The 92,351-nt window shown below is 56.0% G+C and carries 96 protein-coding genes and 1 tRNA gene; 48 read left to right on the top strand and 49 right to left on the bottom strand.

Annotated elements, in window-relative coordinates; translation table 11 throughout:
* A partial coding sequence (locus EI185_RS18255) for a hypothetical protein (protein ID WP_223247891.1) occupies positions 1-233 on the top strand: 233 nt, incomplete at its 5' end.
* Between the two features lie 15 nt (positions 234-248).
* Here the strand turns inward: EI185_RS18255 and EI185_RS15870 are convergent.
* The 9 genes from EI185_RS15870 to hemW form a co-directional block, all read right to left on the bottom strand.
* A complete protein-coding gene (locus tag EI185_RS15870) occupies positions 249-1,763 on the bottom strand; it encodes a SpoVR family protein (RefSeq protein ID WP_124706126.1) in 1,515 nt (504 codons plus the stop codon).
* 1 nt (position 1,764) lies between these two features.
* Positions 1,765-3,030, bottom strand: coding sequence for a YeaH/YhbH family protein (locus tag EI185_RS15865; RefSeq protein WP_124706125.1), 1,266 nt, complete (start codon positions 3,028-3,030; stop codon positions 1,765-1,767).
* A gap of 13 nt (positions 3,031-3,043) precedes the next feature.
* Positions 3,044-4,963, bottom strand: a complete 1,920-nt coding sequence (locus tag EI185_RS15860) for a PrkA family serine protein kinase (protein ID WP_124706124.1) — start codon at positions 4,961-4,963, stop codon at positions 3,044-3,046.
* Positions 4,964-5,451: 488 nt separating this feature from the next.
* Positions 5,452-6,078 carry a primase 1D-like protein gene (locus EI185_RS18490; protein WP_442267874.1) on the bottom strand — a complete coding sequence of 209 codons (627 nt, stop codon included), beginning with the start codon at positions 6,076-6,078 and terminating at the stop codon, positions 5,452-5,454.
* On the bottom strand, positions 6,062-7,384 hold the full coding sequence (gene dgt / locus EI185_RS15855; RefSeq protein ID WP_223247892.1) for a dGTP triphosphohydrolase: 1,323 nt from the start codon (positions 7,382-7,384) through the stop codon (positions 6,062-6,064). The genes EI185_RS18490 and dgt overlap by 17 nt, the downstream gene beginning before the upstream one ends.
* Before the next feature lie 424 nt (positions 7,385-7,808).
* On the bottom strand, positions 7,809-8,444 hold the full coding sequence (gene folE, locus EI185_RS15850) for a GTP cyclohydrolase I FolE (RefSeq protein ID WP_124706122.1): 636 nt from the start codon (positions 8,442-8,444) through the stop codon (positions 7,809-7,811).
* Between the two features lie 87 nt (positions 8,445-8,531).
* A complete protein-coding gene (locus EI185_RS15845) occupies positions 8,532-8,999 on the bottom strand; it encodes a methyltransferase family protein (protein WP_124706121.1) in 468 nt (155 codons plus the stop codon).
* 196 nt (positions 9,000-9,195) lie between these two features.
* A complete protein-coding gene (locus tag EI185_RS15840; protein WP_124706120.1) occupies positions 9,196-9,828 on the bottom strand; it encodes a DUF2238 domain-containing protein in 633 nt (210 codons plus the stop codon).
* Positions 9,825-10,991, bottom strand: coding sequence for a radical SAM family heme chaperone HemW (gene hemW / locus EI185_RS15835; protein WP_223247890.1), 1,167 nt, complete (start codon positions 10,989-10,991; stop codon positions 9,825-9,827). The genes EI185_RS15840 and hemW overlap by 4 nt, the downstream gene beginning before the upstream one ends.
* 138 nt (positions 10,992-11,129) lie before the next feature.
* On the opposite strand from hemW, the gene EI185_RS15830 reads away from it, so the two are divergent.
* Complete coding sequence (locus EI185_RS15830) at positions 11,130-12,353, top strand: cyclic di-GMP phosphodiesterase (protein ID WP_124706118.1); 1,224 nt, start codon at positions 11,130-11,132, stop codon at positions 12,351-12,353.
* 20 nt (positions 12,354-12,373) lie between these two features.
* Here the strand turns inward: EI185_RS15830 and rdgB are convergent, their stop codons facing one another.
* Positions 12,374-12,964, bottom strand: a complete 591-nt coding sequence (gene rdgB / locus EI185_RS15825; RefSeq protein ID WP_124706117.1) for an RdgB/HAM1 family non-canonical purine NTP pyrophosphatase — start codon at positions 12,962-12,964, stop codon at positions 12,374-12,376.
* 178 nt (positions 12,965-13,142) lie between these two features.
* Between rdgB and EI185_RS15820 the strand changes: the two genes are divergently transcribed.
* From EI185_RS15820 to EI185_RS15810, 3 genes are read left to right on the top strand one after another with little or no spacing between them, the layout of a single operon-like run.
* The gene (locus tag EI185_RS15820; protein ID WP_124706116.1) at positions 13,143-14,276 is read left to right on the top strand and encodes a cytochrome-c peroxidase; all 1,134 of its coding nucleotides are present in this window, start codon (positions 13,143-13,145) and stop codon (positions 14,274-14,276) included.
* Between the two features lie 10 nt (positions 14,277-14,286).
* Positions 14,287-15,363 carry a metallophosphoesterase gene (locus tag EI185_RS15815; RefSeq protein WP_124706115.1) on the top strand — a complete coding sequence of 359 codons (1,077 nt, stop codon included), beginning with the start codon at positions 14,287-14,289 and terminating at the stop codon, positions 15,361-15,363.
* Positions 15,364-15,382: 19 nt separating this feature from the next.
* Positions 15,383-15,802 (top strand): hypothetical protein, encoded by a 420-nt coding sequence (locus EI185_RS15810; RefSeq protein ID WP_223247889.1) that lies wholly within the window; start codon positions 15,383-15,385, stop codon positions 15,800-15,802.
* 6 nt (positions 15,803-15,808) lie between these two features.
* Here EI185_RS15810 and rph read toward each other — a convergent pair whose 3' ends face one another.
* The 3 genes from rph to EI185_RS15795 are packed head-to-tail and all read right to left on the bottom strand — an operon-like array spanning position 15,809 to position 18,411.
* Entirely contained in the window at positions 15,809-16,534 is a 726-nt protein-coding gene (rph, locus tag EI185_RS15805; protein WP_124706114.1) for a ribonuclease PH, read from the bottom strand.
* A gap of 4 nt (positions 16,535-16,538) precedes the next feature.
* On the bottom strand, positions 16,539-17,441 hold the full coding sequence (locus EI185_RS15800; protein ID WP_124706113.1) for a PP2C family protein-serine/threonine phosphatase: 903 nt from the start codon (positions 17,439-17,441) through the stop codon (positions 16,539-16,541).
* 28 nt (positions 17,442-17,469) lie between these two features.
* Positions 17,470-18,411, bottom strand: a complete 942-nt coding sequence (locus EI185_RS15795) for a serine/threonine protein kinase (protein WP_124706112.1) — start codon at positions 18,409-18,411, stop codon at positions 17,470-17,472.
* Between the two features lie 129 nt (positions 18,412-18,540).
* Between EI185_RS15795 and EI185_RS15790 the strand changes: the two genes are divergently transcribed.
* The 9 genes from EI185_RS15790 (at position 18,541) to ubiA (ending at position 27,302) form a co-directional block, all read left to right on the top strand.
* Entirely contained in the window at positions 18,541-19,392 is an 852-nt protein-coding gene (locus EI185_RS15790) for a YicC/YloC family endoribonuclease (protein WP_262982406.1), read from the top strand.
* Positions 19,393-19,401: 9 nt separating this feature from the next.
* The gene (gene gmk / locus EI185_RS15785) at positions 19,402-20,016 is read left to right on the top strand and encodes a guanylate kinase (RefSeq protein ID WP_189836434.1); all 615 of its coding nucleotides are present in this window, start codon (positions 19,402-19,404) and stop codon (positions 20,014-20,016) included.
* Between the two features lie 11 nt (positions 20,017-20,027).
* Positions 20,028-20,234: a DNA-directed RNA polymerase subunit omega gene (gene rpoZ / locus EI185_RS15780; protein ID WP_124706110.1), complete on the top strand. Its 207-nt coding sequence runs from the start codon at positions 20,028-20,030 to the stop codon at positions 20,232-20,234.
* Between the two features lie 12 nt (positions 20,235-20,246).
* A complete protein-coding gene (locus EI185_RS15775) occupies positions 20,247-22,379 on the top strand; it encodes a RelA/SpoT family protein (protein WP_124706109.1) in 2,133 nt (710 codons plus the stop codon).
* 47 nt (positions 22,380-22,426) lie between these two features.
* Positions 22,427-22,807 carry a deaminase RidA gene (ridA, locus tag EI185_RS15770; protein WP_124706108.1) on the top strand — a complete coding sequence of 127 codons (381 nt, stop codon included), beginning with the start codon at positions 22,427-22,429 and terminating at the stop codon, positions 22,805-22,807.
* 39 nt (positions 22,808-22,846) lie between these two features.
* Positions 22,847-24,865: an ATP-dependent DNA helicase RecG gene (recG, locus tag EI185_RS15765; protein ID WP_124706133.1), complete on the top strand. Its 2,019-nt coding sequence runs from the start codon at positions 22,847-22,849 to the stop codon at positions 24,863-24,865.
* Positions 24,866-24,961: 96 nt separating this feature from the next.
* Positions 24,962-25,777, top strand: a complete 816-nt coding sequence (locus tag EI185_RS15760; RefSeq protein WP_124706107.1) for a phosphate/phosphite/phosphonate ABC transporter substrate-binding protein — start codon at positions 24,962-24,964, stop codon at positions 25,775-25,777.
* A gap of 122 nt (positions 25,778-25,899) precedes the next feature.
* Entirely contained in the window at positions 25,900-26,442 is a 543-nt protein-coding gene (locus EI185_RS15755; RefSeq protein WP_124706106.1) for a chorismate--pyruvate lyase family protein, read from the top strand.
* Positions 26,439-27,302: a 4-hydroxybenzoate octaprenyltransferase gene (gene ubiA, locus EI185_RS15750; protein WP_124706105.1), complete on the top strand. Its 864-nt coding sequence runs from the start codon at positions 26,439-26,441 to the stop codon at positions 27,300-27,302. Before EI185_RS15755 ends, ubiA begins: the two co-directional genes overlap by 4 nt.
* Here the strand turns inward: ubiA and EI185_RS15745 are convergent, their stop codons facing one another.
* From EI185_RS15745 to EI185_RS15720, 6 genes are all read right to left on the bottom strand, one after another.
* Positions 27,303-28,007: an SPOR domain-containing protein gene (locus tag EI185_RS15745; protein ID WP_124706104.1), complete on the bottom strand. Its 705-nt coding sequence runs from the start codon at positions 28,005-28,007 to the stop codon at positions 27,303-27,305.
* Entirely contained in the window at positions 28,004-28,732 is a 729-nt protein-coding gene (locus EI185_RS15740; RefSeq protein WP_124706103.1) for a type III pantothenate kinase, read from the bottom strand. The genes EI185_RS15745 and EI185_RS15740 overlap by 4 nt, the downstream gene beginning before the upstream one ends.
* Positions 28,729-29,712, bottom strand: coding sequence for a biotin--[acetyl-CoA-carboxylase] ligase (locus tag EI185_RS15735; RefSeq protein WP_124706102.1), 984 nt, complete (start codon positions 29,710-29,712; stop codon positions 28,729-28,731). The genes EI185_RS15740 and EI185_RS15735 overlap by 4 nt, the downstream gene beginning before the upstream one ends.
* Before the next feature lie 43 nt (positions 29,713-29,755).
* Positions 29,756-30,301 (bottom strand): pyridoxamine 5'-phosphate oxidase family protein, encoded by a 546-nt coding sequence (locus EI185_RS15730; RefSeq protein ID WP_124706101.1) that lies wholly within the window; start codon positions 30,299-30,301, stop codon positions 29,756-29,758.
* 97 nt (positions 30,302-30,398) lie between these two features.
* Complete coding sequence (locus EI185_RS15725) at positions 30,399-31,190, bottom strand: anti-sigma factor family protein (protein ID WP_124706100.1); 792 nt, start codon at positions 31,188-31,190, stop codon at positions 30,399-30,401.
* Between the two features lie 11 nt (positions 31,191-31,201).
* Positions 31,202-31,732, bottom strand: a complete 531-nt coding sequence (locus EI185_RS15720; protein WP_124706099.1) for a sigma-70 family RNA polymerase sigma factor — start codon at positions 31,730-31,732, stop codon at positions 31,202-31,204.
* A gap of 200 nt (positions 31,733-31,932) precedes the next feature.
* Between EI185_RS15720 and EI185_RS15715 the strand changes: the two genes are divergently transcribed.
* Both EI185_RS15715 and EI185_RS15710 read left to right on the top strand, forming a co-directional pair.
* Positions 31,933-32,829 carry a metallophosphoesterase family protein gene (locus tag EI185_RS15715; protein WP_124706098.1) on the top strand — a complete coding sequence of 299 codons (897 nt, stop codon included), beginning with the start codon at positions 31,933-31,935 and terminating at the stop codon, positions 32,827-32,829.
* A gap of 4 nt (positions 32,830-32,833) precedes the next feature.
* Positions 32,834-33,208 (top strand): cupredoxin domain-containing protein, encoded by a 375-nt coding sequence (locus tag EI185_RS15710; protein ID WP_124706097.1) that lies wholly within the window; start codon positions 32,834-32,836, stop codon positions 33,206-33,208.
* Positions 33,209-33,289: 81 nt separating this feature from the next.
* Here EI185_RS15710 and EI185_RS15705 read toward each other — a convergent pair whose 3' ends face one another.
* A complete protein-coding gene (locus EI185_RS15705) occupies positions 33,290-33,787 on the bottom strand; it encodes a DsrE family protein (protein ID WP_124706096.1) in 498 nt (165 codons plus the stop codon).
* A 256-nt stretch (positions 33,788-34,043) separates the two neighbouring features.
* Between EI185_RS15705 and EI185_RS15700 the strand changes: the two genes are divergently transcribed.
* Both EI185_RS15700 and EI185_RS15695 read left to right on the top strand, forming a co-directional pair.
* Positions 34,044-34,439, top strand: a complete 396-nt coding sequence (locus EI185_RS15700) for a hypothetical protein (RefSeq protein ID WP_124706095.1) — start codon at positions 34,044-34,046, stop codon at positions 34,437-34,439.
* 38 nt (positions 34,440-34,477) lie between these two features.
* Positions 34,478-35,002: a Crp/Fnr family transcriptional regulator gene (locus EI185_RS15695; protein ID WP_124706094.1), complete on the top strand. Its 525-nt coding sequence runs from the start codon at positions 34,478-34,480 to the stop codon at positions 35,000-35,002.
* A 121-nt stretch (positions 35,003-35,123) separates the two neighbouring features.
* Here the strand turns inward: EI185_RS15695 and EI185_RS15690 are convergent, their stop codons facing one another.
* Positions 35,124-35,840 carry a hypothetical protein gene (locus tag EI185_RS15690; RefSeq protein WP_124706093.1) on the bottom strand — a complete coding sequence of 239 codons (717 nt, stop codon included), beginning with the start codon at positions 35,838-35,840 and terminating at the stop codon, positions 35,124-35,126.
* A gap of 206 nt (positions 35,841-36,046) precedes the next feature.
* Positions 36,047-36,511 carry a tRNA (cytidine(34)-2'-O)-methyltransferase gene (locus tag EI185_RS15685; RefSeq protein WP_124706092.1) on the bottom strand — a complete coding sequence of 155 codons (465 nt, stop codon included), beginning with the start codon at positions 36,509-36,511 and terminating at the stop codon, positions 36,047-36,049.
* Positions 36,512-36,573: 62 nt separating this feature from the next.
* On the opposite strand from EI185_RS15685, the gene gshA reads away from it, so the two are divergent.
* From gshA to EI185_RS15635, 10 genes are all read left to right on the top strand, one after another.
* On the top strand, positions 36,574-37,854 hold the full coding sequence (gene gshA, locus EI185_RS15680) for a glutamate--cysteine ligase (protein WP_124706091.1): 1,281 nt from the start codon (positions 36,574-36,576) through the stop codon (positions 37,852-37,854).
* Positions 37,851-38,792, top strand: a complete 942-nt coding sequence (gene gshB, locus EI185_RS15675; protein ID WP_124706090.1) for a glutathione synthase — start codon at positions 37,851-37,853, stop codon at positions 38,790-38,792. Before gshA ends, gshB begins: the two co-directional genes overlap by 4 nt.
* Before the next feature lie 8 nt (positions 38,793-38,800).
* Positions 38,801-39,796 carry an FAD:protein FMN transferase gene (locus EI185_RS15670; protein WP_223247888.1) on the top strand — a complete coding sequence of 332 codons (996 nt, stop codon included), beginning with the start codon at positions 38,801-38,803 and terminating at the stop codon, positions 39,794-39,796.
* Between the two features lie 159 nt (positions 39,797-39,955).
* Entirely contained in the window at positions 39,956-40,678 is a 723-nt protein-coding gene (locus tag EI185_RS15665; protein ID WP_124706088.1) for an RNA polymerase sigma factor, read from the top strand.
* Positions 40,679-40,692: 14 nt separating this feature from the next.
* Positions 40,693-41,265 (top strand): ferritin-like domain-containing protein, encoded by a 573-nt coding sequence (locus EI185_RS15660; RefSeq protein ID WP_124706087.1) that lies wholly within the window; start codon positions 40,693-40,695, stop codon positions 41,263-41,265.
* Complete coding sequence (locus EI185_RS15655; RefSeq protein ID WP_124706086.1) at positions 41,262-41,648, top strand: c-type cytochrome; 387 nt, start codon at positions 41,262-41,264, stop codon at positions 41,646-41,648. Before EI185_RS15660 ends, EI185_RS15655 begins: the two co-directional genes overlap by 4 nt.
* A gap of 170 nt (positions 41,649-41,818) precedes the next feature.
* On the top strand, positions 41,819-42,232 hold the full coding sequence (locus tag EI185_RS15650; protein WP_124706085.1) for a PTS sugar transporter subunit IIA: 414 nt from the start codon (positions 41,819-41,821) through the stop codon (positions 42,230-42,232).
* A complete protein-coding gene (locus EI185_RS15645) occupies positions 42,213-42,482 on the top strand; it encodes an HPr family phosphocarrier protein (RefSeq protein ID WP_124706084.1) in 270 nt (89 codons plus the stop codon). Before EI185_RS15650 ends, EI185_RS15645 begins: the two co-directional genes overlap by 20 nt.
* A complete protein-coding gene (gene ptsP, locus EI185_RS15640; protein ID WP_124706083.1) occupies positions 42,479-44,203 on the top strand; it encodes a phosphoenolpyruvate--protein phosphotransferase in 1,725 nt (574 codons plus the stop codon). Before EI185_RS15645 ends, ptsP begins: the two co-directional genes overlap by 4 nt.
* Entirely contained in the window at positions 44,203-44,817 is a 615-nt protein-coding gene (locus EI185_RS15635) for a DNA-3-methyladenine glycosylase family protein (RefSeq protein WP_189836433.1), read from the top strand. The genes ptsP and EI185_RS15635 overlap by 1 nt, the downstream gene beginning before the upstream one ends.
* A 281-nt stretch (positions 44,818-45,098) precedes the next feature.
* On the opposite strand, the gene trxC is transcribed toward EI185_RS15635, so the two are convergent.
* From trxC to EI185_RS15595, 8 genes are all read right to left on the bottom strand, one after another.
* Positions 45,099-45,521, bottom strand: a complete 423-nt coding sequence (trxC, locus tag EI185_RS15630; protein WP_124706081.1) for a thioredoxin TrxC — start codon at positions 45,519-45,521, stop codon at positions 45,099-45,101.
* Between the two features lie 66 nt (positions 45,522-45,587).
* The gene (gene grxC, locus EI185_RS15625) at positions 45,588-45,842 is read right to left on the bottom strand and encodes a glutaredoxin 3 (protein ID WP_124706080.1); all 255 of its coding nucleotides are present in this window, start codon (positions 45,840-45,842) and stop codon (positions 45,588-45,590) included.
* 1 nt (position 45,843) lies between these two features.
* Positions 45,844-46,254 carry a rhodanese-like domain-containing protein gene (locus EI185_RS15620; RefSeq protein WP_124706079.1) on the bottom strand — a complete coding sequence of 137 codons (411 nt, stop codon included), beginning with the start codon at positions 46,252-46,254 and terminating at the stop codon, positions 45,844-45,846.
* 15 nt (positions 46,255-46,269) lie between these two features.
* Positions 46,270-46,488: a YgaP family membrane protein gene (locus EI185_RS15615; RefSeq protein ID WP_124706078.1), complete on the bottom strand. Its 219-nt coding sequence runs from the start codon at positions 46,486-46,488 to the stop codon at positions 46,270-46,272.
* Positions 46,489-46,508: 20 nt separating this feature from the next.
* Positions 46,509-49,802, bottom strand: coding sequence for an efflux RND transporter permease subunit (locus tag EI185_RS15610; protein ID WP_124706077.1), 3,294 nt, complete (start codon positions 49,800-49,802; stop codon positions 46,509-46,511).
* Positions 49,795-50,895, bottom strand: a complete 1,101-nt coding sequence (locus EI185_RS15605) for an efflux RND transporter periplasmic adaptor subunit (RefSeq protein WP_124706076.1) — start codon at positions 50,893-50,895, stop codon at positions 49,795-49,797. Before EI185_RS15605 ends, EI185_RS15610 begins: the two co-directional genes overlap by 8 nt.
* 16 nt (positions 50,896-50,911) lie before the next feature.
* Positions 50,912-52,315, bottom strand: a complete 1,404-nt coding sequence (locus EI185_RS15600; protein WP_223247887.1) for a TolC family protein — start codon at positions 52,313-52,315, stop codon at positions 50,912-50,914.
* 263 nt (positions 52,316-52,578) lie between these two features.
* Positions 52,579-52,929, bottom strand: coding sequence for an ArsR/SmtB family transcription factor (locus tag EI185_RS15595; protein ID WP_124706075.1), 351 nt, complete (start codon positions 52,927-52,929; stop codon positions 52,579-52,581).
* A 147-nt stretch (positions 52,930-53,076) separates the two neighbouring features.
* On the opposite strand from EI185_RS15595, the gene gpmI reads away from it, so the two are divergent.
* The 5 genes from gpmI to EI185_RS15570 all read left to right on the top strand — a co-directional run bounded on the left by gpmI (position 53,077) and on the right by EI185_RS15570 (position 58,549).
* On the top strand, positions 53,077-54,618 hold the full coding sequence (gene gpmI / locus EI185_RS15590; RefSeq protein WP_124706074.1) for a 2,3-bisphosphoglycerate-independent phosphoglycerate mutase: 1,542 nt from the start codon (positions 53,077-53,079) through the stop codon (positions 54,616-54,618).
* Positions 54,619-54,641: 23 nt separating this feature from the next.
* Positions 54,642-55,862, top strand: coding sequence for a murein hydrolase activator EnvC family protein (locus tag EI185_RS15585; protein ID WP_124706073.1), 1,221 nt, complete (start codon positions 54,642-54,644; stop codon positions 55,860-55,862).
* Positions 55,863-55,873: 11 nt separating this feature from the next.
* On the top strand, positions 55,874-57,286 hold the full coding sequence (locus tag EI185_RS15580) for a S41 family peptidase (RefSeq protein ID WP_124706131.1): 1,413 nt from the start codon (positions 55,874-55,876) through the stop codon (positions 57,284-57,286).
* A gap of 91 nt (positions 57,287-57,377) precedes the next feature.
* Complete coding sequence (locus tag EI185_RS15575; RefSeq protein ID WP_124706130.1) at positions 57,378-57,773, top strand: hypothetical protein; 396 nt, start codon at positions 57,378-57,380, stop codon at positions 57,771-57,773.
* Positions 57,774-57,793: 20 nt separating this feature from the next.
* A complete protein-coding gene (locus tag EI185_RS15570; RefSeq protein WP_124706072.1) occupies positions 57,794-58,549 on the top strand; it encodes a HesA/MoeB/ThiF family protein in 756 nt (251 codons plus the stop codon).
* Between the two features lie 2 nt (positions 58,550-58,551).
* On the opposite strand, the gene slmA is transcribed toward EI185_RS15570, so the two are convergent.
* From slmA to rpsU, 6 genes are all read right to left on the bottom strand, one after another.
* Positions 58,552-59,133: a nucleoid occlusion factor SlmA gene (gene slmA, locus EI185_RS15565; RefSeq protein WP_124706071.1), complete on the bottom strand. Its 582-nt coding sequence runs from the start codon at positions 59,131-59,133 to the stop codon at positions 58,552-58,554.
* A gap of 186 nt (positions 59,134-59,319) precedes the next feature.
* A tRNA-Ile gene (locus tag EI185_RS15560) sits at positions 59,320-59,396 on the bottom strand.
* A gap of 80 nt (positions 59,397-59,476) precedes the next feature.
* Entirely contained in the window at positions 59,477-61,369 is a 1,893-nt protein-coding gene (gene rpoD / locus EI185_RS15555) for an RNA polymerase sigma factor RpoD (RefSeq protein WP_124706070.1), read from the bottom strand.
* 70 nt (positions 61,370-61,439) lie between these two features.
* Positions 61,440-63,173: a DNA primase gene (gene dnaG / locus EI185_RS15550; RefSeq protein WP_124706069.1), complete on the bottom strand. Its 1,734-nt coding sequence runs from the start codon at positions 63,171-63,173 to the stop codon at positions 61,440-61,442.
* Positions 63,174-63,223: 50 nt separating this feature from the next.
* Positions 63,224-63,670 (bottom strand): GatB/YqeY domain-containing protein, encoded by a 447-nt coding sequence (locus EI185_RS15545; protein WP_124706068.1) that lies wholly within the window; start codon positions 63,668-63,670, stop codon positions 63,224-63,226.
* A 34-nt stretch (positions 63,671-63,704) separates the two neighbouring features.
* Positions 63,705-63,917 carry a 30S ribosomal protein S21 gene (rpsU, locus tag EI185_RS15540; RefSeq protein WP_124706067.1) on the bottom strand — a complete coding sequence of 71 codons (213 nt, stop codon included), beginning with the start codon at positions 63,915-63,917 and terminating at the stop codon, positions 63,705-63,707.
* A gap of 105 nt (positions 63,918-64,022) precedes the next feature.
* On the opposite strand from rpsU, the gene tsaD reads away from it, so the two are divergent.
* Complete coding sequence (gene tsaD, locus EI185_RS15535; protein ID WP_124706066.1) at positions 64,023-65,036, top strand: tRNA (adenosine(37)-N6)-threonylcarbamoyltransferase complex transferase subunit TsaD; 1,014 nt, start codon at positions 64,023-64,025, stop codon at positions 65,034-65,036.
* A 14-nt stretch (positions 65,037-65,050) separates the two neighbouring features.
* Here tsaD and EI185_RS15530 read toward each other — a convergent pair whose 3' ends face one another.
* The 9 genes from EI185_RS15530 to ffh form a co-directional block, all read right to left on the bottom strand.
* Positions 65,051-65,851: a hypothetical protein gene (locus EI185_RS15530; protein WP_124706065.1), complete on the bottom strand. Its 801-nt coding sequence runs from the start codon at positions 65,849-65,851 to the stop codon at positions 65,051-65,053.
* A 12-nt stretch (positions 65,852-65,863) separates the two neighbouring features.
* On the bottom strand, positions 65,864-66,481 hold the full coding sequence (gene plsY / locus EI185_RS15525; RefSeq protein WP_124706064.1) for a glycerol-3-phosphate 1-O-acyltransferase PlsY: 618 nt from the start codon (positions 66,479-66,481) through the stop codon (positions 65,864-65,866).
* A gap of 148 nt (positions 66,482-66,629) precedes the next feature.
* Positions 66,630-67,529 carry a site-specific tyrosine recombinase XerD gene (xerD, locus tag EI185_RS15520; RefSeq protein ID WP_124706063.1) on the bottom strand — a complete coding sequence of 300 codons (900 nt, stop codon included), beginning with the start codon at positions 67,527-67,529 and terminating at the stop codon, positions 66,630-66,632.
* The gene (locus tag EI185_RS15515) at positions 67,501-67,998 is read right to left on the bottom strand and encodes a methylated-DNA--[protein]-cysteine S-methyltransferase (RefSeq protein WP_124706062.1); all 498 of its coding nucleotides are present in this window, start codon (positions 67,996-67,998) and stop codon (positions 67,501-67,503) included. Before EI185_RS15515 ends, xerD begins: the two co-directional genes overlap by 29 nt.
* An 88-nt stretch (positions 67,999-68,086) precedes the next feature.
* A complete protein-coding gene (gene rplS, locus EI185_RS15510; protein WP_124706061.1) occupies positions 68,087-68,470 on the bottom strand; it encodes a 50S ribosomal protein L19 in 384 nt (127 codons plus the stop codon).
* Between the two features lie 78 nt (positions 68,471-68,548).
* Positions 68,549-69,325 (bottom strand): tRNA (guanosine(37)-N1)-methyltransferase TrmD, encoded by a 777-nt coding sequence (trmD, locus tag EI185_RS15505; protein ID WP_223247886.1) that lies wholly within the window; start codon positions 69,323-69,325, stop codon positions 68,549-68,551.
* Positions 69,325-69,840 carry a ribosome maturation factor RimM gene (gene rimM, locus EI185_RS15500; protein WP_306308289.1) on the bottom strand — a complete coding sequence of 172 codons (516 nt, stop codon included), beginning with the start codon at positions 69,838-69,840 and terminating at the stop codon, positions 69,325-69,327. Before rimM ends, trmD begins: the two co-directional genes overlap by 1 nt.
* Positions 69,815-70,069 carry a 30S ribosomal protein S16 gene (gene rpsP / locus EI185_RS15495; protein WP_124706060.1) on the bottom strand — a complete coding sequence of 85 codons (255 nt, stop codon included), beginning with the start codon at positions 70,067-70,069 and terminating at the stop codon, positions 69,815-69,817. Before rpsP ends, rimM begins: the two co-directional genes overlap by 26 nt.
* An 83-nt stretch (positions 70,070-70,152) precedes the next feature.
* Positions 70,153-71,496: a signal recognition particle protein gene (gene ffh, locus EI185_RS15490; RefSeq protein ID WP_124706059.1), complete on the bottom strand. Its 1,344-nt coding sequence runs from the start codon at positions 71,494-71,496 to the stop codon at positions 70,153-70,155.
* A gap of 76 nt (positions 71,497-71,572) precedes the next feature.
* On the opposite strand from ffh, the gene EI185_RS15485 reads away from it, so the two are divergent.
* From EI185_RS15485 to yacG, 8 genes are all read left to right on the top strand, one after another.
* The gene (locus EI185_RS15485) at positions 71,573-72,379 is read left to right on the top strand and encodes a cytochrome C assembly family protein (RefSeq protein WP_124706058.1); all 807 of its coding nucleotides are present in this window, start codon (positions 71,573-71,575) and stop codon (positions 72,377-72,379) included.
* 72 nt (positions 72,380-72,451) lie between these two features.
* Positions 72,452-73,741, top strand: a complete 1,290-nt coding sequence (locus EI185_RS15480) for an HlyC/CorC family transporter (protein ID WP_124706057.1) — start codon at positions 72,452-72,454, stop codon at positions 73,739-73,741.
* A gap of 87 nt (positions 73,742-73,828) precedes the next feature.
* Positions 73,829-75,544: a type IV-A pilus assembly ATPase PilB gene (pilB, locus tag EI185_RS15475; protein WP_124706056.1), complete on the top strand. Its 1,716-nt coding sequence runs from the start codon at positions 73,829-73,831 to the stop codon at positions 75,542-75,544.
* Between the two features lie 225 nt (positions 75,545-75,769).
* Positions 75,770-76,999 carry a type II secretion system F family protein gene (locus EI185_RS15470; protein ID WP_124706055.1) on the top strand — a complete coding sequence of 410 codons (1,230 nt, stop codon included), beginning with the start codon at positions 75,770-75,772 and terminating at the stop codon, positions 76,997-76,999.
* Between the two features lie 33 nt (positions 77,000-77,032).
* Positions 77,033-77,899, top strand: coding sequence for a prepilin peptidase (locus EI185_RS15465; protein ID WP_124706054.1), 867 nt, complete (start codon positions 77,033-77,035; stop codon positions 77,897-77,899).
* A gap of 2 nt (positions 77,900-77,901) precedes the next feature.
* Positions 77,902-78,504, top strand: a complete 603-nt coding sequence (gene coaE / locus EI185_RS15460; protein WP_124706053.1) for a dephospho-CoA kinase — start codon at positions 77,902-77,904, stop codon at positions 78,502-78,504.
* A gap of 181 nt (positions 78,505-78,685) precedes the next feature.
* Positions 78,686-79,438 (top strand): cell division protein ZapD, encoded by a 753-nt coding sequence (zapD, locus tag EI185_RS15455; protein WP_124706052.1) that lies wholly within the window; start codon positions 78,686-78,688, stop codon positions 79,436-79,438.
* Positions 79,435-79,629 carry a DNA gyrase inhibitor YacG gene (yacG, locus tag EI185_RS15450; RefSeq protein WP_124706127.1) on the top strand — a complete coding sequence of 65 codons (195 nt, stop codon included), beginning with the start codon at positions 79,435-79,437 and terminating at the stop codon, positions 79,627-79,629. The genes zapD and yacG overlap by 4 nt, the downstream gene beginning before the upstream one ends.
* Here yacG and rpiA read toward each other — a convergent pair.
* Entirely contained in the window at positions 79,626-80,288 is a 663-nt protein-coding gene (gene rpiA, locus EI185_RS15445; protein WP_189836436.1) for a ribose-5-phosphate isomerase RpiA, read from the bottom strand. The two genes, yacG and rpiA, sit on opposite strands and share 4 nt — an antisense overlap.
* Positions 80,289-80,404: 116 nt before the next feature.
* On the opposite strand from rpiA, the gene ilvA reads away from it, so the two are divergent.
* The 4 genes from ilvA to EI185_RS15425 all read left to right on the top strand — a co-directional run bounded on the left by ilvA (position 80,405) and on the right by EI185_RS15425 (position 86,284).
* Positions 80,405-81,931 carry a threonine ammonia-lyase, biosynthetic gene (ilvA, locus tag EI185_RS15440; protein WP_124706050.1) on the top strand — a complete coding sequence of 509 codons (1,527 nt, stop codon included), beginning with the start codon at positions 80,405-80,407 and terminating at the stop codon, positions 81,929-81,931.
* A 4-nt stretch (positions 81,932-81,935) separates the two neighbouring features.
* Positions 81,936-83,930 (top strand): lytic transglycosylase domain-containing protein, encoded by a 1,995-nt coding sequence (locus EI185_RS15435; RefSeq protein ID WP_124706049.1) that lies wholly within the window; start codon positions 81,936-81,938, stop codon positions 83,928-83,930.
* Between the two features lie 69 nt (positions 83,931-83,999).
* Positions 84,000-85,037 (top strand): complex I NDUFA9 subunit family protein, encoded by a 1,038-nt coding sequence (locus EI185_RS15430; protein ID WP_124706048.1) that lies wholly within the window; start codon positions 84,000-84,002, stop codon positions 85,035-85,037.
* Between the two features lie 8 nt (positions 85,038-85,045).
* Complete coding sequence (locus tag EI185_RS15425) at positions 85,046-86,284, top strand: multifunctional CCA addition/repair protein (RefSeq protein ID WP_124706047.1); 1,239 nt, start codon at positions 85,046-85,048, stop codon at positions 86,282-86,284.
* A gap of 37 nt (positions 86,285-86,321) precedes the next feature.
* Here the strand turns inward: EI185_RS15425 and EI185_RS15420 are convergent, their stop codons facing one another.
* Together EI185_RS15420 and EI185_RS15415 are read right to left on the bottom strand one after the other, a co-directional pair.
* Positions 86,322-86,852: a glycine zipper 2TM domain-containing protein gene (locus EI185_RS15420; protein ID WP_124706046.1), complete on the bottom strand. Its 531-nt coding sequence runs from the start codon at positions 86,850-86,852 to the stop codon at positions 86,322-86,324.
* A gap of 43 nt (positions 86,853-86,895) precedes the next feature.
* Positions 86,896-87,219: a hypothetical protein gene (locus EI185_RS15415; protein ID WP_124706045.1), complete on the bottom strand. Its 324-nt coding sequence runs from the start codon at positions 87,217-87,219 to the stop codon at positions 86,896-86,898.
* Positions 87,220-87,366: 147 nt separating this feature from the next.
* Between EI185_RS15415 and EI185_RS15410 the strand changes: the two genes are divergently transcribed.
* Both EI185_RS15410 and EI185_RS15405 read left to right on the top strand, forming a co-directional pair.
* Positions 87,367-88,080, top strand: a complete 714-nt coding sequence (locus EI185_RS15410; RefSeq protein ID WP_124706044.1) for a response regulator — start codon at positions 87,367-87,369, stop codon at positions 88,078-88,080.
* Positions 88,077-89,399, top strand: coding sequence for an ATP-binding protein (locus tag EI185_RS15405; RefSeq protein ID WP_124706043.1), 1,323 nt, complete (start codon positions 88,077-88,079; stop codon positions 89,397-89,399). The genes EI185_RS15410 and EI185_RS15405 overlap by 4 nt, the downstream gene beginning before the upstream one ends.
* 68 nt (positions 89,400-89,467) lie before the next feature.
* On the opposite strand, the gene EI185_RS15400 is transcribed toward EI185_RS15405, so the two are convergent.
* Positions 89,468-92,209 carry a DUF1631 family protein gene (locus EI185_RS15400; RefSeq protein ID WP_124706042.1) on the bottom strand — a complete coding sequence of 914 codons (2,742 nt, stop codon included), beginning with the start codon at positions 92,207-92,209 and terminating at the stop codon, positions 89,468-89,470.
* Between the last annotated feature and the right edge of the window lie 142 nt (positions 92,210-92,351).

Here is a 92,351-nt window from a genome sequence, read left to right as displayed (position 1 = left end):
GGCTGTACTACTTTGCGTTTGGTCATGGTTTTCCTTTGGAGGTGGCAGTCTCCTGCCTAATGACCGTTTACACAAAATTATTTACACCCTCGCGGTTTCCACCTATTTTTCCGATTCACCTGATGGGTGAAGCCAATATTTACGGCAACCAATGGTTTTTGCGAGTTGGGCGACAAGCCACCCATCCCTGCGAACCCCGTTGCCTCTGTGAACTCTGTGTTCTCTGTGGCTAACTGATTTTTTCAGGTTCAAACTTCGCACAGTCCCACGGTGGTAGCTATTCCGTCCTGATCCACGCTTTCCATCCGCACGTTGTAGCCCCACAGGCGCGCTATGTGGCGCAGCATTTCCGGGGTGGTGTCGCCGAGCGGGCGGCGATCGTGCATGTAGTGGCGCAAGGTCAGGGCGCGGTCACCGTAGGCGTCGACGTTGTAGACCTGGATGTTGGGTTCACGGTTGCCGAGGTTGTATTGTTCGGCCAGGCGCTGGCGCACCGCGCGATAGCCGGCGTCGTCATGGATGGCGCTGATTTCGAGCTTGTCTTCGCTGTCGTCGTCGCACACGGCGAATAGTTTGAAGTCGCGGATGAGTTTGGGCGACAGGTACTGGGCGATGAAGCTTTCGTCCTTGAAGTTGCGCATGGCGAAATCAAGCGACTGCTTCCAGTCGCTACCGGCCAGTTCCGGGAACCAGTGGCGGTCTTCGTCGGTGGGGTGTTCGCATATGCGGCGAATGTCCTGAAACATCGAAAACCCCAGAGCGTAAGGGTTGATGCCACTGTAGGCGCGGCTGTGAAACGGCGGCTGGTAAACCACATTGGTGTGGCTTTGCAGGAATTCCATCATGAAGCCATCGGTGAGCTTTCCCGCGTCGTACAGGTGATTTAACAGGGTGTAGTGCCAGAACGTAGCCCAGCCTTCGTTCATCACCTGGGTCTGGCGTTGGGGGTAGAAATACTGGGCGATCTTCCTGACGATCCGGACGATTTCGCGCTGCCATGGTTCGAGACGCGGGGCGTTTTTTTCGATGAAGTACAGCAGATTTTCTTGCGGCTCGGCAGGAAAGCGGCTGGTCTTGCGCCGTTCACCTTCGGGCCTCCGGGTGGGCAGGGTGCGCCACAGGTCGTTGACCTGGGACTGCAGGTAGGTTTCGCGCTCGATCAGGCGCGCCTGTTCCTTGGCCATGGAGAGCCGGGTCGGGCGCTTGTAACGGTCTACACCATAGTTCATCAGGGCGTGGCACGAGTCGAGCATGTCTTCGACGGCTTCTTCGCCGTGGCGCTGCTCGCATTCGGCGATAAAATTGCGCGCGAATACCAGGTAGTCGAGGATGCCCTCGGCGTCGGTCCAGGTGCGGAACAGGTAATTGCCCTTGAAAAACGAATTGTGGCCATAGGCGGCATGCGCGATCACCAGCGCCTGCATGGTCATGGTGTTTTCTTCCATCAGGTAGGCGATGCACGGGCTGGAATTGATGACGATTTCGTAGGCCAGCCCCATCTGGCCGCGCTGGTAGCTTTTTTGCGTGGACAAAAAGCCTTTGCCGTAGGACCAGTGGTGATAGCCGACCGGCATGCCGACCGAGGCGTAGGCGTCGATCATCTGTTCGGAGGTGATGACCTCGATCTGGCGCGGGTAGGTGTCCAGTCCGTAGTGCGCGGCGGCCAGGCCGATCTCACGGTCGTAGGTGTCGAGCAGTTCGAAGGTCCATTCGGAACCTTCGGACAAAGGCCGGCGTTCGGCGACGGGCTTTGTATCGGTCATCTCAGGCCACCTTTTTCCTGAACAGTTCACGAAATACCGGGTAGATGTCTTCCAGTGTGAGGATACGCTGCATGGCAAAGCGGCGGCTGGCTGCACTGACCTGAGCGTATTCACGCCACAGGCTTTGCGGCTGTTCGGTTTCGATTTCGACGTAAGCGAAATACTGCGCCAGGGGCAGAATGTCCTGCACCAGCAGTTCCCGGCAGCGCGGCGAATCGTTTTCCCAGTTGTCGCCATCCGACGCCTGCGCGGCGTAGATGTTCCAGTTGGCTGTAGGATAACGCTCGCGGATGATGTCGCGCATCAGCACCAGCGCGCTCGATACCACTGTGCCGCCGGATTCCCGCGAAGAAAAGAAATCCTCCTCATCGACCTCTTTGGCCGTCGTGTGGTGGCGAATGAACACCAGATCGATGCGCTCGTAGCTTTTGGTAAGGAACAGGTAGAGCAGCATGAAAAAGCGCTTGGCGATATTTTTGCGGTTTTCGTCCATTGAGCCGGATACATCCATCAGGCAGAACATCGCGGCCTGACTGCTCGGCGTGGGTTTGTCTACCCGGTTGGCATAGCGCAAGTCCCAGGTATCGATGAAAGGCACGGCGGCAATGCGTGCCTTGAGACTGACTATTTCCTCACGCAGGGCGTCGGCTTCAGGGCTGGCGTCGCGGCCTTGATCCAGCAGTTGCTGCAACGCTTCTTCGGCTTCGCGCAGAGCTTCGCGCGGGCTGGATGACATCGCCATACGCCTGCCGATGGCCTGTTTCATGGAGCGCACCACGTGCAGACTGGACGGGTTGCCCTGACTGACGAAACCGGCGCGTGTGCGTTTCACCTCGGGCACGGCGGCGAGCTGTTTCTTTACCATGTCCGGCAGCGCCAGATCCTGGAAGAAATAGTCCATGAATTCTTCACGCGACAGTTCGAACACAAAATCGTCCATGCCTTCGGCGTCTTCCGAGGCGCTGCCGCCGCCCCCACCTCCGCCGCCGCTGGGGGGGCGATCTGCCTTGTCGCCGCGCACGAACTCACGGTTGCCGGGATGGACGATGTTGCGGCGGCCGCCCGGGCCGTGATGGAATGCCGGCTCGGACATGCCTTTGGCAGGTATGGAAATCTTCTCCCCGCGCGCCAGATCAGCCACCTTGCGGCTGGAAACCGCCTGCTTCACAGCTTCGCGTATCTGCACCTTGAAACGGCGCAGAAAGCGCTGGCGGTTGACGGCGCTGCGGTTTTTGCCGGACAGGCGGCGATCGACGAGCTGGCTCATGGCAACAATTCCATCATGAGGTTTTACGGGCGCGCAGATACCATTCGGCCAGCAAGCGCACCTGCTTGTCAGTGTAACCTTTGGTCACCATGCGCTGGACGAAGTCGTGATGCTTTTTCTGCTCTTCGCTGGACGCCTTGGCGTTGAAGGAAATCACCGGCAGCAGGTCTTCGGTGCTGGAGAACATGCGTTTCTCGATCACCACGCGCAGCTTTTCATAGCTGGTCCAGGCCGGGTTCTTGCCGTGATTCTGGGCGCGCGCACGCAGTACGAAGTTGACCACCTCATGGCGGAAGTCCTTCGGATTGGCGATGCTGGCAGCCTTCTCGATTTTTTCCAGCTCCGCGTTGAGCTGGCCGCGGTCAAGGCTTTCGCCGGTGTCCGGGTCGCGGTATTCCTGATCCTGGATCCACATGTCGGCGTAGGTCACGTAACGGTCGAAGATATTCTGACCATATTCCGAATAGGACTCGAGATAGGCCGTCTGCAATTCCTTCTCGATGTACTCGGCGTAATGCGGCGACAAAAATTCTTTCAGGTAGGCGACGTAACGTTGTTCCACTTCGGGTGCAAATTGCTCCTGCTCGATCTGCTGTTCCAGTATGTAGAGCAGATGTACCGGGTTGGCAGCGACCTCGGTGTGGTCGAAGTTGAACACGCGCGACAGAATCTTGAACGCGAAGCGCGTGGAAATTCCGGTCATGCCCTCGTCCACCCCGGCAAAATCGCGGTATTCCTGATAGCTCTTGGCCTTGGGGTCGGTGTCCTTGAGGTTGTCGCCATCATAGATGCGCATCTTGGAATAGATGCTGGAGTTTTCCGGCTCTTTCAGCCGCGTGAGCACCGAAAACCGCGCCAGCATTTCCAGCGTGCCGGGGGCGCACGGCGCTTCCGACAACGAGCTGTGCTGCATCAGCTTCTCGTAAATTTTTACCTCCTCGGACACGCGCAGGCAATACGGCACCTTAACGATATAGATACGGTCGAGAAACGCTTCGTTGTTCTTGTTGTTGCGGAACGTCGTCCACTCCGACTCGTTGCTGTGCGCCAGTATCACGCCGTCGAACGGGATCGCGCCGAAGCCCTCGGTGCCCTTGTAGTTGCCTTCCTGCGTGGCAGTCAGCAGCGGGTGCAGCACCTTGATCGGCGCCTTGAACATCTCGACGAATTCCATCAACCCCTGGTTGGACAGACATAGTCCACCGGAAAAGCTGTAGGCATCGACGTCATCCTGCGAATATTTTTCCAGCTTACGGATATCGACCTTACCCACCAGCGAGGAAATATCCTGATTATTTTCGTCGCCCGGTTCGGTCTTGGAAATCCCCATTTGCCCCAGTACCGAAGGCCAGCGCTTGACCACGCGGAATTTTGTGATGTCCCCGTTGTATTCGTGCAGGCGCTTGACCGCCCACGGCGACAGCACCTTGCCCAGATAGCGGCGTGCAATACCGTATTCCTGCTCCAGAATATCGCCATCCTCGTCCGCAGCAAACAGCGACAGCGGCGAATCGTTCACCGGCGAACCCTTGATGGCGTAGAACGGTGCTTTTTCCATCAGGTGTTTGAGTTTTTCCGCCAGTGACGATTTACCCCCGCCCACCGGCCCCAGCAGATACAGAATCTGCTTGCGTTCTTCCAGCCCCTGCGCGGCGTGGCGGAAATAGGACACGATCTGCTCTATCGTTTCCTCCATGCCATAGAAATCCTTGAATGCCGGATAGACCTTGATGACCTTGTTGGAAAAAATGCGCGACATGCGCGGGTTCTGGCGGGTATCGAGCAGTTCCGCCTCGCCGATGGCCGCCAGCATGCGTTCCGCAGCACTGGCGTAGGCGGACGGATCCTGTTTGCATATATCCAGGAATTCCTCCAGCGAGTATTCCTCTTCCTCGCGGCGGTAACGTTCGATGTACTGATTGAATAAACCCATAACGAACTCCTAATTGATGAACAATCGGGTACTGCACTGACTCGAGCAAGGCGCATGCCAAATCAATAACGTCAGATATTGGACTGGATTGAGGGCAATTGGTGCCATTGCATGACACTTGCATGAACCCAGTATAGACATTGCGCACTGATAAGGTGCGCGGCGTAAGGAAAGGGCAAAACTTGATTCAAGCGGGTGCATGCGTGGCGATCGTGCTGCAATCCAGTGCAGGCACTACTCGGCAAGCTCGCCAATTACGCTGATTTTTCGGCAGAAGGCTGACTGCTGTTGCGCGCGCAGCGCGTCAAAATATGCCTGAATTGGACTGGACAAAACACCACGCTGAGCGGGGCGTTTTGAGTATTCGGAATTTGTTATGGAACGTAGCCGGAAGGTCGGTCCGGTTTCGGCCAACACCAGTCGTTCGGTGGATACTGCGTCGGTTCCTGGCCATATCTGATGATTGATAGTGCTCTATCCCGTTCGAACTACGATCGACCCACATGAAGAAGCTTGGACTTCTCCGAGAATGGTAGATCCAACATCTTCAAATCAATTCGGGTCGGATAGTGAGAGTGCTGAGGGGTATTATTGCTCCAACGCAGAGCTGCGTACCCACCGATCAACCTATGTCCGACCCAACGTTGATCAATTACATCTGACGACGGTGTATTGCACAACAGCGCAGAGCCCATGAACTTCACCCACTGTCGCGAAGTGAGAAGGTGCGGGAAGTACGCGTGAAATGAGCGACCTGAGAAGTAAACCTGCATGCCTTCCGCATAGTAATCAGGAAAAACTTCCATAATGGCAAGCAGTTGTCCCTTTCTCATTCCGTGGAAATCTAACATTGGAATGTGCCTGCGAAGGCCGTTCACCTGAACTCGCGACTCAATCGCGAGTTCCTGATATGGCTGGAGACCCTTTAACTGACTAAGCAGCCATTTGGGGGTCACCTCGCAAATTGGCACCGCAAAAGACACTCTCTCGTCTCGCCGTTCTCTTCGGCGATAACTGTATTTACTAAAATTTAGAACAATGTTCTCTCCGGCTCGGGCTCGCAACTCTCCTAGGAACCCTAGTGGATGAAGGTTATGGTTAATGTCTGTGGCCATAAAGAACCTGTCCGCTCACTAGTCTATAAGTGTCTAATGCGTAGTGATCAGTCATCCCAGCTATCAAATCTAATATTAGATGTAAGCGGTGGAACATTTCTGGGAATTTGTTTTTATCGTCTTTCACAGTCTCGATGTAGACGCTTAGGTGTTTCCTCGAAAGAAGTGACAGCAGACCCAGTTCCTCCGTGTAATTGGCGGCTACTTTACTTACGTCTCCCACATAAAAGGATTCGCGTTTAACGTATGTCTCAGCAAGAATTCTGAAGTCCCTTTCTTTCATTTCGAAGAGACGAATAAAGTGATCTAGCAAACCGGGGATCACAGCAAATCCAGTCACTTCATTCGCCAAGACAAGGCGGGAAGAATAAACCCTTTCGCGTGAAACCTTTTTCTGTCTGTCCAGATCTGCATAGGCCTCAAGCAATGGAGGCGTGGCGCAATGTTTGCTATTTTGAAGACGATCAATAAAACTCTCAGCAGCTTTTTGAACAATGCGATTGGTAAAGTCAGTTCTAGCTCGGGTTATATCTCCATTATCCACCGAGAATTTGTTCTTGTTGAAAGCTTGACTTAGATCCATTTCAGTCAAAAGACCCTTCTCGGATGCGTCCTCTAAGTCGCTGACGCAGTAAGCCACATCATCCGCTGCTTCCATCAGTAGTGAGCAAGGGTGCCGCGACTCATCATCCAAGCCAAGCTTGGCCCAAATTTCTTTCTTTATTGCGGCCTCTGACTCAAAGAATCCGCACTTTTCGGGTTTCTTCGGGTTGAATTTTGGGTACTTGATTGCTGTAGCGAGTTGCGTGGCAGTCAGATTTAAACCATAAGGGTCGTTGAGGTTTCGTTGAAGGCGCGTGAGTATCCTAAAGCCCTGCATGTTTCCATCGAAGTGGAGAAAGTCCCTTTTGCTTCGCGGCACACTAGTCGCGGTTTTGAACCAAGTTTTTTCTTTGTTGCTGTTAAACCAACTTCGAATTGCTTTCTCTCCGAAATGCCCAAATGGAGGGTTCCCGAGATCATGGACGAGGCACGCTGTTTCAACAAACGTGCAAATTGCATTCCGATGCTCCTCGTCTAAGCTACGCCACTGCTTGACGTTAAGTTCTGTTAACGAGTTGTTCTTCAGGAGCTTGAAAACCATCTCTACGATGTAGATTCCAACGTGCGCGACTTCCAATGAGTGCGTCATCCTGTTTCTGACCTCGGCCGATTCAAGGGCGAATACTTGGGTCTTATGGGCAAGACGACGGAATGACGAAGAAAAGATCACGCGAGCTCGGTCGCTTTGGGCTTGGTCTAGGATGTTGCGCTCTTTTGCACCTGTGGCTTCACTATCACGTCTGCGCCATGAACTAATGTAGTTAGGGACTGATAGTGAAGGTTTACTTGATGCACTTCTTTTTTTTTGTCATGGCTATTATCCCCTTTTAATATACCGATATTCGATCGTGACGTTTGCTGGAATTTAACTAACCCGACCAGTAAGGCATAGATTACAAACTTCGAGGTCTTGATAAGGTGCATCTCACTCACATCTCTTCACCATTCTTCCCTATCGTGAAGCTTATCCCGAAGTGAACAGCATTGGCGACAGACCAAGGTTTCTAGCATTTTCTGAAGGTTTACAGGGTCGTTAGCAGCCCTAGCCCCTTCGTTTCAAAACTAAATTCTCATAACAATAGTTGCTGCCCAACCCCGAGCTTCCCACACTAAATTCCGAAAACATTTTACCCCCGCAACGCGCGTAAAAACTCGTTGCGCGTCTGGTGGCTGGTGTCAAAACAGCCGGTAAACGCCTGTGTCACCACGCGCTCGTCGCCGCGCCGGTCTTCGCCCAGCAACAGGCAAAGCTGTTCGGCTTCGATGATGCACGCTGCGCCCAGCGCTTTGCCGTGGGTCATCAGCGCCTCGGCGATGTCGCGCGTCATCCATTCCTGGTAGGTGAAGCGGTGGCCGATGGCATCGACCAGCCTTGCGATGCGGCCGAAGCCATGCAGGCGTCCGCCGGGGATATAGGCCACGTGCGCGACGCCGCGGAACGGCACGAGGTGGTGCGGGCAGACGCCGTGGATGGCGATGCCGCGCACCACTACCATGTCCTGGCGGCTGTCTTCGAAGCCTTCGCCCAGCGCTTCAGCGGGGTCAATCGCATAGCCGCCGAGCAGGCGTTTTTGCCATAGCTCGCGTACGCGTTGTGCGGTTTTTCCGGTGTGGGTGCTGTCCGGGTTGACCCCGCACGCGCGTAGCAAATCGGTGATGGCCTGCTCGAACGCAGCCGGGTTGAATTCGCCCTGACGCGGAATGCCGATGCTGCCTGGAATGGGGTGCCCGGCGGGATCGTGATCGCAACTGTGGTTGTCCATGTCTTTGTCCTTGTTAGCCACTTGAGAAGCAAAGTCTATGGCGGTGTCTCGCGGTTTGCTGTTTTACAGCGACGCATGGCGATGAGATTAAATCCAGCGCCGCACTCGGGCGCAGTAATCGTTATAGGATGCGCCGAATTTGGCGCGCAGGTGAACCTCTTCGTGGGCAATTACTCCGTAGCGCATGATGACCCATACCAGCGGCGCGAACACCAGCGGCCAAAAACTGCCGATGAGCAGCATCACGCCCAGGTAAATCACCACGTCGGCCAGATAAATCGGATTGCGCGAGAATGCGAAAGGGCCGCTGGTCACCAGCTCGGATGCGCCCTTGTAGGGGTTTACCGTGGTGTGATGGCGCCAGATGGTGAACGCTGCCCACAGCATCAGTGCGCCGCCCAGTCCTACACCGGCCCAGCCCAGTATATGCAACAGCGGGGTAACGCCAAAACCCAGCGGGAAGCGATGTTCCAGCCACCATGACGCGATCAGCCCCACTGCATAAACCAGCGGCGGAGGTGCCAGAGTGCGCGGACGCTGAATGGGATCGGTCATGGTGTCAGGCTTTCAGCATATTGATGTGGGAAATCAGCTGGCGCCACATTGACGCAGTGTGGCGGCAGACTTGATGGTTTTGGGCTACGTCCGTGCAGTCTTCATGCTCGCAATCATGAGCGGTGCGGCGGCATTACAGACCGTGTGGGCGCAGATTTCGCCGCTATTTTGCGCACGTTACTGCGCATTGGATGCATCATATCGACCGATATGTATCTGTCAAGGCGCGCAACTGGCGGTCATGCAGGCGCGCGAAACCCAGCTGTCCAAGGATGCTGCCCAGCAATGCGAAGGCCATATCCTTTTGCGTATCCCAAATATCGCCCTGGGTGGCGAGAAAAGCCACCGCATCGCTGCCGCTGGCTTCGGCCACGCCCCATTCGATCAGCTCATAGGTCGCGCTGATGGCGAGGCACACGCACACCACCAGAAAGAACAGCATCTTGCCGCGTTGCAAGGGCGTGCGCCGCAGCAGGATTTCCCGTGTCACCAGCGCCGGTACCAGGCCCTGCGCAAAATGTCCGACGCGGTCATAGTGATTGCGCGCGAGGTCAAAGGTGTCGCGCAGCCAGTTGAACAGCGGCACCTCAGCATAGGTGTAATGCCCGCCCACCATCAGAATCGCGCAGTGCAACGCAATCAGCACATAGACCAGAGGCGTGAGCGGAAAAGCCTTGCGCGTGGCTATCAGCAGCGGCAGTGCGATCAGCACCGGTATGACTTCCAGCAGCCAGGTGAAATAATCGTGCGGATGAATTCCCGACCATGCCAGTATGCCCAGCGTGGCGAACAGCAGTCCGGCCTGCAACGGTGTCACGGCGGTATTCATGGCAGGAACAAGCCCAGCAGGTCGTTGAGAAAACGCCGCCCGGTCTGGGTTGGCACGATGCGCACATGGTCGCGAACAATCAACCCGCGCCGCTCAGCCTCGTCCAGCGCGGTTTGCGCGGCGGTAATCGGCAGTCCGGTGCGCTCGGTGAACAGCGCCGTGTCAAAGCCATCGGTGAGGCGCAGCGCATTCATCATGAATTCAAACGGCAGATCGGCACGCGCGACCGCTTGTTCGCTCTGTATCGGATTGCCCGCCAGTGCGTGTTCCATATATTCGCGCGGATGTTTGTGGCGCATCTGGCGAACGATGCGGTCGTGGAACGACAGTTTGCCGTGCGCCCCGGCGCCGATGCCGAGATAGTCGCCAAACCGCCAGTAATTCAGGTTGTGGCGGCACTGGTGCTGCGGCCGGGCGAAGGCAGAGGTTTCGTAGTGCAGATAGCCGGCACTCGCCAGGGTGGTTTCCACCATCATCTGCATGTCGGCGGATAAATCATCGTCCGGCAACGGCGGCGGCGCGGCGTGAAACGGCGTGTTCGGCTCCAGCGTGAGGTGGTAGCACGACAGGTGCGGCGGTGCATAGCCCAGTGCCGTCTCCACATCGCGCTTGGCCTGTTGCAGGGTTTGCCCGGGCAGCGCATACATCAAGTCGAGGTTGAAATTCTCGAACGTGGAGGCGGCAATCTCCACCGCGCGATGCGCTTCCCGGTCGTCATGGATGCGTCCCAGCGCGCGCAAGTGGCCCGGGTCAAAACTCTGCACGCCGAGCGATAGCCGGTTCACCCCTGCTGCCTTGAAACCCGCGAATTTCTCCGCCTCCACCGTACCGGGGTTGGCTTCCAAAGTGATCTCGGCAAAGTGATCGAGCCGGGTCAGCGTGCGTACCATGCTGAGAATGGCGTCGATCGCCTCGGCTGAAAACAGGCTGGGCGTGCCGCCACCGAAAAAGATGGAATGGATACCGCGCCCCCAGATCAGCGGCAGTGCCGATTCCAGGTCGCGCGTGAGCGCTTCGATATAGCGCGCCTCCGGCAACGCATCGCGCAGCGTATGCGAATTGAAGTCGCAATACGGGCATTTTTTGATGCACCATGGAATGTGGATATACAGTGCCAGCGGCGGTAATGCAGTGAGGCGGAATTCTAACGGGAGGGCAGTCATGGGCGGGATTGTACCGCCGATGCGCAACGAGGCCATGAGTGTTAGGCGTAAACTTTGCGCATTAATCGTGGAATCAATGCGTTGCAGTATTTATTCCCGGTTTGTTAAAGTCAGTCAAAGTTTTGCCGATAACCGATTATGCTAAAAAAAATCAATATACGGGATGCGCGTCTGGGGATGTTCATTCACGAAATCTGCGGCAGCTGGATGGATCATCCGTTCTGGAAGAAATCATTCCCGCTTTCCGAAGATGCGGATTTCAATACGCTCAAGCAGTGTGGCGTCAAGGAAGTATGGATCGATATCAGCAAGGGACTGGATGTAGAAGCGATTGTCCCGACGGTTACCACCGAAACCGAAAAAGCGCGCGTCGATAATACATTCCAGCTGCTGGCCAAGAGTACAAAAGAAAAAGCACCGCTGAGAGCATCCTTGCAGGATGAACTGGTGCGCGCCAGGAAGGTGCACACCAAGGCGGCACAGGCCGTCACCTCCATGTTTGGCGAGGCGCGCATGGGAAATGCCATCAAGCTGGAAGAGGTGGGAGCGCTGGTGGAGGAAATCAACCAGTCGATTGCGCGTAACTCCGATGCATTGTTAAGCCTCGCACGCCTGAAAAATGCTGACAATTACACTTATTTGCACTCGGTTGCAGTATGCGCCCTGATGATTGCTCTGGGTCGCCAGATGGGTCTGGAAGACGCAGTTCTGAAAGAAGTGGGGATGGCGGGTTTGTTGCACGATGTGGGCAAGATGGCTATTCCTGGCGAGATATTGAACAAGCCCGGTCGTTTGACGGACGAAGAGTTTCTGATCGTCAAAGCGCACCCGAAACAGGGCTGGGAGATGCTCAAAAGTTGTCCTAATGTGAACGATATAGCACTGGACGTGTGTTTACATCATCACGAGACCGTGGTTGGAACAGGCTACCCAGATGGGCTTTCCGGTGAGGCATTGAGTCTGTATGCGCGTATGGGCGCAGTGTGCGATGTCTATGACGCGATTACGTCGGAGCGCTGTTACAAGGTGGGCTGGGCACCCGGGGAGGCGATCCGCAAAATGACCGAATGGAAAGATGGCCGTTTTGACGAGGCTGTTTTCCGCGCATTCGTCAAAACAGTGGGCATCTATCCGGCGGGTACTCTGGTCAAACTCAAGTCCGGGCGTCTGGGTGTGGTGTTGGAGCAGTCTGAAAAAAGCTTGCTTGCGCCGGTGATCAAGGTGTTCTTCTCAACCCGTTCGAATGCGCATATCAAACCGGAATTGATCGATTTGTCCAGATCGCCGGAGATTATCGCCAATCTGGAAGACTCGGGGAAATGGGGCTTTGATCTGGATGAACTGACCGGTTTAAAGGTGTGATGGTTGGCGGATTGCCCGCATCATTGACCGGAACGTAGTTTGTCCACCAGTTGCAGCAGCGCCTTCCCGCGGTGACTGATCGTGTTTTTTTCATCAGGTGCCAATTCGGCACCTGTCTTGCCTAATGCGGGCACCAAAAAGTAAGGGTCATAACCGAAGCCACCATCGCCGCGCGGCGTGTCGATGATTTCGCCGTGCCAGCTGCCTTCGGCTATGAGCGGTTGCGGATCATCCGCGTGACGCAGATAGACAATCACGCAGTAATAATGAGCCTGCCGGTTGCTTTGTCCAGCGAGCGCGGCAATCAGTTTTTCATTATTGCGCTGGTCGGATTTGGGTTCGCCGGCGTAGCGTGCAGAATACACGCCAGGTGCGCCCCCAAGGGCATCCACGCAGATGCCGGAATCGTCGGCCAGCGCCGGGAGACCGGTGAGATGCGCGGCATGGCGCGCCTTGGCGATGCAGTTTTCAACAAAGGTGACATAGGGTTCTTCCGCTTCAGGCACGTTGTAGGCGGATTGCGGCACGGCTTCAAACCCCAGCGGGGCGAGAATGCGGCTGATTTCGCGCAGCTTGCCGGGATTGTTGCTGGCGATGATGAGTTTTTGCATGCTAGAAAAAATCTCCAGTATTTGATTTATTTTTTTTATATCCTATATTGAGTCTAGCTGCTGTACTTGGTTCAGTTCTTTTCCCTCGTTTAACATCTTTGTCATATAAATTTTCCATCATGTTTTTTCGGAGCCTCATTTTACGTTTTGACCACGTCAGGTAAAGGAGTAGCTGGTTATGAGGATTATGAAAGGCTATTTGTTTGGTGTATGGACGCTCGCAGCAACATCGATTTCCCTGACAGCGATGGCTGCGCCGCTGGGCCTGCCACCTGTCCCCATTCCTGCGGACAATCCGCAGAGTCCGGAGAAAATCAAGCTGGGTGGTAAATTATTCCACGATAAGCGGTTCAGTTCTACCGGGCAGGTGAGTTGCGCCACCTGCCACGATGCCAAAAAAACTTTTACCGACAGTCCGCTGCGAGTTTCGCAGGGCATCAACAAGCTCAAGGGCACACGCAACGCCCCGACCGTGGTTAACGCAGCTTATTTTCATAAGCTGTTCTGGGATGGGCGAGAACCAAGCCTGGAAGAGCAATCCAAGGATCCCATGGTGAATCCGGTAGAAATGGGACTTCCTAACCACCAGCCAGTACTTAAGCTCATCCGAACCGATCCGGAATACGTGAAGGCGTTTAAAGCGGTATTCGACAAGAGCGGAGATCAGCTGACGATGGAGGAGGTGAAAAAAGCCATCGCCAGTTTCGAACGCACTATCGTTGCAGGGGATTCGCCCTTCGACCACTACTATTTCGGCGGCGACAAGAAAGCCATGACTCCTGCGCAGATCCGTGGCTTCCAGGTATTTATGGGCCAGGGTCGTTGCGTTTCCTGCCATACCGTGGAACAAGATCAGGCGCTGTTCACCGATAACCGTTTTCACAATATCGGCATAGGCATTAACCAGATGCAGAAAGATGTGGCGCGCCTGGCGGACACATTCCTGAAAGCCAAGACGCAAGGCGGAAACGTGGACAAAGCCGTGCTGAGCGACCCGAAAACTTCGAATCTGGGGCGTTTTGCGGTGACGGATGCATTGGACGACATGGGTTCGTTCAAAACTTCGACGTTGCGCAATATCGCCATGACCGCGCCGTATATGCATGACGGCAGCCTGAAGACCCTGAAGGAAGTGGTCGTCCACTACAACAACGGTGGGGTGACCAAGAAGGGCGATCGGGTCAATGATTTCCTGAGCGGAGGCATCCGGCCGTTGAATTTGAGCGAACGGCAGATATCGGATTTAGTCGCTTTTATGGGAGCGCTGACCAGTCCGGAATACGCAAAATCAGTCAAAACGGCTAAAAAATAGGGGGACAAGCATGAGCAAATCAATCAATCGTCGGGATTTTCTGAAAGGTGCCGGCGTACTGGCGGTGGCAGGCGCGCTACCTGTCAGCATGGTAGAACTGGCGTTTGCCGACAGCGCGCAAAACTTCAGCTTTGCGTATATTTCCGATGCGCATCTTCAGCAAATCAAGGGTGCGAAGTTCGTAAATAACTGGGATCGCGGCCTGATCCGCGCCGTGGCGGAAGCCAATCTGCTCACGCCCAAGCCGGATTTCATCGTATTTGGCGGGGATCTTGCCCAGCTAGGCAAAAAAGCGGAGCTCGACCATGGCGCGGAAATCCTCTCCGCGCTGCGCAGTAACAAGGTTTATCACGTGATGGGCGAGCACGATTATTACCTGGATCTCGGGCAATACTGGGAGAAATTGTTCGGGCCGCAGTTCTATAGCTTTGATCACAAAGGTGTGCATTTCGTGGTGCTGAACAGCATCCTTACTTATGACGACTGGACTTACAAGCGCTGGCCCACTGCCGAACAGCGCATGCTGGAAATGGCTGATCTGGACAACCCGAACGGATCGCCTTTCATGGTCGGCGACAAGCAGCGCGACTGGCTGAAGACAGATTTGGAGAAAATAAACAAAGCCACGCCCATCGTCGTGATTTCACACTCGCCGCTGCAAAAAATCTACAAGAACTGGAACTTCTGGACGGACGATGCCGAACAGGTACAGGCGCTGCTGCGGCCGTTCAACAAGGTGACCGTGCTGTATGGGCATGTGCATCAGATCCAGTACAACCAGATCGGCAACATCAGCTTCAACTCCGTCATGTCGACCGCCTGGCCCTGGCCTTACCCTTCCACTTATGCGCAAGCAGAACAATATCTACCCAAGCTCACGGTGCCGATGAACCGCGCCGATCCGTTCTTCGAGCGGGATGCAACGGGATGGCAATTCATTAACCTGTCGAACGGCAACGTGGATATGCATTATGACTTGTTCAGCAATACCAACCGTACCGTTGCCTTCAATACCAAAACCGGCGAACCGGAAGATACCGTATTCCAGTCGCCGGACAAGCATATTCCACCGCAAACTCAATATTAAGGCCGGAGGGAGTGAGATCATGCATTTCGAACAACTGAAATTTGCTGCCTTGTGGATTATGGCGACGAGCCTGGCAGGCGTATTGTCTGCGCCGGCGCAGGCGGATGAATTCACCCAGGCGGATTTAAATCGCTGGCAGGAACAATACGCGAAAGTGGTCAAGGATGGCCGTGAACTCTGGACCAGTTCCAAGCTGGGCAGCAACGGCGTGGCCTGCGTACAGTGCCATCCCAATGCCGCTGATACCCACCCGGAAACCTATCCGAAATTCCAGAAACAGCTCGGCAAGGTAGCGCCAATCTGGGAAATGATTAACTGGTGTATCCAGAATCCCCTGGAAGGCAAAGCGCTCGCTGCCGATGACTACAAAATGATCGCACTGCAGGCCTACATTACCGAGGAACGGCGAGGAGTGAAGCTGGCGCCGGGCAAGCATTAGCCCTGGTCAAATTCCCAGGGCGGTTTTTTGTGCAACGGTGAGTTGCTGAATGCCTTGACTGGCAAGGTCGAGCAGCGCGTCCATTTCGGTGCGGCTGAATGTTGCGCCTTCGGCAGTGCCTTGCACCTCGACGAAGCTGCCGCGCCCGGTCATCACCACGTTCATGTCGGTATCGCAGTCGGAATCTTCCAGGTAATCGAGATCAAGTACCGGGACACCCTGGTAAATGCCGACCGAAATGGCCGCAACAAAATCGCGGATCGGCGACTCGGTGAGCAGGCCGCGTTCCAGCAACGTGCCAATGGCATCGTGCACGGCAACGAAAGCGCCGGTGATGGAAGCGGTGCGCGTGCCGCCGTCGGCCTGGATAACATCGCAGTCTATGTGCAGGGTGCGTTCGCCCAGTTTATCCAGGTCCACCGCTGCGCGTAGCGAGCGTCCGATCAGGCGCTGGATTTCCTGGGTGCGCCCGGATTGTTTGCCGCGCGCAGCCTCGCGGTCCATGCGGCTACCGGTCGAACGCGGCAGCATGCCGTATTCGGCGGTCAGCCAGCCTTGATTCTTGCCCTTGAGAAAGGCCGGGACTTTTTCCACGATGCTGGCGGTGCAGATCACCATGGTATCGCCGCATTCGACCAGGACGGAGCCTTCTGCGTGCTTGGTGTAGTGGCGGGTAAATTGAATATTGCGTAATTGATCGGGGCGGCGCTGGCTCGGACGGCTGGAGTTCATGCGATTATTTTCCTGAGTATTTCTTGATGGCGTCCTGGATTTCGGCAATGGCGCGTTCCACCTCTTCTTCTGCCAGATCAGTAGGTATTGCGGGTAAATCGTCCATTTTAGTGGTGAAGGTATTGATGGGCATGGTCAAAGTGGACACCGACTGGCTGCCGGCTTCGCCCATCGTGCCCCAGGTCATGGCAACTGCCGACAGGTTGTCACCGGCATGGCCGGCGCGCAGTTCCGCATGATCCATCAAAAATTCGATCGCACGTGCGAGCGGGAAAGCGCGCAGCGTGGCGGCGATCTGCTCTTCGGTGAGCGCGCCCCACAGGCCATCGGTGCAGAGCAGAATCGTGTCGTGTTCGGACAGCGGTATCGGGCGCGAAACTTCCACCTCGGGCGACATGAGGCCACCCAGGCAGTTATAGATTTTGTTGCGGTCGGGGTGGTTTTTCATCTCTTCCTGAGTGATGAAGCCGTCATCGCATAATTGCTGCACGGTGGAGTGATCGCGAGTGCGCGTCACCAGGCCGTTGTCACCATAAAGATAGAGCCGCGAATCGCCTACATGCGCCCACCACGCGCTGTCATCCTGCAGCACACAAGCTACACAGGTGGTATGCGGTATTTCGTTTAGATTGTGGGTGCGCGCGTGGTCGTTGATGGCCAGGTGTGCGCGTTCCAGTGCGCCATGCAGGAAGGTGGCGGGGTCGCTGAGCTTGGGCCGTGCATGGCGCTGGAAAGTGGCGGCCAAGGTCTGAACCGTAATCTGGGCGGCCAGTTCGCCGTGCGAATGACCACCCATGCCATCGGCGACAACCATCAGCAGAGCGTCGCGGCTGTAAGAATAGGCAACTCTGTCCTGATTGTAGTCGCGGCCACCCTGGCGGCTCGCCTGATAGATGGAAAAACGCATATTGGAATGTTGTCCCTTATTACCTGGATCAAAAAATTTCGCGGTTAAGTGTCTTGCGCAGGCTGGCCATTATTTTGCGCTTTTTGCTGAGCGGCGGGGGCGTTTCCATCAGGGCTTTTTGCAACGCGAAAACGCTCTGCGGCCGCTCCATGTAGTTCAGATGCAAGCAACTATCTACAATTCCCAGCAGGCTTTCCGAGTATTCGCTTGACCAGGTCGAGCGTGCGGAGGCCAGTTTGTCACTGATCAGACGCGCATCGGCTGCCTGCGGGGCAAAGCCCGCCAGGCATGAATACAGACTGGCGCCCACGCTGTAAATGTCTGTCCATGGCCCCAGCATGGTCTGATCAGTGTACTGTTCCGGTGCGGCAAAGCCTGGTGTATACATTGGCGCAAGCAGGGGCTGATCGAGGGTCAGGGTCTGGCGCGCGGCACCGAAGTCAATCAGTACCGGCGATCCATCCATGCGGATATAAATGTTGGAGGGTTTGATGTCCAGATGCAGCAGTTTTTGCGTATGCACTTCGCGCAGGCCGTTGAGCAACTCGGCAAACACGCGCCGGATAAAGCCTTCGCGAACTTCTCCGCGATGCGCGCGGATGTGATCCTGCAGGGTTTTGCCGCGTTCGTAGCGCATCACCATGTATACGGTGTCATTGGCGCGGAAGAAATTTTCCACTCGCACCACGTTGGGATGCAGAATGCGTGCCAGTGAGCGGCCTTCCTCAAAAAAGCATTTCATGCCATAGCGGAAGGCGTTGGCATTTTCCTGGGTGAGGGGTTCAACCTGGTCATTTTCACCGCGTTTGACCAGACTGCCGGGCAGGTATTCCTTGATGGCTACGGGTTGGTCATTGCTGTCGTAGGCCAGGTAAACCAGACTGAAACCACCGCCGCCGATTTTGCGCACGATGCGGTAGTCCATCAGCAGATAGCCATTGGGCAAAGCGTAGTTGGGTTGAGCAGCCATGAATCAGCGATGTACCATGCGGGTTTGTTATGAAGTTGGCGCATCCCGCCGAAGTTTTGAACCGAATTGTGTCTGATTAACGGTAATAAAGTAAAGGAAGTTTAGTGGGTACTGCAAATGATATCTAGCATGACGGGTTACGCGGCAGCGTCGATGCACTATGCCGGGCTGCATATGAGCCTGGATCTGCGCTCGGTGAATTCACGCTATCTGGAAATTCATTTTCGCTGCGGCGATGAATTCCGGGCCATCGAACCGCAGCTGCGCGAACGTATCGCGCAGCACGTTCAGCGCGGCAAGCTGGAATGCCGTGTGCTGCTGGGCAGCTGTGCCGGCGCAGAGCGCGAGATACGGCTGAATCTGGCATTGCTGGAACGCCTGAACGCCTTGGGCGAGGTGGTGACCGGGTATATGCCGGACGCGCAGCAAATGAGCGTGGCTGAAGTGCTGCGCTGGCCAGGCATGCTGGATGACCCCGCCGCCAGTCAGGATCTGACGCAGCCCTGCCTGCAGCTGCTCGATACTGTGCTGGCGGAATTTGTTGCCAGCCGCCAGCGCGAAGGTGTCAAGCTGAGTGCCCACCTGCTGGAGCGTGCAACGCAGATGGAGGCGCATATCGGTCGAGTCGCCCCGCGCCTGCCGGAGCTGGTGCGGGCTTATCAGGATAAGCTGGTGCAGCGTTTTGCCGATGCGCTGGGCAGCGCCGACGATGAACGCATTCGTCAGGAAATCGCGTTGTTTGCGCAGAAAATAGACGTGGACGAAGAGCTGTCGCGCCTGGGTATGCACCTTCGCGAGATGCGGCGCATTCTCGACGCGGGCGGCGCGGCTGGCAAGCGCCTGGATTTCCTCATGCAGGAGCTGAACCGCGAGGCCAATACCCTGGGTTCCAAGTCAGTGAGTGTGGAAACCACCCAGGTGGCCATGGATCTCAAGGTGCTGATCGAGCAGATGCGCGAACAGGTACAAAATCTGGAATAAGGAGCCGTAATGATCCCGGGAAATCTGTTTATTGTCGCCGCCCCTTCCGGGGCAGGCAAAACCAGTCTGGTGCGCGAGTTGCTGGCGCGCGATGGGCGAGTGCGCCTGTCCATCTCGTATACCACGCGCGCTGCGCGTCCGGGCGAAGTCGATGGTCGCGACTATCATTTCGTCAGCAAGGAAGAGTTCCTCGCCATGCTCGAGGCGGGGGAGTTTCTGGAAAGCGCCGAGGTATACGGAAATCATTACGGCACTTCGCAAGGCTGGATACGTGAAGCGATCGCTGCGGGCGACGATATTCTGCTGGAGATAGACTGGCAGGGCGCAGCCCAGGTGCGGCGGCTATTCCCCGAGGCGATAGGCGTATTCATCGTGCCGCCGTCACTCGATGCGTTGCGGCATCGCCTGACCGGGCGCGGCCAGGACAGCGCAGAGGTAATCGAGCGCCGTATGGCAGCCGCGCGAGAGGATATCAGCCATGTCAGCGAGTTTGACTATGTTATTATCAATGATGATTTTGCCGAGGCGGTGGCGGATCTGTGTGCGATATTTCGCACCCGGCGTTTGCTGATTGCCCGGCAACTGGCGCGGCACGCGTCCCTGTTTCACCAATTCAACCCTTAGAGGATCACATCATGGCGCGTATTACCGTTGACGATTGCATCAACACCATCACCAACCGTTTTGAATTGACGCTGGTCGCCACCATACGTGCGCGTCAGTTAGCCAATGGCCATACGCCACTGGTTGAAGCCGGGCGCGACAAACCCAGCGTGGTGGCTTTGAAGGAAATCGCTGCTGGTAAAGTCGGCAGAGAAATCCTCAATCGCGGGCGCGCCTGATCACGTTAACCCATGCCAGAACTCGAGGAAATCGGCGCGGAACTGGCCTACCTCAAGCCTGAGGACATCCGCCAGGTCACTGCCGCATTCGAGTACAGCCGCGCCGCGCACAGCGGACAATTTCGCAAGAGCGGCGAGGCATATATCCATCACCCGGTCGCGGTAACCGGAATTCTGGCAAAGTGGCACCTCGACCCGCAGGCCCTGATGGCCGCGTTATTGCATGATGTCGTCGAGGATACGCCCACCACCAAGGACGAAATCGGCGAACGCTTCGGTAAATCCGTGGCGGAGCTGGTGGATGGTGTCTCCAAGCTGGATAAAATGGAGTTCCAGACCGAGGAGCACGCGCAAGCGGAAAACTTCCGCAAAATGCTGCTCGCCATGGCGCGCGACGTGCGCGTCATCCTCATCAAGCTGGCTGACCGCCTGCACAACATGCGCACGCTGGAGTCGATGGCGGTTGAAAAACGCCGCCGTATTGCCCAGGAAACGCTCGATATCTACGCTCCGATTGCCAATCGGCTCGGGCTCAACAGCATCTACCAGGAACTGGAAGACCTGTGCTTTCAAAACCTCCATCCTAACCGTTACCGTGTGCTGGACAAGGCGGTCAGGGCCGCGCGCGGTAATCGCAAGGAGGTGGTGGAGAAAGTGCGCGAAGCGATTCAGGGCAAGCTTGCTGGCGCCAATATCCATGCCCTGGTCAGCGGGCGCGAGAAACATCTGTATAGCATTTACAAGAAAATGCAGGAAAAATCCCTGGCGTTTTCCGAGGTGTTCGATATCTACGGTTTTCGGGTACTGGTGGATGACATTCCCTCCTGTTATTTAGCGTTGGGCTGCATGCACGGGTTATACAAACCCATTCCCGGAAAATTCAAGGATTACATCGCCATTCCCAAGGCCAATGGCTACCAGTCGCTGCATACCACGTTATTCGGTCCGTTCGGCACCCCCCTGGAAATCCAGATTCGCACCCATGAAATGCATAAGCTGGCCGAGGCGGGTGTGGCGTCGCACTGGCTGTACAAAAGCAATGACAGCAACGTCAATGATGTGCAGCAAAAAACCCATCAGTGGTTGCAATCGTTGCTGGAGATTCAGGAAGGCGGCGGCGATTCAGCCGAGTTCCTTGAGCACATCAAGGTGGACCTGTTTCCAGACGAAGTCTACGTATTCACGCCCAATGGCAAGATACTCTCGCTGCCGCGCGGCGCCACCGCAGTGGATTTTGCCTATGCGGTGCACACGGATGTCGGTAATCATTGTTCGGCAGTCAAGGTGAACGGCGAACTGATGCCGCTGCGTGTCCAATTGCGCAACGGCGACCAGGTGGAGATATTGACTTCACCCAATGCGTGGCCCAATCCTGCCTGGGTCAATTTTGTTGTTTCAGGCAAGGCGCGTGCACATATCCGCCATTACTTGCGCACCATGCACGCGGAAGAATCCGCCCAGCTGGGGGAGCGCCTGCTCGATCAGGCGCTGCGTGCGCTGGGTGCTGATCCGAGCAAAAACCAGGCAAGCAGATGGGAGCGTTTGCACAAGGAAACCGGCAAGGAACGCGTGGAAGTTCTCACCGACATTGGTCTGGGAAAACGGCTCAATGTGGTGGTGGCGCGCCAGCTGCTTGCACAGGAGATGGGCCAGCCATTGCAACGCCCGCATGGTGCCATCGCCATTCGCGGCTCCGAAGGGGTGGCGGTTCAGTTGGCCAAATGCTGTCACCCGATTCCGGGCGACCCGATCATCGGCTTCATCAAATCCGATCAGGGGCTGATCATCCATACTCACGATTGCCCCTCCATCAAACACTATCGAGACGATCCGGACAAATGGCTGGATGTGGAGTGGGAACCGGGGCTGACCAAGATGTTCGACGTGAACATCAAGCTTATCGTCCTCAATCAGCGTGGCGTGCTAGCCAAGCTGGCGGCGGTCATCGCGGATGAAGGCTCCAACATCGATAATGTGGCGATGGAAGAGGAAGACGGCAGCCAGTACACCACCATCTATTTCACTTTGCAGGTGGAACAGCGTATGCACCTGGCGCGTATCATGCGCAGTTTGCGGGTTCTGCCCGAAGTGGTGCGCATCATGAGAGTAAAAAACCGCAAGGACGGGCGCATGCAAACGCAGTAATTTGGCGCACGGCAAACCCATAACATTCAAACCCGACAGGAACGCACATGAGCAAACACATCATCCGTACCGACGCTGCACCGGCCGCGATTGGTACTTACTCGCAGGCGGTGAAAGTGGGCAATACCGTTTATCTGTCCGGCCAGATCGGGCTCGACCCGGCTACCATGCAGATGGCTGAAGGCACGGAGGCGCAGGTTCATCGTGTATTCCAGAATCTCAAGGCGGTGGCCGAAGCTGCAGGCGGCAGTCTGGCTGATGTGGTCAAGCTCAATGTGTTTCTGACCGATCTGAGCCACTTTGCCAAGGTCAACCAGATCATGGCGGAGTATTTCAGCGAGCCCTACCCGGCGCGTGCTGCAGTGGGCGTGGCAGCGCTGCCACGCGACGCCGATGTCGAGGCCGACGGGGTAATGGTGCTGGACTGATTGGCTGCATCCTCCAAACCGGCAGGTCGCGCCAAACCCATGGCGGCAGCCAGCGCGCTGCCCGCGTCGTTCGCCAAGCTGGGATTGCATGACCCGGCAGATTTGATCCTGCATCTGCCGTTGCGCTACGAAGATGAGACCAGGCTTACCACGATTGCCGAGGCATTGCCGGGTCGTGCTATCCAGGTGCAGGGCGTGGTGACCCATTGCGAGACCCAATACAAACCGCGTCGTGCGCTGATTGCGCGTATTCGCGACGACAGCGGCGCCGAACTTAACCTGCGCTTCATCAATTTTTACGGTAGCCAGGTGAAGCAGTTTTCAGAGGGTAATTTGATCCGCGCATTGGGGGAAGTACGCGGCGGTTTTTTTGGGCTGGAGATGGTGCATCCCCGTTACCGCGCAGTCAGTCCGGAAGTACCGTTGCCGAACAGTCTCACTCCGGTTTACCCGACGACTGCCGGGGTGGCGCAAACGCTGCTCCGCAAACATATCGGTGCAGCGCTGGCGCAGTCGGATTTGACTGACACGTTGCCGGATAGCCTGCGCAGTCGTTTTGATTTGCCGGATTTCGCCGGCAGTGTGCACACCCTGCATAATCCACCCCCCGATATCCCGTCTATTCAACTCGAATACCGAACCCATCCGGCGTGGCGGCGCATCAAGTTCGACGAACTGCTGGCGCAGCAATTGTCGCTGCGCCTGGCGCGCAATGCCCGGCGTGCGCAGAACGCGCCCAAATTGGCGGAAGCGGTGGCGCTGGTGGAACAGCTGCAGAATGCCTTGCCGTTTCGGCTTACCGCTGCCCAATTGCGCGTATGGACGGAAATTCGCACCGATCTGGCCGCCTGTCACCCGATGCAGCGCCTGCTGCAAGGCGATGTGGGCAGCGGCAAGACGGTGGTTGCAGCGCTTGCCGCTGCGCAAGCCATCGGACATGGGTATCAGGCTGTATTCATGGCGCCGACAGAAATTCTGGCCGAGCAGCATTATCACAAGCTCAGGCAGTGGTTTGCACCCCTTGGTATCGAGGTGGCGTGGCTGGCAGGCAGCTTGTCCAAAAAAGACAAGCAGGCCGCAGCGGCGCGGCTGGTATCGGGCGAGGCGCAACTTGCAGCGGGAACGCACGCGCTGTTTCAGGAGCAGGTGGAGTTTGCCAATCTCGGGCTCGCCATCATCGATGAGCAGCACCGTTTCGGCGTTGCCCAACGTCTGGCGTTGCGCCAGAAGGGGCGCCAGCCCCATCAACTGATGATGAGTGCCACGCCGATCCCGCGCACGTTGTCCATGAGTTATTACGCCGATCTCGACGTGTCGGTGATTGACGAGCTGCCGCCGGGACGCAGCCCGGTGGTAACCAAGCTGCTTGCCGAGAGTCGGCGCGAGCAAGTGATTGAGCTGGTGCGCGAACGCTGCGGTGCGGGCGAGCAAGTCTACTGGGTGTGCCCGTTGATCGAAGAATCCGAGAAGTTGCAGTTGCAGACCGCGCTGGATACGCACGCCGTGCTTGCGACTGCGCTACCCGAACTCAACATCGGCCTGGTGCACGGACGCATGAACGGGCGCGACAAGGCAAAGGTCATGGCCGATTTCAAATGCGGCGCTCTGCATTTGCTGGTCGCGACGACGGTAATCGAGGTCGGAGTGGACGTGCCGCGCGCGTCGCTGATGGTGATTGAGCACGCCGAACGCATGGGGCTGGCGCAACTGCACCAGCTACGCGGCCGGGTTGGACGCGGTAGCACGCAAAGCGCATGTATCCTGCTTTATCAGCAACCCTTGTCGGAAACTGCACGCGCACGACTCAAGGTCATTTTCGAAAATACAGATGGTTTTGTCATTGCGCGCGAAGACTTGCGCCTGCGCGGGCCGGGCGAATTTCTTGGCGCGCGTCAGTCAGGGGCACCGATGCTGCGCTTTGCCGATATCGAAGCGGATGCCGACATACTCGAACAAGCCCGCGTCGCCGCCGAATGGCTGCTGGTTCATGATAGGCAGGCGGCGCAGCATCATGTCTCGCGCTGGCTGGGCGGACGCCAGGATTATATTAAAACCTGACCTGGTATTAATATACCAGGGATATTTTTGGCTAAATGTCGTTAATCCTGCATACGGCGCAATCATAAGCTCCGCCAATAAAACAGGAGATTGCAGATGAATATGCGACTATGGCAGGGATTGATATTGCTGGGTATGCTGGTTGCGCAACCAGTCCGGGCGGTGGAAACGCTGTTTCTGGGGATACAGGACTACAATCGCAGCCCCATCATCGTGGCGGAAGAATTCCATGGGCTGACCAGCTACCTCTCCCGGGTACTGAAACGCCCGGTCAAAGTCGAGACGGTGCGCGATTCCGACAAATATCTGGCGGAAGCCAAGCAAAAAAAATTCGCCTTCATGTTCGCGCCGCCCTCGATGATCATGCAAGCCAACAAGCTCGCGGGTTATGAGCCGGTCGCCAAGATTCCGGGGCAGATCTCTGCCGGTTTCATGGCGCTGTCGTCCAGCGGCATTGCCTTTCCGGAAGACATGAAAGGCAAGCGTATCGGTTTTACCGACGAAGACTCCATGGTCACTCAGTTGGCCCTGGCGGATTTGCGCAGCAAACATATTGATCCGGCCAAATACTTCAAGAGCGTGGCTTATTACCATGACGTCGATGGTATTGCGACCGCCTTCAAGTACAAGCTGATCGACGTTGGCGTAGCCAATACCGGAGTGTTGACCTTGTGGAACAATAACGGCATGGATCTTAACCTGATCATGCAGAGCAAGGGCGTGCCGCATCTCACTTTCGCCGTGCGCGGAGACCTGCCTGACGAAATCAAACAGGCGGTTGCGCAGGCGCTGACAGGTGCTGACAAGGACAAGGAGGCACAAAGTTATTTCCGGAACACAGGGTTTTCCAGTTTTGAAATCGCCAGCCTGGCTGATTACAAGGACATGCTGAAGCTGTTGAACATCCGCTGAATTGCGCTGGAACGCGCCAGGCAATAGTGCAGCGTTGTTTACTCGTTGTTCACAGTTTCCAGGGTTCAATCGGGTGTATGCAGCGTGGCATAATGGCAGGGTTTGCTTAACTCCTGCCGATCATGTCCAACTTGTGCAATTCTTCTTCCTGGCGTGCCCGACTGATCGGTGTTCACGGCGCCGCGCGCGACTGGCTTACCGATCAGGGGTCGCTTACGCGACGCATCATCGGGCATTGCCCGCAGTTCAGTGTGCGTCATGTAAGTCAGCGATCCGGACGTGCGGCTCTGGATGAGGCTGTAATGACCGGTCTGCGTGAGAAACCCACCGCATTACTGCGCGAAGTCTTTCTGTATTGTCACGACACTCCGGTGGTATTCGCACATAGCGTATTGCCGCACAGCAGCCTGCGCGGTGCATGGACGAAACTCGGCAAACTGGGCAACCGGCCGCTGGGTGCAGCACTGTTCGCTAACCCCCGCGTGCGCCGAGTAGCGTTTGAATTCAAACGGCTTGACCCGCGACATCCATTGTATCGACGTGCCTGCGCACGGTTCGATAGGCGGCCGCCGTATCTATGGTCGCGGCGTTCATTGTTCAAGTTGCAGGGTCGACCCATCCTGGTCACCGAGGTTTTTTTACCCACGCTTCTGGAGCTGGCATGACACTCGCACAACGCTTGAGTCTGTATGAAAAATTGATGCGCCTGGATAAACCGATCGGCATTCTGCTGCTGTTGTGGCCGACCCTGTGGGGGCTGTGGTTTGTGTCTGCGGGGCATCCGCAATGGATGATAGTGTGGATTTTCGTGCTGGGTACGGTACTGATGCGCTCAGCGGGTTGCGTCATCAATGACTATGCCGACCGCGATTTCGACGCCCACGTGGCGCGCACCAGGGATCGCCCGCTGGCGGCTGGGAGAGTGAGCGGCAAGGAAGCCCTGCTGCTGGCTGCGGCCCTGTCCGCACTGGCTTTTCTGCTGATCCTGCCGCTCAACCGGCTGGTGATGATGTTATCCGTGCCGGCGCTGTTCCTGGCCGCCAGCTATCCCTACACCAAGCGTTTTCTTGCCATTCCGCAAGCCTATCTGGGTATTGCTTTCGGCTTTGGCATTCCCATGGCCTATGCAGCGCAGCTCGGCAGCGTGCCGATGGATGCCTGGCTGTTGCTGATAGCGAATATCTTCTGGGCGATTGCCTACGACACCGAGTACGCCATGGTGGATCGTGATGACGACATAAAAATCGGTATCAAGACTTCTGCGTTGACGTTTGGGCGTTTCGATGTGGCGGCGGTGATGCTGTGCTATGCCGCGACTTTGCTATTGCTAGCCTACGTGGGCTGGCGCCAGGGCAGGGGGCTCTGGTTCGATGCGGGTTTAGGTGTGGCGGCATCAATTGCCGTTTACCATTACACCCTGATCCGGGGCCGCGACCGCGCACGCTGCTTCAAGGCATTTTTGCACAACAACTGGCTGGGCGCGGCGGTGTTCGCCGGGCTGGTACTGGATTACTGGTTACGTTAATCAGTGAGAGCCGGGCGCGCAATCCACCCGCTTGAGTTGGGTGTCTGCATAAGACTGCTGGAGTTGTGTCATCTTTGCCTGTTCGGCAGCATCCAGATCACGCAAGGTAAACAGGCTGGGAGTTTTACCACGTGCCTCGATGCTCACCGTCTGTACGCCTTTCTTGTGCAGTTCGGCCACGCGCGCTTCGGCAATTGACTGCTTGGCATATAACCCGAGTGAAATTGCGTTTTGCCACGGACCGGCCGGACGCACCACGGCGATGTCACGCACGCCCAGATTTGTCAGCTCCGCGAGCTTGTTATCCGCCGCTGCCTTGGATGCCAGCGGCGGGTAATACACCCAGTAGGGACCGCCTGGCGTGCCCAGCGCCTGATGGCTGAGACGTTCGCCCAGCTTGAGCTGATCCAGTGCAGTGATGGCATTGTCATATTGCGCCGGGGCTACCGGTCCCCAGGTCATGCAGATTTTATCGTTGGCGGCGGGCTTGGCTGCAGAAGCCTGAGCGGGCTGAGGCGCAGGCACGGGTGCATTGGCGGGCGGAATTTTCGGGGATGGCGTGGCATGCGGCTCCCCAACCAGCGCGATACGCTCGGGGTGTAGTGAAGTATGCGCGCGATGCGTTGAGCTCATGTCACCACCCCATTGCAGCAGGGCGAATACGGCCAGATTGGCAAGCAACAATAATAAAAACAGCAGTCTCACAAACACTCCTCGTGCGCGATCGCGCGCAATCCTTCCAGTACCAGATTCTCCACTAACTGCAAGGGCCGCGGAAGATATGGGGCAATCCGCGCGCCATCCCCGCCGCTTACAATCAATTCCGGTAAATCACCGGTCAGGCGGGCCAGTTGCTCGCGCAACAACGCGACCGCTCCGCCAATCGCCAGGATGCGGCCGCTCTCCAGCGCATCCGCAGTGTTGTCCGGCCAGGCGCTGAATTGGCCCGGATCGTTAGCCAGCCCAGCGGTCCCTTGCTGCAGCATGCTGCCCATCATGCGGTAGCCGGGCAGAATGACACCGCCCAGGAAATCGCCCTGATGCAGCGCATCCACGGTGATCGCCGTGCCGCAATTGACCACCAGCGCGTTAGCGGCGCCGAGGTGGTGCGCACCGATCAGTGCAGCCCAGCGGTCTGCGCCCAGTTGCCCGGGCGTGGTGTAAACGTTGCGTACCCCGCACTGGCTGGCACGGGCAGTCACTTGTTGCACACTGACCGCGTAGCGCGCCAGACTATGTTCGAGCGCAGCTTGCAGTTGCGCGCCGCCTACATTGCTGAACACGATTTTCTGCGGGGTGGGGAGCTGGTCCAGCGCGCACTCGAATTCGTGTATTTCACGGTGCATGCATCGGCCGTGTGCCAGCCATGCCTGCCCGTCGTGCAATCCCCATTTAATGCGGGTGTTTCCCGCGTCGATCGCCAGAATCATGAGAGGCGGCGGGTCAGGTGAACTTCGCCGCCATTGAGCGCCAGCTGCTTTCCGTCTGCACTTTGCAACAGCAATGCCCCGTCAGCGGATACGCCGATCGCCATGCCCAGCTGGTCATTGCCATTGGCAAGCAGCACGCGTACCGGCTTGTCCTGATAAGCGTGTGCTGCAAGCCATTCTGCGCGTAATCGAGAGAGGCCGGACTGCTCAAAATCCTGCATGACATCATCCAGATGAATCAATAGCGCGGCCAATAACCGGTTGCGCTCGACGCGGATGCCGCATACTTCGTTCAGATCGGTCACTGACTGATCGATTTCGGCACGTACCGACACCGGCAACTGCAAATTAATGCCCATGCCGATCACGGCAAATGAGGGCCCCATCACATCGCCCTGCACCTCAATCAGAATCCCCCCCAGTTTGCGGTATTGCCAGAGCAGGTCGTTCGGCCATTTGAGCTGTACCTCATCTGCGCCGAATTGACGTAATGCCCGCAGCAGCGCCACGCCCACGGCGAGGCTCAAGCCGGAAAGCGCAGCGATGCCCGTATCAAAGCGCCACAGTACCGAGCAGGCAAGACTGCCACCCAGCACACTTTGCCAGACGCGCCCGCGCCGCCCGCGTCCGGCAAGTTGAATCTCCGTTGCCAGGCAACTCCGATGGGGTGCGCCGTCTACCGCAGCTCGCATCAGCTCGGTATTGGTCGAATCGAGGTGCTCGGTCACACGGACATGAAACTGGTCTGCACGGGTACCCAGCGCCTGCCCGACTGCGTCGGCGTCGAGCCAGTCGGGTGCTGCGGGGAGACGATAGCCGCGTCCGCGCACCTTGTTTAGCAGCATGCCCTGGTCCTGCGCAGCCTGGAGCGCATTCCAGATGCTGGCACGCGATACATTGAAACGCTGTGCGAGCACTTCTCCGGAGTGAAATTCACCGTCGGACAAGACGCGCAGCAGGGGAAATAATAATGGATTCAAGGCAGAAATCAGGTTTGAATTGCCACTATGTTAGCACGCCGGATCAGCCCTCCAGCAGCCCGCTGGGCAGTCCGTCTATGCTCATGCGGTTTTTTTCGCGCCAGTAGTCGAGGAGCCCGGCAGGCCCCTTTTTTTCCGCCCAGCGCGCCAGCGTGTCACGCTCGCCCGTGTAAACATATTGCGGTACCGCGTAGCCGCACGAAGTCTGTACCGAGTCGATATTCAGATCAATGATTTGACGTTCTCCCGGCAGTGCAGGGAAATGCCCCCGCAAGGCTGCCCAATCGGCATCGCGCGGCTTCACGGCGCGGCCTTGCCCATACAGCCGCAGGATCAACGGGTCGGCGTCGAAGCTGCAAAACATCAGTGTCATGCGCCCGTTTTCGAGCAGGTGCGCGGCGGTCTCATTACCGCTGCCGGTGAGATCAAGATAGGCCACCCGGTTTGGACCCAGTATGCGCAGGCTGTCCAGGCCTTTGGGTGAAAGGTTGATGCGCCCCTGCTGCGGTGCGCTGGCGGTAAAAAATATTTTTTGGCTGGCGATGAAATGCTCATGCTGCCCGGTCAGCGCGGGATAAAATCTTGCCATGTTTTTCTCCTGTTCTAGCCAGCGATGGCTCAAATTCGAAGTGCAAATTTTGGTTAACGGATTGGACTGAATACGCAGCAGGATCTACCGATGCAGCCTAACTTGGCGTGCGCTGAGCCTGAGCCTGGAGGATACGGGTGAGTGTCATCAGATCATGCGGATTCAGGTCGGAAATCATCCAGTAGACCATTCCCGCTTCGCTCCAGTGCAGCAGATGATAGCCCTGGATCGACAGGTTGTGGAGTGCGGTCTGCCGTTCGTTGGCGGCGGGCCAGATGTAAACATTGATCAGGTGCAGGCGATGGCGGTATACCAGCGCCGCCACCGAACGGTGATCAAGATAATCGAGCCTGCCGCCAACCAGCGGGAAGCCCTGCGCGGTCAAATCGGCAACAGGGGGGGAGAAATCCAGCTTGCCGTCGAACCACGGCTTGACCGTGTGCTGATCAGAGGAGGCGACATCGGCAAGATGGTTGACCATCAGCGAACGTACGTGGCTGGAAACCACCTCTTCGGCGAGGAGTTCATTGGGCGATGGCGTTGCGAGATAGAGGCCGGCGCTCCATACCAGCACGACCAGCGAAGCCAGCATGGTGCCTGCATTCAACCAGTTCCATGATCCCCACTGCCATGGCCGCCGCTTTGCCGTGGCGGCGGCAATTTCAGGTTCCAAAGGCAGCGCCGCCCTGATGCGGCTTTCCAGATCAATGGGTGCCTGAAAATAGGTAGCGCGTTGCTTGACTGCGTCACGCAGTGCCGACTGGCTAGCAAAGGCATTGTGGCAGGCAGCGCAGGTTTGCAGATGCTGATCCATTTCGCGGGATTCAGGCAAGCCCAGCTCCTGATCCAGATGGGCGGGGAGTAGCTCCAGAGTTCGTTTGCAATCCATCGCGTGACTCCTTAATTCATCCGCTCAAGGCAGGCTTGCAGCAGCCTGCGGCCGCGTGCCAGGCGGGACATCACCGTGCCGATGGGAATGCCGGCGATATGGGAAATTTCCTTGTAGGACAAGTCCTCCAGTTCTCTCAATACCAATACTTCGCGAAATTCAACCGGCAGTTGCTCCAGCGCCCGATCCAGCAGGCGTTTGTCGTCGTTGCGCGCCAGGATCGCCGCGGGATTGTTGTCCGGCTGATCGCATAACGTGGCGGAATCTGCTTCGTTGAGATCGTGGAAGTCCTCATCGAAAAATACGCTATGCACATGGTTGCGATTCTGCTGCAACCACGTGTAGGTGGTGTTTCTGACAATGGCGAGCAGCCATGCCCGTGCATCGTTGCCGTGAAAGCCATCGAAAAATTTGAAGGCACGCAGATAGGCCTCCTGCACAATGTCTTGCGCATCCTGATCGCTGTGGGTGAGCCAGCGCGCCAGGTTGTAAGCAGCGTTCAGATGCGGCAACGCCATCTCTCCGAACCGCTTGGCTTTCATCGCTTCAGTCACCGTCATCCCATCGTGTGGTTATACCGATCAGCGCGCCATTGTATTCCAGCACCCCTGTTAAATCCATTTGGGTGCCACGTATGTATAGCCGCGCACGAAGTATTTTTGTCGCGCGGGAATAAGTAATCGGAGTGAACGGTATTGCACGTTGCAGGCGTTCGATCTCGATAACAACATTGGAGGAAATAATGGAAAAGATACTGGATAGGCGCGAATTCTTGAAATTGAGCGGGCTGGCTGGCGTGGTATTCGTTTCCGGTCTGGCAGGTTGTTCCAGCATGGCAAAACGCAGTGATGCGAAGGAATTTTATTTCGTCCAGCTTTCGGACACGCATTGGGGTTTCAAGGGCCCGAAAGTCAACCCGGACGCAGAAGGTACCTTGAAGAAAGCTGTCGCCGCAGTCAATGGCCTGGCGCAGCAACCGGATTTCATCGTATTCACCGGCGACTTGACCCACACCACCGACGACCCGCAGGAGCGCAGAAAGCGGCTGGCAGAGTTTCGCGAAATAGTGAGCGAACTCAAGGTGAAAAAAGTGCACTTCATGCCGGGCGAACACGATGCCTCGCTGGATCATGGCGAGGCTTATCAGGAATTTTTCGGCAAGACCCATTACACCTTCGACCACAAGGGCGTGCATTTCATCGTGCTGGACAATGTTTCCGACCCCACTGCAAGTATCGGCGAGGCGCAGTTGCAGTGGCTCGCCACAGATTTGAATGCCCAGCCCAAAGACGCAAGGATCGTGGTCTTCACCCATCGCCCGCTGTTCGATCTATACCCGCAATGGGACTGGGCCACCCGTGATGGCGACAAGGCAATCGCGCTGCTGATGCCGCACCCGAACGTTACGGTTTTTTACGGGCACATCCACCAGGAAAACCATCACATGACCGGGCATATCGCGCACCATTCGGCAAAGTCGTTGATCTTTCCTCTGCCGGCACCCGGTTCGCAACCTAAACGCACACCGCTGCCGTGGGATGCGGCACAGCCATATAAAGGGCTGGGCTATCGCGATATCGAGGCGGATGTGCAGACAGCCCAATACCGTATTACAGAACTGCCTGTGGTGAAAGGATAAAACCATGAAACTCAAGTCACGTGGAATCAAGCTCATCGTTTTGGCCGCTGTTCTGGGGACGGGCCTGGTTAGCGCCGGCGATTATGCGAGCGTGCAAACGGAAGATCCGGTCATCAAAATCGTCGCAAAAAAATTTGATTACACGCCGAATGAAATCAAGCTGAAAAAAGGCGTGCCGGTGATACTTGAGTTCACTACGCTCGATGTGTTCATGGGCTTCAAGGTGCCTGATCTAGGCGTGCGGGCCGACATCATTCCGGGCAAGGTTTCGCGTTTGCGGCTGGTGTCGGACAAGGTCGGGACTTTCCCGTTTGTGTGCGATGTTTTTTGCGGCAGCGGGCACGAGAACATGACGGGAACCATCGTCGTGACCGAATAATCCACGACATAAAAAGAGGGGGTGTGCCGTTCGAATGCGGGAGGGCGATCTTCCCGCATTTCTTCTTTATCAGCGAAAATATCAGGGTTTGATGTAATCGAAGCCATGCTGTTGCAGCTGCATAATGCGGACAATCCCGCCCGGTACAATAGCCGATGCGTCGACCAGCTTGGGCCGATGTCCGAGTGTTTTCGTCATCCCTGTGATGGTCACATTGCAGGCATCGAATTCCGCACCTTGCGCATCCAGCGCCTTGATGCGCTCGGCTACCGGGCTGTCGGCGAACAACATTTTCAGCCCCGGGCCATAGGCTACCATCACGATCTGCACATTGTCCGGACCGAAATAGGCCATCAGATTCGTGATGTTATTGAGTGTAAGCCCCCACAGCTGCGGGTTGTCTTCACTTACCTGTAGCACCACATGGGCCTTGGCAAAAGGATGGGGATGCAGGAATTCCGGTGTCTCGAACTTGTAGGACTGCAGCATCGAAGTTTCGGCCCAGGCCGGGCTGACGCCCCCTCCGAGGCAAACCATAAGCGCTGCGATCATTGATACGGTATGTGTTCTCTCCATCATGTTGCTCTCCTGATTGATATTAAGGTTGCGCGAAGCATGTATCGCGCCGGGAAAATTTGCCCTATGGTTGCCGGACTATCGCGCCGATTTGGTAGCCGCTTCCAGGCTTGTTCCGATCATGCGATCGGTAAATGCAATACCAGGCCAGCGCATTATTTATTCCCATTGCGCAGGCTGTGGCGTCATGCGCTGATGCGTTAAACTGGATAGCATGTATCAATGGATGGTCTGGCTGAACCTTTCAGCGTAATGAAACATGGCCTATAAACGTAAAGCCCGCATACTGTTTCTCGGTGGTCTGCACCCGGTTCCGCCCAACCTGGCCGCACACTATGCCAATCGTCTGGGAGCGGAGTGGATGGAAGCGCGCGCCGCCGTATTGCCTGGCGTGACGGGCGATGTGCCGGTTCTCGTAGAGGCTGCTGTGGAATGGGCGGACCTGCTGGTTACGCTGGATGCGGTAGCCAATGCAGCATGTCCGCCGTTGCGCCCCGGCCTTCAACATCGCCATTATCCGTTCGAGCCGCTCCCGGATGTGAGCGACAAGCCTGCCTGGACAACATTGGCAGGCCGTATTCGCGAACGCGTGGAAGGCATGATTGGCGGCATGCGATTGATGCAGCAGGCCGGTTTGGACGATGACGGTTTATAATCCAGCTAAATATTGAACAATAACCAACGGAGATATCCATGGCCGAAAACACCATTTCCAAGAATGATGCCGAACACGCCCAGCTGACTCACTTTCTGACCCAGCAATACTTGTGCGAATCACTTACCGTGGCCGAGGTGAATACCCTGCTCAATTACCTGACCGTGCTGCACTTCAGCACGGATGCGGTGATTTCGGATGTGGGCGACGTCGGCGACGAATTGTATTTTGTGGTCAAGGGTGAAGTTGCCCTGGTGATTCCTGATGGCAGCATCGAATATGAAGTGGTGCGCTCAGGTGCGGGTGAAATGCTCGGCATGATGTCGTTTTTCGACAAGCGCGCACGTTCGGTCAGACTGGTTGCCAAGGCCGCGGATACGCAGGTGCTGAAGTTGCCGCGCGCCATGTACAAACGCATGAAAGTCGAACATCCCTATATCGCGATCAATATCGTCGAGCAGGCGGTACTCAGCATGGACCACCTGTTCCGCGCCGTCAGCAGCGATCACGCACAGTTCTCGCATTACCTGTACGGCTCGGGTGTCAAAGCCTCGGCGGACTAAGTGGCGGCAGGGTTATCCCGATGAGGGTGTTTAGCTGAATAATGTGCCGGGCCTGATCATTGGGCGTCATGATGATGTTGTATACAAGATGTGCCTACTTGTTAATAGCAAAAGCTACCGATTAATCAGTTTCTTTGATTTGGGAGAGGTCCATAGAAAAGGGCTGGAGCGCACTTTTCAGTACCGAGTGAGCTTGTGCTTCAACATGCGCGACTTTCTTGGATATCACTCGCCGCCAATCGGGATGTACCAGGTTGGAGAGGCAGGGTGGGAGGCCAAGAAACTCCAAATACTTGCGGGTCTGGTGGGTCGTCGCATTACCTGCGTGAGCAACAAGATGTCGTAACAACTTGGCTTCCGTCCTTGGATGTAGAAAGGCGCCGTTGTATTTTGGATAGGCAGTCTTATCGCTAGTGTCGGTAGGATACGATAATTCGATGATCTGGAAGAAGAGAAGGATCCTGACATAAGGATCAGTCGAATCCACAGCCATCGCCCAAAGCCTGAGTTGGAGGGCGAGATGATCAGTCCATTGCTGTGGGCAGGTTCCGCGAGGAATGCCGCCGAGTACCCGAACCACAAGCTTTAGTTCAACGGTGCCTATGGTCGGACACGCCACTGCGCATAGTCGCACGTTGGTCAGAAAGAATATCCTGTCGAGCTCGCGATCAATCAGTTGCTGCGCATCGGAGTCATCTGGTCCTGTAGTTTCAACGGTTGCGTAGTAGCCATCTGGCTGCAATTTTAGGTCAATGGTTGACGGCAGCGCTGCCCTGAATTGATCGTATTCGAGATCAATCCCCTGATCTTCCAAGGCTAGATGGTAAACAGTAAGCATGCTGTGCGTTTTAACTTAAAGTCGATGTCTCAAGGACAGAAAATAATATGTCAATACTCACATGAAACGTGGGCTAATTTAAATTAGCCTATCCGGACAGATAGGGGATTTCGTAAGAACAATCCGGCGTCGCCAAAACAAACTCAAATGTATTTATTTGAAATTTTGACAAGCATTGACGAGGTGAAGACGACCCTTGTTTTTCATTAACTCCCCCCGCCAAATCCATTCTGCCGCCAAGCCTCAAACACCGTCACCGCGACTGAGTTCGACAAATTCAGGCTGCGGCTCCCTGCCACCATCGGCAGGCGGATGCGTTGCGCGCCAGGGAATTCATCCAGCACGTCTGCCGGCAACCCGCGTGTTTCCGGGCCGAATACAAACACGTCGCCCGGCGCGAACTGGCAGGTGCCGATACTGACCGACGCTTTGGTAGTGAGCGCAAACAGGCGTTGTCCAGTCAACCGGGCGCGGCACGCTGCCCAGTCTTCATGCACCACAATGCTGGCATACTCGTGGTAATCCAGCCCGGCGCGGCGCAATTGTTTGTCTTCCAGCGTAAAGCCGAGCGGTTTGACCAGATGCAGGGTGCAGCCGGTATTGGCGGCCAGGCGGATGACGTTGCCGGTATTGGGCGGGATTTCTGGCTGGTAGAGAACGATGTTGAACATGGGCAGGAAAGTCTGGGTCTACGGGATATAATCCACTCATAACGATTACACGAGGCTTGCGCATGGTACCGCATTTAACGACTGCCCTCACCGGGCCGCTGCTGGACATGGAGCGCCTGATTCTGGGCGCAACACCGCAGATTGAACGCTGGTTTCGCAACCAGTGGCAGGAACACGCCGCACCGTTTTACACCTCGGTGGATCTACGCAACAGCGGTTTCAAGCTGGCACCCGTAGATACCAACCTGTTCCCCGGCGGGTTTAATAATCTCAACCCCGATTTCATCCCGCTGGCAGTGCAGGCGGCAATGAGCGCGGTGGAAAAAATCTGTCCGGACGCGCAGCGCCTGCTGCTGATCCCGGAGAACCACACGCGCAATCTGTTCTATCTGCAAAACGTGGCGCAGCTGGCCAATATCCTGCAGCAAACCGGGCTGGAAGTGCGCCTGGGCAGCTTGATACCGGAGTTGACCGAACCGCTCAAGGTGGATCTGCCCGATGGCACCTCGCTGCTGCTCGAACCTGTCGTGCGTCACGGCAACCGCATCGGCGTGGCGGGTTTCGACCCGTGTGCGGTTCTGCTTAACAACGATCTGTCCGGCGGTATCCCGGCGCTGCTGAAAAATATCGAGCAATCGCTGCTGCCGCCGCTGCACGCCGGCTGGCATGTGCGCCGCAAGTCGCGCCATTTTGCCACCTACAATCAGGTGGCGACGGAGTTCGCCGCGCTGATCGGGCTCGATCCATGGTTCATCAATCCGTATTTTTCCACCTGCGGACGCGTCAATTTTCAGGAGCGTCAGGGCGAAGAATGTCTGGAGAAAAATGTCGCCATCGTGCTCGAACAAATCCGCAACAAATATGCCGAATACAAGATTGACGCCGAGCCTTTTGTGATTGCCAAGGCCGATGCGGGTACTTACGGCATGGGCATCATGACGGTGAAAGATCCGTCCGAAGTGCGCGAACTGAACCGCAAGCAGCGCAACAAGATGGCGGTGGGCAAGGAAGGCCAGCAAATCTCCGAAGTCATCATTCAGGAAGGCGTTCATACCTTCGAGAGCATCAATGACGCGGTAGCAGAGCCAGTGGTATATATGATCGACCATTTCGTCGTCGGCGGATTTTATCGCGTGCATACCGGACGCGGGCCGGATGAAAACCTCAATTCGCCGGGGATGCACTTCGTGCCGCTGGCATTTGCAACCCCGTGTTGCACACCGAACCGGTTGGCCAATCCCGATTCCACCCCAAACCGCTTCTATACTTACGGCGTGGTGGCGCGGCTGGCGATGCTGGCGGCTTCCATCGAGCTGGAACAGACCGATCCGAACAATCAATGAACTTTGTCTTTATCCTCGACCCGCTAGCCGCGCTCAAAGCCTACAAGGACAGTTCGGTCGCCATGCTGCGCGAAGCAGCGGCGCGCGGCCACGCGCTGTTTGCGCTGCGCCAGGCGGATATTATCCTGCGCGACAATCAGGTCATCGGCTACGCCAAGCCGTTGCGCGTTACCGCCGACAACGCCAACTGGTTTGAGTTGGGAGCCGCCGAGGCGACGCCATTGAGCAACTTCGATGCGGTGGTGATGCGCAAGGACCCGCCGTTCGATACTGAATACCTGTACACCACGCACCTGCTGGAGCTGGCGCAAAGCCACGGAGCGCGGGTATTCAACCGCCCCGATTCCCTGCGCGATTTCAATGAGAAGCTCGCCATTGCGCGCTTTCCGCAATTTACCGTACCCACGCTGGTAACGCGGCGTGCCGCTCATATCAAGGAATTCCTTACAGAGCATGGCGACGTGATTCTCAAGCCGCTGGATGGCATGGGCGGAGCAGGGATTTTCCGGGTGCGCGGCGGTGACGCGAATCTCAATGTCATCGTGGAAACACTGACCCAACTGGAAACCCGCACGGTGATGGCGCAACGCTATATCCCGGAAATTACCCAGGGCGACAAGCGCATCCTGCTGATCGACGGCGAGGTGGTGCCGTTCGCGCTGGCGCGGATTCCCGCCGAAGGAGAAACGCGCGGCAACCTGGCTGCGGGCGGGCGCGGTGTCGCTCAGCCCCTGTCCGAACGCGACCGCGAAATTGCGCAGACCATTGCGCCGGCGGTGCGCGATCTGGGCCTGTTCCTGGTCGGGCTGGACGTGATCGGCGACTATCTCACCGAAATCAACGTCACCAGCCCCACGGGGTTTCAGGAAATCACCCAGCAGACCGGTTTTAACGTGGCCGGGATGTTCATCGATGCGCTGGAGCGGCGATGCGCTTGATCGGGGTTATGGCGCTATTTCTGCTGGCTTTGGCAGGTTGTGCCAAACCGCCCCTTTACACCCAGGAAAGCTACGTATTCGGTACCCGCGTGGAGGTGAGCATTTACGGCGAACCGGAAGCCAAGGCGCGCCGTGTCACAGCGCAAGTATTGCGCGATTTCGACGAGATGCACCACAGCCTGCATGCCTGGGAGCCGGGCACGCTGGAGCGCATGAACGGCATCTTCGAGCTGAGTCCGAGCCAAGCCGCGATTGCTCCCGGCATGATCCCGATTATTCGCGATGCCACGCGTTATTCGGAGCAATCGCAGGGCTTGTTCAACCCGGCCATCGGCAACCTGATCCGCTTGTGGGGGTTTCAGTCCGATACTTTCAAGGCGAAATTGCCTGATCCGGCAAAAATCGCCGAACTGGTGCGCGCCAATCCGCAAATGCGCGACATCGTTATCGACGGCATCCTATTCCACAGCACCAATCCTGCCGTGCGGCTGGATCTGGGCGGCTACGCCAAGGGCTATGCACTGGACGTGGCTGCCCGCTACCTGCGCAGCCAGGGGGTAAAAAACGCGCTGATCAATATTGGCGGCAATGTCATGGCGCTGGGGCAGCACGGCGATCGTTCGTGGCGCGTAGGCATCCAGAATCCGCGCGGTCCCGGTCCCATCGCCACGCTGGATTTGCGCGATGGTGAAGCCATCGGCACTTCGGGCGACTATCAGCGCTACTTCGAAGTGGGCGGCAAGCGCTATTGCCACATCATCGATCCGCGCACCGGCTGGCCCGCGCAAGGGGTACGCGCGGTCACCGTCCTGATTCCGCCGTCAGACCATGCCGGTACTCTGTCGGATGTCGCCAGCAAGCCCATTTTCATTTCGGGGAGCGCTGGCTGGCGTGCCGCAGCGCAACGCATGGGCGTGGCCGATGTGATGTTTATCGACGGGCAAGGGCATGTCGAACTCACCGACGGCATGAAACAACGTCTGCATTTCGAAACGGGATCTTAGCTCCGCAGATTCTGCACACCAGCTTTGCCGTTCAGGCAACCGTTTTCAATTCATTTTCGGATGGACGAATCCACCTCACCCACAGAATTCGATCCAGCGGGAACGGGATGCTATACGCCTGCATCTAATGGGCAATAGTGAATTTTTCCAGGGGGCACCATGAAAGCTTTGGACGCTGAGCTGAGCGGCTTTCCGGCTTTGCACGATTTGACTGACGTCGAGTTGGTGACGCGTGCGCTGCAGGGCGATCCGCACGCTTTCGAACGCATCATGCGACGTAATAACCGGCTGCTATTCCGCACCGCGCGCAGCATTTTGAAAAATGACGTTGAGACTGAAGATGCCCTGCAAACCGCCTATATGAGCGCCTGGCGTGCACTGGGTAGTTTTCATGCGGATGCAAAGCTGTCCACCTGGCTGGTACGTATTGTGGTGAACGAGAGTCTGGGACGGCTGCGCCGACACAGCGCACAGATTATCCCGCTCGATAGCGCGCTGGATGTGGATGCAGCGAATACGGAGGCGTCGATGGAACAGAACCCCGATGAGCAACCCGAGCGCATGGCCATGCGGGCACAAGTGCGGCAATTGATAGAAGCCGGGATCGACGGCCTGCCCGATGTGTTTCGCACTGTGTTCATGCTGCGTGCAGTGGAGGAGTTGAGCGTGGAAGAAGTCGCTGCCGCATTGGATATTCCCGAAGCTACGGTGCGGAGCCGGTTTTTTCGCGCGCGCGGTTTGCTGCGCGAGCGTTTGTCGCGCGACATCGATACGTCGATGGCTGACGCTTTTTCTTTTGCCGGGGCACGCTGCGACAGGATAGTCGCGCATGTGCTGGCAGATATTTCCGGGCAGGTACCACCCGCCCATAACAGTAACTGACTTTGGAGACCACCATGTCATTCTTTCTTATGCCTGCACCCGTCGCATCGCGCCGCCAATTTCTTGCCCATTCTGGCCTGGTACTTTCGGGGGCTGCCGTAGCCTTACTGGCGGGTAAAGATGCGCTTGCCGCCACGTCTGGGCACGCCCGCAGCGGCGATGTGGTAATTCTCAATACGGCGCTCAGCGCCGAACTGGAAGCCATTGCCGCGTATCAGCTGGGCGCCGAGAGCAATTTATTGCAAAAACCCGTGCTGGAACTGGCTTTGACATTTCAAGGGCACCACAAGCAGCACGCCGAGGTGCTCGCCAGCACGATTAAAAAGCTCGGCGGCAAACCGGCGTTGGCGAAAGAAAAATACAATTTCCCGGTGGCTCAGCTCAAGTCGCAAACCGATGTGCTCAAGTTTGCCGCCCAGCTCGAGCAAGGGGCTGTCAGCGCTTATCTCGGCGCGGTGCCGCTGTTTGGCAACCGCGAACTGGCCAAGGCCGCCGCCAGCATCCTGGGCGATGAGGCCATGCACTGGGCAGTGCTGCGTCAGGCGCTGGGCGAAAGCCCGGTCGTGCCGTCTGCCTTCATGTCATGAAGCTGCGGCAACGCGTATTGGCCGTTATGCTCGCCTTGGGGGCGGCCGCACCTGCCAGTGCAGCCGCTGATGCGCGCCGAGGCGAGCAGGTTTATAAGCGCTGCCTCGCCTGCCATGCACTGGCGTATGACCGTGTTGGACCCAGACACTGCGGGCTGTTTGGCCGTCGGGCGGCTAGTGTCTTTGGATTCGGTTATTCGGCGGCAATGCGGCACTCGAAGATTGTCTGGAATGCCCGCACGCTCGATCAGTTTTTGACCGATCCGAAAAAAATGGTGCCTGGCACGACGATGACCTACGACGGCGTGCGGGATCGGACAGAACGTGCTGACCTGATTGCCTATCTCAAACAGGCAGGCCAGTCTGCCGAGTGTCGGCGCTAGTCACACTCGTCGAGAGCACAGGACGTGGCAGCGATTCATTTGCTGCGCCAAAGCAGTGATGTTTCAGATCGCGCTGTGCATCATGCGGCGCAATCACGTCGATGCTAATCTCTCCGGCCATGCTTCCCTGCGGTAGAATACCCGCTTCGGTTTACTGAAGTGGATTCACCATGATTGGCATACTTATCGTCGCCCACGGCAGTCTGGGCGAAAGTCTGATTCAATGCGCCACACACGTTATGGGTGAGCGCCCGCCTTATCTTACGCCGTTGAACGTGATGGATTGCCCGGACATCATGGCGATGACGGCGAAAGCCCAGCAGATGATAGACGAGCTTGACCAGGGCGACGGCGTATTGATGCTATCGGATATTTACGGCGCCACGCCATGCAATACAGCCTGCCGCCTGCTTTATCCCGGACGGGTGGAAGGCATCGCCGGGGTCAACTTGCCCATGCTGATCCGCGCACTGACTTATCGCCATGAACCGCTCGACAAGCTGGTAATCAAGGCACTCTCCGGTGGCCACGAAGGCATCCTGCATATTTCACCGGAGTTGTGCGATGCTGCAACAGGACGTTGAAATCACCAACAAGCTCGGGCTGCATGCGCGTGCCTCAGCCAAACTCACGCAGACCGCCGGACAGTTCCAGAGCGCAATCTGGCTCACCCGCAATAACCGCCGGGTCAACGCCAAAAGCATCATGGGCGTCATGATGCTGGCGGCAGCCAAAGGCAGCACCATCAACCTGGAAACCGAAGGTGAAGATGAAGCTGCGGCCATGGACGCCCTGCTGGCATTGATCAACGACAAGTTCGGAGAAGGCGAGTGAGCGCCACGCTGCACGGCATCGGCGTGTCCAGCGGGATTGCCATTGGACCTGCCCGGCTGGCCTCGCATACCCGTATTGAAGTTGCGCATTATGTGCTGCAAAAGGCGCACATTGCGGAGGAGCTGGAGCGTTTCGACGAAGCCGTGCAGACGGTGCGTGCCGAGATGAGCGCATTGCATGACCAGATTCCCGCCAATGCCCCGGCCGAGTTGCCGGCATTCCTCGATATGCATTTGATGATTCTGAATGATTCGATGCTGTCGCAAGCACCGAAGCAGCTTATCGAAGCCCAGCAATGTAACGCGGAGTGGGCGCTCACCCAGCAGATGGAGCAGCTGGTGGCGCAGTTCGACGAAATTGACGACCTCTATCTGCGCGAGCGCAAGACCGACGTGGTGCAGGTGGTGGAACGCGTCATCAAGGTGCTGCTGGGGCATCCCGGACATTTGCCGCTGGCCGAAGATGAGCGTCATGACGGCATCCTGGTCGCACACGATCTGTCCCCAGCCGACATGATCGGTTTCAAACGCCAGCAGTTTGCGGCATTCATTACCGACGTGGGCGGCGCCACATCCCATACCGCCATTCTTGCGCGCAGCCTGAATATCCCTTCGGTGATGGCGCTGCACAATGCCCGCAGCCTGATCCGGGAAAATGAAATCATCATCGTGGATGGTGACAACGGCGTGGTGATTCTCGACCCGGATGAAACGGTGCTGGAAGAGTACCGGCTGCGCCAGAACGAATGGAAGATTGAACACCAGAAGCTCAAGCGCCTGAAAGGCAACCGCGCCGCCACACTGGATGGCGTGGTGGTGGAGCTGCACGGCAATATTGAACTGCCGCAAGATGTAGCGGCGGTGCAGGAATCCGGTGCGACGGGCATCGGTCTGTTCCGCAGCGAATTCCTGTTCATGAATCGCGCGGATCTGCCCAGCGAGGATGAGCAGTTCGAAGCTTATCGTGAAGTGGCGCAGGCGATGAACGGCATGCCAGTGACCATCCGCACCCTTGATCTGGGTGCTGACAAGCCGCTGGCCGGGCTCACTGCCCACAGCCTCAATCCAGCACTCGGGCTGCGCGCGATTCGCCTGTGTCTGGCTGAACCGAAATTGTTCCGCGCCCAGTTGCGCGCCATTCTGCGTGCTTCGCACTTTGGCCAGGTGCGTATTCTTATCCCCATGCTGTCCAGCCTGCCGGAACTGCGTCAGACCCAGTATGCAATCGAGGCGGCCAAGGCCAGCCTGGTTGTCGACGGCATCGCATTTGATCCGAACGTGAAGGTGGGGGGCATGATAGAAATCCCGGCTGCGGCTCTGGCATCCCAAAGTTTTGCCGAGCGCATGGATTTCCTGTCGATAGGCACGAACGACCTGATCCAGTACACACTGGCGATAGATCGTGCCGACGATAGCGTGGCGCACTTGTACGACCCATTGCATCCGGCGGTATTGCAGCTGATCGCGATGACCATCCGCGCTGGCGAAAAAGCCGGCAAGCCGGTATCGGTGTGCGGCGAAATGGCAGGCGACCCGTTGCTCACACGACTGTTATTGGGACTGGGGCTGCGTAGTTATTCCATGCACCCGGCCAGTCTGCTCTCGGTCAAACAGCGGGTGCTCAAAAGCAATAGCGTGGAGGCCGCCACGCAGGCAAACAAAATCATGCGCGGCCACGAGCCGGACAAGCTGCAAACGCTGCTCACCCGGTTGAACTCCTGATGCATCCCCAGTATTGGCAGCAGGCCACCCTGGAGCTGTCCGCAGCCGATGCCATATTGAAGTCGCTGATCGCGCGCTATCCGGAAATCAGCCTGCGCAGTCGGGGTGACGCGTTCTCTACGCTGGCGCGCTCCATTGCCGGGCAGCAGATTTCGGTGAAAGCCTCCGAGGCGGTGTGGCAGCGTTTGCTGGCTTGTGTTGAGGTCACGCCGGAAGCCATTGCCAATACTGCGCCTGAGGTTTTGCGCACCTGCGGGTTTTCACTGCGGAAAGTTGAATACCTGCGCGATCTCGCGGCCAAATTTGTCGACGGCTCACTGCATCCCGGCTTGTGGCAGGATATGGACGACGAGGCGGTGATTGTCGAATTGTGCCGGGTACGGGGGATAGGCCGCTGGACGGCGGAAATGTTCCTGATGTTCTATCTGTTACGTCCGGATGTACTGCCGCTCGATGACATCGGCCTGCAAAAAGCCATGGCCGCGCATTATCAGAATGGCGCACCGATCAGCAAAATCAAAATGCGCAGCCTGGCCGAAACCTGGCGACCGTGGCGTTCTGTGGCGACCTGGTATTTGTGGCGTAGCCTGGATCCGCAGGTCGTCGCTTACTAGTGTACTGTTTCACACTAAACGGCTCTTACAGAGCCACCCAAAAACGCCCTGACAAGGCGCGGCGCGCAGGCAATGGCCATTCCCTTGTCAAGCGCCGCAACGCGGGCAGGGCGTTTTTTGGTGGCTCCCTGCGGGCGCGCCCCTGATGGGTCATCTGCGGCGTTGCGTTTACTTGCCATAGAACAGCTATGGCTGCGCAAACGCGTCTTGCAGCTGACCCATCAGGGGAACGCTGTAAGTGCCGTTTAGTGTGAAACAGTACACTAGCCACGCTCCGATACTTACACCTGTTGTGCCAGCCAGCGCTTGAGTCCGTTGGCATCCAGAGCACCCGACATGCGCGCCGCCTCGGTGCCGTTTTTGAACAAAATCAGGGTGGGGATGCTGCGGATATTGTAGCGTGCAGCCAGCGCCTGTTCAGCTTCCGTCTCGACCTTGGCAAAGCGCACCTGACTGGCCAGTTCGGTAGCGGTTTGTTTGAACACCGGCGCCATCATTTTGCAGGGACCGCACCAGCTTGCCCAGAAATCCACCAGCACTGGCAAATCGTTGCGGGTGATGAAGCGGTCGAAGTTGCTGGTTGTCAGATCGAGCGGCAACCCGGAGTGCAGCGGTGCGCCGCACTTGCCGCATTTGGGTGCCTGATTGACGCGTTCGGCGGGGATACGGTTAACCGCCTGACAGGACGGGCAGACCAGATTCATATTAAGCACCTCGGGTAAAATATATCCGGTAGGTGCGGCATTTCAGGCGTTTTTCAAGCCGGGCGTTCAGCTTTTCAGCAGAAGGTCCAGTTTGCCGGCACGGTCCAATGCGGAGAGGTCGTCGAAACCGCCAACGTGCGTATCGCCCACATAAATTTGCGGTACGGTACGACGGCCGGTGCGCGTCATCATTTCCGCGCGGCGGTTAGGGTCGAGGTCGACGCGGATTTTTTCCACGCTGACCCCCTTGCCCTGTAACAGGCGTTCGGCCATGACGCAGTAGGGACATACCGCGGTGCAATACATGGTGACTGTGGACATGCTATTTCACCGTCGGCAAACCGGCTTGTTCCCAAGCCATGATGCCGCCTTTAAGGTTATAGACTTGGGTAAAACCATTTTTGCGCAGGACGCCGCAGGCCATGGCAGAACGCGAGCCGCTTCGGCAGTTCACCACGATGGTCTTGTCTTTGTGTTTTTCCAGAGGTTTGAGACCGGCAGCCAGTTGACCAAGCGGGATATGGCGCGCATTCGCAATGTGCCCGGCGGCGAACTCGTTGGCTTCGCGCACGTCCAGAATCATTGCATCCTGATGATTGATGAGCTGCACTGCCTGGGTGGTATCGGCGCTGAGTGCGCCACTCAGTTTGCCGCGTATGATGGGCAGAATCAGCATGATGCCGGAAAACGCAGCCAGCAGAACCAGCCAGATGTTTTGTTGAAGAAATTCCAAAATAGGCTCCCGGGATTAAAGACCGCAACCTGTTTTGACGCCGGCTTTTTTGAGCATGATGTCCATCGGGCAAAACCGTGTTATGCCGCTCTGGAACAGGTTGAAGCCTACAAAGGCGGTCAGCCACAGCCAGCTGATATGGCTCATGTCGACGGTGCCGGCCAGATGTGCCAGCAACAGGGAGATCATGATGAACAGGCCGGCGATAATACGTACAGTGCGTTCTACAGTCATGCTATTTTCCTTCGGTTGGGTTAAATGGTTCTGTTTTGGCGCGCCAGCAGACGGCGCTCCCATAAATAATACATTAGCGGAATCACGATCAGCGTCAGTACTGTAGAAGCAAAGGTACCGAAAATCAATGACACCGCCAAGCCCCCGAATACCGGATCGGTGACCATGATGGCCGAACCCAGGATGATGGCGAGTGCGGTCAGCATGATAGGGCGGAAGCGTACCGCGCCAGCTTCGATCACTGCCTCTTCGAGGCCATAGCCGCGTGCCCGGTAATCGATGATGAAGTCGATCAGCAGCAGCGAGTTACGCACCACCACGCCGGCCAGCGCGATCACGCCGATCATCGAGGTGGCGGTGAAGGCCTGCTGGGTGATCCAGTGGCCGGGGAATACGCCCACCAAGGTAAGCGGAATCGCACCCATCACGATCAGCGGCATCATGAACGACTTGTAGTAGCCCACCAGCATCAGATAGATGAATACCAGCGCCACGATGAAGGCGGAACCGAGGTCGCGGAACACGTCGAGGGTGAGGCGCATCTCGCCGCCCCATAGCAGGTGATAGCTCATCACGTCATTGGGCTGAGCTTCGACGAAGCCGAGGTTGCCGGTCTTGAATGTCACCCCTGACGGCAGGAGTTTGCCGTCGATCATCTTGTCCAGCGCCAATACGGCATATACCGGACTGGATTTCAGCAATTCGCCGCCAACCATGACCACGGGATGCTGATCGCGGTCATAGATCGGCTTGTCCTGGGTGGCGCGCTCCACGGTGGCGATGGCAGACAGCGGTATTTGCTGGCCGGACATGCTGGTGATGCGGATGGACAGTATCTGCTCCGGCGTCTGGCGTTCGCTGCGCGGCAGGCGCACGGTAATGTCCACCGGTTCGCGCGCATCATCCACGTGCACGGTGCCGATGGAAAACCCCGATACATAGTCATGCAGCAGCTTGCCCACCTGTCCTACGGCCACACCCGAGAGCGCGGCTTTTTCGCGGTCCACTTTCACATGGAATGCATCCACGGTGGTGGTCACCGAATCATCCACGTTGACGATGCCGTAGATCTTGCTGAAATCCTTATCCACGTCTGCCGCCGCGGCGCGCAGCTTGTTGTAGTCCGGGCCATACAGTTCTGCCAGGATCTGCGACTGCACCGGCGGTCCGGGCGGGGTCTCGTAGAGTTTCAGCTTGGCCTGCGGGAAAGCCTTGCGTACTGGCGCCAGTGCCACATTGAAATTATTGACGATTTCGTGTGACGACACGGAGCGCTCATGTTTGCTGGTGAGGTTGACGCGCAACTGGGCGATGTTGTCGCCGCGTTTCAGCATATCGCCGCGCACCAGGGCGGCGAAATCCACCGGGGCGGTCATGCCGAGGAAAGTCTGGTAGTCGGTCACGTATTTTGTTTTGGCCAGAACGTCGCCTACCGCACGTGCTACCCGGTCGGTTTCGGCCAGCGTGGTGCCAGCCGGTGTATCTACCTGTACCAGGAAGGTATTGGTGTTGTCGTTGGGCAGCATTTTCAGCTCCACGCCCAATGCAGACAACGGACCGTTCAGACCGGAGGGGCGGATGAATTGCCAGGCGGGCTGGAGCATCGCTGCCAGCAGCAGGCCCAGCACCACCAGGAACAGCAGGTTGCGGCGGCCGGCATGTTTGATAAACGGTGTAAGCACCGCCACGTAGGCGCGGTGCAGACGGTCTTGGGGTTCGGCGGCCATGTCCTCCAGTGCGGGCCGCTCAGCGAGTGACTTGGCGGCCTTGCCGGCGAGCCAGCGGTTGGCAGCCCAGGGCACCACCATGTAGGCGATCACCAGCGAGGCAATCATTGCGATCGGCACGTTGAACGGGATGGGGCGCATGAACGGCCCCATCATGCCGGTGACGAAAGCCATCGGGATAAACGCCAGGATGACCGCGATGGTGGCGATATTGGTGGGGTTGCCGATCTCGTTGGTGGCGGTGACCAGCGCTTCCTTGAAGTTCTTGCCGCCGCCGTGGTGCATGTGCCGGTGGATGTTTTCCACTACCACAATGGCCGCATCCACCAGCAGACCCAGGGACAGTATCAGTGCGAACAGGGTGATGCGGTTGATGGTCTGGCCGGCGATGAGGCCGACGGTCAGCACCACAAACAGGATCAGCGGTACGGTGAGGGTCACGATGGCGGCTTCTCGCCAGCCCAGGAACAGCACCAGAATCACCACCACCGAGCCGATGGCAATGCCCAGATGTTCCATCAGGGTATTCACCGCGTCGTTGGCCTTGGCGCCGTCGTCGCGGGTGACGGCGACTTGAATGCCCTGGGGGATGGCCTGGCGTTTCAGGTTATCCAGCTTCTTGAGAACCGCGTCGGCGACGACGACTGCATTGGTGCCGGCCTTCTTGGCGATGGCGATGGTGACCGCCGGTGCTTCGCCGCGATAGGCCGGGTCATGAGCGGCGGGGCCGTAGGCAAAACGGGTCTGTTCATCGGTTTCCGCCGCACCGTCCTGGATGGTGGCAACATCCTTCAGAAATACCGGTTTGCCGTTGGGCGCACCGACGATGATCTCACCCACTTCGCGCGCGTTGCCGATAAAGCCGGACAGGCGCAACGGCTGGTTGCGGTTGGCGTCCACCAGGGTGCCGATCGGCACGGAGACATTGGCGCCCTGCAGCATTTTGTCGACCTGGTCGAGGCTCAGGCCGGCCGCCGCCAGTTTGGCCGGGGAGATCCATACGTTGATTGCCCGGTGCGCGCCACCCACCAGCTGGGTGAAGGACACGCCCGGCACATTGCGCAGTTGTTCGAGTACGCGGGTGGACACCTGGCGCAACTGATAGTCGTCCATCTGGGTGGAGCTCAGTGTCAGCGTCATGATCGGCACGTCATCGACATTGATGGGTTTGACGATCGGCTGCATGGCGCCCGGCGGGATGCTGTCGAGGTTCTGCATCAGCTGGTTGTAGAGCTTTACCAGGCTCTTTTCCTGGTCTTCGCCAACGTCGAACTGAACCGTGACGACGCCGAAGTCGGAGACGGCATAGCCGAAGGTATGTTTCACCCCGGACTGGGCGTTCATGATCGCTTCCAGCGGCTTCACCACCAGGTTCTGGATTTCTGTGGCCGATGCGCCCGGCTTGGCGACAATAATGTTGGCGGCCGGCACCACGATTTGCGGATTGTATTCGCGTGCGGTAATGAATAGCGCCATGACGCCAGCCAGCGTCACCGCCAGCATCAGCATGGCGGTAATTTTAGATTCCAGGAAAGTGCGGGCGATCTTCCCCGCGATGTTCAGGGGTGCCGGGTTCGGATCAGACATTGCCGCTCCCCGCGTTGACTATTTTGTCGCCGGATTGCAGCTGGGCAGTGGCTGAGGTCACGACGCGTTCGCCGGGGGTCAGGCCGGCCTGGATTTCCACCTGGCCATCGCTGGTATCGCCGACGCGCACCATACGGTAATGGGCGATGCCCTGAGCGTCCACCACGAACACGCCGGTGATGCCGGCACGGTCGAGCACAGCCGACCGCGGGACGCGCACGCCTTCGCGCTGGCCGGTGGGAAAGGCGACCAGTACATACATGCCGCTCTTGAGCTGGGTGCCCGGGGGCAAATCAATTTTGACCAGATAGGTGCGCGTGGCCGGGTCAGCGGCAGGCACCAGGCGCGCAATCTTGCCGGTGATCGCGGTACCGGTGTCATTTGCCTGCAGGCTGACGCTGTCTCCCAACTTCAAGTGGGCGAACACATCGGACGAGACGCTGGTCTGTACCTGCAACCTGGACTGGTTTTCCAGCATCAGTACCGGCTTGCCGGGGGTGGCAAGGTCGCCCACGTTGGCCAGCTTCTGCGTAATGATGCCGGCGAACGGCGCGGTCAACGTCGCGTAGCGCATTTGTGCAGCGGCAGTGCCGAGGCCGGCGCGGGCCGCCGCAGCCTGCTGCTGGGCCACCTGGTATTGCAGGCGTATTTTGTCCCACTGCTGTTTGGGAATGGCCTCCTCCTTGTATAAGGTGCCAAAACGCTGGTAATCGTTTTTGGCGTCGGCAAGCGCCGCTTCAGCTTGCGCCAGTCCGGCCCTGGCCTGGCTTACCTGACCTTGAATATCACTAGGATCGACCGTGAACAGACGCTGGCCTGCGACGACGCTTTGCCCTTCCTGCACGTTTATTTCCCGGATAAAGCCCATCAGGCGCGAAGCAATCTGGGCTTGTTGTTCGGCAATGACGCTGCCGGGAGCGGTGGAAATAACGGGCAATAGGGTTTTTTGCACGACGGCAATATGGGCTGTGACCGAAGCCGCCGGCGTTGCGGTTTGCTGTTGTTTGTCTTTTTCGCCGCATCCGCTCAGAGCAAGCGTTAGCGCGAGCGCAACAGTAGCGGGCTTAATGGCTTTCATGGCTCGATGATTCACGATCAACTCCCTGGTTTTATAACTGGTCTGGTTCGAGCTTGCCGATAGCCAGCTTGAGGCTGGCGCGCTGCACTGCGAGGTCATACTCGGCGGCCACCAAATCGGCGTGGGCTTTGTCCTGCTGGGTTTGGGCGCCGAGTAATTCGGTGATGGTGGCCACGCCGTTGTCATAGCGTTTATTGACCAGATTGGTTGCCGCATCGGCACTGGCTACAGCATGTTGCCGCGCAGTCAGGCGGAATTCAGCTTCTTCTGCCTTGCGGTATGCATCATCGACCTGCAAGGCTATTCCATTTTCCGCCTGCAACAGGCGCGCCTGCTGCTCGGCATGGCTGGCCGAGGCGCGATCGACTGCACCGCGTGTGACATTACCGTCGAACACGGTCCAGCTTAGCTGCCCACCGAGCGTATACGAGCTGGCGGAAAAGCCGACCTTGTTGTCATTCCAGTCCTGCCGCGCCATCAGGCCCACCTGTGGGTAAAGGCCTGCCTTGGCTATTTTGACCCCGGCTTGCGAGGCGCCCAGTTGGTTGCGCATGGCCTTCAGCTTCGGGTTGTCGGCCAGTGCCTGGGCACGTAAATCAGCAGTGCTCCCCGCTACGGCGCTCGGCATGACGGGTGCGCCGACATCGAGTGGTTCGGCTAAAGGTATGCCAAGCAGAATATGCAGCTGATCCAATGCTGCGGCCTCGGCGTTCCTGGCCTGCATCAATTGGATGCGCACGTCTTCGAGGTGTACCTGGGCTGACAATAGATCGCTTTTGACCACCACACCGCCTTTGACCAGGTTTTCAATGTTTTTGACCTGGGAGGCAGTCGCTGCCTCAGCCTGTTTTGCCACTTTAACAAAGGCGCGCGCAGAGTGAACACCCTGATAGGCTTGCAATACGTTGAAAATAACTTGCTGGCGTGCCGCCACGTCACCTTGCCGGGCGGCTTTGATATAGGCTTGAGCTTGCTCGATGTTGCCCTCGATCAACCCGCCCGTGTAGAGCGGCAACTGGACTTCCAGACGGGTATTGAAATTGTTGACGTTGCCGGGATGATTGAGGTTGTCAGGTGCAACGCCCAGCGAGTTCGGCCCGGTGAACTGGCTGGCGCCGAAATCATTGAAAGTGGCGTTGCGCTGCGATAGCTTGAGGCCGAATGCGTTGAGTGCGTCGTTGGTCCGGGTGGCGTTGATCGAAGCGGTGAGTTTGGGCAGTCGGCTCCCTTGCGCCTGACGCAGCCCGGCCAAGGCTTGATCGAGCTGGGCGCGGCTGACGGACAAATCCGGGTTCTGGCGTAGTGCGGTTGCTACGCATTGCTCAAAATCCAGTGTTTGGGCTGTCGCACCTGGAATGTACGCAAGCCAGAATGCCGCGGATAACAACACGGTGCATAGCCGTTTGACATTATTGTATGGTTGATACAAGTGCATTTTTAATCGCTCCCGGTTCGCAGCCTGCTTGCGTTGACGCAGGAATTGTATGCCTTACTACAGGCAGGTTGTAGTAAAGCATTACTCTGCAGGCTTCTATATTAGAAAATAATTATATTCTAATCGTTTATGCCAAGCAAATGACACGATGAATTATATGGGACAGCAGCTTAATTTGGCCGGTGTCGGCCTGGGTGAGCTTGATTGTGATCTCAACGCCACTTAAGTGGCGTTGTTATTATCATTATTCAGTAACGAGATGATTATTTTGTGAAACCGCAAAATACGTCGCGCATCATGCTGATCAGGCGCAATGTGCGCGTGTCACCGACACGGTAAAAAACGCGATTGGCATCTTTGCGGGTGCGCAGAACGCCTTTGTCGCGAAGAATGGCCAAGTGCTGGGAAATGTTACTCTGTGAGGTGCCGACACTGTCCACAATGTCCTGCACACTGACTTCACGATCACCAAGTACGCACAATATCTTTAAGCGTAACGGATGCGACATGGCCTTCATCGCACGAGAGGCTTGCTCAATGTGCTCGTCTTTGTCGATCAGATCTATATGTTCCAGATTCAAAATGGTTGCAGTGCCTGTATTGACAGTACTCATTGGTAAGTACCCTTTAAAAATCAATCGATTTAGAGAATATTATAATGCAATAAGTATTAAAATATACTAAAATTGGGCATTAAAAAAATAGTACAAATATATAGAAAAGGTTGCGATAGTGGTTGCGCACCGAAAGCAAATATAAACATGAAGGTAAAACCCGTTCTACTGATTATCCTGGACGGCTTTGGCTGCCGTCACTGCCGTACCGACAATGCCATCGCGCAGGCCAGCAAACCCAATTGGGACCAACTCTGGCAAACTTATCCCCATACTCTCATCCAGGCATCTGAATCTGCGGTTGGATTGCCTTCCGGGCAAATGGGCAACTCCGAGGTGGGTCACCTCAATATCGGAGCGGGACGAGTGGTGTATCAGGAATTCACGCGTATCGATCTGTCCATCAGCAGCGGCTCGTTTTATACCAACCCGGCCTTGCTGGCAGCAATAGCCACTGCCAAAAACAACGTTAAGGCCTTGCATATTCTGGGGTTGCTCTCCGACGGAGGGGTGCATAGCCATGAGTTGCATATCCACGCCATGCTGGAAATGGCCGCACGCGAAGGCCTGAAAAAAGTTTATTTGCATGTATTTCTGGATGGTCGCGACACGCCTCCAAAGAGCGCGGAAGTCAATCTGCAACGCTTGCAGGCCAAAATCGAGCAATTACAAGTTGGGCGCGTGGCCTCAATGATCGGGCGTTATTTTGCGATGGATCGTGACCGGCGCTGGCAACGCGTCAAGGCTGCCTATGACTTGATCACGCAGGGGCGTGCCGAATACACAGCCCCCGATGCCCTGTCAGGCTTGGCGCAAGCCTACGCACGAGGCGAGAGCGACGAATTCATCAAGGCTACGGCCATCGTGCCTCCGGGCGATCAGCCAGTGCGCATCGAAGATGGCGATGCCGTGGTGTTCATGAATTTCCGTTCGGATCGTGCCCGGCAGATTTCGCGCACTTTTATCGAACCTGATTTCAATGAATTTGAACGCGAGCACCAGCCCAGGCTCGGAGCATTTTGTACGTTGACCGGCTACAGTGACGAATTCAACGTATCGGTGGCATTTCCACCGGAGCGCATCCGCAATGGATTTGGCGAATACATTTCAAAAATCGGTTTGAAACAGCTGCGCATTGCCGAGACGGAAAAATATCCGCATGTGACGTTCTTTTTCAATGGTGGCGAAGAAACCGTCTACGAAGGCGAGGAGCGCATCCTGATTCCTTCGCCGGATGTTGCCACCTACGACATGAAGCCGGAAATGAGTGCCTACGAGCTCACCGATAAATTGGTGGATGCAATTGAAGCGCGCAAGTTCAACGCCATCATTTGCAATTATGCCAATGCAGATATGGTCGGCCATACGGGAAACCTGCTTGCAGCAGTGCGTGCGATTGAAGTGCTGGATGAATGCCTCGGACGCGTCATACCGGCAATGTTGCAAGCAGGCGGAGAGATCATTATTACTGCCGACCATGGTAATGCAGAGATGATGCTGGATGAACAAACCGCACAGGCGCACACTGCCCACACCACCAATTTGGTGCCGCTGCTTTATGTAGGCAAGCGTCGTGTTCATCTGGCGGAAAATGGTGCGCTGGAAGATGTGAGCCCTACGCTGCTTAAATTGATGGGCTTGCCCCAGCCATCCGAAATGTCCGGAAGATCGCTGATCGAGTTCGAGTGAAACAAGCCCCAAGACTGCTCCTGTTGCTGGTTTTGCTGTGCAGCTTAAGTAATGCTGTCGCAGCGTCCAGGGAAGAGCTGGACAATCTGCGCCAACATCTCGAAGCCTTGCGCCGCGACAACAAAAATGCGCAGGATAATCGTAGTCAGGCGGCTGATGCGTTGCGGCAATCGGAACGGGCCATTAGCGACACTAATCGAAAAGTCTATCAACTTGATCGGGAACAAGAGGGTGTGGCGCAGAGTCTGGCACAGCTTCGTGCGGAGAGCGATGCCACAAAACTGTCTGTTACCCATCAACAACAACAGTTGGCGCAGCTGCTCAATCAGCAGTATATGAATGGTCGGGACGATCCAGCCAAACTGCTGATGAACGGTCAGGATCCCAACCAGCTGACGCGTGACCTGCGCTACTACGCTTATCTTGCACAGGCGCGCTCAATCCTGATTGCGAACTTGCAGGCTGGACTGACGCGCCTCGATAATCTTGCCCAGGCACAGCAACAAAAACAGTCGCAAATAGACAATATTCGCCAGCAGCGGCTAGCTCAACGTCAGCAGCTTGAAACCCAGCGAGAGGAAAAGCGTCGGGTAATTGATAAACTGGGTGTGCAGATACAAAGCCAGCGCAAGGAAATCGCAACGCTGGAGCGAAATGAAAAGCATTTGACTCAAGTGATCGAGGCGCTCGCCAAAGCAGCCGCACAAAGAGCCGCAAGGAAAGCGGCACAGGAAAAAGCAGCGGCAGCACGCAAAAAGTATCATAAGCCGACGCGAAAAGGCGAGCCGGAGGCGCCTCGATCCAGGCCGGAAACCCCGTTGCCGGAAGCGGCGATAACTGGAACTCCTTTCGGCCGCCTGAAAGGGCGTCTCGAGTTACCGGTTCATGGGGAACTTGTTCACCGTTTTGGTACTCCACGTGAACGGGGCGGATCGTTGTGGAAAGGTTTGTTCTTCAAGGCCAACACCGGCCAACCTGTGCATGTGGTGGCTGCGGGCCGGGTGGTGTTTGCTGATTGGATGCGCGGATTTGGCAATCTGATCATCGTTGACCACGGCAGCGGTTATATGAGTCTGTACAGTAATAATGAAACATTGTATAAGCAGGTGGGCGACGCGGTGAGTGCAGGTGAAACCATTGCTGCCGTAGGCAATAGTGGAGGCGATCCCGATGCGGGGTTATATTTTGAATTACGCTATCAGAGCCGGGCATTTGACCCGATGAGCTGGATGGCGGGTAAATGAGGGAACTGGCAATGCGCAGCAAATTGCAAAAAATCGGTCTGGTCAGTGCGGGAGTCCTGCTGGGTGCGGCACTCACCCTCAATTATTCCGCCGTGGCGGATCGTGAAGCCACGCAAGCGTTGCCGCTGGATGAATTGCGTACCTTTGCCGAAGTATATGGCAAGATCAAAAGCGATTATGTCGAGCCGGTGGATGACAAAACCCTCATCAATTCCGCCATCAATGGCATGCTGTCCGGGCTGGACCCACACTCGGCGTATATGAATGCCGATGAATTCAAGGATTTGCAGGTTGGGACCCAGGGCGAATTCGGTGGTTTGGGCATAGAAGTCGGTATGGAAGACGGCTTTGTCAAAGTCGTTTCGCCGATCGATGATACCCCAGCCTTTAAGGCTGGCTTGAAACCGGGTGATCTGATCATCAAGTTGGACGATGTACCCGTGAAGGGCATGACCATCAATGATGCGGTCAAGCGCATGCGTGGCAAGCCTGGCACGCCGATTGTGCTGACCATACTGCGCAAAGGCGTGGCCAAGCCGTTTGCCGTCACCCTGATACGCGCCGTCATTAAAGTGAAAAGCGTAAAATACAAGCTGGCTGAGCCGGGCTACGGTTATATCCGCATTACCCAGTTCCAGGAGCGTACCGGAGAGGATTTGGCGCAGGCACTGGAAACCTTGCAAAAAGACAACAAGGGTGCGCCTTTGAAAGGTCTGGTACTGGATTTGCGTAATGACCCGGGTGGATTGCTAAATAGCGCCGTCGGTGTGGCAGCGGCTTTCGTCAAGCCGAATTCACTGGTGGTATATACCGATGGGCGTACGCCGGATTCCAAGATGAAACTCAATGCCAGCCCGGAATACTACTTGCGTGGTAATCAGGCCGACTACCTGAAGGGCTTGCCGGCCTGGACCAAAACCGTCCCTATGGTGGTGTTGGTCAATGGCGGTTCAGCCTCGGCCTCGGAGATTGTGTCGGGTGCTTTGCAGGATGACAAACGCGCCATCATCATGGGCACGCAGAGTTTCGGCAAGGGCTCGGTCCAGACGGTCCTGCCGTTGGGTAATGGTACGGGCATCAAACTTACTACTGCGCGTTACTTCACGCCTGCTGGCCGTTCTATCCAGAACAAAGGTATCACCCCGGATATCGTGGTGGAAGAAGGAAAAGTTACCGGTGCAGAGAGTGACCCGAATCTGAATATACGCGAGGTTGATCTGGACCGGCATCTGAATAACCCCCTGAGCACCACGAATAAGCCTGCGGCTCCGCCGGCAATCATCATTGCGCCGGAAAAACCCGCCAATCCAGTTAAACCGGAAAAACTGGAGCCCGGTGAAATTGTTTCCAAAAACGATTTCCAGTTTAATCAGGCTTTAAGCCTGTTAAAGGGCTTGAACATTATCCAGACGCGGGAAAAATAGTCAGCTGCTGAACGGTTGACTTGCTAGGGCTGCCCGGTTGCGCGTATTCTGATTACGCGTGCCGGGCAGTCGGCGTTTTCCAGTGCTTGAAATGAACCCCAGCGACCAGAATAAAACCCGCGAAGTCGTATTCAGCGCCATACCTCAGCACCAGGTCGAGGCTGCACTGGCTTTGCTGGATGGCATGCAGAGCCTGTCTGTTGAAGCGGGCCATCATCCTTGCAGTATCCTGGTGCATTACGATATATGCGACTACACCTTGGAAAAACTGGAGTCGGCGCTGCTAGAGCAAGGATTTCATCTCGATAATTCACTGCTGCAGAAACTGCGCCGTGCACTGATCTATTTTTGCGAACGCAACCAGCGCGACAATCTGAGCGTGCCGCCGCCACAACAAAAGTTCGCCAAGCCCTTCGTAGCGGCTTTTCAGCACCACCCTCACGGTGACCAGGATGACACTCCGGAAGAGTGGCGCAGTTACAAGTAACCTGACTCCCGGCACTACGCATGAATGATGACCAACTGCTGCGTTACAGCCGCCACATCCTGTTGCGCGAAATAGACGTTTCTGGCCAACAAAGCATCCTTAATGCACGTGTATTAGTCGTTGGCGCAGGCGGGCTGGGTTCGCCGGTATTGCTGTACCTGGCGGCAAGTGGAGTAGGGCATATCACCGTATGCGATGACGATAATGTCGACCTCAGCAATCTACAGCGCCAGATTGCCCATCATAGTGATGCAATCGGCCGTAACAAGGCCGAATCCGCTGCCTCTGCAATGCGCGCGATCAACCCCGACATAACCGTACAAGCGTTAACGCAGCGCCTGTCAGGCGTTGTATTGGCAGCCCAGGTCGCTGCAGCTGACGTGGTGATAGATGCCAGCGATAACTTTGCTACACGCCATGCCGTGAATCGCGCTTGCGTGGAATACCGAAAACCCTTGGTTTCTGGAGCCGCGATAGGATTCGATGGTCAGGTCACGGTATTTGATCTGCGCCACACGAATAGCCCTTGCTATCATTGTCTTTATCCGGATACCGGCAGTAGCGACGAAATGCGCTGCGCAGAAAATGGCGTATTTTCACCGTTGGTAGGAATAATTGGTACGGTTCAGGCTGCGGAGGCGCTCAAATTAATATGCAGTGCGGGTGAGTCGCTCAATGGCAGGCTGTTGCTGCTGGACGCCCTCAATATGCAGTGGCGTAGTATCCGATTGCAAAAAGATACCGGCTGCGTTGTATGCGGCGGGATCCGATGTTAGGTTTATTTCAGGCCGGCGCTTAATAATAGCCATTGCTGGGTAAAGGATTCTGACGGGAGACGCTTGAATCCGCTTTTTGCGAATTGGTGCCAGCGGCCAATGACATAACAAAGCAGTAAATTGCCCGCTGCCATCGTATCCAGATCAGTGCGGATCTCCCCATTCCCTACAGCGATACGCAGGCATTGACGCAGAGTGGCCTCAAGACGGTCATGCAATTGATTGATGCGCGCCTGCAATCGATCATTTTCGTTGATCAGCGCGTCGCCAATGAGTACACGCGTCATGCCAGGATTTTTTTGCGCGAACCCGAGTAGCAGGGAAACGATGGCCTCGGCCTGGCTGAGCCCGTTTTGCTGGCTGCTGGTGATTTTATTGATTAACCCAAACACCGACTGTTCGATGAATTCAATCAACCCTTCGAACATTTGTGCCTTGCTGGCAAAGTGTCGGTACAGTGCTGCCTCGGATACATCCAGCCGGGCAGCTAGTGCGGCGGTAGTGATTTTTTCACCACCGGGCGTCTCTAGCATGGCAGCCAAAGTTTGCAGAATCTGGAATTTTCGCTCTCCGGGTGCTGCCACGCCATCCCCCTTTTATAGTTAGCCGCTTTGCCCCGTAAGCTTCTCTGTAACTTGGTACTGCTTGGAAAATTTGCATGCTTTCTGGAGAAAAACAGACCGTAGGCACATAAATGTTATTCGCGTACTGTCGCTTTCATGAGTTTAAGTTTTGCGATGGGCATGTTTGATTGCTATTTATTGGAATAATGGTGGGTCTGCACGGACTTGAACCGTGGACCAAGGGATTATGAGTCCCCTGCTCTAACCAACTGAGCTACAGACCCGAAAACGAGGCGAACTATACCACTGCCAGCAGTGCTGCGCTACGCCACTCTGTGGCGTAGCGCCAAGGGCACTCGGAGAATCAAGAATTGCCGTTGCTGTCGATGAAGCTCTTAAGACGATCAGAGCGTGAAGGGTGACGCAATTTGCGTAACGCTTTAGCCTCGATCTGACGAATGCGCTCACGGGTCACGTCAAACTGTTTGCCGACTTCTTCCAAGGTGTGGTCGGTATTCATCTCGATACCGAAGCGCATCCGCAATACTTTTGCTTCGCGTTGCGTCAGGCCGTCAAGAATATCCTTGGTCACTTCCTGCAGGCTGTCGTAGACAGCGGCGTCTATGGGAGCCAGCGTGGCGGTGTCTTCGATGAAATCGCCCAGATGGGAATCCTCGTCGTCACCGATAGGGGTTTCCATGGAAATGGGCTCTTTGGAGATTTTGAGTATCTTGCGAATCTTTTCCTCGGTCATTTCCATTTTCTCGGCCAGCAATTCCGGGTCGGGTTCCTTGCCGGTCTCCTGAAGAATCTGACGCGAGATGCGATTCATCTTGTTGATGGTCTCGATCATGTGCACCGGAATACGAATGGTGCGCGCCTGATCCGCAATGGAGCGGGTGATAGCCTGACGGATCCACCAGGTGGCGTAGGTGGAGAATTTGTAGCCGCGCCGGTATTCGAATTTGTCCACGGCCTTCATCAGGCCGATGTTGCCTTCCTGAATCAGGTCGAGGAATTGCAGACCGCGATTGGTATATTTTTTGGCAATGGAAATTACCAGGCGCAGGTTGGCCTCGATCATTTCACGTTTGGCGCGGCGTGCACGTGCTTCGCCGGTGGACATCTGACGATTGATTTCCTTCAGGTCCTTGATCGGGATACCCACTTTTTCCTGCAACGCAATCAGGCGTTGCTGGCGTTCAACGATCGTATGTTGATGGCGCGTCAACTCTTCTGCGTAAGCTTTTTTCGAGTTAATTTCCTTGGTAACCCAGTCCAGATTGCTTTCATTGCCGGGAAATACCTTGATGAAGTGCGCGCGAGGCATCCCCGATTTGTTCACGGCAAATTCCATGATGTCGCGCTCGTGGCTGCGGACTTCTTCCACCAGTTGGCGCACGCCGTCGCATAAAGCCTCAACTTGCTTGGCAGAAAAGCGAATATTCATTAATTCTGCGGAGAGTTCTTCCTGCAGTTGCAGATACTGCGGGTTGCCAAAACCATTTTTCTTCAAAGAAGCCTGAATCCGCTTGAATACCTTGCGAATGACTTCAAAGTGCTCCATGGCGTCGATCTTGAGTTGGGCGAGATTGGCAGCGGCCAGTGCGCTACCATCGTCTTCCTCGGCATCTTCGTCGACTTCCTCTTCTTCATCGGTTTCGCTCTCGTCAGCCTCGGGCACGTTAGCGATCACTTCGAGTTCTTCTACGACAACGCCATCGACGAAATCGTCAATGCGAATTTCCTCACGCTCCACCTTGTCCACCAGCGCCATGATTGCCTGTATGGTGGTAGGGCAGGCGGAGATGGCCTGAATCATGTGTTTCAAGCCGTCTTCGATGCGTTTGGCAATTTCGATTTCGCCTTCGCGCGTGAGCAGTTCCACCGAGCCCATTTCGCGCATATACATGCGCACCGGGTCTGTGGTGCGGCCGAATTCCGAATCCACGGTAGAAAGGGCAGCCTCAGCCTCAGCCACGACGTCTTCATCGGTGACTGCCGGTGTGGCATCAGACATCAGCAGGGTTTCGGCATCAGGTGCTTCATCATAGACCTGGATGCCCATGTCATTGATCATGCTGATGACGCCTTCGATCTGTTCGGCATCCAGCATGTCATCAGGCAAATGGTCGTTGATCTCGGCGTAGGTCAGGTAGCCACGCTCTTTGCCGAGCACAATCAGATTCTTCAGGCGTGTGCGCCGGTCATCGACATCTACCGTTTTCACCTCACCTTTTTCGTGATCGTTTGCCATATGTCTTGGTCCAGTAAAATTTGGTGCTTCAGAAAAACTGATAATTATACATTTGTTCGAGCCCGGTCGCTCATTTTTTCACCGGTTGCGTGCCAATAACCAGTTGTCTCAACGCTGCTTTTTCGGTTTCGGTCAGCGCGTTAATCGGTTTGTCAGTTACACGCGCACCATGCTGCTTGTCGATTTGCATACGCGCCTGATTACAGGCACCCACAAAATCGGCGCTGACGTCCAGATCATCCGTCCAACTCAGTATTTCTGAACTGGCGTGTTGCATGATAGGCGCCAAAGCGTGATCTCGAAAATGGTCTACCACGCTTGCAGTACCTAAATTGGGATGGTTACGCAGCAATTCAACTACGGCACGTAGCGCTTCGGCATCCGGGTCTGTTGGGGCAATCAAACTCACGTCAAGTTCCCGTGCCAGGCTAGGCATAAACAGAATCGCGCATAGCAATTTGTGCCAAATTGAGGCAGGTGCTTGGCGTGGCGCGTAAGCGGATGCTCGCGCCGGGTTGGAGCGTTTTGATTTGATTTCCCACAAATTGTCGAGTTCGAACAATTGCAAACTTGCCAATTCGGCACACCGTTTGCGCAACATGAGTGCAAGTGCGGGTGCACGTACCTGACTTAACAGGGGGCGTGCGGCCTGCAAAAAGGCACTCCGTCCTTCACTGTTACCCAAATCATGATGTGTTGCCAGTTCCTTGAACAGGTAGACGGAGAGAGGCACGACCTCGCCGGTCAGTAGCGTTTCAAAGGCATCTTTACCAAATGCTCGAATATAGCTGTCCGGATCATGTTCTGGTGCGAGGAACAAAAATCCGATATGGCTGCCATCGTTCAGTATGGCCAGACTGTTTTCCATTGCGCGCCAGGCGGCACGCCGCCCGGCGGCGTCACCATCAAAACAGAATACAATTTCATCCGTATGGCGCAGCAGTTTTTGCACCTGCGTCGCGGTGGTGGCGGTTCCCAGCGTCGCGACAGCGTACTCAACCCCATGCTGCGCCAGTGCCACCACATCCATATAGCCTTCCACCACAATTACGCGCCCCGCATCCCGGATTGCGCGGCGCGCCTGAAACAGGCCATATAGCTCGTTCCCTTTCTGGAATAGTGGGGTTTCCGGTGAATTCAGGTACTTGGGTTCACCCGCGTCGAGCACGCGGCCGCCAAAGCCGATGACATCCCCGCGTTGTCCGACAATCGGGAACATGATGCGGTCGCGAAACCGGTCATAGCGCTGACCTGCGTCATTAATAATGACCAGCCCGGCTTCCACCAGGGCGGGATCGGCATAATGGTCGAACATTACTTCGAGATTTTGCCAGCCAGTGGGGGCGTAACCCAGACCGAAACGCGCGGCGATTTCGCCTGTCAGGCCACGTTTCTTGAGGTAATCAATTGCGAGCGGTGTTTGTTTGAGTTGCTGGCGATAAAACTGTGCGGCGCGCTGCATGATTTCGACCAGGCTGGCAGCTTGTTTGGCGCGTTCCGGATTGGCGGCAGGACCCTCGGGTACGTTTAAGCCCAACTGACCAGCCAGTTCCTTGATCGCCTCCACATAACCCAGCCCGGCGTATTCCATCAAAAAGCCAATGGCAGTGCCGTGTGCCCCACACCCAAAGCAATGGTAAAACTGTTTAGTGGGTGAGACGGTAAACGAAGGGGATTTTTCGTTATGAAACGGACAGCACGCCTGATAATTCGCACCGGCTTTTTTCAGCGGTACACGGCGATCGATCACCTCCACGATATCCACGCGGCTCAATAGCGTCTGGATAAAATCCTGCGGGATCATTCTGTTCTCACGAGGGTAGTGACGTTATAACGCCGCTACGCAGCGGGCAATCAGCCTGCCAGTTTGGCTTTGATGTGGGTAGAAACTTGCGCCATGTCGGCGCGCCCGGCGAGCTGTGTTTTTAGAATTGCCATCACTTTGCCCATGTCCTTGATGCCGGCAGCGCCGGTGCTTGTAATGGCCTGGATGATCAGGCTATCAATTTCTCCCGCGGAGGCAGCTTGAGGCATGTAGGCTTGCAATACGCCCATCTCGAATTTTTCAATGTCGGCCAGTTCTTGGCGACCGGCAGCTTCAAATTGGGTAATTGAATCCCGACGCTGTTTGAGCATCTTGTCGATCACGGCAATGATTTGCGTATCATCCAGTTCGATACGCTCATCCACCTCGCGTTGTTTGATCGCGGCGAGCAGTAACCGAACCGCCCCCAGACGTGCCGCATCCTTGGCGCGCATGGCGGTTTTCATGTCTTCGGTGATTCTTGCTTTGAGACTCATAACCATAACGGGCTGGAACGCCCGGCTGTAATGATTAATACATCTTGGGTGGCAGGGTTTGGCTACGGATGCGTTTGAAGTGACGTTTGACCGCGGCGGCCAGCTTGCGCTTGCGCTCGGCAGTGGGCTTTTCGTAGAACTCGCGTGCGCGCAGTTCGGTCAACAGACCGGTTTTTTCAACGGTGCGCTTGAAACGGCGCATGGCAACTTCAAAAGGCTCGTTTTCTTTGACGCGAATGTTCGGCATGAAATCTTGTCTCCAGGGGCGGAAAAAACCTCAATTATAACTGAAAAAGCGTTTTTTTCAAGGTATGCATTGTCCTGCCCGTATCGGGCGGCTAAACTGTTGCCCATGCTTATTCTCGGAATCGAATCTTCTTGCGACGAAACCGGTATCGCCCTCTACGATACCGAACGAGGCTTGCTTGCTCACGCATTACATTCCCAGATTGCCATGCACGCCGAATACGGCGGTGTGGTGCCCGAACTCGCCTCGCGCGATCATATCCGGCGTGCGCTACCGCTGATCCGACAGGTTCTGGCACAGGCAGGGTGTGAATTGGCCAATATTGACGCGATTGCTTATACCGAAGGGCCCGGTCTGGCTGGTGCACTGCTGGTGGGTGCCGGCATCGCCAATGCGTTGGGCGTGGCACTGGGGGTTCCGGTGCTGGGTGTGCATCATCTCGAGGGACATTTGCTCTCCGCACTGATTGCCGACACGCCGCCGCAATTTCCGTTTGTGGCACTCCTGGTATCGGGCGGTCATACACAATTGATGCAAGTCGACAGCGTGGGGCGTTACACCACGCTGGGCGATACTCTGGATGACGCCGCGGGCGAGGCATTCGACAAAACCGCACAACTGCTCGGTTTGGGCTATCCGGGCGGAGCGGCGCTATCGGCGCTGGCGCAGACGGGCGACCCGCAGCGTTTCAAGCTGCCGCGACCGATGCTGCATTCGGGTGACCTCAATTTCAGTTTCAGCGGCCTGAAAACTGCTGTGCTCACACTCACACAAAAACATCCCGATCCCGCTGACCGTGCCGACATTGCTGCTGCGTTTCAACTTGCCATGGCTGATGTGCTGACGGCCAAATCGCTGGCAGCGCTCAAACAAACCCGATCCAGGCGGCTGGTGGTAGCTGGTGGCGTGGGTGCAAACCGGCAGTTGCGCGAAGCATTGAACGCAGGTGCCAGCAAATTGGGTGGTACGGTGTTTTTCCCGCGCCTGGAGTTTTGTACCGATAATGGCGCGATGATTGCCTTTGCCGGCGCGATGCGTCTGGTACATGGCGGACGTGCTGCAGGAGCGTTTACGGTGCGGCCACGCTGGGACTTGCAGGAAATCCCGGCACTTACATAATCATCCGGGCAGTGTCATAGCTTGAGGTGCGGTGCCATGCCGCGCACCCAGCCGAGCAACAGCTTGCCGCCCGGTAGTTGCGCCAGCACTTCAGGGAACAACACCAGGCCGAACAGCAGTGCCAGCACGCAGATCAATAAAAAAGTGGAGAACACGCTTTGCGGGCGTAACACGCCCCAATAACGCATGGCGAGGAACATCACATCCTTGCGGTGCTCCGACATGCGTCGCCAGCGCAATGTCAGTCGCACCACCAGATACACTGCATAGCCGCCGGTGAGCGAGGCAAACACAATGCGGAACACGCCAAACAAATCAATGCTGCCCGCCACAAAGTGCTGGTATAGCCACGACACAAAACCCACCAGGATGGACGCGCTGACCGCAATCAGCACATTAAAAAACAGTCGGCGCCGCTCGCGTGACAAATCCTGCTGGCGCTGGATGAAAAAGCTGTCCACTTCCAGCTTGAAATATTCCACTTTGTCTTGCACCAGCATAGAAATTTCGCGTTTGGCTACAGCCATGCGTTCATCCAGCACGGTACCCAGGCGGTCAGCAGCATAATCCACCAGCTCGCGCACATCGTCCTTGGTGAACTGGCGCTGGTTGTGCAATTCGGCGGAAATCTTGTCGAGCTTGGCGTCGATTTCCTGGCTGGCGCCCACGACCACGTCGCGTAATTCCGCACCGACGCTGGCGGCGCCTTCCTTGACCACGCTGCCCAGTTTGTCGCCCGCCAACTCGATACTCTCTTTCGAGACTTGGGTGAGGCTCTCGCGCGCGTAGTTGATTTCTTTTTCAAACCAGGCCATGGCTGTCTCGATTTATTCGGAAGAGGTGTCTACAGGTTTGACGACGCGTCCTTCCTCGCCTGCCAGCAGGCGGTGGATATTGGTGCGGTGGCGCCAAAAAATCAGCGCACTGATGATGCACAACGCGGCCACAGGCAGGGTACCACCGATTAGGTACGACACGAGTATGGGTGCCAGCGTGGCCGCAGTGAGTGCGGCGAGTGACGAGATGCGGGTGAGGGCAAACACGATAAGCCAACTCGCCAGCGCCGCCAAACCCAGCCAAGGCGAAATCGCGAACAGGATACCCAGCGCAGTAGCCACGCCCTTGCCACCCTTGAAACCAAAAAATATCGGATATAAGTGTCCGAGAAATACGGCTACCGCAGCGCCGTAGGTTGCAGTAATTTCCACGCCGTGTTGGGCGCCAAAATAACGCGCGAGATACACTGCCAGCCAGCCTTTGGACATGTCTCCGATGAGGGTTAATGCCGCTGCTGATTTGCGTCCGGTGCGCAGCATGTTGGTTGCGCCTGGATTGCCGGAGCCGTGTTTGCGCGGATCAGGCAGGCCGAATAAGCGGCTGACGATTACCGCGAAGGATAGCGAGCCGATCAGGTAGGCCAGTACGATGAGAAATGAAATGAACATCAGGGATTCCGCTTAAATATGCAATTTTCGCGCTTTGACATCTACGCAAGGACATTCTGTTCTCGGAGTTTACAGAGTGGAAGTCATTATCGGTATTTACGAGCATGAACGCAAAGTGCCCTGCAGGTATTGTTCAAGGCCACTAAATTTAACCGCGTGGATGATGTTTGGCATGCAACTGTTTCAGGCGCTCGCGTGCGACGTGGGTATAAATTTGTGTGGTCGAAATATCCGCATGACCGAGCAGCATTTGTACCACGCGCAAGTCCGCACCATGGTTAAGCAGATGAGTGGCGAAGGCGTGACGCAAAACGTGGGGCGAGGGCAGGCGCGCCAGCCCGGCCTGTAGCGCGCGGCGCTTGATCAGATACCAGAACGCCTGGCGCGTCATGGCAGCACCGCGCTGGGTGACAAACAGCGCATCGCTGATCGTCGTTCCCAATATCAACTGGCGTGCGTCCGACAGATAACGTGAAAGCCAGAGCAGCGCTTCTTCACCCAGCGGTACCATGCGCTCCTTGCCTCCTTTGCCCATGACACTTAGCACACCCATGTCCAGGCTCACATTGACTACTTTCAGCGTCACCAGTTCGGAGACGCGCAGGCCGCTGGCGTAAAGGGTTTCCAGCATGGCCTTGTCGCGCAGCCCAAGCGGATCTGTGGTATCGGGTGTGTTTAAAAGCCTGTCCACATCGGTTTCCGACAAGCTCTTGGGCAGCGAACGCGGCAGCTTGGGAGTGTCAATCTTCAGCGTCGGGTCCAGCGCGATGCGACCATCACGGAGTGCCAGCCGATAAAAACGTTTTAGCGCGGAGAGCAGGCGTGCCGTACTGCGCGGGCTGGTTTTACGCGAAAAACGGTATTGCAGATAGGCTTCGATATCCGCCTGGTTTACGTCCAGCAACAATGTGCTGCGTATTGTTTCCAGCCAGGCCGAGAACTGGGTCAGGTCGCGCCGATAGCTTTGCAAAGTGTTGGCAGAAAGCCCATCCTCCAGCCACAGCAAGTCGCAAAAACCATCAAGCGCCTGCTGTGATACGGGATTCATGATTGAGGAGCCAGTCCTTGTATGTGAGCGATGCGCCATTTGTGGCGTGCATGAAACCGCCGGGCCCGTTCGCCGCCACCACGCGGTGACAGGGGATAATAATGGGGAGCCGATTGGCACCGCAAGCTTGACCCACGGCGCGCGGACTTGAACCCAGCAAACGCGCGAGTTGCCCGTAAGTGGTGGTGTGACCAGGCGGTATTGTAGTCAATGCACGCCATACTTTGGTTTGATGTGCCGTGCCGAAGATTGCAAGCGGCAAGTCAAAGCTGCTTTCCGGGTCATCAAAATAACGATTCAAAGCTGCGGCGACACGATGTCCCAAGGGTGTAACAGGCGTTTGTACAGGGTAATTCGCGGGTAAAAAATCGATGCCGTGAAGTTCGTCATTGGTCAGCAGTAGACCGACACACCCGAAAGGGGTTGGCAGTACGGCCTGATAACTGGATTGGATTGTGTTGTCCTTCATGGCCGGATTTTAGCGCCAAATCGCTTACACAAACAAAAAATGGCAAGTCGTAATGACTTGCCATTTTTTTACAGCAACGCAACGCCAATTAAACTGTGGCTTGCGCCTTGCGCTTGCTGGTCGGCAGCTTTTCCTTGATACGCGCGGATTTTCCTGAGCGCTCACGCAGGTAGTAAAGCTTGGCGCGGCGTACATCGCCGCGGCGCTTGACTTCGATCGCGGCGACGAGTGGTGAGTAGGTCTGGAAAGTACGCTCAACACCTTCACCAGCGGAAATTTTGCGCACGATGAAAGAGGAGTTGAGGCCGCGATTGCGTTTGGCAATAACAATGCCCTCATAAGCCTGCAGACGCTCGCGCGTGCCTTCCTTCACTTTGACCTGCACTACGACGGTGTCGCCGGGTGCGAAATCAGGGATGGTTTTGCCCAGACGGGCGATTTCTTCTTGTTCCAGTTGCTGGATCAGGTTCATTGCGTTTCTCCTAGTCAAAAAAGTTTGAGCCTTGGGCTCATCCGGGTGGAGCAGGCCGCCGCCTGACACACGGGTTTCTTATTGCGTACTGTTGCCAGCCGCTTGCGCTTCCTGCTTGAATTCTTCAAGCAAGGAAATTTCGGTGGGGCTCATGCCCCGTTGTTCGAGCAAATCCGGGCGTAACCGCCACGTTGCGCCCAGTGCCTGTTTCAGGCGCCAGCGCGCGATATGAGCATGATTTCCGCCCATCAATACTGCCGGTACCGGCGTGCCCCGATATACTTCGGGGCGGGTATAGTGCGGGCAATCCAGCAGGCCGTTGACAAACGAATCCTGAACCGCAGATTCCGCATCTCCCAGCACGCCGGGAAGTTGCCGTACCACGCTATCGATCACTACCATTGCCGCCAGTTCACCGCCCGACAGCACATAATCGCCGATGGAAACCGATTCGTGCACCCGGCTATCCAGTAATCGCTGGTCTATGCCCTCATAACGTCCGGCCAGTAAAATCAGGCCGGGACGTGCTGCCAATTCCATTACCAATGCATGATTCAGCGTGCGTCCCTGCGGTGACAAATACATCACTTGGGGCGTTGTCACGCCGGCTTCACGCTGGCGCGCTTCGGCGGCATCGAGTGCCGCTTCAAGCGGTTCTGCCAGCATAACCATACCTGGGCCACCACCATAAGGGCGGTCATCCACAGTGCGGTAATTGTTTTCGGTGAAATCACGCGGATTCCACAGATGCAAACTGGCCTGACTGCGCGCAAAAGCACGGCTGCTGATGCCGTACTCGCTAAGCGCTGTAAACATCGGCGGGAATAGCGTCACCACGTCAATCTGCAGTGCCATCAGTAGTCGGCTTCCCAATCCACTTCCAGCGTCTCGGCTGCGAGGTCGACCTTTTTCACAATCTGGCCAACAAACGGTATCAATCGTTCGCGGTCACCGCTGACCACCAGCACGTCGTGCGCGCCAGACTCCAGCAATTCCTTGACCTTGCCGAACGCGACGCCCTTGGTGTTAATGACATCCAGGCCAATCAAATCCGACCAGTAGTATTCATTTTCCGGCGCGGGTGGCAGCGTTTCGCGGGGAACGGCGATTTCGCTGCCTTTTAGCGCCAATGCAGCATCGCGGTCAACAATGCCTTCCAGTTCGGCAACCAGCGTGTTGGTGTGCAGGCGCGCGTTTAAGATACGAACCGCGCGCCAGTTGCCGGCACGGCCAATCTGCCATTCGGGATAATCTGCGAGCGTGTCTACCGACTCGCTGAAGGTCTGGATCTTGACCCAGCCCTTGATGCCGTAGGGCGCAGCGATGCGCCCCATTACCACCAGATTATCCAGCGACTTTGGCGCTTTCACGTTTGACCAGCTTGGCAACGGCGTCGGACACTTGGGCGCCCAGAGATTGCCAGTGAGTCACGCGATCCAGGCTCAGGCGCAGTCCTTCTGTGCCTTCTTTGGCAACCGGATTGTAGAAACCGACGCGTTCGATAAACCGTCCATCGCGGCGATTGCGCGAATCGGCCACGACTACGTTATAAAAGGGGCGGTTTTTGGCGCCGCCGCGGGCAAGACGAATAATAACCATCGTGAGTGCCTAACCAATTGAAATTAAAAAGAGCGTGATTATACGAGGAAAATTGCCGCGCTGACAAGTTGTGTCTAATTGCATTACATTCCGGGCATCATGCCTTTCATACCGCGCATCATTTTTGCGAGGCCACCTTTGGACATCATTTTCATCATTTTCTGCGCCTGTTCGAACTGCTTGAGCAGGCGATTGATCTCCTGTACCTGCACCCCTGCACCGGCTGCGATGCGGCGTTTGCGCGAGGCTTTGAGCAATTCAGGCTTGCGGCGCTCGGTCGGGGTCATGGAATTGATGATGCCCTCGACGCGGTTCATGGCTTTTTCGTCGGCGCCAGCCGGAAGTGCCGCGGCTGCTGCGCCAGGGAGTTTGTCCATCATCGCCGAGAGGCCGCCCATTTTGCGCATCTGGGTGATTTGTGCCTTGAAGTCTTCGAGGTCGAAATTTTTTCCGGATTTGACTTTGTCGGCGAGTTTTTTAGCTTCGGCATGATCGACGCCACGCTGGGCTTCCTCGATTAGCGATAGCACGTCGCCCATGCCCAGCACGCGCGAAGCCATGCGCTCCGGGTGGAAGGCTTCCAGCCCGGTGAGCTTTTCGCCGACGCCTACAAATTTGATCGGCTTGCCGGTAATGTGGCGCACCGACAACGCTGCGCCGCCGCGTGAATCGCCGTCCAGCTTGGTAAGGATGATACCGGTGAGCGGCAAGGTGTCGTTGAAGGCGCGCGCGGTGTTGACGGCGTCCTGACCTTGCATGGCATCCACCACGAACAGGGTTTCGATGGGCTTCACGGCGTCATGCAGCGCGCGGATTTCGTCCATCATGGCCTGGTCGATGCCAAGTCGTCCGGCGGTGTCGACGATGAGCACATCATGAAAATGTTTTTTGGCGTAATCGTGCGCGGCTAAGGCAATGTCGACCGGTTTTTGTGTTTCGCTGGAAGGAAAGTAATCTACATCAAGCTGGCCGGCCAGGGTTTTAAGTTGTTCGATGGCGGCGGGGCGATAAACGTCGCAACTCACCAGCAGAACTTTCTTTTTCATCTGTTCTTTGAGCAGCTTGGCCAATTTACCGCTGCTGGTTGTTTTGCCTGAGCCTTGCAGTCCCGCCATCAGGATGACGGCTGGTGGTGTGGTGGCCAGGTTAAGTGCTGCATTATGTTCGCCCATGAGGCGGGTCAGCTCATCGTGCACCACACCAATCAGAGCCTGGCCGGGGGTCAGGCTTTGCAGTACTTCCACCCCCACAGCTTTTTCCCTGACTCGGGCGATAAAATCCTTGACTACCGGTAGCGCGACGTCGGCTTCCAGCAGAGCCATGCGCACTTCGCGCAGCGCATCCTGGATGTTGGTTTCGGTGAGTCGCGCCTGGCCACGCAGGTTTTTAATGACAGAAGATAGGCGGGAGGTCAGATTATCAAGCATGGGGTGTGTTCCGGTGGCGGTCAAAAAGCGGCGCTGTTAGTGTAGACTAATGCTGTTTTTTTCTATTCTAACCCAGATGAACCTTGACTTGTTCTATCCACTGGTCAGCTTGTTATACGCCCTGGTTGGTTGGCATTTTTGGCGTACCCGCTGGCACACCACACAGCCCGGTGCAGTATGGGAGAAAATGCTGCCCCTGCCCGCGCTGGCATTGCATTTTCTGCTGTTGATTGACACCGTGTCGAATCCGGCCGGGCTCAATCTGGGAGTGGGCAATGCACTGTCTGCCATTATCTGGCTGGCGGTACTGATTTATTGGTTGGGCAGTTTCCGTTACCGTCTTGAGGTTTTGTTGGCCCCATTGTCGGGGCTGGCGGCAGTTGCAGTCCTTACCCCGCTTGTATTACCCACTACACATGTATTGGGCAATACAGAATTGCTGGCATTTCGGGTACATCTGATCATTGCCTTGTTGGCATACAGTCTGTTCACTATTGCGGCGCTTCATGCCGCATTGATGGCCATGGTGGAAAAGCGTTTGCACAACGTCAACCAGCCGGGGGTGGTTGCCAATCTGCCGCCCTTGCTAACGCTGGAGAGTCTTCTGTTTCGCATTATCGGCGTGGGTTTTGTATTGCTGACCTTGACTTTGGCAAGCGGGATGCTGTTTTCTGAAGAGCTTTTTCATGAGCCGATGCAGTTCAACCACAAAACCATATTTGCCATCCTGTCATGGGTAGTATTTGCTGCGTTATTGAGTGGTCGCCGACTGTGGGGCTGGCGCGGGCGCATAGCCATCAGATGGACGCTGGCAGGGTTTGTGATGCTGGTGCTGGCTTATATTGGTAGCAAGTTTGTTCTGGAAATCCTCTTGCACCGTTGATTTGCCTTGACTTGACAGGCGCCGCCCAATCTCTAAACTTGATCTAATTCCTTATTCTGATTCATATCCCGCTTGAACGACATACCAATTAGTGCGCTCCTGGCAGCCCTGGTAGTCCTGCTACTTATCTCAGCATTTTTCTCATCTTCCGAAACCAGTATGATGGCGATCAATCGCTATCGGTTACGCCACTTGGCCAAACACGGACACCGTGGTGCGAAGCGTACAACCCGCTTGCTGGCCAATACCGACAAGCTGCTGGGTGTGATTTTACTCGGCAATAATTTGATCAATGCAGCCGCTGCGACGCTGGTTACGGTGATTACCATACGCGTATTTGGTCAGGGTGAACTGGCGCTGGGCATGGCCACACTGGCGGTGACCTTCGTCATCCTGGTATTCAGCGAAGTAACGCCCAAGGTGATCGGGGCGACCTATCCGGAAAAAATCGCCTTTGCCGCCAGTTTCGTGCTGACACCGCTGCTCAAGTTTGCCTATCCGGTGGTGTGGTTTATCAATCTGTTTGTACAGGGTTTGTTGCGTTTACTGAGATTGCGTCCGGTAGAGGAAAGCCAGAACAGCGTTCTGGGTATTGAAGAACTGCGAACTTTGGTGCTGGAATCTGGGAAGCTGTTACCTTCTGCCCATCGCGGCATATTGCTTAATCTGCTGGATCTGGAAGAAATCACCGTGGACGATGTGATGACCCCGCGCAGCCAGATGGAGGCGATCGATATGGAGGCCGACGCGGATACCCTATTACGCCAGCTGTCTACGAGCCATCATACCCGGTTGCCGTTGTATCACGGGCATTTGGACGATATTGCCGGTATGTTGCATGTACGCGATGCAGCGTATCACATGCGCAGTGGAGAACTCGACGCGGAGGCGTTGATGCAGAGCCGTCAAGAGGCATATTTCATTCCTTCCGGCACGCCTTTATTCACTCAGTTGCGGCATTTTCAGGAAAACCAGCGTCGTGTCGGGCTGGTGGTGGACGAATACGGTGAGTTGATGGGATTGGTTACATTGGAAGACATCCTCGAAGAGATTGTCGGCGAGTTCACTACACAGGCGCCTGAACAATTGTCCGGCTTTATCACTCAGCCGGACGGAAGTTGGTTGGTGGAAGGAGCCAGCCTGGTCCGCAGCATCAATCGCAAGCTGGGGCTGCACCTGCCATTGGAAGGACCGAAAACCCTGAACGGCTTGGTTCTGGAGCATCTGGAGGACATCCCCGAGCCGGGTACGACGTTGAAGATTGGCAGTTATGTTGTTGAAATTGTCCAAGTACAGGAACGTGCAGTCAAAGTGGCGCGCATTTTCCCGATTGCTGGCAACGTGGATACGGTAAATAGCTAGTCGATAATCTTTACAAATCAGGGTTGGCAGCGCACTATTTGGCAAACTGCATTAACTTATTTTGTCCTTTATCGAGATATTTAAAGTATGGCAGCTACCATAGCAAATTCCGGTTTGACTGGTTTGGCGCGTGCGCTAGTCCAAGAAAAATGGCTCTCTGAGTCTGAGGCAGAGGCATTGGCCAAGCAGGCGACGAGTTCGGGAGAAGGTTTCGTTTCCCAGGTAATTAGCGTCAAAAAAATCAAACCAGTGCAAATTGCAGAATTTGCGGCAGCACAATTCGGTTTCCCGTATTTTGATCTATTGGCGCTTGATCCTGAATTATTACCGAAAAGCTTGCTGGATCCCAAGCTGGCGCAAAAACGCAGGGTACTCGCTCTTTATCAACGAGGTAACCGTCTCTCGGTTGCGGTGTCCGATCCTACCAATCTCCAGGCTATAGATGAGGTCAAGTTCCAGACTAATCTCGGTGTAGATATTGTAGTGGTGGAGGATGACAAACTCGGCAAGCTTATCGAACAGCTCAGCGAGGGAAACGCCAGCGTACTGGATAATCTCGATAGCGAAGATATCGATCTGGAGTTTACCGACGATGAAGCGCTGGCCAAAGTGGATGATGCGGCCAGTATGGATATCGACGATGCGCCTATCGTCCGTTACCTGCAAAAAATCCTGCTGGATGCGATCAATACCGGTGTATCTGATATCCACTTTGAGCCGTTCGAGAAATTTTATCGTATCCGCTACCGCCTCGATGGACAGCTTTATGAAGTTGCCCAACCGCCAATTGCCATCAAGGAAAAAATCTCCTCGCGCATCAAGGTGATCTCCAAGCTGGATATTGCCGAAAAGCGCGTACCACAGGACGGGCGCATGAAGCTGGTGCTCTCCAAGAATCGCGCCATTGATTTTCGGGTGAGTTCCCTGCCCACGCTGTATGGCGAAAAAATCGTGATGCGTATTCTTGACCCGGCCAGTGCGCAGCTCGGTATTGATGCGCTGGGCTATGACCCGGATCAAAAAGAATTATTGCTTAACGCCGTACAGCGTCCCTATGGCATGGTGCTGGTCACCGGCCCCACTGGTAGCGGTAAAACCGTGTCGTTGTATACATGCCTGAATATACTCAACAAGCCTGGGGTTAATATCTCCACGGCTGAGGATCCGGCCGAAATAAATTTGCCTGGGATCAATCAGGTTAACGTCAACGACAAGGCAGGACTGACCTTTTCTGTGGCACTGCGTGCCTTCCTGCGCCAGGATCCGGACGTCATCATGGTGGGCGAGATTCGCGATCTGGAGACCGCGGATATTTCCATCAAGGCCGCGCAAACCGGGCATATGGTGTTGTCGACTTTGCATACCAATGATGCGCCCACCACGCTCACTCGACTGATGAACATGGGTGTGGCGCCGTTCAACATCGCTTCCAGTGTGATCCTGATTACCGCCCAGCGCCTGGCGCGGCGACTTTGCAGTTGCAAACAGCCAGCGACCATTCCCAAGGAAGCGTTGCTACGCGCCGGTTTCAAAGAGGAAGACCTGGACGGTAGCTGGCAGCCGTATCATGCGGTGGGTTGCGAGCTATGCAAAAATACCGGTTACAAAGGCCGGGTAGGTATCTATCAGGTCATGCCGATTACTGACGAGATGACCCGTATCATCATGAAAAACGGTAATGCTATCGATATCGCCGATCAGGCGCGGCGTGAGGGAGTCCGCGATTTGCGTCAGGCCGGGCTGCTCAAAGTCAAGGCCGGTATGACTTCACTGGAAGAAGTTGAAGCAGTCACCAATGAATAGATAAATAAAGTTAGTCTATAACCTGTCGTTAAAGACTAAACCCGGATATTCCATAATATTTGGCGCGTCTTCATTTGAAGCGAAACCTTATTCAGTAATGGTACATGAGTCTTTGATCCATTAATGAATGAATAAGGCTTCATGCTTTAAACTGTTCGCGTGCAATTTAATGACATATCCAGATATCAATCCGAATTCATCTCTAGCTGGTACGCGGAGTCCGATATGGCAGTAGCAAAAACAACAGTTACGCTCAAAAAAGAAGTTCCCTTCGTGTGGGAGGGCGTGGACAAAAAGGGCAAAAAGGTCAAGGGTGAAATGAATGCGGGCGGCGAGGCCGTAGTAAATGCAACCCTGCGTCGCCAAGGTATTTCCGTTACCAAGGTTAAAAAACGGAGCGGCTTCGGGCGGGGCAAAAAAATTACCGAAAAGGATGTGGCGCTGTTCACGCGGCAGCTTGCCACGATGATGAAATCGGGCGTGCCACTGCTGCAATCATTTGATATTGTGTCGCGCGGTCATGCCAATCCATCCGTACAAAAACTCCTGATCGACATTAAAAGCAACATTGAAACAGGCAGCAGCATGAGCCAGGCATTCGCCAAACACCCTTTGTATTTTGACCAGCTCTACATCAATCTGGTGAATGCGGGTGAACAGGCCGGTATTCTGGATAGTGTGCTGGACCGGTTGGCGACTTACAAAGAAAAAATCATAGCCATCAAGGGCAAGATCAAGTCGGCCCTGTTTTATCCATCGGCAGTGCTGGTTGTGGCGTTCATCATCACGGCCGTGATTATGCTCTTTGTGGTTCCTGCGTTTAAAGAGCTGTTCAGCAGTTTTGGCGCCGATCTGCCGGCCCCTACGCTGGTCTTGATGGGCATATCTGATTTTTTTGTGGCCTACTGGTGGTTGATATTCAGTGTGATAGGTGGCGGATTCTGGTTCTTCTTCTACACATGGAAACGTTCCCAAAAAATGCAGGCAGTAATGGATCGAACCATGCTCAAACTACCCATATTCGGTCCGTTGATTGAGAAAGCGGCCATTGCTCGCTGGACGCGCACCCTGTCCACCATGTTTGCGGCGGGTGTGCCGCTGGTGGATGCATTAACGTCAGTTGCAGGTGCGGCAGGCAATCATGTGTTTTATGAAGCGACGCAAAAAATCCGCGCCGAAGTAAGTACCGGTACCAGCCTGACCGTAGCCATGCAGAACAGCGGTATTTTTCCCAACATGGTGCAGCAGATGGTATCTATTGGTGAAGAATCAGGTGCGCTCGATTCAATGCTGAGCAAGGTGGCGGATTTCTTCGAGCGTGAAGTTGATGATGCGGTAGAGTCCCTCTCCAGCCTGATGGAACCGATCATCATGGTGGTGCTGGGTACGCTGATTGGCGGCATGGTGATCGCCATGTACTTGCCTATTTTCAAAATGGGCAGCGTGGTCGGCTAATCGCGGGCTTCACCACTTCCGGAGCCGTTGGCTATGCCCTTGTCCTTTTCTGTGTTGTTGAGCGCAGACCCGCAGCTGTTTGCCATCCTCTGTGGCGGTTTTGGTTTGTTGATCGGCAGCTTTCTGAATGTGGTCATCCATCGCTTGCCAAAAATCATGGAACGCGACTGGGGTGCCCAGTGCGCTGCGCTGAGGGGGGAAGACGCGCCGTCAGCGACTCCATATAATCTGATGGTGCCGCGCTCCGCCTGCACGAGTTGCGGCCACCTGATAGGGGCTATGGAAAACATTCCGGTGCTGAGCTATGCCTGGTTGCGCGGAAAGTGCGCTGGTTGTGGCGCGCATATCAGTCTGCGTTACCCGCTGGTGGAAGCGCTTACCGGCCTGCTTTCTGCATTTACAGCCTGGCATTTCGGTTTTGGTTGGGCAGCAGCAGGTGCTTTGCTTTTGGTATGGATGCTGATCGCGCTGACCTTTATTGACTTCGATACTCAACTTTTGCCGGATGACATGACGTTGCCTTTGTTGTGGCTGGGACTGCTGTTCAACCTCGGTGGCGTATTTGTGCCGCTGGATCAAGCGGTCGTCGGAGCCATCATGGGCTATATGGTGCTGTGGAGCATTTATTGGCTGTTCAAGCTGATCACCGGTAAAGAGGGTATGGGTTATGGCGATTTCAAATTGCTTGCCGCCATCGGTGCCTGGCTGGGTTGGAAGATGCTGCCTTTGGTTATCCTGCTGTCCTCCTTTATTGGCGCTCTGGTTGGCATTGTGCTGATTGTGCTGGCGCGACGCGGGCGTTCCGTGCCGATTCCGTTTGGGCCTTATCTGGCGGGCGGTGGACTGGTTGCTCTGTTTTGGGGCGCGCCCATCTTGCAGGCCTACCTGGCCGGGTTTTGAGCATGGCTTTGTGTGTGGGATTGACCGGGGGGATCGGGTCCGGCAAAACCAGCGTGAGTCGCATATTCGCTGAACTCGGCGCTGGTGTGGTGGATACCGATGAGATTTCACATACGTTGACTGGCCCTGCGGGCATGGCAATGGAAGCGATCAGACTCGCATTCGGCGATGAATTCATTGCGCCCGACGGCGCTCTCGATCGTGCCGCGATGCGCACACTGATTTTCACTGATAGTACGGCTAAAGCGCGTCTTGAAGCTATTCTTCATCCCATGATACGGTCACGTGCCTTGCTGGCCACGCTACAATCAGAGGCGCCGTATACAATGCTGGTGGCGCCATTGCTGCTGGAAACGGGTAGCTACGAGGAAGTAGTCAAGCGTGTGTTGGTGGTGGATTGCGAAGAGCGCATGCAAATCATGCGTACCATGCAGCGTGCATCACTGAGCGAGGAACAAGTGCGGGCTATCATGGCCAACCAGTTGCCACGCAAGGCGCGTCTGGCAAGGGCGGACGACATTATCGTCAATAATGGCAGCCTGGATGATTTGCGCGAGCAGGTGCAAACACTGCATCAGGCCTATTTGGCGCTTGCGAAAAGCTGAACGAAGGTTCTCATCCTTCGCTTGAATAATGTTTGCCAACGCAATCTTTATCAGTCAGAATCGGCCCAGTTAAATACTTCAATGACACGGGTTGGCGTGTACTGATCCCTCATTTCTAAATTAGAGGCGTGCAGGTCGTGAGTCTTTCCATCCTTTTTTTTGATTTCCTCCGGATGCAGCGGTGATTTGTTACGAATATCCCCTGAGCGAGCGTGTGCGTACCCTGCTGCGGCTGGAGGATATGTTCGACAAGGTGCGCTACTTTGCCATCCAGGAAGACGCTCGCCAACACCACGCGGCACTACTGGCATTATTTGAAATTCTCGAGGTCGCCAGTCGCGCCGACCTTAAATCCGACCTGCTCCAGGAACTCGAGCGTCAGCGTCATGGACTTGAACTGTTACGCAGCAATCCGGCAATTTCCGAGCAACGACTAAATCAGGTGCTGGACGAGATTGCCAGCTGTATTGCTGATATTCATGCAATTCCAGGCAAGTTGGGTCAGCATCTGCGCGATAACGAATGGTTGATGGCGATCAAGCAGCGCACCAATATCCCCGGAGGAGCCTGCGAGTTCGATTTGCCCGCGTATCATTACTGGCTGCATCTGCCTGTAATGCGACGACAGGAAGAAATCGGCGAATGGCTTACCCCGATGCTGCCAATCTATGACGGTTTGAGTGTTGTGCTCAAATTGTTACGCGAGAGCGGAAAACCCACACATCACATTGCCTTTGGAGGCGCTTTTCAGCAAATGCTGGCGGGTAAGAGCGCACAAATGTTGCGGATCAATCTGCGTCGCGAACTGCCTTGTGCTCCCGAAATCAGCGCCAATAAATATGCGCTCAATATTCGCTTCATGTCGCTGGGAAAAGGTCGCCCCCGTTTGTGCGAGAGCGATGTCGAGTTTGAGCTGACCTTTTGCAACCTGTGAAAAAACCAGTTACGGTAACCTGTCCGAGTTGCGGCGCCTTGGTGGAATGGACTGAGTCCAACAAATTTCGCCCCTTTTGCTCGAAGCGTTGTCGTCTGATCGATCTTGGGCAATGGGCTGCGGAAGGGTATCGCATTCCTGACGCGGGCAAGCCGGAGTCAGAAAATGCTGATCCCGAAAACAAAGATTAATCTGCCGCCCGAAGGATTTTCACGCCGCCGGTGGTGCCCAATAGCAGCACATCGGCAGGACGTTGGGAGAACAGGCCGTTGGTGACCACCCCCACGATCTGGTTGATTTGTGTTTCCAGCTCGACCGGATTCGCAATGACAAGGTTGTGAACATCCAGAATCACATTGCCGTTGTCGGTGGTGAAGCCAGCGCGTAGCCTGGGTTGACCACCCAGTTTGGCCAACTCGCGGGCCACATGGCTCTGCGCCATGGGAATCACTTCGACCGGCAAAGGAAACTTGCCCAGTACGTCTACTAATTTGGATTCGTCTGCCATGCAGATGAATTTCTTGCTGCACGCAGCAACGATTTTTTCGCGCGTGAGTGCTCCGCCGCCGCCCTTGATCATATGCATGTGACGGGTAATTTCATCTGCGCCATCCACATAAATTTCCAGTTCCCCCACGCTATTCAGATCCAGCACCTGAATGCCATGGCTTCTCAAGCGTTGGGCGGTGGCTTCGGAACTGGCTACAGCGGCTTCAAAACGGCCTTTAATGGTGGCCAGTTCATCAATAAAGAAATTGGCGGTGGAGCCCGTGCCCACGCCGATAATTCCTTGTGGAACATAATCAATTGCGGCACGTGCAACAGCCTGTTTCAGTTGTTCCTGCGTCATTGTCATTATGCAACCCTCATTTACAACAAAACTCGCAGGATAGCTATAATCCGCTTTTTTCACAAACACCCCAAAGCCTGCTAATCTTGGATGCTGTCCTTGTCCAAAGTCGCATCATGTCAACCGCACACGTTTTCAATGATTATCTGGTTCGCATTCTCACCTCCCGTGTCTACGATGTTGCCATTGAGTCCCCGCTTGAGCGCGCGCCTAATCTTTCGGCGCGCATGGGTAACCAGGTATGGTTGAAGCGCGAGGATTTGCAGTCTGTATTTTCGTTCAAGTTGCGCGGCGCTTATAACAAAATTTCCGGTTTATCCGAACAGGCACTGGCCGCTGGCGTGATCACGGCATCCGCGGGCAACCATGCACAAGGTGTCGCGCTGGCTGCACAGAAGCTGGGCTGCCACGCCACCATCGTCATGCCGCTACCCACTCCGCAAATCAAGGTAAATGCGGTCAAAGCGAGGGGAGCAGAGGTAGTCCTGTGTGGTGATTCTTATGATGAAGCTTATGCGCATGCGCAGGTGCTGGCCCAGGCGAGCGGCGCCACTTATGTGCATGCTTACGACGACCCGGATGTGATTGCGGGGCAGGGTACCGTTGCCATGGAAATATTGCGCCAGCACGGCGGCCACATCGATGCAGTGTTCGTGCCGGTAGGCGGTGGCGGGTTGATCGCCGGGATGGCCGTGTATATCAAGTCGCTCAAACCGGAAATAAAAGTTATCGGGGTGGAGCCGGAAGACGCTGATGCCATGGCACGCTCGCTGGAACAGCATGAGCGGGTACTGCTGAGTCAGGTGGGATTATTTGCTGATGGTGTGGCGGTGAAACAGGTGGGGGAAGAAACTTTTCGCCTGGCCAGCCAGTATGTGGATGAAATCATTCGTGTGGACAATGACGCCATCTGCGCAGCGATCAAGGATGTATTCGAGGATACTCGTTCAATTCTTGAGCCTTCGGGTGCATTGAGCATCGCCGGTGCTAAACAGTGGTGTGCGCGTGAAGCAGTCACCGGCAAAACCGTGGTGGCGGTTGCCAGCGGCGCCAACATGAATTTCGAGCGGCTACGGTATATTTCCGAACGTGCAGAACTGGGCGAACAGCGCGAAGCCGTGCTGGCGGTAACCATTCCTGAGACACCCGGCAGCTTCAAGGCATTCTGCACGCTGCTGGGTCCGCGCAATATTACCGAATTCAATTACCGTTACTCGGATCTGAGCGCTGCTCATGTATTTGCCGGTGTGCAGGTAACCAGCCGCGAAGAAGCTACGCAGCTGGTTGCCATGCTCAAGGAGAACGGCCTTACCGCCGTGGATCTGACGGATAACGAGATGGCCAAGCTGCATGTGCGTCATCTGGTTGGCGGTCACGCGCCGCAGGTTGAGCACGAACGGGTATATCGTTTCGAATTTCCGGAGCGTCCTGGCGCATTGATGCGTTTTCTCAATAGTATCGGCCAGCAGTGGAACATCAGCCTGTTCCATTACCGCAATCATGGGGCTGATTATGGTCGTGTGCTGGTGGGTATCCAAGTGCCGCCGGATGAGCAGGCGAGCTTCCGGGCATCGCTGGATCAGTTGGGTTATCGCTACTGGGACGAAAGCCAGAATCCGGCTTATACCTTGTTTCTGAGTTAAGGCTGTGCAGAATAACTTTCAGTCTCTGCTGCGCCTGAATGCAAATTTTCGCGCATTAATGGCCATTGCCGTGATTTGCCTGGGGTTGCTGCCGCTGCCTGGATATGCGAATGACGGAACGGATTTACTGGCTGCGCGCGAGGCCTTCCGTACCGGCAAAATTCAATTGCTGCCTGGGTACGCGGAGCGCCTCAAAGGCTCTATCCTGCTACCTTACGTTCAATACTGGGCATTATCGGCGCGCTTGAAAGACGCGAGCCCAGACGAAATACGCGATTTCATGGCGCGCAATACCGACAGCGTACTGTCTGACAAGCTGCGTGGCGATTGGCTTCGGCTGCTCGGGAAAAATCAGGACTGGGGCACTTTTCTGACGGAATACCCCCTGCTGGTCAAATCTGATCTCACTCTCCAATGCTATGCCATACGCGGCCGCATCGCGCAGGGAGAGACGCTGGCGCTGAAGGATGGCGTCGCGCTATGGTTCACTGGTAAAGACTTGCCTGAGGCATGCACGCCATTGTTCGAACAATTGATCGCTGACAATCTGATTAGCCATGAAGACATCTGGCAGCGCTTCCGCCTGGCGTTGGAATCAGCTAACCCGAGCGTGGCGAAGTCGATACTTGCCTATTTGCCCGGGCAGCAGCAATCGGACGCGCGTCTGGTGGATATGGTGACCACCGCGCCAGAACGGCTGCTGGGCAAGCCCAATCTGGACCTGGATAGCCGTGTCGAACGCGAACTGGCTATCTATGCGATCACGCGCCTGGCGCGAAGGGATGCGCGCAATGCAGCGCAACGCTGGGAAACACTCCGTGCTGAGTTTTCTGTGCCTGATCAACACTATGTCTGGGGACAATTGGGGCTGTACGGCGCTCGCCAGCATCTCCCGGAGGCGTTGGGCTGGTTTGACCGGGCAGGCGTTGACGGCATGAATGATGAACTGCTGGCCTGGAAAGTACGTGAGGCGCTACGTGTAGGCAACTGGGACGTGGTGCAAGCGACCATTCTGCAGATGAGCGATAGTGCGCGTGCCGAACCGGCATGGCGCTACTGGTTGGCGCGCGCCTATAAATTGCACAACAAGCTATATCAGGCCAATGCGTTACTGGCGCCGCTATCGCGTGAAAACAATTTCTATGGACTGCTGGCTGAGGAAGATCTGGGTGCCGCGCTGGGTGCGCAGACGGTTAATTTCAAAGTCGGCAGCGATGAAGTGGCGGCGATGGGGCGCGTACCGGATATTGCCCGGGCGCTTATCTTGTACAAGCTGGATTTGCGCACCGAAGCCAATAATGAATGGATTTGGGCGACACGCAACTTTGATGACCGGCGTTTGCTCGCTGCTGCCGAGTTGGCGCGGCAGAACGACTGGTATGACCGCGCCATTAATACCGCAGATCGCACCCAGCAACTGCACGACTTCGACCTGCGGTTTTTGGCGCCCTATCGCGACATTGCCCACAAATATGCCAAGGAATACGGGCTGGACGAAGCCTGGGTATACGGCCTGATGCGCCAGGAAAGCCGCTTTGTGTCGCGCGCCAAATCCGGAGTGGGGGCTGCTGGCCTGATGCAGGTGATGCCGGCGACGGCGCGCTGGATCGCCAACAAACTGGGTATCCGCCATTTTCAGGCGGACAGCATCCACGGGCTGGATACCAACATGCAGTTTGGCATGTATTACCTGAAGACCATACAGCAAAGCCTGGATGGCTCACTTGTGCTGGCGACAGCAGGCTACAATGCGGGACCGGGCAGAGCGCGACGCTGGCGCGGCGAGCAGGCGCTGGAGGGTGCAATCTATACGGAGAGCATCCCCTTTAGCGAAACTCGCGATTACGTCAAGAAAGTCATGGCCAATGCTATCTATTACGCGCGCAGCTTCGGTCAGCCGGGACAGTCGCTCAAGGCGCGGCTGGGTAGCATTGCCGGAGTGGCGATCGCACCCTTGTGCGGTGGAACCGATGAAAACGCACCGGCCTGTGACAATTGACCCGCTCCAGCGGGTGCGGATTTTAGGTTAAAATCCACGGCTTTGTAAGCTTTCTCTTCAGGAACCGGCATGAAATTCAAGAATATCTGTGTGTTGGGCGGCAGCGGTTTTGTCGGGGCCAATATTGTGCGCATGCTCGCTGCACAAGGATGCAAAGTGCGCGTACTCACGCGCAACCGTGAGCGCGCCAAAGACCTGATCGTATTGCCTACCGTGGAGGTGATTGACGCTGATATCCACGACCCGGCACAACTCAAGCAGTATTTTCTTGGCATGGATGCAGTCATCAATCTGGTCGGCATCCTGCACGAAACGCGTCCGGGGCGCACGGACAAGCCCTCCGCGCGGCGCGGTGATTTTCAACGGGTCCATGTCGAGCTGCCGCGCAAGATAGTGCATGCCTGCACCGAACACGGTATCCAGCGTCTATTGCACATGAGCGCACTGGGTGCTACAGGCACCTCCAATAGCGCCTATCAGCGCTCCAAAGGGATAGGCGAAGCGCTGGTGCGCGAGGCGGGTATGCCGCATTCGGATAATGAGCGCTGGTACCTGGATGGCCCCAAGTTCGTGCGGGGTGCCAGACTTTACACCACGATTTTCAGGCCTTCGGTGATTTTTGGTCGAGGCGATAGCTTCCTCACCCTGTTTGCCGCCCTGACCCAGACTTTTCCTCTTGTTCCACTGGGCAATGCACACGCACGTTTTCAGCCGGTATGGGTGGAAGATGTGGCGCGCGCCTTTGTCAGTGCGCTGGGCGACACTGCCAGCTTTGGCCAGACCTATGACTTGTGCGGTCCCAGGGTTTACACGCTGCAGGAACTGGTGGAATTGGCCGGTCACACAGTAGGCGCGCATCCCCGGATTATTGCGTTGTGCGACATGATGTCTTATTGGCAGGCATGGGCGATGGAATACAAGCCGGGCAAAAAAATCATGACGCGCGACAATTACTTTGCCATGCAAGTGGATAATATTTGCAGCGGTGAATTCCCGTCGCCTGCAAGCTACAAGCCCGCAGCACTGGAAGCGATCGCTCCCGAGTATCTCCGTGATAGTCACCCGCGCGGGCGCTATCAGGCGTTCCGCAATCGCGCCGGGCGCTGATCACCATCATGCAGATCTACGCGGTGGGCGGTGCCGTGCGGGACGAGTTGCTCGGCCTGCCCGTCCAGGACCGTGATTACGTGGTGGTTGGCAGTACCCCGGAGGCCATGGCCCAACTGGGTTACCAACCAGTTGGACGCGATTTCCCGGTTTTTTTACACCCCGTTACGCATGATGAATACGCGCTCGCCCGCACCGAGCGCAAGACCACGCGGGGTTATAAAGGATTTGAAGTGAGCGCTGCCCCCGAGGTTACGCTGGAGCAGGATCTCGCCCGGCGCGATCTCACCATCAACGCCATCGCCAAAGCCGAATCGGGCGAATTGATCGATCCATATGATGGCTGCCGCGATATAGAGGCACGCGTATTGCGTCATGTCAGCGCCGCATTCGTTGAAGACCCGGTCAGGGTTTTGCGCGTGGCGCGTTTCATGGCGCGTTTTACCGATTTTTCCATCGCACCCGAAACCATGGCGTTGATGTCCGAAATGGTCAGCAGCGGAGAGGTCGATCATCTGGTGCCGGAACGTGTCTGGCAGGAGTTGGCGCGCGGCCTGATGGAAGCACAGCCGTCACGCATGTTCGAAACCCTGCGTGCCTGCGGCGCCCTGGCGCGGATCATGCCCGAAGTAGATCGTCTGTTCGGTGTGCCGCAACCGCCGCAATACCACCCCGAAATTGATACCGGCATCCACGTGATGCAGGTGGTGGATTATGCAGCTTCCCAAAATTACACGCTGGCGGTGCGTTTCGCCGCACTGACCCATGACCTTGGCAAGGGCACCACACCGCGCGAGGAATGGCCGCGCCATCATGGCCACGAGGCGCGCAGCGTGGGGCTGGTCAAGGCGTTATGCCAACGTATCCGGGTGCCTAACGAATGCCGCGATCTGGCGCTGATCACCGCACGCTATCATGGCGACGTTCACCGTGCCTTACAGTTGCGCGCCGTTACCATCATTAATATGCTGGAAGCCACGGACGCCTTGCGTCGGCCGGAGCGCTTTGAGCAATTTTTGCAAGCCTGCGAATGCGACGCACGCGGCCGGCCGGGTTTTGAAACCTGCGATTATCCAGCTGCGGATCACCTGCGTACAGCTTTGACAGCCGCGCAAGGCGTAGATGCCGGGGCGATTGCGCGTAGCGGCGAAGCGGGCGATGTCGGGGAGCGTATCCACGCCGCACGCCTGCAGGCAATTCGTCATGCGTTGGGTGCGGCACAGGACGACGAGACGCCGCAATCCTAGCAAGCCGTGTGGGAGTATCGCGCCGGCAGCGGTGTGATTACCAGTTGTTGCCCTGATTTTGCGCCACGGTTGCGCTCACGTTGAGATTCAGAGTGTTGCCCGGATCGTAAGGCATAGTGGTGGTAAAGTCGCGGCCGCGATAGCGGTACACCACGTTGTAGCCGGATACGACCTGACGATAATTGTCCTGCACCCGGCAGCGCTCCACCTGGCGTGGCTGGTAACCATAACTGTCGCGGTTGCCGATATTGTCACCCACCATGGCGCCGGTAACCGCTCCCACTGCCGTAGCGGCAGTGCGTCCGTTACCCTGGCCCACAGTATTGCCAAGCAGGCCGCCTATCAGGCCTCCGACTATGGCGCCCCCATATGAATGGTCACCACTCCGGGATTCACCCCCGACGGTTTCGGTCCAGCACTCGCGATGCGGCTCGTTTACCTGCTGATAGATCGGCGTGGATGAGACCACTTGCGCACGGTCGGTAAAGCTCATTCCGGGATCAGCCAGCGCAACCGTGGAAGTGGTTGCCAGCAGCATGGCGGAGACGATGATTTTTGGGGTATGCATGATTTTTCTCCTTGTATGCAAACGTGACACGCATTGACTGAGGTCAGTTTTGCTGACGGTCCCGTCCATTGTTCGGCTGACGCTGATCGTGTTCCTGGCGGCGCTCAAAACCGTAACCAAAACGGCCCTGACGCTCGTCGCGGCGCCCTTCATATTGCAGCCTGCCACTGTCGCCATTACTGCGTCGGTCCGCTTGATCCCGGCCATTACCGCGCGCTTCATTATCGCCGTCGCGGCTTGCCAGCAAAACTTGAGCGGCGTTATTCAGCGCCGGGCCAGTATTAAAAGACGTGTCAGCAAATGCTGGCATCGTCGCGCCCAGACTAAGGCCGAGGGAAACAAAAGCAATCAAGTTGCGTATTTTCATGATTCACTCCTTATCCGTGATCCGGTTTCTGAATCCACAATTGCATAATGGACGATAGAGCTTGCAAAAGCATTTCCAATCAGCATAAAACTGTAACAGTGTGTAACTGTGTGGCTAAATCGGTCTGGACAGTTGTATATTGGCGGCATGGAAAATACCCAAGAACACATTCTGGTCGTGGACGACGACGCCGGGCTACGCTCGCTGCTTGAGCAATATCTTACCAGCCAGGGCTATACAGTCACGTGTGCTGCCGATGGCGGAAAAATGGACGAAGAGTTAACCCGGATAAGCCCGGATCTGGTTATCCTCGACCTGATGATGCCCGGTGAAGACGGTCTGTCGATTGCACGTCGTCTGCGCGCCAGCACGGCGTTGCCCATCATCATGCTGTCAGCGCGGGGTGAGGATATTGATCGTATCGTCGGGCTGGAGGTTGGTGCGGACGATTACATGCCAAAACCATTCAACCCGCGCGAATTGCTGGCTCGTATTCGTGCGGTGCTGCGTCGTAAACAGGCGATTCCCGCCGAGACGGTCACAAACAACATTGCCAGCTTTGGTCCGTTCAGCCTGGATCTGGACGCCCAGCGCCTGCTGCGCGACAGTGAAGAAATACCGATTACCACGGCCGAATTCGCCATTTTGCGTATTTTTGTCGAGCATCCTAACCGCGTGCTGACCCGTGATAGCCTGATGGACATGATCAAAGGCTACGAGCGCGATCCGTTCGACCGCAGCATAGATGTGCGCGTCACCCGTCTGCGCCGCAAAATCGAGCCCGATCCGGCCAATCCGGTATTCATTCGTACCGTCTGGGGGCAGGGCTACTTGTTTGCGCCGAAAGGCGCAGCTGCATGAGGCTTTGGCCAGCTTCGTTGTTTGGGCGCACTGCCGCGATACTCGGGCTGGCTTTCCTGGTCTTTCAGATCACCGCGCTGGCGCTGGTGGCCGTCACGATACTCAAGCCGATGGCGCTGCGTTCAGCCGATGATCTGGCTGGATTGATGGTGTTGTCAGTACAGACCTGGGTGGAATTACCCCCGGAAACCCGGCCTTATTTCGAGCGTGAGCTTGCCGTACACCACCATTTGCTCATCAAGCGCGTGGATGCGCCGCTGGCAGCGCGCGCCGACAGTTTTCTGAATAGCAGCTACATCGAACAATCGCTCAGCCGCCGTACCGGGCAGGATATCGTGCTCAAAGCCGGCGAAAACGGCTGGGTCTGGGCAGAAATGCGTATGGGCGGACACCTTATTCGTATTGGGTTCGAGCGGGACCGCTACGGCGTGCAATCTCCGCTGGCCGCGGTCGGACTGGTTAGCCTGGGTGCCTTGCTGACATGGCTGACTGCCTTGGTCATGGTGCGGCGCATCAGCCGTACGCTGGTGCGGCTGGGTTCGGCGGCAGGTGAGGTGGGACAAGGGCAAATGCCCCAGCCGCTGCCTGAGTCCGGCGCCACCGAGCTGGTTTCGCTGACCCGCGCCTTCAACCGCATGGCGAATGAGGTTCAGGCTTTGCTAGCCAACCGTACTACCCTGCTGGCTGGAATCTCGCATGATTTGCGTACGCCGATCGCGCGTATGCGGCTGGCCCTGGCCATGTTGCCGCAAGATGCGGATGCACGCCTGATCGGGCAAATTGAGCACGACCTGGAAGAAATGAACCGCCTGATTGGCAGCTTTCTTGAGCTGTCGCGGGGCTTGCAGGCAGAGCCGGTGCAAATGCTTGACCTGAATGTGTTGCTCGATGAACTGGCCGAGGACGCTCGCCGTGGTGGGGGGGTGGTGGAATGGAAGGCACAAAACGCCTGCATGGCCGCAGTTGGGCCGAATTCGTTGCGCCGGGTGGTATCGAATTTGATCGAGAACGCGCTGCGCTATGGCAACCGCCAGCCCATTACGCTGGAATGCCTGTGTACTCCAGGCGTTGCGAAAATCCGCATCATGGATCGCGGTCCGGGGATTCCGCCGGACCAGATCGAAGCGGTATTCCGGCCATTCTACCGGTTGGAAACATCGCGCAACAAGGCGACCGGCGGTAGCGGATTGGGTTTGTCCATCGCCCAGCAACTGGCGCAAGCCAACCACTGGCAGGTGTTGCTGCTGCTGCGCACCGGCGGGGGGCTGAGCGCGGAGGTGCATATTCCGATAATACCTTCCGTTATTGAAAAGGCATAAAAAGCAGCCGGAAAAAAATGTCCATCCACTTCACCAATTGCCACGCCTGTTTCGCTGATCGATTTTAACTACTCGACCTGATCCATTTGCTCTGCCGAATCCAGCAACGACTGTACCGCCCGTTCGAAAAGCGGCTGGTCTTCAATGAATCGTACCCGTTGATTCGCTACCAGGCGCCGGAATACACCCAGACGCATCAGTACAGGCGTGTTCTGCTCATCCAGACTTAATATCAAATTGGACGCATCGGCGCTAACCCAGCTTAAACGGGCGCGGCTAGGGGTTTTGCTTAATTTGATTTCGATAAAAATACCACTATGCAGACGTGCGGTAATGTTTTCGTCAAACCGGGCATCCGCCCCCTGTGAGGAGGGTCCGGCATCGTTGCTGATGGTCACTTCATCAGCCTTGCTGGCAGACGTTTCTTCTGGCTCGAAATAAGAATCCAGCGATTGAATATCGGTGTCCAATTGTCTGATCGCCGCATCCATCAGGGCTTTTTCGGCAGCACGTTGCGGAATATCCGTTGCCGGGGGCTGCTCAACCGCCACATTTTTAACCAGACGCTCGAAGGTGTCGTGCATCAAAGATAAGGAGGGTATTTGAAACGACTCGTTGATCGAGCGCAATGCACGGGTATGCGCATCAAATAGCCAGTCCAGCAATTCCTTTTCCTGCGTTTCCGGGCTGCCGATTAACGCCAAACCTTCGCGCAAGGTACGAATCATGATAGGCAATATCACCGACATTTCCTGGCGATCATGCTCATCTATCTTGGGTGCAATGCTCCAGACCAGGTCGGGGACCAGTGAACGAAATCGTTCAGCGCGTACCACGCCAATATTTTCGGCACGCTCTATGACTTGCACCCATGTGTTGGACAGGAAATCGTGCAGAAAGGCGTCGAGTGTGAGGCCCGACAATATTTCCGCCATTTGCGCCCAGACATGGGTAAACCGTAGCGTCCGGCTTTGTACATTCTCTATTGCCTCGACCGCACGATTTAATTTTTCGTCTTTGCTACGTAATTCCGCCGCTACAAACGCATCGAAATCGTCCAGCAACCTGGCTAACAAAGTTGCAAACGTATCCAGATCGTTGACGGCTTCGTTCAGCAATGTTTCTACGATCTGGCAAATTTTCGCGCTCATCCGGACGCCGTCCGGATCCAGTTGCTTCAGCCCAACAGAAATGGCACCTATCCGATTGATCAGCACGCGCACGGGATGCCATTTTTGAGTCAATAGCGTGGGGTCGCGCAAGGCCAGCTTCAACACCAGGAACTGCAATCTGCCAAGCTGCGCGCGCACCTCCGGTGGCACCTGGCTGTCGCGCAAAATAAACTCGAACAGCATGGCTACGACATCGATGGTCATTTGCTCATCGACTTCCTGGGTTTGCGCCTCAAGATTGGAGCGCTGCTCAAGAATCAGGTTGCGTATCTCACCGTTACTTCCCAGCATGTCGGCTGTAGCAGGGGTTCGTTCTAGCAGAAGTGTATCTATCGATTGAGCCAGTTGAACGGTTAATGCGCGGGCGGCAGCAGGTGGTATATAGGATTTGGATACACCGGAAGGATGTATCTGCACGCCGCCACTGCCCAGTAGCTTGCGTAGCAACTGTCCTACCTTCTGAGCGCCACTCAACCACCCTGATGATGCTGGCCTATTGGCTTGCGTCGGCTTTGTTGCCTCTGTGCCTGCCGGCTGCTCCACGCCATGGGCATCACTCGCACTGGAGCCTGACACATGGCCCAAACCTGACGCTGTTTCACTATAACGCTTCACCATGCTCAGCAACTGATCAAGCTTTTGTTCATGCGAGACTGCCGATATTGTCTGATGGGTAGATTGATTTGCACCCGTCGATGCGCTTCCATCGTTCGCGGCACCATCGGCAATGCCAGCATTGGGGTGCGTTACGGCTTGGGCGGCATGCTGGTTCGATGCGGTGTTTGCCATGGTTTTAATTGTTTGCAGAAACTGCTCTGCACTCTGTTCCGGCGCCGTGGTTGATGCATTTCTGCCGGTTATGTTATCTACGTCAGATTGGGTGCTATGGCGGTATTGGGCGGGCGATGGCGTTGCATCCTTGCCGTCTGTAACAACTGATTCGTGATCGTCGGAGTATGAGGACTTTGTTGGGGCCGTTTTGTTGGGGGATTTCCTGATTCTAAGCGGCAATTCAGCCGCAACGCCGTTTTGCGCAAAGAATGCATTCACGCTGGCATAAATGCCATCGATAGTGCTTTCCATGCCTGTTGCCAATAATTGTGTCAGTATTTGGACTAACTCGTTTGGCAAACCCATATTTTCCGAAGCGTCGGCGAGTGATCTCGAAACCAGATAGGGGCGGAATGGGACTTCACGTTCTTTTATATCGTCTTGACCGAACAACAAGGCAATACGGATATTCAAGTCACGCAGCTGTTCTGTCGCTTCATTGCGGAAACGATCAGTAAACGCAACCAGTTTCAGTTCGCCTTCAAATACTGAAGTTTCTACAAGTGACAAAACACCTTCATGCCCCGATCCTGAAAAAGCCGGACGGAATGTGCTGTATGCCGTTTGCAGACTGCGATTAAGCAGTTTGTCCATACTGTCGTGCAGCCGTTGTCTGAGTTCGGCATGACGCTCACTCAGGACGCCGTGTACTGTGAAATAATGGCTTTGTTCCAGAGAAGAGCGGCTGTTGTCCGCTTTTTTAAATGCATTTTCAATGCTTTGTGGAAGAAATTGATCAAAAGCATCCAGATATGCGCGCAAAAACTCGATCCTTGCAGCGATCAATAACTCTTTTGGATCGGTCACGACTCTATCTCCCTCATCTCGATAACACAGGCGCCGCTCGTGCTGTTATTTATTGATCCGGCCTGATTTATCCGTGATTCATGCTGCATATTTTACGCGTGCATCCTGGAAGAACTTTATCACCCGCTCGGGTGATTTCTCC

The sequence above is a fragment of the Sulfuriferula multivorans genome, assembly GCF_003851125.1.
Lineage (GTDB): Bacteria > Pseudomonadota > Gammaproteobacteria > Burkholderiales > Sulfuriferulaceae > Sulfuriferula > Sulfuriferula multivorans.
This window is presented reverse-complemented; position numbering and strand designations above follow the sequence as displayed.

What these genes read in the sequence shown, in the direction of transcription:
- EI185_RS15870 (WP_124706126.1), bottom strand. Translation starts at nt 1,763, where the DNA reads ATGACCGATACAAAGCCCGTCGCCGAACGCCGGCCTTTGTCCGAAGGT.
- EI185_RS15865 (WP_124706125.1), bottom strand. Translation starts at nt 3,030, where the DNA reads ATGAGCCAGCTCGTCGATCGCCGCCTGTCCGGCAAAAACCGCAGCGCC.
- EI185_RS15860 (WP_124706124.1), bottom strand. Translation starts at nt 4,963, where the DNA reads ATGGGTTTATTCAATCAGTACATCGAACGTTACCGCCGCGAGGAAGAG.
- EI185_RS18490 (WP_442267874.1), bottom strand. Translation starts at nt 6,078, where the DNA reads ATGGCCACAGACATTAACCATAACCTTCATCCACTAGGGTTCCTAGGA.
- folE (WP_124706122.1), bottom strand. Translation starts at nt 8,444, where the DNA reads ATGGACAACCACAGTTGCGATCACGATCCCGCCGGGCACCCCATTCCA.
- EI185_RS15845 (WP_124706121.1), bottom strand. Translation starts at nt 8,999, where the DNA reads ATGACCGATCCCATTCAGCGTCCGCGCACTCTGGCACCTCCGCCGCTG.
- EI185_RS15840 (WP_124706120.1), bottom strand. Translation starts at nt 9,828, where the DNA reads ATGAATACCGCCGTGACACCGTTGCAGGCCGGACTGCTGTTCGCCACG.
- hemW (WP_223247890.1), bottom strand. Translation starts at nt 10,991, where the DNA reads ATGACTGCCCTCCCGTTAGAATTCCGCCTCACTGCATTACCGCCGCTG.
- EI185_RS15830 (WP_124706118.1), top strand. Translation starts at nt 11,130, where the DNA reads ATGCTAAAAAAAATCAATATACGGGATGCGCGTCTGGGGATGTTCATT.
- rdgB (WP_124706117.1), bottom strand. Translation starts at nt 12,964, where the DNA reads ATGCAAAAACTCATCATCGCCAGCAACAATCCCGGCAAGCTGCGCGAA.
- EI185_RS15820 (WP_124706116.1), top strand. Translation starts at nt 13,143, where the DNA reads ATGAGGATTATGAAAGGCTATTTGTTTGGTGTATGGACGCTCGCAGCA.
- EI185_RS15815 (WP_124706115.1), top strand. Translation starts at nt 14,287, where the DNA reads ATGAGCAAATCAATCAATCGTCGGGATTTTCTGAAAGGTGCCGGCGTA.
- EI185_RS15810 (WP_223247889.1), top strand. Translation starts at nt 15,383, where the DNA reads ATGCATTTCGAACAACTGAAATTTGCTGCCTTGTGGATTATGGCGACG.
- rph (WP_124706114.1), bottom strand. Translation starts at nt 16,534, where the DNA reads ATGAACTCCAGCCGTCCGAGCCAGCGCCGCCCCGATCAATTACGCAAT.
- EI185_RS15800 (WP_124706113.1), bottom strand. Translation starts at nt 17,441, where the DNA reads ATGCGTTTTTCCATCTATCAGGCGAGCCGCCAGGGTGGCCGCGACTAC.
- EI185_RS15795 (WP_124706112.1), bottom strand. Translation starts at nt 18,411, where the DNA reads ATGGCTGCTCAACCCAACTACGCTTTGCCCAATGGCTATCTGCTGATG.
- EI185_RS15790 (WP_262982406.1), top strand. Translation starts at nt 18,541, where the DNA reads ATGACGGGTTACGCGGCAGCGTCGATGCACTATGCCGGGCTGCATATG.
- gmk (WP_189836434.1), top strand. Translation starts at nt 19,402, where the DNA reads ATGATCCCGGGAAATCTGTTTATTGTCGCCGCCCCTTCCGGGGCAGGC.
- rpoZ (WP_124706110.1), top strand. Translation starts at nt 20,028, where the DNA reads ATGGCGCGTATTACCGTTGACGATTGCATCAACACCATCACCAACCGT.
- EI185_RS15775 (WP_124706109.1), top strand. Translation starts at nt 20,247, where the DNA reads ATGCCAGAACTCGAGGAAATCGGCGCGGAACTGGCCTACCTCAAGCCT.
- ridA (WP_124706108.1), top strand. Translation starts at nt 22,427, where the DNA reads ATGAGCAAACACATCATCCGTACCGACGCTGCACCGGCCGCGATTGGT.
- recG (WP_124706133.1), top strand. Translation starts at nt 22,847, where the DNA reads ATGGCGGCAGCCAGCGCGCTGCCCGCGTCGTTCGCCAAGCTGGGATTG.
- EI185_RS15760 (WP_124706107.1), top strand. Translation starts at nt 24,962, where the DNA reads ATGAATATGCGACTATGGCAGGGATTGATATTGCTGGGTATGCTGGTT.
- EI185_RS15755 (WP_124706106.1), top strand. Translation starts at nt 25,900, where the DNA reads ATGTCCAACTTGTGCAATTCTTCTTCCTGGCGTGCCCGACTGATCGGT.
- ubiA (WP_124706105.1), top strand. Translation starts at nt 26,439, where the DNA reads ATGACACTCGCACAACGCTTGAGTCTGTATGAAAAATTGATGCGCCTG.
- EI185_RS15740 (WP_124706103.1), bottom strand. Translation starts at nt 28,732, where the DNA reads ATGATTCTGGCGATCGACGCGGGAAACACCCGCATTAAATGGGGATTG.
- EI185_RS15730 (WP_124706101.1), bottom strand. Translation starts at nt 30,301, where the DNA reads ATGGCAAGATTTTATCCCGCGCTGACCGGGCAGCATGAGCATTTCATC.
- EI185_RS15725 (WP_124706100.1), bottom strand. Translation starts at nt 31,190, where the DNA reads ATGGATTGCAAACGAACTCTGGAGCTACTCCCCGCCCATCTGGATCAG.
- EI185_RS15720 (WP_124706099.1), bottom strand. Translation starts at nt 31,732, where the DNA reads ATGAAAGCCAAGCGGTTCGGAGAGATGGCGTTGCCGCATCTGAACGCT.
- EI185_RS15715 (WP_124706098.1), top strand. Translation starts at nt 31,933, where the DNA reads ATGGAAAAGATACTGGATAGGCGCGAATTCTTGAAATTGAGCGGGCTG.
- EI185_RS15710 (WP_124706097.1), top strand. Translation starts at nt 32,834, where the DNA reads ATGAAACTCAAGTCACGTGGAATCAAGCTCATCGTTTTGGCCGCTGTT.
- EI185_RS15705 (WP_124706096.1), bottom strand. Translation starts at nt 33,787, where the DNA reads ATGATGGAGAGAACACATACCGTATCAATGATCGCAGCGCTTATGGTT.
- EI185_RS15700 (WP_124706095.1), top strand. Translation starts at nt 34,044, where the DNA reads ATGGCCTATAAACGTAAAGCCCGCATACTGTTTCTCGGTGGTCTGCAC.
- EI185_RS15695 (WP_124706094.1), top strand. Translation starts at nt 34,478, where the DNA reads ATGGCCGAAAACACCATTTCCAAGAATGATGCCGAACACGCCCAGCTG.
- EI185_RS15690 (WP_124706093.1), bottom strand. Translation starts at nt 35,840, where the DNA reads ATGCTTACTGTTTACCATCTAGCCTTGGAAGATCAGGGGATTGATCTC.
- EI185_RS15685 (WP_124706092.1), bottom strand. Translation starts at nt 36,511, where the DNA reads ATGTTCAACATCGTTCTCTACCAGCCAGAAATCCCGCCCAATACCGGC.
- gshA (WP_124706091.1), top strand. Translation starts at nt 36,574, where the DNA reads ATGGTACCGCATTTAACGACTGCCCTCACCGGGCCGCTGCTGGACATG.
- gshB (WP_124706090.1), top strand. Translation starts at nt 37,851, where the DNA reads ATGAACTTTGTCTTTATCCTCGACCCGCTAGCCGCGCTCAAAGCCTAC.
- EI185_RS15670 (WP_223247888.1), top strand. Translation starts at nt 38,801, where the DNA reads ATGGCGCTATTTCTGCTGGCTTTGGCAGGTTGTGCCAAACCGCCCCTT.
- EI185_RS15665 (WP_124706088.1), top strand. Translation starts at nt 39,956, where the DNA reads ATGAAAGCTTTGGACGCTGAGCTGAGCGGCTTTCCGGCTTTGCACGAT.
- EI185_RS15660 (WP_124706087.1), top strand. Translation starts at nt 40,693, where the DNA reads ATGTCATTCTTTCTTATGCCTGCACCCGTCGCATCGCGCCGCCAATTT.
- EI185_RS15655 (WP_124706086.1), top strand. Translation starts at nt 41,262, where the DNA reads ATGAAGCTGCGGCAACGCGTATTGGCCGTTATGCTCGCCTTGGGGGCG.
- EI185_RS15650 (WP_124706085.1), top strand. Translation starts at nt 41,819, where the DNA reads ATGATTGGCATACTTATCGTCGCCCACGGCAGTCTGGGCGAAAGTCTG.
- EI185_RS15645 (WP_124706084.1), top strand. Translation starts at nt 42,213, where the DNA reads ATGCTGCAACAGGACGTTGAAATCACCAACAAGCTCGGGCTGCATGCG.
- EI185_RS15635 (WP_189836433.1), top strand. Translation starts at nt 44,203, where the DNA reads ATGCATCCCCAGTATTGGCAGCAGGCCACCCTGGAGCTGTCCGCAGCC.
- trxC (WP_124706081.1), bottom strand. Translation starts at nt 45,521, where the DNA reads ATGAATCTGGTCTGCCCGTCCTGTCAGGCGGTTAACCGTATCCCCGCC.
- grxC (WP_124706080.1), bottom strand. Translation starts at nt 45,842, where the DNA reads ATGTCCACAGTCACCATGTATTGCACCGCGGTATGTCCCTACTGCGTC.
- EI185_RS15615 (WP_124706078.1), bottom strand. Translation starts at nt 46,488, where the DNA reads ATGACTGTAGAACGCACTGTACGTATTATCGCCGGCCTGTTCATCATG.
- EI185_RS15610 (WP_124706077.1), bottom strand. Translation starts at nt 49,802, where the DNA reads ATGTCTGATCCGAACCCGGCACCCCTGAACATCGCGGGGAAGATCGCC.
- EI185_RS15600 (WP_223247887.1), bottom strand. Translation starts at nt 52,315, where the DNA reads ATGCACTTGTATCAACCATACAATAATGTCAAACGGCTATGCACCGTG.
- EI185_RS15595 (WP_124706075.1), bottom strand. Translation starts at nt 52,929, where the DNA reads ATGAGTACTGTCAATACAGGCACTGCAACCATTTTGAATCTGGAACAT.
- gpmI (WP_124706074.1), top strand. Translation starts at nt 53,077, where the DNA reads ATGAAGGTAAAACCCGTTCTACTGATTATCCTGGACGGCTTTGGCTGC.
- EI185_RS15580 (WP_124706131.1), top strand. Translation starts at nt 55,874, where the DNA reads ATGCGCAGCAAATTGCAAAAAATCGGTCTGGTCAGTGCGGGAGTCCTG.
- EI185_RS15575 (WP_124706130.1), top strand. Translation starts at nt 57,378, where the DNA reads ATGAACCCCAGCGACCAGAATAAAACCCGCGAAGTCGTATTCAGCGCC.
- EI185_RS15570 (WP_124706072.1), top strand. Translation starts at nt 57,794, where the DNA reads ATGAATGATGACCAACTGCTGCGTTACAGCCGCCACATCCTGTTGCGC.
- rpoD (WP_124706070.1), bottom strand. Translation starts at nt 61,369, where the DNA reads ATGGCAAACGATCACGAAAAAGGTGAGGTGAAAACGGTAGATGTCGAT.
- dnaG (WP_124706069.1), bottom strand. Translation starts at nt 63,173, where the DNA reads ATGATCCCGCAGGATTTTATCCAGACGCTATTGAGCCGCGTGGATATC.
- EI185_RS15545 (WP_124706068.1), bottom strand. Translation starts at nt 63,670, where the DNA reads ATGAGTCTCAAAGCAAGAATCACCGAAGACATGAAAACCGCCATGCGC.
- rpsU (WP_124706067.1), bottom strand. Translation starts at nt 63,917, where the DNA reads ATGCCGAACATTCGCGTCAAAGAAAACGAGCCTTTTGAAGTTGCCATG.
- tsaD (WP_124706066.1), top strand. Translation starts at nt 64,023, where the DNA reads ATGCTTATTCTCGGAATCGAATCTTCTTGCGACGAAACCGGTATCGCC.
- EI185_RS15530 (WP_124706065.1), bottom strand. Translation starts at nt 65,851, where the DNA reads ATGGCCTGGTTTGAAAAAGAAATCAACTACGCGCGCGAGAGCCTCACC.
- plsY (WP_124706064.1), bottom strand. Translation starts at nt 66,481, where the DNA reads ATGTTCATTTCATTTCTCATCGTACTGGCCTACCTGATCGGCTCGCTA.
- xerD (WP_124706063.1), bottom strand. Translation starts at nt 67,529, where the DNA reads ATGAATCCCGTATCACAGCAGGCGCTTGATGGTTTTTGCGACTTGCTG.
- EI185_RS15515 (WP_124706062.1), bottom strand. Translation starts at nt 67,998, where the DNA reads ATGAAGGACAACACAATCCAATCCAGTTATCAGGCCGTACTGCCAACC.
- rplS (WP_124706061.1), bottom strand. Translation starts at nt 68,470, where the DNA reads ATGAACCTGATCCAGCAACTGGAACAAGAAGAAATCGCCCGTCTGGGC.
- trmD (WP_223247886.1), bottom strand. Translation starts at nt 69,325, where the DNA reads ATGGCACTGCAGATTGACGTGGTGACGCTATTCCCGCCGATGTTTACA.
- rpsP (WP_124706060.1), bottom strand. Translation starts at nt 70,069, where the DNA reads ATGGTTATTATTCGTCTTGCCCGCGGCGGCGCCAAAAACCGCCCCTTT.
- ffh (WP_124706059.1), bottom strand. Translation starts at nt 71,496, where the DNA reads ATGCTTGATAATCTGACCTCCCGCCTATCTTCTGTCATTAAAAACCTG.
- EI185_RS15485 (WP_124706058.1), top strand. Translation starts at nt 71,573, where the DNA reads ATGAACCTTGACTTGTTCTATCCACTGGTCAGCTTGTTATACGCCCTG.
- pilB (WP_124706056.1), top strand. Translation starts at nt 73,829, where the DNA reads ATGGCAGCTACCATAGCAAATTCCGGTTTGACTGGTTTGGCGCGTGCG.
- EI185_RS15470 (WP_124706055.1), top strand. Translation starts at nt 75,770, where the DNA reads ATGGCAGTAGCAAAAACAACAGTTACGCTCAAAAAAGAAGTTCCCTTC.
- EI185_RS15465 (WP_124706054.1), top strand. Translation starts at nt 77,033, where the DNA reads ATGCCCTTGTCCTTTTCTGTGTTGTTGAGCGCAGACCCGCAGCTGTTT.
- coaE (WP_124706053.1), top strand. Translation starts at nt 77,902, where the DNA reads ATGGCTTTGTGTGTGGGATTGACCGGGGGGATCGGGTCCGGCAAAACC.
- rpiA (WP_189836436.1), bottom strand. Translation starts at nt 80,288, where the DNA reads ATGACGCAGGAACAACTGAAACAGGCTGTTGCACGTGCCGCAATTGAT.
- ilvA (WP_124706050.1), top strand. Translation starts at nt 80,405, where the DNA reads ATGTCAACCGCACACGTTTTCAATGATTATCTGGTTCGCATTCTCACC.
- EI185_RS15430 (WP_124706048.1), top strand. Translation starts at nt 84,000, where the DNA reads ATGAAATTCAAGAATATCTGTGTGTTGGGCGGCAGCGGTTTTGTCGGG.
- EI185_RS15425 (WP_124706047.1), top strand. Translation starts at nt 85,046, where the DNA reads ATGCAGATCTACGCGGTGGGCGGTGCCGTGCGGGACGAGTTGCTCGGC.
- EI185_RS15420 (WP_124706046.1), bottom strand. Translation starts at nt 86,852, where the DNA reads ATGCATACCCCAAAAATCATCGTCTCCGCCATGCTGCTGGCAACCACT.
- EI185_RS15415 (WP_124706045.1), bottom strand. Translation starts at nt 87,219, where the DNA reads ATGAAAATACGCAACTTGATTGCTTTTGTTTCCCTCGGCCTTAGTCTG.
- EI185_RS15410 (WP_124706044.1), top strand. Translation starts at nt 87,367, where the DNA reads ATGGAAAATACCCAAGAACACATTCTGGTCGTGGACGACGACGCCGGG.
- EI185_RS15405 (WP_124706043.1), top strand. Translation starts at nt 88,077, where the DNA reads ATGAGGCTTTGGCCAGCTTCGTTGTTTGGGCGCACTGCCGCGATACTC.